Source organism: Amycolatopsis sp. NPDC049159 (assembly GCF_040648295.1).
Classification (GTDB): Bacteria; Actinomycetota; Actinomycetes; order Mycobacteriales; family Pseudonocardiaceae; genus Amycolatopsis; species Amycolatopsis pretoriensis_A.
This window is the reverse complement of sequence record NZ_JBEZDL010000028.1, coordinates 1-114029: the sequence shown is the minus strand read 5'-3', so window position 1 is coordinate 114029 and position 114029 is coordinate 1. Positions and strand designations below refer to the sequence as shown.

Genomic DNA, 114029 nt, shown 5'->3' with positions numbered 1-114029 from the left:
GTCACTCCGCGTTCCACCGTTCGGTAAAGCGTCCACTTGCCCAGCCTTCCGTTCGGCTCGCCGATCGGGCACGTCATGATGCCACGCCCGGCAAAATTGCCCACCACGAACCGCCGCCCGCGGTGTTTCGATGTCCGCATGGTGAAGACTCTGACCACGGGCTTGGCCGTCATCGGCGTCACCGCCGCCCTCCTGGCCACCCCGGCCCAGGCGGCGACGAGGTACTACCAGCAGACCGTCACCGGCTCGACCCAGGCGCAGTGCGAAGCGGCCGGTTCCCAGCTCGCGCAGCAGAAGATGGCCGAGGGCTACCTCGTCACCTGGATCGGCTGCGGGTACTCGAACTTCCGCTGGGCGGGCCTCGTCGGCTGGTCCGACTGACCCGCCCCGGCCGGACGGACTGGCTAACCTGGAGCCGGTGAACATCCTCGCGATGGCCGGTCTGGCCACCCCGATGGCCGTCCGGGTGGCCGCGACGCTCAGCCTGGCCGAACGCGCGGGCGACGGGGGCGCGACAGCGGCGCAGCTCGCCGCGGAAACCGGCACCTCCGAACCGGCCCTGGAGTGCCTGCTCGACCACCTCGTGGCGATCGACGTCTTCGCGGTGACGGCCGGCCGTTACCGGCCCACCGAACTCGGCGCGCAGCTGCGGGAGGACGCGCCGGAGGGCGTCAAGCCGCTGCTCGACATCGGCGCCGCGGGCGGGCGCGCCGAACTCGCGTTCGCGGACCTGCTGGGGACGATCACCACCGGCGAGCCCGCCTACGTCCACCGCTACGGACGGGAGTTCTGGGCGGACATCGACGCGCAGCCGGCCCTGCGGCGCTCGTTCGACGCCCAGATGCGCTGGCGCTTCCGGGTGCAGGCACCGCAGATCGCCGAGCGCTTCGACTGGAGCCGCTTCCCCCGGATCCTCGACGTCGGAGGTGGCGACGGGACGGTGCTCGAAGCGATCCTGCGCGCCCACCCCGGCGTCCGCGGCGACGTGCTGGACCTGGCGCCCTCGGCGGCGGCCGCGGCCGAGCGGTTCGCGGCGGCCGGGCTCGGCGACCGGGCCGGTGCGGTGCCGGGCAGCTTCTTCGACCCGCTCCCGGCCGGCGCGGACGCCTACCTGCTGTCCGACATCCTGCACGACTGGGACGACACCCACGCCCGCCGCATCCTCGAGAGCTGCCGCCGGGCCGCGGCGCCGGCCGCCACCGTGGTGGTCGTCGAGCCGGTGCGCGACCAGGGCGCGGACACGGCGATCGACCTGTTCATGCTGATGTGCTTCGGCGGTCGCGAACGGACGGTCGGCCGGCTCACCGCGCTGGCCGCCGAAAGCGGTCTCTCGCTGCGTGGTACGACCCCGGTGTCGGACGGCCGGACGGCGCTGGAGTTCGCACCGGCCGGAGGGGACGTCCCCTCCGGCCGGGACCGCTACCGCTCGTAGGTCAGGCAGTTCGCCGTGTGCCCGCCCTCGCCGGCGCCGACGCGGACGCTGGGCGCGGTGCACTCGAGGGCGGAGTTGTGCCGGCAGTCCACCCGGGAGCAGGCGCCGACCTGCGCGACGACGCGGTCGAGGCCGCCCTTGGTGTTCAGCGGGACGAACGTGCCGCAGTCGGCGGACCCGTTGTCGCCGCCGACGGTGATGGCGAACGCGTGGCAGCCGTCGTGGTTGTAGGAACAACCGCTGACGGTGCACTCGTGCACGGCGGGCATCTCGGTGGTGGTCATGCGGACTCCTGGTTCCGTGGTGGGAAAACAGTCGGTCCCCCGACGCTCCCACCCGGAACCGCGCCTCGCAATGCGCACGGCCCGGCACTACCCGGTCGGGGAACCCCGCCCGGCGGGCGCTTCCACCGCGTCGTCGTCCGTCCGAAGAGGAACACCGCGCCGGTCGCGGACGAAGAACGTCGCGATCAGTCCCAGCACCGTCATCACCGCGAGGTACGCGCACACCGAGTAGACGGTCCCGGTGCTCGACTGCAGGGCTTCGGCGATCGTGGGCGCGAACGCTCCCCCGAGGACGGCGCCGATCGCGTAGGAGATCGCGGCGCCGCTGTAGCGCACCCGCGTCGGGTACATCTCGGCGTACAGCGCGGCTTGCGGGCCGTAGGTGAGGCCGAGGCCGACGGAGAACAGGACCAGCGCGAGCACGAGCAGGCCGAGGTTCGCGGTGTCGAGCAGCGCGAAGAACGGGACCATCCACAGGAGCTGGACGGCGAACCCGATGCGGTACACCTTGATCCGCCCGACGCGGTCGGCGAGGTGGCCGCCCACCAGGGTGCTGACCAGCCAGGCGACCGCGGACACCATGACCGCGGCCAGCACCGCGGACCGGTCCAGGTGCAGCGTCTTGACCGCGTAGGACTGGACGTACCCGCCGGTCGTCATGTACCCGACGGCGTTGTTGGCGGCGAACAGCAGGGCGCCGAGCAGGACGAGCACGCCGTGGTGCCGGAACAGCGGAACCAGCGGCAGGCTCGACCGGCTGCGCGTCCGGCGCACTTCTTCGAACACGGGGCTTTCCGCCACGCGGCCGCGGATCAGCAGCCCGACGACGATGAGCACGAAGCTCAGCAGGAACGGGATCCGCCAGCCCCAGGCGAGGAACTGCGCGGGCGTCGTCACGGCCGCGGCCAGCGCGAGGGCGCCGTTGGCGAGCAGCAGCCCGATCGGGACGCCGATCTGCGGGAAGGCACCGTAGAGCCCCCGCCGGTCATCCGGAGCGTGCTCGACGGCGAGCAGCGCGGCACCGCCCCACTCCCCGCCGGCCGAGAGCCCCTGCACGATCCGCAGCACGACGAGCAGAACGGGCGCGGCGACACCGATCGAGCCGGCGCCGGGAACGAGTCCGATGAGGACGGTCGAGACCCCCATCAGCAGCAGGGTGGCGATCAGCAGCGCCCGCCGCCCGAAGCGGTCACCGAGGTGCCCGGCGACGACGGCCCCGATGGGGCGGAAGAAGAAGCTGATCCCGACGGTCGCGAAGGACAGGAGGAGCGCGTCCTTGCCGAGCGCGGAGAAGTATTGGGTGGCGAAGACGAGCCCGGCCGAGATGGCGTAGATGAAGAAGTCGTACCACTCGATGGTGGTCCCCGCCATGGCGGCGAGGACCACGCGCCGGTGCTCACGATCGATGCTGCCGAACAGTCGCATGACGGCTCCCTTGATGTCCGCTGACCGTGGGGCAGGATCGTATATAATTTTCAATATGATCCGCAAGGGGTCGTTGACATGCGAAAACCCGGCCGATGGGGTGGTCGGCCGGGTTCACGGGGACTGCACTGCCGCCCCTCGGGTCCCGCTCAGCACGGCCTCGCACTACTGGGCCACGGCTCAGCAGCGTCCCGCCGCCGGATCGCACTGCGGGACGCCCCGCGCCGCCGAACCGCCGTCGAACCAGGAGGGGCACCCCCGTGGTCACGACGACCACGAGGGTGCCCCTCACGACACGACCTCAGTCCGTCAGGATCGCGGGGTCGCTCGTGCTCGGCCGCCCCGTCTCCACGTGGCCCGCCAGGCGGCGCAGGAACTTCGGGTCCCGGTCCGAAGTCACCGAGACGTCGTACCAGTTGTTGCTCCGCCGGATCCCCACCGACTCGACGACCTTCGCCCCCGGCCGCACCAGGCGGGTCACCGAGTGGTGGCCGTAAGCGTCCTTCACCGTCAGCCGCACCGGCATCGAGCCGGGATTGCTCAGGACCAGCGTCAGGTCACCGTCCCCGCACCGGACCGAAACCTCCGGGCCCGCCGCCGCGCCGCGGAACTGGCGGACGAAACCGCCCGGGCCGTACGCCGTGTAGTCGTAGGGACCGGACACCGGCAGCGTCGCCGTGAGCGAGCGGCCCGCCCCCGCCGTGTACGTCCGCGGCTCCCCCGATGGCGTGACGACGTAGAACGCCGCTCCCGCGCGGCCGTGGCTGGCGAACGTCACCGCCAGGCCGCCGCCGGACAGCCGGGCGTCGGCCGACAAGTCGTACGGGAGTGCCCGCGATCGCCGGAGTCCGCGTTCCTGCTTCGGCAGCACGTTGTTCGCCGGCACGGCCGGGACGTAGTCCGGGTGCCGGTCGCGGTCCGGGGGCTCGTAGCCCGCCGTGTCCGGCAATGCCGGGACCCGGACGTCGGTGCGGGAGAAGTCGAACGCCGAGGTCAGGTCGCCGCACACCGAGCGGCGCCAGGCCGAAATGTTCGGCTCGTGGACGCCGAAGCGCTGCTCGATGAAGCGGATGATCGACGTGTGGTCGAACGTCTCCGAACAGACGTACCCGCCCTTGCTCCACGGCGAGACCACGAGCATCGGGACGCGCTGGCCGAGGCCGTACGGGCCGGCCGGGTTCGAGGCCGACCCCGCGAAGATCTCGCCGGAGGTGTCCACAGTGGACTGACCGGCGGTGGCGTACGGCGGGACGACGTGGTCGAAGAAGCCGTCGTTCTCGTCGTAGGTGATGAGCAGCGCCGTCTTGCTCCACACCTCCGGGTTCGACGTGAGGGCGTCGAGCACCTGCGCGATGTACCAGGCGCCGTAGTTCACCGGCCAGTTCGGGTGCTCGCAGAACGCCTCCGGCGCCGTGATCCACGAAACCTGCGGCAGCTTCCCGGCCTTGACGTCCGCGCGCAGCCGGTCGAAGTAGCCCTCGCCCGCCTTCGCGTTCGTGCCGGTGCGCGCCTTCTCGTACAGCGCGTCGCCGGGCTTGGCGTTGCGGTAGGAGTTGAAGTACAGCAGCGAGTTGTCGCCGTAGTTGCCGCGGTAGGCGTCGTCGATCCAGCCCCAGCCGCCGGCCGCGTCGAGGCCGTCGCCGATGTCCTGGTAGATCTTCCACGACACCCCGGCCTTCTCCAGCCGCTCGGGGTAGGTCGTCCAGGAGTAGCCCTTTTCGTCGTTGCCGAGGACCGGGCCCCCGCCCTGGCCGTCGTTGCCCGTGTACCCCGTCCACATGTAGTAGCGGTTCGGGTCGGTCGAGCCCATGAACGAGCAGTGGTAGGCGTCGCAGATCGTGAACGCGTCGGCCAGCGCGTAGTGGAACGGGATGTCCTCGCGCGTCAGGTACGCCATCGTGGTCGAGCCCTTGGCGGGCACCCACTTGTCGTACTTGCCGCCGTTCCACGCCGCGTGCGTGTCGTTCCAGCCGTGTGGGAGGTCCTGGATGAACTGCAGGCCGAGGTTGTCCGCTTCGGGGCGGAAGGGCAGGATGTCGCGCTTGCCGTCCGACTGCGCCCAGACCGACTTGCCGTTCGCCAGGGTCGCCGGCCGCGGGTCGCCGTAGCCGCGCACGCCGCGCAGTGTGCCGAAGTAGTGGTCGAACGACCGGTTTTCCTGCATCAGCACCACGATGTGCTCGATGTCCCGCACCGTGCCGCTGTGCCGGTACGCCGGGATCTCCGCGGCGCGGGCGATGCTGGTGGAAAGTGCGGAAAGGGCAGCCGTGCCGCCGGCCAGCTGCAGGAAGCGCCGACGATTGACGTCCGTCATGGGGACTCCGGGGGTGTCGTGGTGAAGAGCCGGGTCAGTATGGGTCGCTGATCGAGAACCTGTGCCGGGACAGAGGCTAACTCCGGTTGAAAGCCTGGTTAACGAGCTTCCCTTCCCAGATACGGAAGTACGTACTAATGTAGTGCTTCACTATGAACGACGTATCTGACGCAGCGTTCGACCGGGATCCCGCCGGCCACCTGTTCTCCCCCGAGGTCCGCGCCGCGCTGGCCGGGTTCGCCGTCGACGGCGACACCGCCGCGCTGGAGGCGGCCGCCGCCGTCCGCTCGGCCGCGCGCAGCCTCGACCAGCTGCGTTCCCGCGGCACCGACAGCCGCGGTCTCAGCCCCGGTGCGCTCGACATCCTCATCCGCCTCGCCGGCCGCGAAGCCGGCACGAACATCAAGGACCTGGCGGCGTCCGCCGGGGTCAGCTCACGCAACGTCACCGGCCTCGTCGACACCCTCGAGCGCGCGGGTCTCGCCGCGCGGGTCCCCGATCCCCGCGACCGGCGGTCCGTGCTCGTCCGGATCACCCCGGACGGCCGGACGTGGCTCGAGGACTTCCGGCGCCCCTCACAGGCGGCGATGGCCGCCGTGTTCCGCGGCTTCACCGCCGAGGAGACGACGACGCTGCGGCACCTGTGCCTGCGCCTCGTCGAAAACCAGCAGCACCTCGCCCGCTACCTGGAGGACCGATGACCGAGTCGACCCGCGAGGCCGTGCAGGCCTACCACCGGGCTCGTTTCGCCGGGGACGTGACCGCCGCGGCCGCCCGGCTCGCGGACACCTTTTCGTTCGAGAGCCCGCTGATCAGCTCCGGCGACGCCCGCGGCCACCTCGACGGGCTCGCCGCGTTCGTGGCGATCGTGACCGGGGTCGAGCTGATCAGCGAACTCTACGGCGATTCGGAGGCCACGCTCGTCTACGACGTGCACACCGCGACCCCGGTGGGTGTCCAGCGCACGGCCGAGCACTTCCGGCTGCGGGACGGGAAGATCGAAGCGATCACGCTGATCTTCGACGCCACCCGCTGGCACCCGGTCATGGCAGCGGTGCCCGTCCGCCTGCCCGGATCCGCGGAGACCACGAGCTGAGCTCGAACAACGGACGGGCACCGCCGGACTCGGTGTACCCGGCGCACCGGGCGGCAAACTTCACCCGCTGCGCAGGGCGTACCGGCGTTCGGCGTAGGCGAGGTCGTCGCGCCACAGCCGCGCCGCCGTGTGGCGCATCAGCGGCCGGATCGCCGGGGCGAGCTTCGCCGCCAGCGCGAACCCCGGCCGCTCGGAAGCAGCGATCGTCGCTTCGATGACCGCCGTCCGGGGCTGGCCGTCGAGACCGGGCCCGAGCGGGGTCGCGTGCGTTTCGACCACGCTGCCGACGCCTTCGCCCTCGACGATCCGCATCACGACCGTCCGCGGTTCCGGGCAGAGGAACTCCGCGTGCACCGGCACGCCCGCACGCCCGGCCAGCCGGAACGTCACCTCGACGAGGAACCGGTCCGATCCCTCGGTGCCGTCCGGCGTTTCGAGCACCCGCAGCCGGCTGAACGAATAGGGGTGGAACCACGCGCCGTGCCAGGGGTCGAGCCGGTTCGCCACGACGTCTTCCGGTTCGCACGTCCCGGTCAGCGTCGCCACGGCGTCGATGCTCGGCCCGCCCGCCGGGCGCTCCGGGACCACCGGGCGGTCCGACGGCGGTTCGCCGCCGAGTGCGTCCAAGCGGGCCCAGACGAGGACGCCGTCGTCGTGCGCGGGCACCGGTGACCAGGTGCCGCAGCGCGTGCCGTCGAGCCGGAGGCCGTGCCAGCGGCAGACGAGCCCGCCGCGGTCGATCCGGGCGTCGGCCAGCGGGGCGCCCAGGTGCGGGCACGCGCCCGGGCCGATCCGGACTTCGCCGTCCTCGCCGCGCCACGCGACGAGCTCGTGGCCGCCGACGGTGCTCCCGAAGGGCCGGTCGGCGCGGACCTCGCGGCTCGCGCCGATGACGAACCAGTTGCCGGACGGCCGGGCGGACGCGCGTTTCCCCGCCGCTTCGATCAGGGCGGGCGCGCACTCGCGGTACGTCGGTTCCTGTTTCGCCCAAGCGGGTTCTTTGAACAGCTGGACGGGCCATCGCCGGACGTTCACGAGGCCCATCGTCGCCGATCCGCATCGCACTCGCAACGCGACGGCGAGCGCCGCAGTGATGTTTGTGCGAGCCTGTTCGGGGTAACTGCCGGAACGCATCGACTTTGCAGCGAACCTCGGAAGGAGTCCGGATGGCGGTGATCCCCGCGGCCGGCGCCACCGGGACGACGGCCTGGCTGGACGCGTTGCGCCGGCGGTGCGGGGCGGACGTCCACGCCTTCGTCACCGAGCGGGTGCGGGAGCACTTCACCGGACGGGCCGCCGAAGCCCCGGCGGTCACCGCGCTGCCGGAGTTCGTCACCGGCGGGAAGTTCCTCCGCCCGATGTTCGCCTACACGGGCTGGCGCTGCGGCGGCCCGGAGAGCGCCGCGGCCCTGCGCGCCGCCGCCAGCCTCGAGCTGCTGCACTGCTTCGCGCTGATCCAGGACGACGTCATGGACGGCTCGGCGCGGCGGCGCGGGCACCCGGCGATGCACGTCCGGTTCGCGCGCTGGCACGAAAGCCAGGGCCTCGCCGGCTCCGCGCAGCGGTTCGGGGAGTCGGCCGCGGTGCTGATGGGCGACCTCTTCCTCGTCTGGTCCGGGCAGCTGCTGCACGAAAGCGGGCTCGACGCGGGCGCGCTGGCCCGCGGGCGGGCGGTCTACGACCGGATGCGGTCCGAACTGGCCGTCGGGCAGCTCGGCGACCTGGTCAACGACGCCCGCGCGCTGCCGTCCTGGGCCGACGTCCTCGACGTGATCCGCCGCAAGTCCGGCGACTACACCGTCCGCCGCCCGCTCGAGTTCGGCGCGGCGCTGGCCGGCTGCGCGGACGACGTCCTCGCCGCGCTGGGCACCTACGGCGGGCTGCTCGGCGAAGCGTTCCAGTTCCGCGACGACCTGCTGGGCGTGTTCGGCGACCCGGCGGTCACCGGCAAACCCGCGGGCGACGACCTGCGCGAACGCAAGGCCTCCAGCGTGGTCGTGCTCGCCGCCGACCTGGCGAGCCCCCGGCAGCGCGCCGAGCTCACCGGATTGCTCGCCCTGGACGCCGTCGACGCCGCGGCCGTCGCGCGCTGGCGGGACCTGATCACCGCGACCGGCGCGCGCGACCAGCTGGAGAAGCTCATCGACGAGCGCGTCCGCCGCGCCCTCGAAGCGATCGACCTGGTGGACCTGCCCGGGCCGGCCACCGCGGCGCTGACGGTGCTCGCCCGCCGCTGCACCGAACGAGTCCGATGAGGACGGTCACCGGGCCGACCGGCCGGGTCGTGGTCGTCGGCGCGGGCCTGGCCGGGCTGTCCGCCGCGCTGCACCTCGCCGGCCGCGGCCGCGAAGTCGTCGTGGTGGAGCGCGACGCGGGACCGGGTGGCCGGACGGGCCGGCTCGAGCTCGGCGGCTACCACCTCGACACCGGCCCGACCGTGCTGACCATGCCGTCGATCCTCGCGGACACGTTCGCCGCGGCCGGTGCCGACCTGACGTCGGAACTGCGCCTGACCCGGCTCGATCCCGCCTACACCGCGCGGTTCGCCGACGGGTCGGTGCTGCCGGTGCACACCGGCGCCGAGCCGATGACCGACGCGGTCCGCGACTTCGCCGGGCCGGCCGAGGCCGCCGGGTACCGCAGGCTCCGCGACTGGCTGACCCGGCTGTACGCCGCGGAGTTCGACCGGTTCGTCGGGAGCAACATCGATTCGCCGCTCGGCCTGGTCTCCCGCGATCTGGCCCGGCTCGTCGCGCTCGGCGGGTTCCGGCGCCTGGACCGCAAGATCGGCACCTTCCTGCGCGACGAGCGCCTCAAGCGCGTCTTCACCTTCCAGGCCCTGTACGCCGGCGAGTCGCCGATGCGAGCGCTCGCGCTGTACGCGGTGATTTCCTACATGGACACCGTCGGCGGGGTCTACTTCCCCCAGGGCGGGATGGCCGCGGTGCCGCGGGCCATGGCCCGGGTCGCCGCGGCGGCCGGGGTGGAGTTCCGGTTCGGCGCGCCGGTGACCGCCCTCGAACGCCGGGGCGCCCGGGTCACCGCCGTCCGCACGGCCGAGGGGCGGCTGCCCTGCGACGCCGTGGTGCTGACCACCGAACCGCACGAGAGCTACCGGCTGCTGGGCCGCACCCCGCGCCGCCCGGTGCCGTTGCGCCCGGCGCCGTCGGCCCTGGTGCTGCACGCGGGCGGCCCCGGCTACTGGCCGGTGGGGCACCACACGATTTCGTTCGGCCACGGCTGGGCGTCGACCTTCCGCGAGCTGATCACCGAAGGCAGCCGGATGAGCGACCCGTCGCTGCTGATCACCCGTCCGACCGCGACCGACCCCGGCCTCGCCCCGCCCGGCCGGGAGCTGTTCTCCATCCTGGCGCCGGTGCCGAACCTGCGGCGCGGCCCCGAAGACTGGGACGCCGAAGCCGAGCCGTACGCGAAGGAGATCCTGGACCGGGTCCGCGGCGGCCTGCTGCCCGGCTTCGAACCGGAGGCTTGGTACGTCCTGAGCCCGGCCGACTGGGCCCGGCGCGGGATGGTCGCGGGCACGCCGTTCAGCTACGCGCACTCGTTCGTCCAAACGGGACCGTTCCGGCCGCGGAACCTGCCACCGGGCACGGAAAACGTGGTCCTCGCCGGCGGCGGGACCGTGCCCGGCGTCGGCGTCCCGACCGTCCTGCTCTCCGGGCGGCTGGCCGCCGCCCGGATCACCGGGGAAGGAGCGCGATGACCCGCCGGGAACTCGACGCCGCCGGCATCACCGGGGCCGGGCTGCGGCTGGCCTACCAGCGGTGCCGGGAGCTCAACGCCCGCCACGGCCGGACCTACTTCCTCGCCACCCGGATGCTGGCGCCCGCGCAGCGCCCGGCGGTCCACGCGCTCTACGGGTTCGCGCGCTGGGTCGACGACGTCGTCGACGAACCGGAACCCGGCGCCACGCCCGAGTCGATCGCCGCCGCGCTGCACGCGGTCGAGGACCGCTTCTTCGCGGAGCTTTCCACCGGGCACAGCGAAGACCCGGTGCGCGCGGCCGTGCTCGACACCGTGTCCCGCTACGCCATCGACGAAGAGCACTTCCGCGCGTTCTTCGCCTCGATGCGGATGGACCTCACCGTGACCGGCTACCCGACCCGGGCCGCGCTCGACGAGTACGTGCACGGCTCGGCCGAGGTCATCGGGCTGCAGGTGCTGCCCGTGCTCGGGACCGTCGTCCCCCGCGCGGAGGCCGCCCCGCGCGCCGCCGCGCTCGGGAAAGCCTTCCAGCTGACCAACTTCCTGCGTGACGTCGCCGAAGACCTCGAACGCGGGCGGGTCTACCTGCCCGCCGACGAGCTGGCCGCCGACGGCGTCGACCGCGACCGGCTCGGCTGGTGCGCCCGCACGCGGCGGATCGACCCGGCGGTCCGGCGCGCGCTCGCCGCGCAGATCGCGAGCACCCGCCGGACCTACGCCGAGGCCCGGCCGGGCATCGCGATGCTGCACCCGGCGTCGCGCCCGTGCGTCGAGACGGCGTTCGTCCTCTACGGCGGCATCCTCGACCGCATCGAAGCCGCCGGGTACAACGTCTTCGCCGGCCGCGCCCGCGTGCCGAAGCACCGGCGGCTGCTCGCCGCGTGCGACGCCCTCGTGCGGGCACAGTGGGCCCGGCGGCGGCAGGCGGTGGCCTGAGGTGGGCCGGGTGGAGTACCTGCTCGTCCTCGGCGCGTGCGTCGTGGTGACGCTGCCGCTGGAGCTGGCCGGCGCCCGCGTCTACCGCAGGCCGGGCCGCCTGGCGCGCGCGGTGCTGCCGGTGGCGCTGGTGTTCCTGCTCTGGGACGCCGCGGCCATCGCGGCCGGGGTCTGGGACTTCGACCCGGCGTTCGTCACCGGTGTCCGCGCGCCGTTCGGGATCCCGCTGGAAGAAGTCCTGTTCTTCGTCGTGGTCCCGGTCTGCGGGGTGCTGACCTACGAAGCGGTCGGCCGCACCGGGCAGTTCCTGCGCCGGCTGGCCCGGCCCCGTGCCGGGCGCCGGCGGGTGCGAAGCTGATGCCCTGGGGCTACTCGGTTCCCGCCGTCGCCGCCGTCCTCGCCGTCGTCGCGGCCGAGGTATTCGTGCTGCGCACCGGGCTGTTCCGGCGGCCCGCCTACTGGGTCACGATGGCGATCGTCGTGGCCTTCCAGATCCCGGTCGACGGCTGGCTGACCAAGCTGTCGGCGCCGATCGTCCGCTACTCCCCCGGCGGGATCACCGGCTGGCGGTTCCCCTGGGACATCCCGGTCGAGGACTTCCTGTTCGGCTACGCCCTCGTCACCGCGGTCCTGCTCCTGTGGGAGCGCGGGAAGTCGCGAAAGGACAGTGCATGAAAGGCAACGGCCTGCCCCGGGCCGAGGTGCCCGCGGCGTTCGACGCGGGTGCCGCGGCCTACGACCGGCTCGTCGGCATCAACCCCGGCTACCACCGCGACCTCCGGATCTCGGCGCGCCGGCTGCTCGACGGCAGCGGCGCCCGGCGGGTCCTCGACGCCGGGTGCGGCACCGGCGCTTCCACGGCGGCGCTGCTCGCCCAGGCCCCGGACGCGCGGATCACCGCGATCGACGCCTCGGCGTCGATGCTCGCGCGCGCCGGGACGAAGACCTGGCCGTCCACGGTGGACTTCCGGCACCTCCCCGTCGAGGAGCTGTCCGCGGCCGACGGCCCGTTCGACGCGATCCTCGCCGCGTACCTGCTGCGCAACGTCGCCGACCCCGACGCCACTTTGCGCGTCCTGCACGGGTTGCTGCGCCCCGGCGGGGTGCTCGCGCTGCACGAGTATTCGGTGCGCGACTCCCGCCGCTCGCGCGCGGTGTGGAACGCGGTGTGCGGCGCGATCGTCATCCCGGCCGGGCGGCTGGCCACCGGCGACGCCACGCTCTACCGGCACCTGCGCCGCAGCGTCCTGGCCTTCGACGGCGTCGGCGACCTTTGCGCGCGGCTGACCCGCGCGGGCTTCACCGACGTCCGGACCGGCACGATGCCGGGCTGGCACCGCGGCATCGTCCACACGGTTCTGGGCACCGCCGCATGAGCGTGCGGCACACCACCGGCGTCACCGGACGCGATCGGCGGGCCGAGACCCTCCCCGCGCCCGCCGGGCTCCCCGACGCGGGACAGCTGGGCCGCCGCCCGCGCACCGCCGTCGTCGGCGGCGGGATCGCCGGGCTCACCGCGGCGACCGGGCTCGCCGAACGCGGCGTCGAAGTCACGCTGTTCGAGCGCGAAGCCCACTTGGGCGGGCGCGTGGGCGGCTGGGCGGACCGGCTCACCGACGGCACGCCGGTGACGATGAGCCGCGGCTTCCACGCGTTCTTCCGCCAGTACTACAACCTGCGCGCGCTGCTGGCCCGCACCGACCCCGGTCTCGAGCGGCTCACCCCGGTGCCCGACTACCCGCTGATCGACCCGCACGGGCGCACCGACACCTTCGCCGGGCTGCCGCGGACGCCGCCGGTCAACGCGCTCGCCTTCGCGCTGCGCAGCCCGACGTTCCGCACCCGCGACCTGCTGCGCCTGGACGGCCGGCGGGCGCTGCCCCTGGCGACGGTCAGCGTTCCCCGCGTCTACCACCAGCTCGACCACCTCGACGCGGCGTCGTTCCTGGCCGCGATCAACTTCCCGGCCGCGGCGCGGCACCTCGCGTTCGAGGTGTTCTCGCGCAGCTTCTTCGCCGACCCCGGCGAGCTGTCGGCCGCCGAACTCGCCACGATGTTCCACCTGTACTTCCTCGGCTCCGCCGAAGGCCTGCTCTTCGACGTCCCGGCCGAGCCGTTCCCCCAGGCGCTGTGGGACCCGCTCGCCGGCCACCTCGCCGACCGGCGCGCCGACCTCCGGTGCGGCACCGAGGTGGCCTCGATCGAGCGCGACGGCGACGGGTTCCGCATCGGCGAGGAGCGCTTCGACGCCGTCGTGCTCGCCTGCGACGTCCCGGGACTGCGCCGGATCGTCGCCGCCTCGCCCGGGCTCGGCACGCCGTCGTGGCGGGCTGCGGTCGAGGACCTGCGCACGGCGCCGCCGTTCGTCGTCCGGCGGCTGTGGCTCGACCGGCCCGTCGACGCGGGCCGGCCGGCGTTCCTCGGCACCGGCGGGCTGCCGCCGCTGGACAACATCAGCGTCCTGGACCGCTACGAAGGCGAGGCCCGCCGCTGGGCCCGGCGCACCGGCGGCTCCGTGGTGGAGCTGCACGCCTACGCGTCCGACCGCGACGACGTCAGCCGGGCCCTGGACGAGCGGCTGCACCGGCTCTACCCGGAGACCGCGGCGGCCCGCGTCCTCGGGGAGATCACGCTGGTGCGGCAGGACTGCCCGCTGTTCCCGGTCGGCGGGTTCGCCCGCCGGCCGCCGGTGCGCACCCCGGAACCGGGCCTGGTCCTGGCGGGCGACGCGATCCGCGTCGACCTGCCGGTGGCCCTGATGGAACGCGCTGCGACGACCGGCTGGGCGGCGGCGAACGAGCTCCTCGGCGGCTGGGGCCTGGCCGGGCACCCGCTGCGCACGGTGCCCAACCGGGGCCGCCTGCCGGGGCTGGGCCGGCTCGCGGCCCGGCCGGTCAGCGCCGGGACACCTGGTAGTGGGCGATGAGCCAGGTCCCGTCGACGCGGCGGAGCACCACGCCGAGGGTGACCGGGAGCACCGGCCGGTCCGTGAAGCCGAAGTCGACGTTCACGTAGCCGAGCACCACGTCCTCGGCGAGCCGCCGGGTCTCCAGGACCCGGTAGTCCGCCGTGAGGCCCAGCGGCTGCGAGGCGTAGTACTCGGCGACGCCCGCCCGGCCGACGCTGTAGGGGTGCAGGCCCTGGAAAACGGCGTCTTCGGTGAAGGACCCGGCCACGCGAGCCGGCTCGCGCGCGTCGACCGCCGCCTTCCACTCGTCCAGGACGCCGGTGAGGACGTCCGCTTCGGCGGTCATCAGTGGCCCGCGCTCTGGCCGCCGTCGACGTGCAGGATCTCGCCGGTGACGAACGGCGCGCCTTCGAGGTAGGCGACCGCGTCGACGACGTCGGCGATGTCGCCCATGCGCCCGACCGGGTGCAGCGCCGAGAGGAACTCGTGGGTTTCGGCGGGGTGCATCGGCGTGCGGATGACGCCGGGCGAAACGGCGTTCACACGGATCCCGCGCGTCGCGTACTCGATCGCCAGCGCCTTCGTGACGGCGTTGAGGCCGCCCTTCGTCAGCGACGCCAAAGCCGAGGGCACCGAGCTGTTCGCGTGGTCGGTCAGGCTGGTCGTCACGTTGACGATGTGCCCGCCGCCGGTTTCGAGCATGGCGGCGATGGCGTGCTGGGTGACGTCGAAGAAGCCGCGCAGGTTGACGCCGGTGACCGTGTCGAAGTCGGCGCCGGTGTAGTCGGTGAACGGCTTCGCCACGAACAGGCCCGCGTTGTTGACCAGGGTGTCGACCCGGCCGAACGTGGCCAGTGCCTGTTCGATGACGCGGGCGCCGACAGCGGGGTCGGCGATGTCGCCGGGGACGGCGAGGATTCCGGCGTCCCCCGACGGGGTGATGGACCGCGAGTTCGCGACCACGGCGTACCCGAGCTTGCGGTACGACTCGACCAGCGCCGCGCCGATGCCCTGTGAAGCGCCGGTGACGACCGCGACCTTCCGGGTGCTCATGACTGTGGACCTCCTTGGGGTTTTTCGTCCTGAGCCGATGGTGTGCCCGCGCCCGGGTGGTCCGCCACGACCGGTTCGCTCTCAGCTGGGAGGCCCGTGCTCGCACCGCACTAAGCTGCCGATATGGAGCTACGCCAGCTTCGGTACTTCGTGGCCGTCGCCACGGAACTGAACTTCGGCCGGGCCGCGGAGCGGCTGCACATCGCGGGTCCCTCGCTGTCCCAGCAGATCAAGGCGCTGGAACGCGACCTGGGCGTCCGCCTCTTCGACCGCGACCGGCGCTCGGTGTCGCTCACCGCGTGCGGCGAGGCGCTGCTGCCCCGGATCCGCGCGCTGCTGGACCAGGCCGACGACCTGCGCCGCTCGGCGGCGGGCTTCGCCGCGACCGAACCGGTGCGGCTGGGCTACGTCAACTGGCGGCCCGCCGACCTGCTCGACCGCGTGGCCGGGGTGGCGCAGCTGCACGTCGACACGTGGGTGCTGCCTTCGCACGCCCAGCTGCGCCGCGTCGCCGACGGCAGCATCGACCTGGCCATCAGCTGGGCCCGCGCGGCCGACCTGGCCGAGCACGACCTCGAAGGCGTGCTGATCGGCGCGGACCGCCTGCACGCCATCGGCACCGGCACCGCCCCGGTCGCCGCCGCGGACACGGTCGTGCTGGTCGACGCGGACACGGCGAGCTGGGCGTCCTGGAACGTCTTCGCCGAGGAGTTCGCGGGCGCGACGGGCGCGAAGGTGGTCCGCACCCACGACGGCGGCATCACCGGCCCGGCGTTCTTCGACCACGTCCGCAAGCTGGGCCGCCCGGTGCTGAACTCCCCCAAGGGCCAGACGGCCCCGGTCCCCCCGGACCTCGCCCGCCGTCCGGTGGTGGACCCGGCCCCGTTCTGGACGTGGTCCCTGGTGTCCCGCCGCGACGAGAGCAGCGCGGCGGTCCGCGGCGCGATCGCGGCCCTCACCCGGGACGTCGGCTCGCTGGGGCTGGACACCGGGAACGTCTGGCTGCCGGCGGACGACCCGCACACCGTGGCGGGTTAGGCGGCGCGAAAACCCGGTGGAGCCGCGCCGCCAAGCGCGGCTGTCGCGCTGCGGACCGAGCCGGCCGACCCCGGATGCGCTGCCTGCCCCTCGTCCGCCGCCGTTGCCACGCCTGCGCTCGCGAGCGCTTCCGGGCCCCGCGTCAACGCGAACCACAAGCTCCTCGACGCCTGGCTCCTCGCGCGCCGCACCACGAAGCTCACCGTCCTGAAGCGGGTGCACGTCGGCGCCGTCCGGCCCGGATTGCTGGACCAGTTGCCCCACAACGATCCCGGCCTCGCGGCCGAACTGCTGTACGCCCCGTCGTCCGGCGGCGCAACCGCGTCACCCTCGATGGGAAAGGTGCGTGGTGCCTCGACACCGGCGGCACGGACCTCGACCGCGACGTGCTCGACGTCGAAGTTCGTTCCGCGGCATCGATCCCGGTCCGGCCGGCGCGGCTGATCGCCGACGGGTGCGGGCTTTCCCGCGGCGAAGCCAGGAGACTGGTCGAGAAAGTGGTCCCGCTCCCGCTCAGCGGAGGTCTGAGGGGGGTCGACCTGCGAGCGGAAGCGGGAGTTCGAGGCCGGTACGGGGGTCGCCTCGCGGCGAAAGGCACAACACGGCTCCTGCGGTGACAGGTGTTCCGTGAAGGCAAGGGGTGAGGCCCGGGGACACCGCCGTACCGACACCCCTTACAACGCACGGCCCCGGCCGGTGTTCCGGCCGGGGCACGTGACGTCCGTCGCTCAGCCGCAGGCGACCCCGTTCACCGTGAACGCCCGCGGGTTCGCGTTGCTCCCGCTGTAGCTCCCGTTGAACCCGATCGCCACCGACCGGCCCGGGGCCACCGAACCGTTCCACGGCAACGACGTCGCACTCACGTCCGCACCCGACTGCGACCACGTCGCCGACCAGCCCTGCGTCACCTTCTGGTTGCCCGGGAAGGGAAACTTCAGCGTCCACGACGGCCACGCCGTGGTGCCGGTGTTGGTCAGGGTGACCGTCGCCGTGAAGCCGCCGTTCCAGGTGTTGGCCGCGTAGGTGACCGCGCAGCCGCCCGCCGCGAGCGTCGTGAAGCGCGTCGACGGCGAATCCGCCGAGTTCGCGCCGGCGCCGTTGCGGGCCACGACGACCAGCGTGTACGCGGTCGACGGCGTCAGCCCGGTCAGCGTCGCGCTCGTCCCGGCGACGGTCGCGAGCACCTTGCGGGACGAGCCGGTCACGCCGACGACGTCGTAGCCCGCCACGCCGCTTTCCGGGTCGGCCGCCGCCGGCCAGGTCACCGTCGCGCCGGTGGCCGAAACCGCCGACACGGCGGGCGTGCCCGGTGCGCTCGGCGCGGTCGTGTCCGCGCCCGACGGCGACTTCTCCGCCGTCCAGTTGGTCAGCCACGCCAGCGCGGAGTTCCAGTTGATCGCGACCTCGTTCACCGAGTACGCCTGGATGTCGTCGACGAAGCAGCGCTGGGGCGGGCAGCCGGCGAGCAGGCGGGCCGCGGTCGGGTCCTGCAGACCGCTGTTCGGGCCCCCGGACAACGCGCCGGGCGGGGCGGTCGGCAGCGACGCGTCCAGTTCGTGCGCCCAGAACCGGTGGTGCACGTTGCGCACCGGCTGGTCGCCGTGGCCGGAGACGTAGGAGTAGTTCGCGGGGTTGCGGCCCAGCAGGTAGTCCAGCGCCGCGAACGCGCCGTCGCGGTACTTGTCCTGCTTGGTGAAGTCGTACGCCAGCGCGAGCACGACGCCGTTGTTCGCGACCAGGCCGTTGGATCCCCACTCGTAGGTGCCGTCGGCGGTGCGGTACGGCGCCGGGTAGCCCATGCCGGAGAGCTGAGCCAGGTGGCTGTCCGCGGTGGTGGTGATCGCCGTCTTGATCGCCGAGACGTCCGCCGCGGGCAGGTCGGTGGGCACCAGGGCCAGCGTGATGTCGCCGAGCGCGCCCGTGGAGGCCCAGTCGAAGCCGTGCGTGGTGAAGCTCGCGCCGCGGTAGAGCGCGGAGCCCGTGACGTCCCCGCGGTAGGCGCTCTTGCCCGTGGTGGCGAACAGTTCCGCGGCCGCCCAGTAGAACTCGTCGGTCACGGTGTTGTCGCTGTAGGTACCACCGCCGGTCCCGTCGTTCGGGTCGGCGAGCTTGTTCGGGTTCGCTTTGGCTGCCGCGTAAGCCTTTTCGGCCGCGGCGAGCAGCTTCGCCGAGTACGCCGGGTCGACGGTCCGCCACAGCCGGGACGCCTGCGCGGCGACCGCGGCCATGTTCAGCGTCGCCGCGGTGCTCGGCGGGGAGAGCCGGCGCGGCTGGCTGTCCTGGTCGGGCCGCGTCGGCAGGGACGTCCACTGCGCGTCGTGGATCTTGTGGTGCACCATGCCCGCGTCCGGGGCGCCGTCCGGCACCTGCATCTCGAGCAGGAAGTCGACCTCCCAGCGGGCCTCGTCCAGGATGTCGGGCACGCCGTTGGCGCGTTCCGGGATGGCGAGCTTGCCGTCGCCCAGCGCGCTCGCGTCACCCACGCGCAGCGCCCGCTCGTACTCGTCGAGCAGCTCCCACGCGGCGATCCCGCCGTTGACGACGTACTTGCCGTGGTCGCCCGCGTCGTACCAGCCGCCGCGGACGTCGAGGGTGTAGCCGCAGTTCAGGTCCGAGCGGCAGGGCACGCGGTCGTCGCCCTGGTTCGGCGCCACGTTGACGTGCCCCGCGGGGCGCGCGTAGCCGGCGCCGACGTACTGGGCCTCGATCGGGATCCCGCTGCGCTGGTGGTAGAAGAACGCGAGCGAGTCGTACCGCAGCTGCTTGAGCCCGTTCGCGGCGATGGCGAACGGGAAGCTGGTCTCCGCGCCGACGGTCAGGGTGTAGCCGGTGCCTTCGGTTTCGTAGGCGGAGAAGTCGATCTCGTGCACCTTTTCCCCGGACGCGGCGTCCGCACCGCGCGGCCGGGTCTGCCCGGTGGCCACGGCGGTCCCGGCGGAGTTCTTCAGCGTCCACGTCAGCGGCGTGGTCGCGTCGCTGATCACGGTGGCCCGTTTGGGCAGGCCGGGTACGTAGCTTTCCTGGTTCACCCGGATGCCGCTGGTCGGCGGGAGGCCGCCGGGTGGGACGACGCCGCCGACGAGTGAGATGTTGTCGAGGCAGACGGTGTTGTCCGCGGCCTGGCCGCCGAACCAGAACGCCAGCTGCCCGTTGCCGGCCGCCGGGAAGTCCAAAGTGGACGTGAAGGTGACGGTGAAGTGCTGCTTCGCCGGCGTGACCGTCAGGTCTTCGCGCGAAATCTGCCGGTACGGCGAAACGGCTTCCCCGGCGACGGCGGAGATCTGCTGGGTGGTCGTCGCGTGCGCGTCGAAGTTCAGGGTGTACTGCTGCCCGGCCTCGAACGGCACCCCGTTCTGGCCGGACAGCGCGTCGTAGCCGTTGGCCGTGCCGCCGGTGACGGCGGTGCAGAACTCCCCGCCGGTGACCCGGGCGGTCGTGCCCGAGCCGGCCCACCAGGGGTCGGCGGTGCCGCTTTCGAAGGTGCCGTTGAGCAACCGCTCGTAGTCCGCGGCCGACGCGGGCACGGCGCCCGCCGTCAGCCCCAGCGTCGCGGCGGCCAGTACCGCCGTCATTACCGTCCTCGCCCGCATTCGCCCTCTCCTCGTCGTCGAGTTTGGGAGCGCTCCCAGCGGGAGGACTCTAACCACCGCGACGCACCCTTGGCAATCACCCGGCGACCGACCGCGACGGGCCCAGTTCGAAAATTGATCACGGTCACCCCCTTTGCCTCGCGGTTCCGCTGTGGTTTCATCGGATTCGATTCATGCTGAGAGCGCTCCCAGAGCACCGTCCACCGGGGGCGCAGGCCACGACGAAGTGGAGGCGGCACGATGAAGCTCAAGCACGCCCTTTCCGCGGTCCTGCTGACCGCGGCCGGGCTGGTGGCACCGCTCGCCGGCGCCCCGGCCGCGCACGCGGACACGCTGATCTGCGACCAGTACGGCTCGACGACGATCGGCGGCCGGTACGTCGTCATGAACAACCGCTGGGGCAGCAGCGCGACCCAGTGCATCAACGTCACCGGCAGCGGGTTCCGGATCCAGACCCAGCAGGGTTCCACCAGCGGCGGCGCGCCGCTGTCCTACCCGGCCGTCTACGCCGGTTGCCACTACGGCAACTGCTCCCCCGGCACGAACCTGCCCCGCCAGCTCAGCCGGATCGGCAGCGCGCCCTCGTCGATCTCCTACACCTACGCCGGCGGCACCTTCGACGCCTCCTACGACATCTGGATGGACCCGACCGCGAAGACCAACGGGGTCAACCAGATGGAGCTGATGATCTGGTTCAACCGCACCGGCAACGTGCAGCCGGTCGGCGGGAAGGTCGGCACCACCAGCATCGGCGGCCGGGGCTGGGACGTCTGGCAGGGCAACAACGGCGGCAACGACGTGGTGTCCTACGTGGCCCAGTCCACGATCTCGAGCTGGTCGTTCAACGTCCTGGACTTCGTCAACGACGTCGACGCCCGCACGCGCGTGGACCGCTCCTGGTACCTGACCAGTATCCAGGCCGGCTTCGAACCGTGGAGCGGCGGCGTCGGCCTCGCCGTGAACTCCTTCTCCGCGTCGGTGAACTAGCGGATCGGGTCTGCCGACCCCTCCCGGGCGGCAGACCCGACCCACCGGTGGCTCAGCCGCAGCCGGCCACCATCGGCGTTCCGGGCCCCGTGGCCTGGAAGCCGAACTCCGTGTACCGCCCGGCCACGACGTGGCCGGGCCGCGTTGAGGGCGTCCAGCACGCCTGAGCGATGTCCAGCTCGGTGAGCTGCACGTCGACGCCGAGTGCGGCGAAGTTCGTGAGCGTCGCCTGGAAGCTGTCCGGCTGGCCGCCGCTGCCGCAGTGGGGTTGGAAGCCGACGCGGTCGATCGGGACGCCGCGGGACTTGAAGTCCTGCACCATCCGGTGGACGCCCTGGGTCTTGGCGGCCGGCCAGTCCTCGGTGTTGTAGTCGTTGGAGCAGAGTTTCGCGCTCGCGTCGGCGGCGCGGGCGGTCCGGAAGGCGGCCTCGATCCCGTCGTCGCCGGTCCGCTGCAGGCTGGAGTCGCGGCGGCCGCCGGAACCGCCGTCGGCGAAGGCTTCGTGCACCACGTCCCACGCGTGGATCTCGCCGCGGTACTGGTCGGCGTTGGCGAAGCTGAACTGGCTTTGCGAGGGCTGGGTGGCGGCCGTCTTCATCGGCGTCATCATGGAGAACTCACGGTCCAGAATGGACGTGTAACTGGCGTCGGAGAGCTTGCGGCGGCGCCGAAGTAGCGCCCGCTCTGCGCGGCGGACGCACCGAGCGTGGTGGCCGCGAGCGCGGCGCGAAGTGCGGGAAGTCTCATGGTCGGACGCTTTCGGGGTTCGGGTGCTCCGGGCGTGCTCGATCGACCGGCCCGTTCAGTCAGGAGTACCGCCGCGTACTCCTGAGAGCGCTCCCAGACCGGCGCGCAGACAAACGGTAGCCAGGCGGACCGGCTCCGTCAATCGGCAACCAAGCCACAGTCACCCGGTAGCCAGGCGGTCCGGGTCCGTCGATCGGCAACCAGCCGCCGAGCCTCAGGAGCCGGCGAGTCCGCCGATCAGCAGGTCGACGATCCGGCCGGCCAGCTCCCGGAGCTCCGCGGGATCCTGCCCGGGGATCCGGTGGTACCAGGTGTCGATCGCGTTGAGGTTGCTGAGCAGGGTGCGGGTGGCGAGGGCGGCGTCGACCTCCCGCAAGGAGCCGTCGGCGATGCCGTCCGCGACCACGCCGCGGAAGAGCTGCTCGTACGCGCCCCGCAACCCGTTCAGCTCCTGGAGCGTGTCGCGCTGGCGGGGCTTGAGCGCGGTCGCCACCTGGCCGCGCACCGCTTGGTGCACGACGTGGTGGTATGCCAGGTCCTCCATCAGGTTCACCGCGTGCGCCACCGCCATGGCGACGAGCCGCTCGCGGCCCGTGCCGTCCCCCTCGGCGTGGTGCCCGACGCGGTCGCGGACGCGGCCCATGGCCTCCTCGTACACCGCGAGGAAGATGTCGAACTTCGAGCGGAAGTGGTAGTACACCAGGCCTTTGGTGGCGCCCACCTCGCGTGCGATGTCGTCGATCGTGGCGTTGGCGAACCCGTGCGCCATGAACGCCTCGGCCGCGGCGTCGAGGATCCTCCGCCGCGCACCGGGCTCGAGGTCCGGGCTCGCGCTCACTGTCGTTCCTCCTCGCCTGCGATCGGCTCATCGTCTCACGACCGCCGGGCGGCCCTTGACGGCGACCCGACTCGTCCTTACCGTGATACTCCGTAGTATTGCAGGTCAGACGCGACTGTGCACCTATCAGAGAATGCACCCGAAGGGCGTCCGATGACGAACGCACGAGACCTCCTGCACGAACTCGCCACCAAGAAGGCCGTCACCCGGCTGCTGCCGGTGCTCGGCATCGCCTACTTCATGTCGTACGTCGACCGCACGAACGTCGCGCTCGCCAAAACGGCGCTCGCGGCGGACGTCGGCATCAGCGCGGCCGCGTACGGGCTCGGCGCCGGCCTGTTCTTCGTGAGCTACGCGCTGCTCGAAGTGCCGAGCAACCTGGTCCTCTACCGCGTCGGCGCCCGCGCGTGGATCACGCGCATCGCCGTCTCGTGGGGCGCGGTGTCGGCCGCGATGGTGTTCGTGGCGAACGACGTGTCCTTCTACGTCCTGCGGCTGCTGCTCGGCGCCGCGGAGGCCGGCCTGTTCCCGGCGATGATGTTCATGGTCACGCAGTGGTTCTCGCAGAAGCACCGGGTGACGATCGTCGGGCTGATCTACACCGCGCCCTGCATCGCGGTCGTCATCGGCTCCCCCGTCGGCGGCGCGCTGATGGAGCTGCACGGCGTCGCCGGGCTGCGCGGCTGGCAGTGGATGTTCCTGGTGGAGGGCCTGGTGACGATGGTCATCGGCGCCGTCGTCTGGATCGCGCTGCCCAGCCGCCCCAGCGACGCGAAGTGGCTCACCGCGGACGAAGCCGCCGTGCTGACCGAACGCGCCGCGGGCCACGCCAAGGCGTCGCCGACCAAGCTGCGCGGCAGCCTGCGCCTCGCCTTCGGCCGCCCGACCGTGCTGCTGCTCGGCGCCATCTACCTGATCAACCAGTCGATCGGCGGCGGCATCGGCTTCAACTTCCCGGCCTACATCCAGTCCCTCGGCCTGGACAGCCCGTTCCTGATCGGGCTGGTGGCGGGCAGCGGCGGGATCTCGGCACTGGCCGGCGTGCTGTTCTTCCCGTGGTTCAAGCGCCGCCACGGCCACGAAGTCGCGCTCATCGGCGTGTGCGCGGGCGCGGTGCTGCTGGTGCTGCTGGGCTTCCTCCTCTCGCGCGATCCCGTGTGGAGCGTGAGCCTGCTGTTCATCTCGAACTTCTTCGCCTTCGGCACGCTCCCGCTGTTCTGGTCGGTCGCGATGGCGCGCCTGTCCGGGCTGGTGGCCGCGGCCGGGCTGGCGTTCATCAACACGCTCGGGATCACCGGCGGGTTCATCGGCCCGTACGTCTACGGCCTGATCGAGAGCAGCACGGACAGCCTCGTCGCCCCGTACTACGTCTTCGCCGCGGCGGCCGTGGTCGCCCTCGCCCTGGTCCCGCTGCTGGCGGCTGCGATCCGCCGCGACGCGGCCCGTGACCTGGCGCCGGTACCGAGCGCGGAACAGCCGGTCCGATGAGGATCGCGCTGGTCGTGGCGCTCCTGGCCGGGCTGATGGTGGCGCCGGCCGCGACCGCCGGGCCGCTCCGGTACGTGGCGCTCGGCGACTCCTCGGCCGCCGGCCCGGGGATCCCGGTGCAGATCGACGCGGCCTGCCTGCGCTCCGACCACGACTGGCCGCACGTCCTGGCGGCCCGGCTCGGCGCGGCGCTCACCGACGTCACCTGCTCCGGCGCGACCACCGCCGACCTCACCGGGCGGCAGGCGGGGGTGGTCGCGCCGCAGTTCGCCGCGCTGCGGCGCGACACGGCCCTCGTGACGCTGGCGATCGGCGCCAACGACATCGCGCTCGGGTCGGCGTTCGTGACGTGCGCGAGCCCGGACGCGCCGGTCTCGCCGTCGTGCGAGGAGCAGTACGCCACGGTGTTCCCCGCGCGGATCGCCGCCACCGCCCCGAAGATCGCGGCCGCGCTCGAGGAGATCCACCGCCGCTCGCCGGCCGCGCGCGTGGTCGTGACCGGCTACCTGACGTACTGGCGCCCGGGCGGCTGCTACCCGGCCGACCCGTTCACCGCCGCCGACGCCGGGTTCATCCAGGCGACGTTCGACCGCCTGATGACCATGCTCGCCGACCAGTCCCGGCGGCACGGTGCGTCCTATGTGGACATCCGGGGGCCGAGCGCCCGGCACGGCCTGTGCGCCGGACCCGCCGGGCGCTGGCTGGAAGGCGCGGTCCCGGCCTCGCCGGCCTACCCGTACCACCCGAACGCGGCGGGCATGGCGGCCGCCGCGGGGATCATCGGCGCCCGGCCCGGCTCGCCTTCCGGAACTCGCGGTTGAGGGCCGAGATGCTCGCGAACGGGATCCCCTTCGGGCAGGACGCCACGCACTCCCCCGTGTTGGTGCAGCCGCCGAAGCCCTCGGCGTCCATCGCGTCGACCATGTCCAGCACCCGCTGGCCGCGCTCCGGCTGTCCCTGCGGCAGCAGCGAAAGGTGCGTCACCTTGGCCGCGGTGAAGAGGGTGGCGGAGCCGTTCGGGCAGGCCGCCACGCAGGCGCCGCAGCCGATGCAGGTCGCGTTGTCGAAGGCCAGGTCCGCGTCCGGCTTGGGCACCGGGGTCGCGTGGGCGTCCGGGGCGCTGCCGGTGGGAGCGCTGACGTAGCCGCCCGCCTGGACGATCCGGTCGAGCGCCGACCGGTCCACGACCAGGTCCTTGATGATCGGGAACCCCTTGGCGCGCCACGGTTCGACGTCGACGACCTCGCCGTCGGAGAACGAGCGCAGGTGCAGCTGGCACGCCGTCGTGCGCTCGGGTCCGTGCGCCTGCCCGTTGATGACGACGCCGCAGGAGCCGCAGATGCCTTCGCGGCAGTCGTGGTCGAAGGCGACCGGTTCTTCGCCGGCGGCGATCAGTTCCTGGTTGAGCACGTCCAGCAGCTCGAGGAAGGACATGTCCGGGCTGACCCCGTCGACCGGGTAGGGAACCAGCCTGCCCTCGGTCGCCGGGCCGGCCTGCCGCCAGATGCGGACGGTGAGTTTCACGTGTAGCTCCGCTGGGTCGGGTGGACGTGGTCGAAGACGAGTTCTTCGCGGTGCAGCACGGGTTTATCGCCGTACTCCCACGCGGCGACGTACGCGAACTTCTCGTCGTCGCGCTCCGCTTCGCCGTCCGGGGTCTGGTGTTCTTCGCGGAAGTGGCCGCCGCACGACTCTTCGCGGGCGAGCGCGTCCACGAGCAGCAGTTCGGCCAGTTCGAGGAAGTCGGCGACCCGGTTCGCCTTTTCCAGCTCCTGGTTGAGTTCCGCGCCGCGGCCGGGGATGCGGACGTCGCGCCAGAACTCGGCGCGCAACTCCGGCACGCGGTCGAGGGCCTTGCGCAGGCCTTCCCGGGTGCGGGACATCCCGCAGTGGTCCCACATCAGCACGCCGAGCTCGCGGTGGAACGAGTCGACCGACCGCGTGCCCTTGATCGCCAGCAGCCGTTCGATCCGTTCACGCACTTCGGTTTCGACCGGCGTGACGGCTTCCGGGCGGACGTCGTCGAGCCGGGTCGAGCCGAGGTAGTCGTTGACCGTGGCGGGCAGCACGAAGTAGCCGTCGGCGAGGCCCTGCATGAGCGCCGACGCGCCGAGCCGGTTGGCGCCGTGGTCGGAGAAGTTGGCTTCGCCGATCACGAACAGCCCGGGGATCGTGCTCTGCAGGTCGTAGTCCACCCAGAGCCCGCCCATCGTGTAGTGGATGGCCGGGTAGATCCGCATCGGTACCGCGTACGGGTCTTCCGCCGTGATGCGCTGGTACATGTCGAAGAGGTTGCCGTAGCGGGCTTCGATGGCCGGGCGCCCGAGGCGCGTGATCGCGTCGGCGAAGTCGAGGTAGACGCCGAGACCGCCGGGGCCGACGCCGAACCCGGCGTCGCAGACGTTCTTCGCCGCCCGCGAAGCGATGTCCCGCGGTACGAGGTTGCCGAAGCTCGGGTAGAGGCGTTCGAGGTAGTAGTCGCGCTCGTCCTCGGGGATTGACGCCGGCGGCCGGGTGTCGCCCTTTTCCTTCGGCACCCAGATCCGGCCGTCGTTGCGCAGCGACTCGCTCATCAGCGTCAGCTTCGACTGGTGCTCACCCGAGCGCGGGATGCACGTCGGGTGGATCTGGGTGAAGCACGGGTTGGCGAAGTACGCCCCGCGCTTGTGCGCCCGCCAGATCGCGGTGGCGTTGGAGCCCTTCGCGTTGGTGGACAGGTAGAAGACGTTGCCGTAGCCGCCGGTCGCGAGGACGACGGCGTCCGCGAGGTGCGTTTCGATCTTCCCGGTGACGAGGTCGCGCGCGACGATGCCGCGGGCCCGGCCGTCGACGACGACCAGGTCGAGCATCTCGGTCCGCGCGTGCAGCTCGACGTTCCCGGCGTCGATCTGCCGCGACAGCGCCTGGTACGCGCCGATCAGCAGCTGCTGCCCGGTCTGGCCGCGCGCGTAGAACGTGCGCTGCACCTGCACCCCGCCGAACGAGCGGGTGTCGAGCAGGCCGCCGTACTCGCGGGCGAACGGCACGCCCTGGGCCACGGCCTGGTCGATGATCTGCGCCGACACCTGCGCGAGCCGGTAGACATTGGACTCCCGGGAGCGGAAGTCGCCGCCCTTGACCGTGTCGTGGAACAGCCGGTACACGGAGTCGCCGTCGTTGCGGTAGTTCTTCGCGGCGTTGATGCCGCCCTGCGCGGCGACCGAGTGCGCCCGCCGCGGCGAGTCCTGGAAGCAGAACTGCACGACGTGGTAGCCCTGTTCGGCGAGCGTCGCACCGGCCGAGCCGCCGGCCAGCCCGGTGCCCACCACGATCACGCGGTGCTTGCGCCGGTTCGCCGGGTTCACCAGCTTGGCCGCGAACTTCCGTTCGTCCCAGCGCTTTTCCAGCGGGACGGCGGGTGCCTTGGTGTCGGCGATCGGGTCGCCGGTCAGGTAGTCGGCCATCAGCGCACCAGTCCTGTCATGATCGCGACCGGGACGAGGGCGTAGCCGCCCGCGACCACGACCGCCGTCGTGCTGCCGAGGAGTTCGATCGCCCGTTCCCGCCGCGCGCTGGTGACGCCCAGCGTGCGCGCGGCGCTGGCGAAGCCGTGGTGGATGTGCAGGCCCAGCATCGCGAGCGCGACGAGGTAGATCAGGTTCACCCACCAGACTCCGAAGTCCGCGACGAGGTTGTGGTACGGGTCGCCGGGCACGAAGTCCCGGTTCACGGTGCCGACGGTGAAGTCGAGGATGTGCCAGACGATGAACAGCGCGAGCGTGGCGCCGCCCCACCGCATGGTGCGCACCGCGAAGGTGGCCCGGACTGGCTGCCGGTGGACGTAGCGCACCGGCCGCGCGCGCAGGTCGCGCCGGGCCAGCTGCACCGCCGCGGTGACGTGCAGGAGCAGCGCGGCGAGCAGCACCCCGCGCTGGATCCAGAGGAACCACTCGTAACGCAGCACCGGCTCGCCGATCGTGCGCAGCCAGTGGGCGTAGTGGTTGAGGTCGCCGGCGCCGAGGAAAGTCTTGAGGTTGCCGACCATGTGCGCGAACACGAACGCGAGCAGCAGCGCGCCGCTCACCGCCATGACGATCTTCTTGCCGATCGTCGAGGCCCAGAAGTCCCGGACGGTCCGCCGGGTTGCGAGGTCGTTCACCACCCGCTCGACGTTAGGTCGGGGAGTTCGAGAGGTCAAAGACATGATAACTCTGCTCTCGATAGCCAGCAGCTATCCTGACGTGGTGCAGTTCCAGCAGCTCGCCTACTTCGTGGCCGTCGCCGAACACCGGCACTTCACCCGCGCGGCCGAACAGGTGCGTGTCGCCCAGCCCTCGCTGTCGCAGCAGATCCGCGCGCTCGAACACGACCTGGGCGCCCCGCTGTTCCACCGCATCCGCGGCAACGTCACGCTCACCGAAGCGGGCGAGACGCTGCTGCCGATCGCCCGGCGCATCCTCGCCGAGACCGAAACCGCCCAGCGCGCCATCCGCGAACTGGACGAGCTCGACCGCGGCCGCGTCCGGCTGGGCGCCCCACCGAGCCTGTGCACGGGCCTGCTCCCGGCGATGCTGGCGGCGTTCCACCGCCGTTACCCGGGCATCCAGCTGGAACTGCACGAAAGCGGCTCGGGCGACCTGCGGCAGCGCCTGTCCGAAGGCGCTCTGGACCTGGCCCTGCTGGCGAGCGCCCCGGCGGACCCGCACCTGGCGGCGACGCCGGTGCTGCTCGAGGAACTGGTGGTCATCTCCCCACCGGACGCCCCGATCGCGGGCCCCCGCCTCGCCATCCACGCACTGGCCGACGTCCCCCTGGTGATGTTCCGCCGCGGCTACGACGTCCGCGAAGCGACGGTGAACGCCTGCCGCGCGGCGGGTTTCGAACCGGTGTTCGCCATCGAGGGCGGCGAAATGGACGCGGTCCTGGAACTGGTCCGCGCGGGCATGGGCGCAGCGGTGGTCCCGAGCACGGTGGCGGGCGACCGCTTCCCGATGACCCGCTTCGTTCCGGAGGCGGGGATGACCCGGGTGGTCCAGCTGGCGGTCCGCCGCGAGGTGGACCCGACCCGCGCGGTGCGGGCGCTGCGAGACGCGATCGTCGGCTTCGTGGCGGACCGGACGACGTTGCCGGTGGGGTTGGTGTCGCTTGTGGACGGACCAGGCCGGTAGCGCGTGCGGCGGTCAGGTCGTGGCCTCGCGGTGGCGGCCCGGGGTGGTTCCGATGATCGCGGTGAACGCGGTGATGAAGCCGCTCGGGTTGGACCAGCCGCAGGCGTGGGACACCCGGGTCGTGTCGTGGCCCTCGGCCAGCAGGACGAGCGCGTGGTGGATGCGCAGCTGGGTGCGCCACTCGTAGAAGGTCATGCCGAGTTCGTCGCGGAACAGCCGGCTCAGCGTCCGGGCGCTCGCCCCGGCCCGGCGGCCGAGCTCGGCGAGCGGGGTGGTGTCCGCGGGGTTCTCGTACAGCACCCGCGTGATGGCCCGCAGCCGGTCGTCGCGGGGTTCCGGTAGTTGCAGCGGCTGCTCCGGCGCTTCGCGGAGCTCCTCGACGAGCACCCGGCGGAGGCGGGCACTCGCGACGCGGTCGTACTCGCGGGTGCCGGTCAGCGCGAGCAGGACCTCCCGGGCGAGCCCGGACGCGGCGAACACGGCCGGGTGCGCGGGAACGAGCCGGGCCAGGCTCGCCGTCAGGAAGACGATCCGCATGTCGGTGTGGCCGTGCGCCCGGTGGTGGTGCCCGAACCCGGCGGGAATCCAGGCGACCCGGTTGGCGGGCACGACCGACGTCCCGCGCCCGGTGTGCACCGACAGCACCCCGCGAGCGGCGTACACGAGGTGCCCGCGGCGGTGGGCGTGCGCCTCGCTCGTCCCCCCGGGAGCCCAGAGGTGCGCCCCGCCGGACGGCCAGATCCGCGACTCCGAAGCTTGGCGGCCGATGGGCATGACTCGGCATCCTACCGGTGGTCCGCCACCGCGGCCCGGGCCGAGAGTGAGGGGCATGAAGATGAGAGCAGCGGTCTGCGTCCGGCCGGGCGGCCCGGAGGTGCTGGAGATCCGCGAAGTACCGATCCCCGCCGTCCGGCCCGGCTGGAGCCTGGTCCACGTCCGGGGCGCGGGCCTGAACCGCGCCGAGCTGAGGACCCGCCAGGGCCACTCCCCCACCGTGACCTTCCCGCGCGTACTGGGCATCGAATGCGTGGGCACCCTCGCCGAATCGACCGACCCGGCGCTCACGGAGGGCACCACCGTCGCCGCGGTGATGGGCGAGCTGGGCCGCCAGTTCGACGGGGGCTACGCCGAATACGCGTTGGTGCCGAACGCTTTGCTGATGCCCGTCGAGACGACGTTGCCGTGGCCGGAGCTGGCCGCGCTCCCCGAGACGTTCATGACCGCCCAAGGCGCATTGGACACCCTGGACCTCGAGCCCGGCCACCGCCTGCTGATCCGCGGCGGCACCTCATCGGTGGGCATGGCGGCCGCCTCACTCGCGGCCGCGTACGGCATCGAAACCGCGGCGACGACCCGGCACGAGAGCAAGCTGACGGCCCTGACCACCGACCACGCCTTGATCGACGGCGGTGCATCACTGACGGAGAGCATCCGCGCGATCTGGCCTTCGGGCCCCGACCACGTCCTCGACCTGGTCGGCGCGAGCACGGCCGTGGACTCGCTGAGCCTGGTTCGCCGTGGCGGCACCGTGTGCGTGGCGGGCTCGCTCAGCGGCTGGGTGATCCCCGATCTCGAGCCGATCGCGATGATTCCGTCCGGCACGAAGCTCACCGCCTTCCACAGCGACACCTTGAAGGGGAACGCGCCCGTCCTGCAGAGGATCGTCGACGCCGTTGAGGCCGGTCGGTGCGAGTCGCATTTGGACCGTGTTTTCGCTCTGGACGACATCGTTGCCGCACATCGCGCCATGGAGGCTGACGAAGGGGCCGGCAAGTTCGTCGTGGTGCCCTAGTGGACATGGGTGCAGGCCCGTAGCCGGTGGCTGCGGGCCGATCCCATCACGCTGCGAATGGCAGGGGCTGGTGCAGGTTGTTGCGCCTGGGTTTTCGACGCTTGTCCAGGAACCGCGGGGGCAGGAATTCGGGGTGGCCGTCGGAGGCGAGGCGGACTTGCCAGCCGGAGCGGTGCATCAGCCGGTGGTGATGCGCGCAGAGCAGGACCAGGTTCGCCAGATCGGTCGGACCGCCGTCGGCCCAGTGACGGATGTGGTGACCCTGACAGTGCCGCGGTGGACGCTGGCAGCCCGGGAAGGCGCAGCCCCGGTCACGCAGGAACAGGGCCCGGCGGAGGCCGGGTGAGATCAGGCGGCGGGCTCTACCCAAGTCCAGAGGTTCGCTGCTGGCGCCGAGGACAGTAGGGATCAGCTTGCAGTCGCAGGCGTGAATGCGAGCCTCGACGGCCGAGATCCGGCCGGTGTCGCCCAATGTCGCATGGCCAACACCGGATCTCAGGTCAGCCAGGGACACCGCGACCATCACGTGGGCACGTTCACCAGCCTGCGTCGGCAACTCTGGGGAGTTCAACGCGAGGTCGATCGCGTCGGAGAAGGCGTCGCCGTAGCGTTCCTGCGGGGAACGGAAGTCTCCGCCGTCGTCGGCTGTGCGGCGTTCGGCCAGCGCGTCGAGCAAGGCGCTCGCGCGGGTGCCGGTCTCGTCGTCGAACCGGCCCGACAGTTCCCAGATCCCGGTTCTTTTGCGGCGCAGCGACAGTTCCCGGGCCGGGGTGGCGGGTTCGGTGTCCTCGGGCTCGGCGCCGTCAGGATCGAGGTGGGCCAGGATCCGGGTGCCCAGGGCGGCGACTTGTTGTGGCCTGCGTCGGCGGCGAAAGCCAGCAGATCCTGTTCGACGGAGTCGCGATGCTCGACGGGGATCCGAGACACAGCCTCGATAATGGTGTCGATCATCGGATTACTCAGGGCACCCGTCAAAGCAGCGACGCCGGTAGCGGGGGCGACAGCAGGCGGAGAGTCGAGGGTGTGAGCAGAGGTGAGGGCCCGGGCTCGGGCGACCGTGCGCTGGGCAGCCGCGTGGGGAATGTCCGCGAGGTGCTCCAGCAACCGGGCAACAGAGCGATAGCCGAACAGTTCCATCACGCCACGCGACTCGATTTCCACCAGCAGAGTTCCGATTTCCGCCTCGGCAGACCGCACCACGGTGAGCAGCCCACGGAGACGGTCGGCCAAAGCCTCCGCATCCGTCTGCCACACCGCTTCTCTGTCCACACAACAAGATTACCCGACCATCGACCACATGTTCATCACTCGATCAGGTGGCGATGATCGTTACCCCAACCCGAACCGAGAAGCGAACGTACCCATCTCATCCCGCCGACGCCCGACCTCAGCAGTCCCCGGACTGATCACAACCCGAGTAACCCCCTCCAAGGCCAACGCCTCGACATCCTCGACCGACATATCGAGCGACCCCCACCGCGTGTACTCCAAACGCCCAGGATCCCGCCCCACCGAGACCGCAGCCGCCCGAGCAATCGACAACTGCCGACGGCGCTCCTCCGCAGTCAGCCTCCCACCGGGAAAGAACCCATCGCCCCGCACCCCGGCCCGCCGAGCCGCGGCCGAACTCGACCCGCCGACGTGGATCGGCAGCTCCGCCAACGGTTTCGGGTACACACAGACGTCGTCGAAGCGGTAGAACTCCCCCTCGAACCCCACCCCGGACTCGTCCCCCGCCCACAACGCCCGCAGGACGTCGATGGCCTCATCCGCCCGCCGCCCCCGGGTCGCGAAGTCGACGCCGACCGCGTTCGCCTCCCCGGCCAGCGCACCCACCCCCACGGTGAGCAGCCGCATGCGCCCGCCGGAGAGGACGTCGATCGTCGCCAGCTGCTTCGCCAGCGTCACGGGGTGGTGGTACGGCAGCAGGAGAACACCGGTCCCCAGCAGGATCCGCGACGTCCCGGCGGCGATGAAACTCAAACACGCCAGCGGATCCGCGAAGGGAAGCGACGGCCGCAGCGCCACGTCGCCGATCTTCGCCCCGGGGTGGAGAGCGACGTGTTCCGGCAGGTACAACGACTCGAACCCGCACTCCTCCACGTCCCGCGCGAACCCGAGCAGCTGCTCCGGGTCGACGCCGAAAAAGGGGGTGCTGTAACTGATCCCGAACTTCACCACAGCGAAGGTAGGCCTTGACGCGGACGTCAAGGCAAGACCGGCGGCAAACTGGCTTCGTGACCGAGAAGCAGAACACGACGAACGCCATCACCGGCAGCGTGATCGGTTCCGTGGTGCAAGCTGGCGCCGTGATCCTGCCGACGCCCGCGGACCAGGGGCCCGTGCCGCGCCAGCTGCCGCCGGGACTCCCGGACTTCACGGGGCGGGCCGAGCAGGTCGCCGCCCTGGACGCGCTTCTCGTCGGACACGCGCCGGCAATCGCGGTCGTGAACGGCACCGGCGGCGCCGGGAAGACGAGTCTGGCCGTCCAGTGGTCGCACCGGGTCCAGGACCAGTTCCCGGACGGGACGCTGTTCGTCGACTTGCGCGGGTACGGCCCGGCCGCGCCGCTCCACCCCTCGGTCGCCTTGACGTCGTTCCTCTCCTCACTCGGCGTTCCCGGCTCGGTGGTACCCGCGCGGCTGGATGCGCAGGCCGGGTTGTACCGGTCGGTGCTGGCCGGGCGGCGCACGCTCATCGTGCTCGACAACGCGCTCGACGGCGCTCAGGTGCAGCCGTTGCTCCCGGGTTCGCCCGGCTGCGTGACGATCGTGACCAGCCGTGACGCGCTGACCGAGCTGGTCGTCTCCCGTGCGGCCCGTCCGGTCGACCTCCCGCCGTTCACCGGTGAACAATCACTGCTGCTGGCGCGGGGGCTGGTCGGCCCCGACCGCGTGGACGCCGAACCCGAGGCGGTCGCGGAGCTCGTCCGGGTGTGCGGCGGGCTGCCCCTCGCCGTGCGCATCGCGGCCGCCCGGGCCCTCACTCGCCCCCGGAACTCGCTCGCCGAGGTCGTCGCGGACCTCACCACCGAGAGTTCGGGCCTGACGAGCGCGATGCAGGTGGTGTTCGACTGGTCGTACGCGCGGTTGCCGGCCACGACGGCCCGCGTGTTCCGGCGCCTGGGCGCGCACCCCGGCCCGGAGTTCGGCGTCGCCGCGGTCGCGGCCCTCACCGCGCTGGCCCCGGAAGCGGCCTACGACGCCTTGGAGCGGCTCGTCGAACTGCGTCTGCTCGAACCGATCGGGCGACGGCGGTACCGGATCCACGACCTGCTGCACGCCTACGCCGCCCGGCGGACCGACCACGACGACACGGCGGAGCAGCGGCAGGAGTCCGTGGCGCGCCTGCTCACCTGGTACGCCGGTGCGGTGCGGCGCGCGGACCGCGCGGCTTTCCCCGCCCTGGCCGGTGTCGCCGAACTCGCCGTCCCGGGCGAACTCCCGGCCTTCACCGGCCGCACCGACGCGCTCGCCTGGCTGCGCACCGAGCAGGACACCGTGACGGCGGCGGTGCGTCTCGCGGCCAAGGACGAACGGCACGAGCTGGTACTGGCGTTGGCCGCCGGCGTGCGGTTCTTGTCCTGGCAGGGTTTCGGCCTGGCCGAGGTCTGCCTCGAACTGCTGTCGCTGGGGCTGGCCGCGGCGCTGGCGACCGGTGACCGCGCTGCCGAATGCCTCTTCCGCGTCCTTCGCGGCGAGACGCTCTGGTCACTCGGACGGCTGGCCGAAGCCGAGGCCGAGTTCGAGGGTGCGCTGGCCGAGCCGGCCCGCCGGGTCGACGGGCTGGCCGGGCTGGGCTGGGTGCGGCTCGCCCAGGGACGGCCGGCCGAGGCACGGAAGTACTACCTGGCAGCGCTTCCGCTCGCCGCGGGTGACGAGCGGACGGAAGCCGTCGTCCACGCCCAGCTGAGCCGCATCCACACCCGGTTGGGGGACTTCGCGCAGGCACTGGTGCACGCCGACCGCGAACTGGCGCTGCGCCGGCAAGCGCGTGACGAGCCGGGCGAAGCGTATGCGTTGCACACCGCCGCGCTGGCCCGGCAAGGCATGGGTGACCACGAGACGGCCATCCGGCTCTGCCGGCGGGCGATCGCCCGCCACCGGGAGCTGGACGACGTCGGACGCGACCTGGCCGACGCGCTGCTGACCCTGGCCGAATGCCTCGAAAGCGTCGGCGAGGACTGCACGGTCTGCCGGACGGAGGCGTTGACCGTGCTGACCGCGCTGGGCGACCCCCGGGCCGAGGAGCTGCGGCGCGTCATCGGGCAGAGTCACAAGCCGGGCACCCCGGAAGCGCCGGACCGGCGATCACGCGGCTCTCGAGGGTGAGCAGGTTGAGCACGTGCTCGTGGTTCGCCGGCAGCTCGGGCACGCCAGTGAGGAGGCTCAGCACCGCGCGGGCAACGAGGTGCCCGGCCAGCCCGGCCGAGTACGCGGCGGCCGCCTGCGGCGCCGATGGCCGTCCCGGCGCCGGCGTCCGGACGGGCAACGCGGCCTCGCGCCGGCGCTGGGCGAGGCAGGCGCACGCGTAGCAGGCGCCACCGGGCCGGTAGGTCCCGGTCCCGATCAGCGGACCGCGGTAGCCGCCGTGCACCCACGCGGTCCCGGTGCGCCCGCAGGCTTCGTCGGCCCAGGCGCGGATCCGCCCCGGCCGGTCCGCGGCCAGGACCAGGACGTCGGCCCCGGCGGCCAGCTCCGCCAGCACGGCCGGCCCGGTCACCGTCAGACGCTCGCCGGTGACCGCGATGTCCGTGTTGTGCGCGCGCAGCCGTTCCACGGCCGCCTCGACCTTCGGGCGGCCTATGTCCCGCTCGACGTACAGCTGCTGCCGGTTCAGGTTCGACAGCTCGACCAGGTCAGCGTCGGCCAGGTGCAGCCGCCCGACGCCCGACTGCGCCAGGTCGAGCACGGCCGCGCCGCCGACCCCGCCCACGCCGACCACCACGACCCGGGCCGACTTCAGCTTCTCCTGGATCTCCCAGGGCGACACGCGTGCGGTGCGGTCCATCGCCTGCCACAGGGCCAGCCCGCGGCTGTAGCGGTCCAGCTCCCGAGCGGTGAGGGCGGCCGGCGGGCGGGCCGCGGCGTTCTCGACGAATCCGGCCTCGATCAGGACGGCCAGGTCCGCGCGCACCTCCGCCGCGACGTCGCCGACGATTTCGCCGAACCCCTCCGCCGCCAGTTCCGCGATGATCCGCCGGACGGTCCGGGTCCCGTCGAGGCGGGTGACGAGCGCCCAGGCCCACCCGTCCGGGTCCCGGATGTCCTTCGCGAGCGGGCCGCCGATCCGGACGACGTCGTCCCCGAGCCGCACGGGCCAGTGCGCCGCCTTCACCGCCGGGCGGAAGTCCCCGGTCAACTCCCCGTGCTCCCGCTCGTGCCGCCGCAGAAGGTCGTCAGGTCGTCTTCGACGTCGGACAGCTCGATCACCTTCTTTCACCTGCCCCGAAAACGAGCCATCGGCCGGCGAGACACCCGGAAGACCGGAGCGTGTCTTCCGGCGCGCGAACGCCGATCACGCGGACCGCCGGCAACTCGTCACGACGAAGCGGCCGAACCGCGTCGTGGTCACCGATCGGTCCCGCGCGACCACGCGGATCACCAGGGTGTAGTCGCCGCGGAAGCTCTCGTCCGAGAACGGACCCAGGCGGCCCGTGAACGCGATTCCGCTGGGATCTCCTTGCAACGGTTGGCCGAAGGAGCGGCCGTTGCCGCTGAAGCCGATCTCCACGGACGCCGCCTCGGCATCGACGACCACGTCGACCTCGGCCCACGTCTTCTCGTCGCGGCCCGAGTGGTTCTGCTCGACGACCACTTGACGGCGGTCGATCTTCGCGGTCAGGACCGAAGGACCACGATCACCGCGATTCGCCGTCGTCGCCGGCGCCGGGGTCGTGACCGGCGCCGGCCCGGCCGAGGCTCCCGCGGAGCTGGCCGAGGTCTCCTTCGGCAGCGCACCGGAAGTCGTCTCGGACGGCGGCGCGGACGTCGCTGCGGACATCGTTCCGGTCGGGGTCGGCTCGGTGGACGGAGGTTCGGTGGACGAGTGCGTCAGTTCTTGTGCCACCGCGGGAGGCGGCAGTTCCGGTACCGGCTTGAGCGCGAAGAAGAGCATCAAGGACACCGACGTCGCGCAAACGGCGGCCGCGGTCTTCGCGGACACCGCCTTGGTGAGCCAGGCCCGGACCGGCTTCGGCGGAGCCATCAGCACCGGAATCGTCAGGATCCGCCCCATCAGCGGGCCGAGCTTCGTACGCCGCTCGCTACACCGGGAACACCGGGCGATGTGTGTCCGGACGGCGGCGTACAGCTGCGGCGACTCCTGCGATCCCCGCCGCCGGTACTCGGCTTGGGGCGCGGAGCAGTGGTTCGCGCCGGTACCCGGGTAGTCGATCAGGCACAGCGCTTCGACCCGTTTGGCCACGGCCTTGCCCGCTCGCTTGAGCCGGCCTCTCGCCGCCTCGACCGAAATCCCCAGCTTGAGGGCGATCTGGTCGTCACCCCAGTCGTGCACGAGCTTGCCCAGGTACAGGTCGAAATGCTTCGCGCTCCGCTTCTCGAGCATGGCCCGCACGCGTTCCAGGAACTGGCTACCGTCCATCCCGAGCCGCGTCGACAGCCACTCGTCACGGGGAATCTCGCGAAGTTCGACGTCCTCGGCCGAAAACTCCGGCCCTCGCTTGGCCTTTCGCGAGAGGTCGATCTGGTGGCGCTGGGCGACCAGACGAAGCCACGCCTCCGGGTTGGGCGGGACGCCGAACCTGCTCCAGTTCTCGAGCGCTTTGAGCAAGGTATCCTGCGACAGGTCCTTCGCGTCTTCACTGTTCTTCAGTCGGCCCGAGCACCAGCGAAGCAGATCCTTCTCCTGCTTCTCCAGCTCTCGCTCGACTTCGTTTTTTTCGTCCACATCAGACAAGACGACGGAACGGGGGGTCCGGTGGGCGGGTTGACCGAGACGACAACCCCATCAGGTCAGCCACTACCCGATGGGGTCGACCTGTTCACCCCTCGCGTACAAGGCGACCCGCCGAATACCCAACCGGGGTACCGCCCCCGGGGGCGGACCTACGCCGCCGTCACCCCGGCCAAGCGGGGGAACAGCTCGCGAACCGCGCACCGGAAGTCGTCGAGGGCCGTGTCCCGTCCTGACAGGTGGCCCAGCAACGCCTGCTGGAACAACCCGTCGAACAGCGCGTACGCCTGCGGCGGCGAACAGTTCGGCTCCGCGCCGGCCAGGTCGGTGTACGCGGCGACGTTGCGCCAGATCATGTCCTGCAGGCCCTCGTCGATCTCCGCGACGTCGGCGCGGAACGCCTCTTCGAACATCGACTGCGTGCGCAGGTCGTACCAGAGGCGGTGCATGAGCGGGGCTTCTTCGAGCGCCGCCGCCAGCCCGTCGGCGCACGCCGCGGCGAGTTCGGAGGGCGTGTCGGCCGAGCCGACTCCGCCTTCGTAGCGCTGCACGCACGCCTCCTTGTAGCGGCGCACGCAGTACGTGATCAGCTCGACCTTGTCGTCGAAGTAGTAGTGCAGCAGCCCGTGGGAGAACTTCGTGTGCTCCGCGATCGTGCGCAGGCTGGTGCGGGCGTAGCCGAGGTCGGCGAGGGCGAGCAGGGCCGCGTCGGCGAGTTCGCGGCGGCGGTCCTCGAACTTGTCGACCTTGGTCCGGCGCCGCACGGCGGGTGGGCTGGTCACCGGCCGAAGATACCATCGAGCACTTCTCTGACCAATCGTCCAAGAAAATCTTGACATTCGTCCAAACGGCGGCCATGGTCGTGTCCAGCGACCGACGCGGCTCGGGAGGGACGACGATGTCTCTGTACTTCTACCTGGAAAAAGGCGCCTCCCTGGACCCGGACGCGCCCTGTCTGACCCTCGACGGGAACTCCCTGTCCTACGGCCGAGTGGTCGAGTTCGCGAACGCCGTCGCCCGCGCTCTGCGACGCTCCGGCGTCCGGCCCGGGGACAAGGTCGGCATCCTCTCGGCCAACGACCCGACCGCGTTCTCCTGCGTCTTCGGCATCGCCCGCGCGGGTGCCGTCTGGTGCCCGATCAACCCCCGCAACGCCGCCGGCGAGAACGCCGAACTCCTCGACCTGTTCGACTGCGCGACCCTGATCTTCCAGCCCGGTTTCGAAGACCTGGTCCGCCGGATCGCCCCGGAACTCCCGAAGCTGACCACGCTCGTCCGCCTCGGCGACGGTGACGACTTCGCGCCCGGCTTCGCGGACTGGCTCGACGCCGCCCGGGACGACCCGCCTGCCGAAGCCGCGCAACCCGGGGACGTCGTCGCCCTCGTCGGCACCGGCGGCACGACCGGGCGGCCCAAGGGCGTCATGCTCACCGGCCGCAACCTCGAGGCGATGTCGGCGATCACGCTGATGAGCTACCCGTTCGACGGCCGCCCGGTCTACCTGGCCCTGGCCCCGCTGACCCACGCCGCCGGCGTGCTCTGCTTCCCGATCCTCGCCCGCGGCGGCGAAGTCGTGATCATGGCCGAGCCCGACGTCGGCCGGTTCCTGGAGCTGATCGAACGCCACCGCGTCACCCACACGTTCCTGCCGCCGACGCTGATCTACATGGTGCTCGGCCACGAGGCGCTCGACCGCACGGACCTGTCGTCCCTGCAGTGCTTCTGGTACGGCGCGGCCCCGATGTCGACGGCCCGGCTGACCGAAGCTCTCGACCGTATCGGGCCGATGGCCCAGCTCTTCGGCCAGTCCGAGGCGCCGATGATGATCTCGACGATGTCGCCCGCGGAGCACCGGCGTCCCGACGGCACCGTCCACACGGGACGCCTGTCCTCGGCCGGCCGGCCCTCGCCGCTGGTCACCGTCGCCATCCTCGACGACGAAGGAACAGCCGTCCCGCACGGGGAACGCGGGGAGATCTGCGTCCGCGGCTCGCTCGTCATGGCCGGCTACTACCGCAACCCCGAGGCGACCGCGGAGGCGTCCGCGCACGGCTGGCACCACACCGGCGACATCGGCTTCCTCGACGACGAGGGCTTCCTCCACATCGTCGACCGCGCCAAGGACATGGTCATCACCGGCGGCTTCAACGTCTACTCCGCCGAGGTCGAGCAGGCCGTGATGGCCCACGCCGCCGTCCGCGACTGCGCCGTGATCGGGCTGCCCGACGACAAGTGGGGCGAGCGCGTCACCGCCGTCGTCCAGCTCCAGCCGGGCGCCGAGCTCGACACCGGCGAGCTGATCGCCTTCGTCAAGGACCGCATCGGCAGCGTCAAGGCGCCGAAGCAGATCGAGATCTGGCCGGAGCTGCCGCGCTCCACCGTCGGCAAGGTGCTGAAAGCCGACATCCGCTCCACCTTCACCGAACGCAGCAAGGAGGCTGTCCGACCATGAAACTCGCGCTCTACCTGCCGAACTTCCGGGACAAGGTGACCGTCCGGGAGCTCGAAGACCTCACCGCACTCGCCGAAGACCTCGACTTCGACTCCGTCTGGACGCTCGACCGGATCATCGTCCCGGAAACGTCGGACAGCGAAGAGATGCAGTACGCCTTCGGCATGATCGAGGGGTTCCCCAAGGGCCTGCCGGTGAGCTCGCGGGGCGAGTTCCTCCAGGGCATGCCGCTCATCCCGTGGCTGGCGGCGAAGACGTCGAAGGTGCGGATCGGCATGAGCATCATCGACACGCCCTACCGCTCGCCCGGCGTCCTCGCCGCGGAGCTGGCCACCATCGACCACCTCGCGGGCGGGCGGCTCAACGTCGCCGTCGGCTCCGGCTGGATGCCCGAGGAGTTCGCCGCCGCGAGCGCGTCGCACATCTTCCCCAAGCGGCACAAGCACGTCCGCGAGACCCTGGAGATCATGCAGGGCATCTGGACCAACGACCTGTTCGAATACCACGGCGAGTTCGCCGACTTCGACCGCAGCGGGTTCGGCGCCAAGCCGGTCCAGAAGCCGCACCCGCCGATCTTCTTCAGCGGGCTCAAGGACGCGAAGCGCTCGGCCGCGCGCATCGCGAAGTACAACCTGGCCGGCTGGATCGGCATCCAGGACTCGCCCGAAGACATCGCGCGGTGGCGCTCCGAGATCCAGCGCGAGCTCCAGGAACTCGACACCCCGCGCTCGGTCGACGACCTCGAGATCTCCAGCATGATCTGGTTCGTCATCACCGACGAGGACGTGGACCAGTCGCCGATGGGCAAGGGCACGAACCTGCTCGTCGGCTCGGCGAAGCAGATCACCGACCAGCTGAAGCGGTACCGGGAAGCCGGGCTCACCATGCCGTTCCTGTGGCCGCCCTTCCAGGACGTGCCGGTGGCGAAGACGCTGGACGACATGAAGCGCCTGAAGGAAGAAATCCTGCCCCAGATCGACGCGATGTGAAGGGAACCAGCATGTCCGAACTCGAGGGAAAGCGCGTCTTCGTGACCGGCTCCGGCGCCGGCATCGGCAAGGCGATCGCGGCGCTGTTCACCGACCGCGGCGCGAAGGTCGTGGTCAGCGACATGAACGCGGACGCGGCCAAGCAGGCGGCCGAGGAGATCGGCGCCGCCGGCGTCGCGAACTGCGACGTCACGGACGAGGGCCAGGTCCAGTCGGCCATCCAGCAGGCGGTCGACCTCCTCGGCGGCCTCGACGTCCTCGTCAACAACGCCGGGATCGAGGTGTCGTCGCCGCTGCTGCAGCAGTCGACGGAGAGCTTCGACAAGATCTTCGCGGTCAACGTGCGCGGCACGTTCGTGGCGATGAAGGCGGCGACCCCGCACCTGGTGGAGTCGAAGGGGAACATCGTCAACATCGCGTCGATCGCCGGCATCGGCGGCAGCCCGCTGCTCGGGTCCTACTGCGCGACGAAGGCGGCGGTCATCCAGCTCACGCGCGTGGCCGCGGTGGAGATGCGCCCGGCGGGCATCCGGGTCAACGCGGTCTGCCCGGGCTTCGCCGACACCGCGATGGTCGAGCGGCTCGTCCCCGACTTCGAGGCCGCGACCCAGGTCCCCTTCCGCGACCTCGTCGCGGCGAAGCAGGGCCGGCTCGGCACCCCGCAGGACATCGCGGAGGTGGCGGCGTTCCTCGCCTCCGACCGCGCGACCTGGATCACCGGCAGCCACTACGTCCTCGACGGCGGGCTGACCGCGTCCCTCGTGTGACGCCCCGGCCGGCGGGTCCACGACCCGCCGGCCGTCGATCCGGCTGGGTCCCGGCGACGCTGTGCGCTGGACCGGCGGCCGTTCCCAGGCCGGCACTCGGACCAGGCCGCCCCGAAGCCGCCGACCTGACCCGGTTGCTGAGACGCTTCGCTTCATCGGTCCTCGTCCTCGGCGCGGTCACCGCGGTCACCGCGCTGACCGGCCTGACCACCGTCGCGGTGGCGCTCGTCCTCGCCGGGTTCGCGCTGCTCTTCGTGCTCGTCCGCGACGGCTGACGACTCGCCCGGCAGGTGGGCCGGCAATGCGCGGGCCGCGGGGTTCGCCGGGCGCGGCACGATCGAAACGCCGACCCCGGCCGCCACCAGGTCGACGAGCAGGGGCGGGTGGGTCGCCTCGCAGACGCGGTGGTGGCGGACACCCGCGTCCGCGAACCGGCGGGCCACCAGCACCTCGATGCCGCTGCCGCCGAAGTCCGCGAACGGCTCGTCGGCCAGGTCGGGCAGGCGGACCCGGGCGCGGGCCGCGAGCCGGTGCCCCGGGTGGCAGAGCAGCACCAGGTCCTGGCGCCAGCTCGCGAAGCTGGTGCCGCGAGCGTGACGACGTCCGCCACGATGCGGTGCGCCGGCGGGAGCAGCGCCCGTCCGGCTTCGCTCAGCGCGACGCGGCGCGTGGGGCGGTCGAACAGCGGGGCGCCGGGTTCCCGTTCGAGCTTCCGGATCGATGCGCTCAGCGCCGACTGCACCACGTGCACGTCCTGCGCCGCCGCCGTGGAACTCCCGTTCCGCGCCCGGCGCCGGGATCGTGGTGGTCACATCACTGTCCGTGCCCGCGAGCACTCGTCCAGGTAATCACTCATCCGTGTCGAATCCCGCCGTGCATCGCCTCGAATGTCGCAATGCGCGCTACCGCCCGTCCACAAACCGGGAAATACGTCCGGAGAAATCCGCCACGACAAGGTGGCCGCGCAGTCGGTGATCACTTTTCGCGCATTCGCGCGGCTGCCACCACTCGACGAAATCCTTGCCCCGCGTAGCGATTTTGATAGCGTGGCCGGGCTTCCCCCGCGGACCGAACTCTGACCGGTGCCGCGTCCCCACGTTTTCCGTTGCGGTGAAAGGATTCTTCATGCGCACCACCCTGCTCCGAGCCGGGAGCCTGGCCGGGGTGACGGCTGCCCTCCTCGCCGCCTCCGCCGGTGTTTCCGACGCCGACGACGCCGTCGCCGGGTCCGCTTTCGGGGCCTCCGCCACGGTTTCCGTGCTGCCCGGCGTGCTCACCGACAGCAAGGGGATCACCGTCGAGACCGGGCAGCTCGCCGCGTCGAGCAGCACCGGTCCGGCTTCGGCGAGCGTCGCCGACGTTCCGCTCAAGGGCCTCGTCACGGCGAAGGCGATCAGCAGCTCCGTCGTGGACGGCGCCGGGACCGTGGCCGCGAAGGCGAGCGTCGCCGAGGCGACCCTGCCGCTGCTCGCACCGGTGGCCGGGCGGGTGCCGTCGATCCGGCTGATCAGCGCGCGGTGCGCGTCCGCCGACGGGCACGTCACCGGCAGCAGCGACCTCGCCGGGGTCAACCTCGGGCGGCTCGGCACGCTGCCCGCCGCCACCGGGCCGAACCAGCGGCTCGGGATCCCCGGCGTGGCCGAGGTGATCGTCAACGAGCAGCTCCAGCGCTACGACGGCAGCCTCGAAGTCACCGCGCTGCACGTCAAGCTCCTCGACGGCGACGCGAAGAAGCTCGGCAGCGGCGACATCAAGCTCGCGTCGGTCACCTGTGGCCCGTCGAAGGAGCACGCGCCCCAGGCGCCGCCGCGGCCGGGACAGGTCGTCGTCGTGCCCGCCGGTGCCCCGCAGACCGGCGACGGCAGCCTCGCCGCGGAGGGCTGAGCCGATGCCCCGCCGCGCGCTGCTGATCGGTCTCCTTTCCGTGCTGCTGGTGGGATGCGGGGCCCAGGCGACCCCCGCCGCTCCCCCGGCCGCGGCCCCCGCCACCACGGTCGTGCGGTCGCTGCCGACCGCGCTCGACGTGCCGGCCATCGGCGCGAAGTCGTCGCTGGTGTCGCTCGGGCTCAACCCGGACCGGACCGTCGAGGTGCCGCCGGTCGACCAGCCGCTGCAGGCCGGCTGGTACGAATACGGCCCCACGCCGGGCGAGGCCGGGCCGGCGGTCATCCTCGGGCACATCGACGGCGGCCACCGGAAGGGCATCTTCTGGCGGCTGCACGAACTCAAGCCGGGCGAAGAGGTGCACGTCGACCGGGAAGACGGCGGACGACTGACCTTCACGGTGACGAAGGTCGAGCAGATCGCCAAGAAGGAGTTCCCGACCGAAGCCGTCTACGGCGACACGACCGACCCGGAGCTGCGCCTCATCACCTGCGGCGGCCGCTACGACGCGGCGAGCCGCAACTACCTCGACAACGTCATCGTGTACGCGAAGCTCGTGCGCTGAGCGTCACGACGGCCGGTTGCCCGTCGGGATCTCGATGCTGATCGGCCGGGCCTCCGAGAGGAACAGCAGCGCCGCCTGGCGGAGGAACTCGTCGAAGGTCCAGTAGGCCGCCGGGGCCAGCGGGAACGGCAGGAGTCCTTCCCGGACGGCGATGAACGGGCCCCACGCGGTGCGCAGCAGCGGGTCCCAGACCGGCTCGCGCGGGATGCGCAGCCAGCCGGCGATCTGATCGCCGAGCATGAACCGGGTCATCGCGCCGAGGACGTGCGTGCTGAGGATGCCGCCGTCGACCGACGAGCCGAGGCCGAGCAGGATGCCGGCCAGCTCGATGCCCTCGTCGGTCGGCGCGAGCACCGGCGTCAGCACCTGATCGGCCTGGGCGTCGGCCTCGGCCCAGGACGCCGGGATGTACTCGTCCTCGATGCCGAGCAGGTGCGCGGTGAGCTGCCAGGAGTGCAGGAACCCCTCGGACTCCGCCCGCGGGATCGGTACCTCCCACGACGTCAGCTTCTTCATGACGGTGGTCGGCAGGCTGTGCCAGGTGACCATCATGTCCCGCTGGCTGATCGGGATCGTCTGGTCGGATCCCTGCTGCCACTGCGGGGACTGCGGCAGGAGGTGGCGCACGGCGGCGTGCACCAGGCGCGTCTTGACGCACGTCACGATCATCTCGCCGTCGGCGTCGAAAGCGTTGCGGGTCATGACGTCGTAACCGAGCTTGGCGGTCTTGGAGATGCGGTCCTTCATGGCCGCGCCGCCCTTGGAGTGGTAGACCGCGCGGGCTTCGTGCGGGATCACCGTGCTGACCATCCCGCTCGCGAGGCCGTAGAGCAGCCCGAGGTAGAGCCCGCGCTTTTCGGTGAACCGGAACGAACTCGCGAGCTTGCCCGAGTCGGCCCAGGCCGGCAGCCGCCGGGCCCGCTCGACGAAGTCCCGCACGTCCGCGGGGAGGCCGTCGGGCAGCGGCTGGCCGTTCTTCCGCCAGGTCCGCAGCAGTTCGTTGACGCGTAGCACGTCACCGCGGTCGATGACGGCGGCGAGCAGCGGGTCGGCTTCGGTGTCCCACACCCACCGGGGATCCGCGCCCGCCCCGGTGCCGGCGACCGACGCCTCCGCCGGCCACGTCCACAACGACGGCGACGCCACCGTCACCGCGCCCAGGATGCCCAGCGTCCCCCCGCGTTTCATCGCGAGCCGTCGGCTGACTTCGTCCTTGGCCATCGCTACTCCTCCGGAGCCGAGATCGATGATGATACTCTGATACGCGACTTGCCTCCTTGTATCAGACCACGGCCTTCCCGAGGTCACAAGCCCCGGAGTGGCAGGATCGGGAGGTGGCTTCGGAACCCGCGGTATCGCCGTTCACGTCCGCACCCGGCGCGGAATCGCTGCTGGAGCGCGCCTACGTCGACGCGCTCCAGCGGGTCGACGACGCCGACGAGGTCCGCGTCCGCGTGCTCGACGCCGCCTTCGAGCAGTTCTGCCGGATGGGCGTCCAGCGCTCCACGATGGAGGACGTCGCCAAGCGCGCCGGGCTGTCCCGCATCACCGTCTACCGGCGGTTCGCCACGAAGGACACGCTCGTCGAGCACGTCGTGCGCCGCGAGTACCGCCGCTACTTCGACCGCTTCCTGACCGAGATCAAGCAGGCCGAGACCGTCGCCGACCGGGTCGTGCTCGGCTTCGTGAGCTCGCTGCGCGCGATCCGCGGCAACCCGCTGATCGGCGGGCTGATCGCGGCCGAACCGGGCCTGCTGGCGTCGTCCATGATCACCGACGCCGGCCGGACGCTGGCCACCGTGCGGGAGTTCGTCGCCGGTCAGCTGCGGCGGGAGCAGCACGCCGGCACGGTGGCGGCCGGGCTGGACGTCGAAGTCGTGGCCGAGCTGATGGTCCGCGTGTCCGCCTCCTTCCTCGCCATCCCCAGCCGCGTCGTCGACCTCGACGACGACGAGCAGCTCGCGGCGCTGGCCCGGCGCTACCTCGTGCCGATGCTCGAGGCTTGAGTTCCGGCGCTCGGAGATATAAAGATACGTAAGAAGTAATCTTGTATCTCCGGCCGCCGGGAGCCTTCGTGGACTTGACCACCGAACAGCGCGACTTCGTCTCCGCCGTCGACGACTTCTGCCGGCGCGAGGTGGGCGCCCGCGACACCGCGCACGACGACGCGCTCTACCGCAAGATGGCCGAGCTGGGCTGGCTCGGCATCAACGTCCCGCAGGAGTGCGGCGGTGCCGGCCAGGGGATGCTGGACCTGGTGCTGTTCCTCGAAACGATCGCCTACCGGCAGGCGCCGATCGGCGGGTTCGCCACGTCGGTGATCACGGCCGCGTCGTACGCGAAGTTCGCGAGCGAAGAGCGCAAGCGGGAGGTGCTGGGCGACTTCCTGCGGGGCGAGGTGCTGGCCGTCTCGATGTCCGAACCCGGTGCGGGCTCCGACGTCGGCGCGCTGACGTGCAAGGCCGCCCGGCAGGACGGCGGCTGGGTCGTCGACGGCCAGAAGACGTGGTGCTCCAACGCCCACCTGGCCCGGCACATCCTGCTGGTCGCGCGCACCTCGGCCGACGGCGGCAAGCACGACGGGCTGACGACGTTCTCGGTCCCGGCCGGCGTCGACGGCCTGGCGATCCACGGCATCGACACGATGGGCGGCCGCGAGGTCAACGACCTGTACTTCACCGGGTGCGCGCTGCCCGGCGACGCGGTGGTCGGCGAGGTGGGCCAGGGCTGGCGGCAGCTGATGGCGGGGCTGAACCTCGAGCGGATGATCCTGGCCGCGCTGATGCTCGGCACCGCGCGCCGCGCGTTCGAGGACACCGTTTCGTACGTGCGCGAACGCCGTCAGTTCGGCCGGCCGGTCGGGTCGTTCCAGGCGTTGCGGCACCGCCTCGCCGACCACGCGACGGAACTGGAGTGCACCCGCCTGCTGGTCCACGACGTCGCCCGCAAGATCGACGCCTCGGGCGGGGAGCCGCTGCCGCGGGAGGCGTCGATGGCGAAGCTCAAGGCGACGGAGTTCGCGAAGGCGATGGCCCTCGACGGCATGCAGATGCTCGGCGGCTACGGCTACGCCACGGAGTACGGGATGGAACGCCTGGTCCGGTCCACCGTCGTGTCCACGGTGTACGGCGGGACGAGCGAGATCCAGCGGGACGTCATCGGGAAGACGTACGGCCTCTGAGACACCGTGTTTCGGTGGGGCCGGCCCGGGGAAGACCTGCCGGGGGCCGGCTCTCGAGGAGGTCGTCATGGCGGCAACACCGACGTCGTCCGGGGTGCGGACGTTGATCCCGGCGCGGATCGACCGGCTGCCCTGGTCGCGGTTCCACACCCGGATGGTCGTCGCGCTCGGGGTGGCGTGGATCCTCGACGGCCTCGAGATCACGGTGGCCAGCGCGGTCGCCGACACGCTGACGAGTCCCGAGACGCTGCACATGTCGTCGACGGCGGTCGGGCTCCTGGCGACGATCTACCTGGCCGGCGAGGTGGTCGGGGCGCTGTTCTTCGGCAGTCTTTCCGACAAGCTGGGCCGCCGGAACCTGTTCATGCTCACCCTCGCCGTCTACCTGGTCGGCAGCGGCCTGACCGCGCTGACCCTCGGCAACGGCGCGGGCTGGGTGGTCTTCCTGTACGCCACCCGGTTCGTCGCCGGCATGGGGATCGGCGGCGAGTACGCGGCGATCAACTCCGCCATCGACGAACTGATCCCGGCCCGCTACCGGGGCCGGGTCGACATCGCCGTCAACGGGACGTACTGGGCCGGCGCCGTGCTCGGGACGGTCGGCACGTACATCCTGCTCAACCAGGTGGACCTGTCCCTCGGCTGGCGGCTCGGCTTCCTGATCGGCCCGGTCCTCGGGCTGGTGATCCTGCTGGTGCGCCGCCACCTGCCGGAAAGCCCGCGCTGGCAGATCATGCACGGCCGGGCCGAGGCCGCGGAGGAGTCGATCGCGCAGATCGAGCACGAGGTCGAGCACGCGGGCAAGGACCTGCCGCCGGTCGACGAGAAGAAGGCGATCGAGGTGACGCCGGCCGAGCAGATCGGCTACGTGGCGCTGGCCAGGGTGCTGTTCCGCGAGTACCCGTCCCGGGCGGTGCTGGGCGCGTCGCTGATGATCAGCCAGTCGTTCCTGTACAACGCGATCTTCTTCACCTACACCCTGGTGCTGGGCAAGTTCTACGGCGTGTCCTCGGCGGCCACGCCCATCTACCTGATCGCGTTCGCGGTGGGCAACCTGGTCGGCCCGTTCACGATCGGCCACCTGTTCGACACCCTCGGCCGGCGCCGGATGATCTCGGGGACGTACGTCGTGTCGGGCGTACTGCTGGCCGTGACGGCGGTGCTGTTCTACGCGGGAGCGTTGAACGCGATCACGCAGACGATCGCGTGGTGCGTGATCTTCTTCTTCGCCTCGGCCGGCGCGAGCGCGGGGTATTTGACGGTGAGCGAGATCTTTCCCCTGGAGGTCCGCGCGAAGGCGATCGCGGTGTTCTTCGCGATCGCTCAGTGCTTCGGCGCTCTGGGCCCGGTCATCTACGGCGCGCTCATCGGTGCCGGCGACCATCCGGTCCGGTTGTTCATCGGGTACCTGCTGGGCGCCGCGGTGATGGTGGCCGGCGGGGTGATCGCGCGGTTCCTGGCGGTGGATGCGGAGGGCAAGTCGCTCGAGGACGTCGCACAGCCGCTGGCCGTGTCTGGACGGCGGGGGCGGACCCGGGCGGAGGGGGCCTCGTCGCCGTTCTCGACTTGAGTGAAGCGTGTCGGGAACGCCAAGTGTCCGCGCGGCGGTCGGCCACGGCTCTCGCCGACCCTGAACTCAGCCCTCAGCGAAGCGTGTCACCCACACGAGCAATCCGCGCGGCGATCGGCTGCGGTCGCACGCCCCCGGCCCTCGCCGATCCTGAACTCGGCAAGGCGTCTTGCCCACGCCAGCCGAACCGTCGCGAGCAATTCACGCGGCGGCCGGTCGCGGCCTCGCCGATCCGGACCTGAGCGAGTCCCCACCCACACGGGCTCCGCGGCCGTCGAGCCCGCCCCCGCAATCCGCGCGGAAGCGGCGTTCCCGGCCCGAACAAACATCGCGAATGACTCATTCGGGACCACCGACGTCCCGAATGAGTCATTCGCGGCATCGGTCCGGTCGCCGACCCGGCCGAGCCGGTTTACGCTCGGCAGGCGCCGGGTAAACCGCGCGCAGCGCACGGCCAGGGAGGTGACATGGGACCACGGCAATGGCTCGAATCCTGGCCCGTGTACCGCCAGCTCACCGGCACCGATCCGCTCGGCCGGGGCAAGGCCGCCGAGTCCGCGCGGTCCGAAGCGCTCGCCCCGCGCACCGCGAACGCCGATCGGGTGGCCAAGTCCGTCTGTCCGTACTGCGCCGTCGGGTGCGGGCAACAGGTCTTCGTCAAGGACGAAAAAGTCGTCCAGATCGAAGGCGACCCCGACAGCCCCATCTCGCGGGGGCGGCTCTGCCCGAAGGGGTCGGCCAGCAAGCAGCTGGTCACCGGGCCGCAGCGGGAACAGAAGGTCCGGTACCGCGCGCCCTACGCCACCGAGTGGACCGACCTCGACCTCGACACCGCGCTCGACATGGTCGCCGACCGGGTGCTCGACGCCCGGCGCAAGGGCTGGCAGGACACCGATGACCACGGGGCGCCGCTGCGGCGGACCATGGGCATCGCCAGTCTCGGCGGGGCCACCCTGGACAACGAAGAGAACTACCTGATCAAGAAGCTCTTCACCGCGCTGGGCGCGATCCAGATCGAAAACCAGGCGCGTATTTGACACTCCGCCACCGTTCCCGGTCTGGGGACTTCCTTCGGTCGCGGTGGCGCGACGGACTACCAGCAGAACCTGCAGAACGCCGACTGCGTCGTCATCATGGGCTCCAACATGGCCGAGGCGCACCCGGTCGGGTTCCAGTGGGTGATGGAGGCGAAGGCCCGCGGCGCGCAGGTGCTGCACATCGATCCGCGCTTCACGCGGACGAGCGCGCTCGCCGACGCCCACGTGCCGTTGCGGGCGGGGACGGACATCGCCTTCCTCGGCGGCGTCATCAACCACATCCTGAGCAACGACCTGGACTTCCGCGAGTACGTCGTCGCCTACACCAACGCGTCCTTCCTGGTGCACGAGGACTACCGCGACACCGAGGACCTCGACGGCCTCTTCAGCGGCTACGACGAAGCCAAAGCCGCCTACGACCCGGCGACCTGGCACTACGAGGACGTCCGGCCGCGGGACACCGGGCACGGCAAGGAAACCTCGCCCGCGGACCAGCACGGCTCGGGCGGGCCGGTGCTCGAAGGCGGCAGCGAGGAGATCGCCGCCGATCCGACGTTGCAGCACCCGCGGTGCGTCTTCCAGATCCTCAAGCGCCACTTCGCCCGCTACACCCCGGAAATGGTCGAAGCGACCTGCGGGACGCCGAAGGAGCTCTTCCGGCGGGTCTGCGACGCCTGGACGAGCAACTCCGGCCGCGAACGCACCGCCGCGCTCGTCTACAGCGTCGGCTGGACCCAGCACAGCGTCGGCGCGCAGTACATCCGCGCGGGCTCGATCATCCAGCTGCTGCTGGGCAACATCGGGCGGCCCGGCGGCGGCGTGTTCGCGCTGCGCGGGCACGCCAGCATCCAGGGCTCGACCGACATCCCGACGCTGTTCAACCTGCTGCCCGGCTACCTGCCGATGCCCACGCCCGAACAGCGCACGCTCGACGACTACCTCGAGAGCGTCACCGGGGACAAGCAGAAGGGCTTCTGGCGCAACGCCGACGCCTACACCGTGTCGCTGCTCAAGGAGTACTGGGGCGAAAAAGCCACCGCGGACAACGACTTCTGCTACGGCTACCTGCCGCGGATCAACGGCGACCACGGCACCTACCGCACGGTCATGGACATGGTCGACGGCAAGGTGTCCGGCTACTTCCTGCTCGGGCAGAACCCGGCCGTGGGGTCCGCGCACGGCCGGCTGCAGCGGCTCGGCATGGCCAACCTCGACTGGCTGGTCGTGCGCGACCTGACGATGATCGAGAGCGCCACCTTCTGGAAGGACGCGCCGGAGATCGAGACCGGCGAGATCACGCCGGAGACGTGCCGCACCGAGGTGTTCTTCTTCCCCGCGGCCTCGCACGTCGAGAAGGAAGGGACCTTCACCCAGACCCAGCGCATGCTGCAGTGGCGCGAAAAAGCCGTCGAACCGGCCGGTGACCAGCGTTCGGAACTGTGGTTCTTCTACCACCTGGGCCGCAAGCTGCGGGAACGGCTGGCCGGGTCCGCCGACGAGCGCGACCGGCCGCTGCTCGACCTCGCCTGGGACTACGCGGTGCACGGCGACGAGCCGTCGGCCGAGGACGTGCTGCGGCGGATCAACGGCCAGGACCTGACCACCGGCGAGGAACTCGGCGGCTACCTCGAGCTCAAGGCCGACGGCACCACCTCCAGCGGCTGCTGGATCTACTGCGGGGTCTACGCCGACGGCGTCAACCAGGCCGCGCGCCGCAAGTCCCGGTTCGAGCAGGACCACACCGCGCTCGAATGGGGCTGGGTCTGGCCGCTGAACCGGCGGGTGCTCTACAACCGCGCGTCGGCGGACCCGCAGGGCCGGCCGTGGAGCGAGCGCAAGGCGCTGGTGTGGTGGGACGCCGAGGCCGGCGAATGGACCGGGCACGACGTCCCCGACTTCGAGAAGACCAAGCCGCCCGGCCACGTCCCGCCACCCGGCGCGGTGGGCCCGGCCGCGCTGCGCGGCGACGACCCGTTCATCATGCAGGCCGACGGGAAGGCGTGGCTGTTCGCGCCGTCCGGGCTGGCCGACGGCCCGCTGCCGACGCACTACGAGCCGCACGAGTCGCCGTTCCGCAACCCCTTCTACGCCCAGCAGGCCAACCCGGCGCGGAAGGTCTACGGCCGCGGCGACAACCCGTCGAACCCGTCGCCGCCCGAGGCGCACGGCGAGGTGTTCCCGTTCGTCTTCACCGCCGCGCGGCTGACCGAGCACCACACCGCGGGCGGGATGAGCCGGACCCTGCCGTACCTGTCGGAGCTGCAGCCGGACCTGTTCGTCGAGGTCTCCCCCGAGCTGGCGGAGCTGCGCGGGCTGGTGCACCTGGGCTGGGCGCACGTCGTCACCTCGCGGGCGGCCGTCGAGGCGCGCGTCTTCGTGACCGACCGGCTGCGGCCGCTGCGGGTGCAGGACCGGGTCGTGCACCAGGTGTGGATGCCCTACCACTGGGGCGGCTCCGGCCTGGTGCCCGGCGACGTCGTGAACGACCTGTTCGGCGTCGTGCTGGACCCGAACGTGTTCATCCAGGAGAGCAAGGTCGCCACCTGCGACGTCCGGCCCGGCAAGCGGCCGCGCGGCGCCGCGCTCACCGCGTACCTCGCCGAGTACCGGGAGCGCGCCGGGATCACGCCGGAAACGGGTACCCGGGTGTCGACGGCGCACGAGACCCGGCACGTCGAACCCGGCCACGAGGAGGACGCGACATGAGCATCGAGGACCGGTTGTCCGGCCCGCTGCCGGACGTCGCCGGGGAAGCCGGGCACACCGGGCACCCGCCGCGCGTCGGGTTCTTCACCGACACGTCGGTGTGCATCGGCTGCAAGGCCTGCGAAGTGGCGTGCAAGGAGTGGAACGCCGTCCCCGAAGACGGGCTCGACCTGCTCGGGATGTCGTTCGACAACACCGGCGCGCTCGGCGCGAACACGTGGCGGCACGTGGCTTTCGTCGAGCAGCCGAGTCCGCCCGGCGCTCCCCCGCCGAACGCCCCCGAGGACCTCGGCATGCCGGCGTTCGACCTGCCGGGCGCGGAGACCGGCGCCGACGGCCGGACCGACTTCCGCTGGCTGATGTCGTCGGACGTGTGCAAGCACTGCACCCACGCCGGCTGCCTCGACGTCTGCCCGACCGGCGCGCTGTTCCGCACCGAGTTCGGCACGGTCGTGGTGCAGCAGGACATCTGCAACGGCTGCGGCTACTGCGTTTCCGGCTGCCCGTACGGCGTGATCGACCGGCGGCCCGACGACGGGCGCGCGCAGAAGTGCACGCTCTGCTACGACCGGCTGCACGACGGCCTCGAACCGGCGTGCGCCAAGGCGTGCCCGACCGACTCCATCCAGTTCGGCGAGCTCGACGAGCTGCGCGAGCGGGCCGCCCACCGCGTCGAGCAGCTGCACGAACGCGGGGTCACCGAAGCCCGGCTCTACGGGCACGACCCGGCCGACGGGGTCGGCGGTGCCGGCGCGTTCTTCCTGCTGCTGGACGAACCCGAGGTCTACGGCCTGCCGCCGGACCCCGTGGTGCCGACCCGGGAACTGCCCGCGATGTGGAAGTACGCCGGGGTGGCGGCCTCGGCCCTGCTCGCCGCCGCCTTCGCCGCCTTCGGAGGACGCCGCCGATGAGTCCCCGCAAGTCCCGCCGCTCCCGCGAAGAGCTGATGGTGCCCGACGCCGAGTTCCGGTCCTACTACGGGCGGCCGGTGCTCAAGCCGCCGGTGTGGGAGTGGAAGGTGCCGGCGTACCTGTTCACCGGCGGGCTCGCGGCGGGCACGTCGCTGCTGGCCGCCGGCGCCGACCTGACCGGGCGGCCGCGGCTGCGCCGGGTGGGCCGCACCGGGTCGATGGCGGCGCTGCTGGCCAGCGTCTACCTGCTGGTCGCCGACCTCGGCCGGCCCGAGCGGTTCCACCACATGCTGCGCGTCGCGAAACCGACGTCCCCGATGAGCGTGGGCACGTGGATCCTCAGCGCGTTCGGGCCCGGGATGGGGATCGCGGCGGCCGCCGAGGTGCTGCCCGCCGGGCGGTGGCCGGGCAAGCTCGCGAGCGCGGTGGCCCGCCCGGCCGGGCTCGCGTCGGCGGTCATCGCCCCCGCCGTCGCGTCCTACACGGCGGTGCTGCTGTCCCAGACGGCGGTCCCGGCCTGGCACGAAGCCCACCCGCAGCTGCCGTTCGTCTTCACCGGCTCGGCGGCCGCGAGCTCCGGCGGCTTCGCGATGGTGCTGGTCCCGGTCGAGGAAGCGGGGCCGGCCCGGGCGCTGGCCGCGATGGGCGCGGTGACCGAGCTGGTGGCGTCGAAGGTGCTGGAACAGCGCCTCGGCCCGACGGCGGAGGCGTACACCACGGGCAAGGCGCACCGGCTGCGGAAGTGGTCCGAGCGGCTGACCGCGGCGGGCCTGCTGGGCACGCTCGTCGGCCACCGCAGCCGCGCGGTGTCGGTGGCCGCCGGCGCGGCGCTGTTCGCGGGGAGCGCGCTGCAGCGGTTCGGGGTGTTCGAGGCGGGCGTCGAGTCCACGAAGGACCCCAAGTACGTGGTCGTGCCCCAGCGCCGGCGCGCCGAAGCAGCCTCGTCCCGGCCATGACGCCCGCGATCACGGCGGCGAGGATCCCGGCGTAGCCCAACGTCCGCGCGAGCCGGCGGCGGCGATCAAGCCCATCGCGGCGCCTTCCAGCCCCAGTACGCGGCCGTGGCCGGCGGCCGGGTGGTGGTCGGCGAGCAGGGCGGTCGCCGTGGTCATCACGGTCGGCGAGCACCGGCACCAGCAGCTGGGCGTGCGGTTCGGCGGCAACTTGAGGTCAACAGTCCACAGTGGAGCATGGCCGCCACGTTGCAGCGTGCATGCCTGGGACCTTCCGGCGAACGCCGCTTGACCGGCGGTCCACCCCGCGATTATGGTCGGCGTCCCCCATCAATGTTAGCGCTAACTCATGCGAGCCGAGAAGGTCACCGACGATGACGAATCCCCGCGGTGCGGTGACGATCACCGACGTCGCGAACGCGGCCGGGGTCTCGGCGAGCACGGTGTCGTACGTGATCACCGGCAAGCGGACGATCTCCCCGGCGACCCGGCGGCGGGTCGAGGAGACCATCCGGACCCTCGGCTACCGGCGCCGCACCGGCTCCCCCGCCCCGGTCCCGGCCCGGGCCGGCGTGCTCGCGGTCGCGGTCCCGCTGCCGGGCGAGGGCCACCTCGGCGTCGCGATGGAGTTCTTCGCCGCGGCCGCCGGTGCCGCCCGCGCGCACGGCTTCGACCTGCTCCTGGTCACTGACGACACGGGCACGGCGGGCCTGCACCGGGTGACGTCGGCCGCGCTGGCCGACGCGGTGCTCGTGCTGGACGCGGGCGACGACGACCCGCGCGTGCCCGTCCTGCTCGCCTCGGGCCGCCCGGCGGTGCTGGTCGGCCGGCAGCGCGGCCCGGCCGCCGTCCCCCTGGACTTCGCGCCGGCCGGCCGCGCCTGCGCCGCCCACCTCGCGGGCCTCGGCCACCGCTCGATCGCCCACCTCACCCCCGCTCCCCCGCGCCGGATCGGCTACCTGACGGGCTTCCTCGAGGCCGCCGCCCACCGTCGGCTGGAAGCGCTTTCTCGGCCGTGCGCACCCGAAGACGTCCCCCGCTGCCTGGACGAGCTGCGCACCCGCCGCGGCCCGACCGCACTGGTCGTCCACGACGAAGCCGTGCTCCCGCCGCTGCTGGCCGAGCTCCGGCGGCGCGGGCTGCGGGTGCCGGAAGACGTGTCGGTCGTGGCGGTCTGCTCGGCCACGACGGCGAACCACGGGTGGACCCGGCCCACGGCGGTGGCGGTCCCGGCCCGCGAACTCGGCGTGCTTGCGGTGGAACTGGCCGTGTGCCGGCTGGACGGCGTGCCCACGGCCGAGCCGGAGCCGGTGACTCCCGCGCTCGTGCTCGGTGAGACCACCGGCCCGCCCGGGGGGTGAGGTTCAGCGGGCCGGCTCGTCGAGGCCGAGCGCCGCGACCAGGTCGGCCACCCGGTGGTGGGCTTCCAGCGGGTGACGCAGCCGGCCTTCCGGGTGGATCTTGTAGTGGTTGCGCCGGCCGACCCGCTCGCGCTCGAGGTAGCCCTCCTCGATCAGGTCGCGGAGGATGAGCTGCACCCCGCGTTCCGTGATGCCCACCCGGGTGGCGATGTCGTGCAGCGTCCGGTCGGGATCCGCGGCCACGCACAGCAGCACGTGCGCGTGGTTGCTCAGGAACGTCCACGAAGCCATACCGGCCACAGTAGACGTCCGAACTTGACAGACGAAGTGCAGTTCGTCATTCTGGAGGCACGGAGGGGAGTACCCGCCCGGTCCGGCATCGTCAGTCCGGCTGCCCGTGCGCAGTCCGGTGCCGGCGTCACACCACGTGTGACCGGGGAGACCTCTGGTTCGTCACCGAACCGGAGGAGTATGCATGACCGTCCCCTTCTGGGCCTGGCTCGCCGTGCTCGGCGTCATCCTGGCGATGCTCGCCGTCGACCTGGCCGCCCACCGCCGCGCGCACGTGGTCGGCGTCCGCGAAGCCCTCGCCTGGTCCGGTGTCTGGGTCACGCTGGGGCTGGCGTTCGGCGCCGTCGTCTGGTGGGCCTGGGGCGCGGAGTTCGCGGGCCAGTACTTCGCCGGCTACGTCATCGAAAAGTCGCTGGCGGTCGACAACGTCTTCGTGTTCGCGATCATCTTCGGGTACTTCGCCGTCCCGCGCGAGCACCAGCACCGCATCCTGTTCTACGGCGTGCTCGGCGCGCTGGTGTTCCGCGCGGTGTTCATCGCGGCGGGCTCGGCGCTGATCGCGAGCTTCGCGTGGATCCTGTACGTCTTCGGCGCTTTCCTGGTGGTCACCGGCGTGCGGATGGCGCTGCACCGCGAGCAGGAGGTCGACTACGAACGCAACATCGTGCTGCGCGCGTTCCGCCGGATCGTCCCCACCACGGACCGGCGGCACGGCGCCCGGTTCCTGGTGCGCGAAGGCGGCCGCTGGGTGGCGACGCCACTGCTCGCCGTCCTGGTCCTGATCGAGGTCGTCGACGTCGTCTTCGCGGTCGACTCGATCCCGGCGATCTTCGCGGTGACGCAGGAGCCGTTCCTCGTGTTCACGTCGAACGCCTTCGCGGTGCTCGGCCTGCGGGCGATGTACTTCCTGCTGGCCGACGTCATGCACCGGTTCGTGTACCTCAAGATCGGGCTGGCGCTGGTGCTGGTCTGGGTGGGCGTGAAGATGCTGCTGCTGGACGTCTGGAAGATCCCGACGGCGCTTTCGCTGGGCGTGGTGGCCGCGATCCTCGCGACGGCGGTGGGCGCCAGCCTGCTGCGGACCCGCTCTTCGGCGTAATTCGCTTGCCCCCTCCCGGGCCCGGCGATGGACTGTCCCGATGAAGATCCGCTCGACCACCGGCCAGGACCTCGACGCCTTCGTCACCACGTTCCACACCGCGCTGGGGAACTTCCCGGAAACCCCCGGCGCGGCCGGCGGAGTCTGGTGGTCGGCGCTCGAAATGGACCGCAACCTGCTGGCCGTCACCCCGGAGGGACGGCCGGTCGGCACCGCCGGCGCGTACTCCTTCGAGCTCACCCTGCCCGGCGGCGGCCTCGCCCCCGCGGCCGGGGTGACCGCCGTCGGGGTGCTGCCCACCCACCGGCGGCGGGGAGTGCTCAGCGCGATGATGCGCCACCAGCTCGCCGAGCTGCGCGAGCGCGGGGAGTTCCTCGCCGTGCTGCTGGCTTCCGAAGCCGTGATCTACCGCCGGTTCGGCTACGGGCCGGCGACCTACACCCAGCAGCTGACCGTGCCGCGCCACCAGGCCGGGCTGGCCCTCCCCCGGGCCCGCACCGCGGCGGCGGCGCCCGGCTCGGTGGAGGTGCTGGCGCGCGCGGACTGCGTCGAGACGATGGAAGCGGTCTACGACGCTTACCGCCGCGCCCAGCCCGGTGCGCTGTCGCGGCCGCCGCGCTGGTGGAGCTCGGGCGCGGGGAAACCCCCGATCGCCCCGGCGCCGCGGTACGTGGCCGTCCACCGCGACGCCAGCGGGGTCGCGGACGGCTACGCCAGCTACGCGATCGGCGGGCCCCGGACCTTGACCGTCGACGAGATCATCACCGCCGACGACGCCGTCTTCACCGCGCTCGCCCGCTTCCTGCTCGAGCACGACCTGGTGTCCGACGTCGTGCTCAAGCACGTCCCGCCCGGGCACCCGCTGCGCTGGCAGCTCACCGACTTCCGCGCGGGCCAGGTCGGCGACGACACGGACTGGCTCTGGGTCCGGCTGCTGGACGTCCCCCGCGCGCTGACCGCCCGCGGCTGGTCCGCCGACGGCGAGCTGGTCCTCGACGTCACCGACCCGTTCCTCGCCGAGCGGAACCGCTACCTGCTGACCGTCCGCGACGGCAGGGCCGAGTGCGCGACGACCGGCCGCGACCCCGACCTCTCCCTGGACGTGAGCGACCTGGGCTCGATCTACCTCGGCGGCACGACCCCCGGCACGCTGGTCCGCGCCGGCCACGTCGAGGCCCACCACCCGGCGGCGGCCGGGGCCGCCGACGCCCTCTTCCGCACCGAGCGCGCGCCGCACTGCCTGCACTGGTTCTAGCGGCACCCGCCCTGGTCAGCCCGCCGGGACGGGTGACCAGGGCAGGACCTCGCCGTGGCGGACCAGCTCGCCGTAGTGGGCGGGATCGACGGGCCGGAACACGAGGTCGAGGAGCCCGGCCGCGGCCTGCGCGGGGCTGGGCGCGTCCCGCACGTCCCACCACAGGGCGGAGGTCGGGGTGTTCATCATCCCGGGGCAGACGGCGGCGAGCAGGATCCCGCGGTCAAGGTCGGCCGCCCGCCGGTGCGCGGCCAGCGTGCGCACGGCCGCGACCTGGCCGATCTTGGACGGGATGTTGACGAAGCCCGGCCAGTCGCCGCCGCGGGCGCTGCCGTCGGCGACCGCGTCACGCCACGCGGCGACCTGCTTGTCCAATTCGTCCAAAGAGGACAGTCCGGTGAACCGCGGGTGCAGCGCGGGCGCGAGGTGGTTCAGCGTGCCGAACGAGCTGGCCACGACGAGGAACCGGCCGTCGTCGCGCAGCAGCGGCGCGAAGGCCCGCAGCAGCCGGGTGGTGCCGAAGTTGTTGACCTCGGCGTATTCCCCGACGATCTCGCGCGGGTCGTCGTCCGGGCCGACGCGCATGACGGCGTTGCCGATCACGACGTCGACGCCGCCGTGGCGCTCCCGCAGCCGCCGGGCGAGCCGCGCGGCCGCTTCGGGGTCGGCGACGTCGAGGACTTCGCCGCGGATTTCGGCACCGCCGGCGGGCATGGCTTCGACGGCTTGGCCGACGCGCGCGGCGTCGCGGCCGGTGAGGTAGACGGTGTCCGCGGGGGACAACCGCTGGGCGAGCCCTTCGACGAGGGCGAGCCCGAGGCCCTGGGTGGCGCCGGTGACGAGGGCGGCTTTCGCGTTCATGACTCCAAGCTAGGACGGCCGCGAGCATGCGAAAAGCGAAAGTACGGCAGACCTGGTATGCGTAGACGGCATGGCTTTCTCCGACGCTTCCCTGACCGCGCTGCGGGTGTTCCGCGAGGTCGCCGAGCGGGGCACGCTCACGGCCGCGGCCGCGGCGCTCGGCTACACGCAGTCCGCGGTGTCGCGGCAGATCGCGTCGCTGGAACGCGCGGCGGGGGCGCCGCTGCTGGAACGCCGGCCCGACGGCGTGCGGCTCACCGCGGCCGGGCAGATCGTGCTGCGCCGCGCCACCGGGGTCGTCGACCAGCTCGACGCGACCGCGCGCGAGCTGGCCGGGCTGCCCGCCGAACGGGGCACGGTCCGCCTCGGCTGGTTCCCGACCGCCGGCGCCGACCTGCTCCCCCGCGCGCTCGCGGCCCTGCGGCGCACCGACCCGGCGATCACGGTGCTCAGCCGCGAGGGCGGCACGCCGGCATTGGTCCGCGCCCTGCGCGCCGGCACGCTGGACGTCGCCCTGCTGGCCTCGGCACCGCCGTTCCGGCCGCCGGACACCGAAACGCCGGCGCTGACGGTGCACACGCTGGCCGAGCGCAGCCTGCGCGTCGCGGTGCCCGCCGACGACCCGCTCGCCCGCCGCGGCTACGTCGACGTGGCCGACCTGCGCGGCCGCCGCTGGATCGCGGGTTCGGGCGACGACCGGGTGCTGGGCGTGTGGCCGGGCCTGGACGAGCGACCGGAGATCGCCCACACCGCGCGCGACTGGCTGGCCAAGCTGCACCTGGTGGCGGCCGGCTGCGGAATCACGACGGTACCGGGCGCGCTGGGACCGGCAGTGCCACCCGGGGTTCGGGTGCTCCCGGTCCGCGGCGGCCCCGGAGAGCGGCGCCGGGTGCTGCTCGCACACCTGCCGCGCGAGCTGCCGGAACCCGCGACCCGGCTGGCAGCCGCCTTGCGCGCGGCCGCCGTGGAGGCTGAGGCGTAGACGAACCCCCGTCGGCTGCGGGATCGGTGCCGGGCACGCTTGAGCCGGTGATGCCGGGCGGCGTTCGCGTGCTCCCGATCCGTGGCGGACCCGGAGAGCAGCGCCGCGTCCTGCCGCGGGAAATGCCGGAACCCGCGACCCGGCTGGCAGCCGCCTTGCGCGCGGCCGCCGTGGAGGCTGAGACGTAGACGAACCCCCGTCGGCTGCGGGATCGGTGCCGGGCACGCTTGAGCCGGTGATGCCGCCTGGCGTTCGCGTGCCCCATCCGCGGCGGACCCGGGGGGGGCGGCGCCGCTCGCACACCTGCCGCGCGAGCTGCCGGAACCCGCGACCCGGCTGGCAGCCGCCTTGCGCGCGGCCGCCGTAGAGAGCGAGGCGTAGACGAACCCGGTCGGCCGTGGGATCGGTGCCGGGCGCGCTTGAGCCGGTGATGCCGCCTGGCGTTCGCGTGCCCCATCCGCGGTGGACCCGGGGAGCGGCGCCGCGTCCTGCCGCGGGAACTACCGGAACCCGCGACCCGGCTGGCAGCCGCCTTGCGCGCCGCCGCCGTAGAGGCTGAGACGTAGACGAACCCCGCCGGCCGTGGGATCGGTGCCGGGCACGCTCGGGCCGATGATGCCGCCCGACGTTCGCGTGCTCCCGATCCGTGGCGGACCCGGAGAGCGGCGCCGCGTCCTGCCGCGGGAACTGCCGGAACCCGCGGCCCGGCTGCCGGATCACGACCGTGCCCGGCGCGCGCTCGGCACCCGCGGTCCGCATGCTCCCCCGTCCGCGGCCAGCGGCGCCGCGTACTTCTCGGCACCTGCCCGAACCCGCGGCCCGGCTCGCCGCCGCTGTGGAGGCCGAGGGCGTAAACGTTCTCGCGACGCCTCGGTGACGGCCTGCTGCCAGGCTGGGGTCTCCCGGAGCGGGAGGAGAGCCGTCCCATGCCACCGCCGCCGAAGGCTCTCGTGAAGGTCCCTTCGGTGACCACCACCGCTCAGGCGGCCGCGTCCACCCCGGTCACGGTGAAAGAGCGGCCGCCGCGGCGGAAGAGCGTTCCGCTGCCGCCGTCGAACGCCGCCGCGCTGGCCGCCTTGCGGGCCGGGGACAAGAAAGAGCTGGCCGATCCCTCGCGCAAGGAGTCGCAGGACAAGGTCGGCAACGGTGCGGTCGCCGCGAGTCTCGCGCGCGGCCCGGGTGCGGATCCGAAGTTCGCGGTGCTGAAGAAGGACATCGCGCACAAGAAGCACACGGTCGCCCGCTCGCACCCGCCGGCGAGCAAGGAAGCCGGCTCGGCGCAGGCCGCCTCGGTGCCGCCCAAGGACGACGAGGTCGCGCAGGGCAAGACGGCCAATGCCGAGAAGATGAACGAGGCCAAGCCGAAGGACTTCGACAAGGACGCGTTCGTCAAGGCCGTCGAGAAGGCCATCGCCGAAAAAGCGCCGCAGAACCTGGAGCAGGCCGACGAATTCGCCGACTCCGGCAAGCCCGCCGAGATCAAGGCGGAGGTGCAGGGCAAGGTCGGCGAGGGCAAGTCGGACTCGGCCGCGCAGATCGCCGACACCACCGCCGCTCCCCCGGACACGTCCGCGGCGGAGACCAAGCAGGTCGTGCCGATGGCAGCCGACCGCCCACCCGGCACCCCGGCCACCCCCGACCCGGCGAAGGCGACGCCGGACAAGCTGCCGCCGTCGGCCACGGACCTCTCCGCCGGCCCGGCCAAGGTCGATCAGGTGATGGCCGACAACCACGTCACCGACAAGCAGCTGACGACGGATCCGGCTTTCACGCCGGCGTTGCAGGACAAGAAGACCGCGGAAAAGCACTCCGAGGCGACCCCGCCGGAGCTCCGCAAGGACGAGACCAAGCAGCTGCGCCAGACCACCGCGCAGGCCAAGGGGTTCGGCGCCGCCGCCATGGGCACGATCGCCGAACGCCGACGGCGCACCGGCAGGCAGGTCGGCGGCGGGAAGGACGCGACCAAAACCAGCGACCAGGACAAGCGGGCGGAGGTCACGGCCCGCCTGCAAAAGGTCTTCGACACCATGAAGACGGAGGTGGAAGGCATCCTCACCGGTCTCGACAAGCTCGTCGACGACCAGTTCACCCGCGGCGAGAAGGAAGCGCGCGACGCGTTCACCGCCGAGCACCGCCGCAAGATGGACGACTACAAGGCCAAGCGGTACGGCGGCACGTGGGGCCTGATCAAGTGGGGCCACGACAAGCTGTTCGGCCTGCCCGACGAAGCGAACCAGATCTTCGTCGAGGCGCGCGACAACTACGTCAAGCAGATGCGCGAAGTCATCTCCGCCGTCGCGGACACGATCGGCCGCGAGCTGACCCGGGCGAAGCAGCGCATCGCGAAGGGCCGCGACGAGCTGCAGGCCGAGGTCAAGGCGCTGCCGAAGGACCTCCAGGCGCTCGGTAAGGAGGCGGCCGCCGGGTTCGCCGACAAGTTCGACGAGCTCACGCAGTCGGTGGACGACAAGAGCACGGAGCTGGTCGACACCCTGGCCACGAAGTACACCGACGCCGTCAAGGCGGTGGACGACGAGATCGCCGCGGAGAAGGAGAAGAACAAGGGCCTGGTCGACAAGGCCCTCGACGGCATCAAGGGCGTCATCAAGACGATCCTCGAGCTGAAGGACATGCTGCTCGGGGTGCTTGCGAAGGCCGCGCAAGCGGTGATGGCCATCCTCAAGGACCCGATCGGCTTCCTCGGCAACCTGGTTTCCGCGGTCGGCGGCGGCCTCAAGCAGTTCATGGGCAACGCGAAGACGCACCTGCAGCAGGGCGTCCTGTCGTGGCTGCTGGGCACGGCCGCGACGGCCGGGATCGAGCTGCCGAAGAGCTTCGACATCGTGAGCATCCTGCTGCTGATCGCGAGCCTGATCGGCTTGACGTGGCCCAACATCCGCGCCCGCATCGCGAAGAAGGTCCCGAAGGAGGCCATGTCCGCCATCGAGGCAGGCGAACACGCGCTCCCGATCGTCATGGAGGTCCGCAAACGCGGGGTGCGGGCCCTGTGGGACGACCTCAAGGCCAAGGTCGGCGACCTGAAGAAGAACCTGATCGACAACCTGGTGTCGTACCTGCTGCCGACGATCGTCATGGCGGGCATCACGTGGATCGTCTCGCTGTTCAACCCGGCGTCGGCGTTCATCCGCGCCTGCAAGATGATCATCGACATCATCAAGTTCATCGTGACGAACGGCCGCCGGATCATCGAGTTCGTCAACACGGTCCTGGACGCGGTGATCGCGATCGCCAAGGGCGGCACGGGCGGGGTTTCGGGCTTGGTGGAGAAGGCACTGGCCCGCTCGATCCCGGTGCTGATCGGCGCACTGGCGGCGTTGCTGGGGATCGGCGGGATCGCGGGGAAGATCAAGGAGATCTTCCAGAAACTGGCCCGCCCGGTGAACAAGGCGATCGACTGGGTGATCGACAAGATCGTCGGCCTGGCGAAGAAGGTCTGGGCGAAGGTCAAGGCGCTGACCAAGAAGCTCACGGACAAACTGAAGTCGGCGGCGAAGAAGGGGCAGGCCAAGCTGAAGGCCGCCGGCAAGAAGCTGAAGGACAAGCTGAAGCGGGCCGGTAAGAAGGTCAGGGACAAGGTCAAGGGCGCCGCCAGGCGGATCAAGGACAAGTTCAACAGGAAGAAGAAGCCTCGCCGCGACAAGCGTTCACCCCAGGACCTGCAACGCGCGCTGGACGCCGCGCTGCTCGAGGCCACCGCGCTGCTCGACGCGAAGTCGGCGACGGTGGAGAGTGTGCGGCGCGGGCTGCCGCCGATCAAGAAACGGCACGGTCTGACCAGCATCCGGCTGGAGCACGGGCCGGAGAAAAGCTACTTCGTCGAGCTGGCCATCAATCCCCGCAAACGCACCAAGCCGAAGAAGTTCACCGAAGAGGAGTACGCGAAGAAGTTCCCCTACAAGATCGGCGAAGCCGAGCGCCCCATCGACATCGACCGCGTGCCGCCGGTGATCGACACGCTTCACCGGATCCTGATCCCGATGCGGGGCCGCGATCCGGTGACCGGCTTCGTCGTCACCATGTCGGCGACCCCGGGCGAGGTGCTGGCGCAGCCCAACATCGCGGCTCGGTACCTGGTCGATGCGTGGCAGGGTCCCGGCGGGGACAACCTGGCCGCGGCCCGTACCGCCGTCATCATCGGGGTCAACACCCTCGAGCGGCTCGACCCGACGAAGGCCGCGGACGAGCGGAACCAGGTCGGTGCGGCCGTGCGGAAGATCAGGGTGCCGGAGGAACTCCTCGCCGCCGCGTTCGGCTTCGTGTGGACACCGGCGTGGCGGCACGTGAAGGAGAAGCGGCGGGCCCCGATGTCCGAAGTGCGCCAAGCGTATGCGGGCCTGACGAAGGACGAGAAGGAACAAGCCGTCGCCCGCAACGAAACACGCTGGCAGGAAGACCACAAACTGCCTTACGGTGTCTTCCACGAGGTGGGGTTCCTGTCCGGCTTCACCCAGCGGGCCGTGGAACTCCTCGGCAAGGTCAACCAGCAGGTGTACGCGGTTTCGCAAGATCCGGACACCGACGTCGTCACGCACGAAGGCATGGGTTTCCTGCGCGTGTACGACCAGGTGCTCCGGGATGCGGCGAACGACCCCATCCTCGTCATCGGCGGCTACCACTTCGAGGGCTTCGACTGGGGTCCGCTGGCCGGTTCGCGCACGGCGCAACTCACCGTGCTGGCGAACCGGATCGACCACGCGATGAAGATCGCCATCGGCAAGGTGTACCCGCAGCTGCTGTACCCCGCGGAGCCGAACATGCTGATCAAGGTGTGGGAACGGGACACCTCGCGGCAGATCAAGCTCCTCTTCCAGGACACGCGGCACCTGGCGGTGCTCCGGGCCGCGGAAAACCAGGGCATGCTGTGGGGCATCGGCGCGGGCGAGGGGCGGCACATCGGGGAAGTCCTGAGAGAACGGCACGGCGTCTCGGTGCTCCACGTGCCGGCCGCCGCCCTCACCACCAGCCCGTTGCCCGAAGTCCCGACCCGCGGCCTGACGATGACTCCCGAGGACGTCCGCATCTTCGCGTCTCCCGATGGGCACCCCGACCACCCGACCATGCCCCGGCACCCGGTGTACGGCGCCATAATGCAGTCGCAGACGGTGCTCATCGCCCGCCGGCTCGCAAAGGCGTTCGCCCAGACCCACCCGCTCGACGACGCCGCACGACGACGGCTGGAAACGCGGGTCCTCACCCACGCCGAAGCGGTCGCCAGGATGATGGCCGACAACCCGGGCCTGACCGCGCACAGCCAGGCTATCGTGAACCGTCTCGCCGAGCTCGACGCGGACGTCGAAGCATTGCTGGCGGAGACGGGCGGGAACCGGCGGGACGCCGACACCATCAAGGCGGCCAAGCTGGTCACACGGGAGATGATCACCACCATGACGGCCGAAGACCTCAAGAAGCACTGGCGTCAGCTGAGCGCGCTGCTCGGCGACATCATGCGTGACGCGCCGCCGAGCCAGGGCGGTCCACGATGACGGAACACCCGGTCGAGGAGCTGCGCGCGCAAGCATCGCGCGGGGACTACGTGTCGATGGCCCGCTTGGCGAAAGCGTTGTACGGCCAGGGCCTGACCACTGCGGAAGTCGTTTCGGAGTGTTACGGAACCGGCTTCCCGGACGAATTCTTCGTCCTCGCCGCGGATCGGCTGACGAAACCGCGGCTGATGGTGGATCTGACCGGCCTGCCGTGGCGGCTGTGCACGTCACCGGCCGAGGGCGGTCCCCCGATGGCGCCGAGCGCACTGACGGGAGAAGCGGAACGGGACGTGTTCGCGCGAGACCCCGACCTGGCTCCGCTCGTGCAGCTCCTCGCCCCGCGGGAAACGCGGGAGAACGCGGTCATCGGCTACCGGATCACGGATCTGCGCGCGGGCGGAACCGCGGTTTTCCGCTGCCGGGTACCCGCCGCCTCTGAGGAAGAGATCGAACGCTGCGGCGAATCCCTGCTCGGGTTCCTTCACACGCACCACCTCGAGTACCTCCGGGCGGAGGAACGGATCCGGCGCTCACCGGGCAACTGGGGGTTCGGCGCGGTCGACCGGGAATCCGTCGACGGGATCCGGTCGCTGGTCGAAGGGATCGAGGGCCTGCAACGCGAGGTCGGCCGGATCGGGACGTGACTCAGCAGCCGGAACAGGCTTCCTTCCTCGGGACCACCATCGGCACCACCCTCATCGCCGCCCCGGCCATTGCCGCGTTCCCCACCCGGTCCTGCCCCGCCGCCAACGTCGACGCCAAGTGCGACGGCACCGTCTTCGAACTCCCGTCCATCGCCGTCTTCGCTGCCTGAGCGTTGCCGATCACCGCCGGGACCAGGACGACCTTCTGCTTTCCCCGGTCGGACGCGGCCGCCGTCCGGAGTTCCCGGGCTGTCACCGGGATCGCCGGTTTTGTCTGCGGGGGCATCAGTTCAGGCATGCGCACTCCCGTTGTCGGTCAGTAGTCCAGCATACCGGCCCAGCTCCGCCGGGCGGAACAACCGGGCCTCGCGCTGGAACTGGCGGGAGACGCCGCGGACCACGTGGCGCATGGCGATCGCGTCGCTGCCCGTGTCGGCCGCGGCCAGTGCTGCCGTGCGGGCCGCCGACGTGATGCCCGCGCCCGTCATGTCCAGGCGGCACAACGCGTCCACGTCGACGTCCGGGGCCAGCGGGGCCTCCGGGGGGAACGCCAGGTGCCACAGGCGGCGGCGCTCCGCCACGCCCGGGCGGGGGAAGTGGACCACGAAGTGGAACCGGCGGGTGAAGGCCGGGTCGATGTTCTCCTTCAGGTTGCTCGTCAGGATGATCAGGCCGTCGCTCGCTTCCAGGCGCTGCAGCAGGTAGCCGACCTCCAGGTTGGCGTAGCGGTCGGTGCCCTGCTTGACCTCGCCGCGCTTGCCGAACAGCGCGTCCGCCTCGTCGAAGAGCAGGACCGCGTGGCTGTCCTCCGCCTGGCGGAACACCACCTCCATGTTCTTCTCCGTCTCCCCCACCCACTTCGACACCACCTGCGCCAGGTCCACCTTCAGCAGCTCCAGGCCCAGGATTCCGGAGACGACCTCCGCCGACATCGTCTTGCCCGTGCCCGGCTCGCCGGTGAACATCGCCTTGACGCCGCCCGTCGTCGTCTTGCGGGCGAAGCCCCACGTCTCCGCGATGCGGGGCCACGCGCGGAACGCCGACGCGATCTCCCCGATCTGGGCCATCTGCGCGGCCGGCAGGACCAGGTCCGCCAGGCCCCGGCGCGGGATGATCGACTGCACCGCGCCGCTGGTGCGCCCGCGGGTCACCGTGGCGATCGCGGGCTCGACGTGGTCGCTGAGCCGGTGGCCGTTGCCCGACAGGCGCGCGCCGGTGTCGGCGACCGCGGCCACCGCGCTGAGTTCGCCGCCGCTCATCCGGTAGCGGGCGGCCAGGTCGGCCAGGACGTCGTCGCCCAGCACCGGGAACGCCGACGACCACATCGCCCGGCGTTCCGGGAAGCCCGGCGGCGGGATCGTCACCTCCGCGTAGGTGCGGGCGGCCAGCAGCCGGGGCGGGCGCCACGGGGTCGCGCCGGTCAGGCACAGCGGCACGCCCGAGCTCACCCACGGCTCGTCGGCCTGGGGGTCGCGGCCGTCCGTCGGGAGCCACAGGATCGCCTCCAGCGCGGCGGCGGTCCGCAGGTCGGCCGCCGCGTCCGCGGTCACGCGGCGCAGGGGACGCCCGGCCGCGGCCGCCAGCGCCTGCGCGACGTCGAGCTGGCTGTCGGCCGGGCAGCCCCACAGGCCGACCACGTCGACGTCGCCGCCGGCCAGCGCGCGGCCGAGCGTGGTGAGCCGCTCCGACTCCAGGTACGGCGACGCCACCTGGCGCGGCGGGCGGGTGACTTCGCCGGGGTCGTGGCCGAGGACGCCGACGTCGCCGCCCCAGCCCATCAGGTACTCGAACACGCCGCCGCCGAGGGTCAGCTCCTGGGCGAGCTCGGTCGGCGCCTCGCCGTACGCCTTCACCAGGCCGTAGCGGCGCAGCCGGCCCGCGGACCCCAGCGCGCGGCGCAGGGCCAGGCGGTCGGCCGGGGTCTGGGCGATCACCGCGACCAGCAGCTCCACGCACGGCGCCCGCCGGTTGAGGTTGTCCACGACGTAGGCGTAGACGCGCTCGTAGCCGGGGTCCAGCTCCGGCGCGGCCACCAGCAGCAGCGCGTCCTGCTCGTCCCGGGACAGGCCGTAGCGGGTCGCGAGCGCGTCCAGCGGGAGCGTCAGCCCGCGCGCGGCGGCCAGCCGCCGGAGGTGCTGCTCGGACTCCGGCTCCGGCCGGGCCGGCGACGCGGGCTCGGTCATCCCTTCGGCGAAGGCGTCGACGCGGTCGAGCAGCGCGTCCACCTGCTCGTCGGTGACGCAGAACGGGGTCAGGTCCGGGCGCGTCAGCACCGCCGCGGCCTCGGCCTGCCGGGCGACGGCGCCGCGCAGCGCCTGGTGCAGTTCCGCCAGGCGCACCCGGAGGTGCTCGGCCGCCGGCCCGCTCACGTCAGCCACCGGAGAAGGTCAGGGTCCGGCCGTCCAGCCAGACCACGTCGGGTACGTCGGTGAGGGCGCCGCCCCGCCACAGGTCCGTGTGGCGGCGGCCCAGCGGGATCTTCACGCGCACCGCGTCGCGGGTGAACCGGACGGTGGCCTCCAGGTCGGCGAACGTCGTCAGGGCCCGGACCGGGGAGTCGCCCTCCCACAGCTGCCAGGCGATCATGCCCAGCGCCAGCGCCGCCGCCAGCGAGACGCTGTGCTCCAGCGCGCGGTCCGCCGCCAGCGGCACGGCCCGGTGCTCGACGAACAGCGTCCGGGCCAGTTCGTCCAGGCGCTCGGCGGAAAGACTCGTGGCCAGCCGGGGTTCCACGCCACCGGTCGTCCACAGCGGGGTGGGCCAGCGCAGGCGGGTCAGCGGGTCGTCGCGCAGCGGGCGCGCGTCGGTGATCAACCGGACGCCCGCCGCCGCCAGGTCGCGCAGGCCGGACGCCGGGAGCGGGCTGTCGCGCACCAGCACCGGCGGCCGGCCGCAGGCCGCCCAGTGCGGCACCAGATCGTCCACTGTGGACGTCCACGCGATCGGGAACAGGCCCTGCGCGTCGACCAGCAGCAGGCCGTCGTCGACGCCCGTGATCAGCAGCGGGCCGGCCCGGTCGTGGCCGCGGCACAGCGAAAGCGCCAGCACGCCGTCCAGCACCGGCAGCGCGGGGACGGCTTCCCCGGCGAACGCGGTCAGGTCCGGGACCGACTCCAGGCCGGCGAACGTCGCCGCCGCGAGGTCGTCCGCGGGGGTCCGCCGCCAGCCCCGCTGCGGTGCGCCGAGGACCTTGTACGCCAGTGCCGCGGCGAACAGCGGGGTCGCGGCGGCCAGGTCCACTCCGGACAGTGCCGGGCCGATCGCGTCCAGGTAGCCGGTCCTGGCCAGCGGGCCGGCCAGCAGGAACGGCAGCACCGAGCCGACCCGCGTCTCCCCCGCCGGCCTCGAAGACTCGGTCACGGACGCCGTCGCGGCGATCGGCGCGATCTCCGCACCGGCCGGCCCGCCCGGCGAACCCAGCAGCAGCCCGGCGAAGTCCGCGCGGGTCGCGGGCGGCCAGGCGAGGGACCGCCGCCGGGCCAGCTCCGCCGCCAGCACGACGGCCGGTCCGGGCAGCTCTTCGGCCACGAACGAACCCCCGGGCTCGCCGGCCACCGGACCAGCGCGTTCGGCGGCGGACTCGGCGAGCAGCGCGGACAGGTACCGCCGCACCGTCTCCTCGGGCAGCAACGCGAGCAGCGCGACCAGTTCTTCCCGCGCGGCGAGCTCCTCGAACAACGCCGCCGCCGCCGACGGCGGGCTTTCCGGCGTGCCCGGACCGGACTCCGGCACCTCGCCACCTCCGTCCGATGGGGACGACCGGGCCGGGAGCACCACCGGCACCGGCAGCGGGATCGACTCGGACGGCGTCCCGCCACCCGCCGCGACGGTTTCGAGGACCAGGCCCGAGGGCACCAGCCCGCTTCCGCCGCGCCCGGCCGCGGACAGCCGGACCGACAGCCGCACCGGCTCGGTGATCTCCACGTCCGGGCCGTCGCCGTCGAGCAGGTCGTCGAACCGCTCGGCCAGCAGTTCCGGCAGGGCGTCGAGGGCCCGCTGGACGAGGCCGCGGGGGTCGGGCCCCCAGCTCCACCCACCGCGCCGGACCACCCGCACCACGCACCGGCGCACGGTGACCTCGCCGCCGGTGGGTGCGCTCACTTGGCGACCTCCACCAGGCGGCCCGCCCAGCCCGCCACCAGCACCAGCACGGCGTGCGCGCCCGTGCTCACCGTCAGCGGCAGCGACACGTGGTCGTCGTCCTTCTTGACGACCCCGGCGACCGGCAGCGTGTCGGGCCCCTCGGAGACCAGCGCGAACACGGCGGTGTCCGCGTCCGCGACGCCCGGCAGCTTGACGAGCAGCCCGGTGGGGTCGAACTCGACCGGGACCTTCAGTTCCGCCAGTTCCTTCAGCGCGGGCTTCGCCGGCTGGCCGGACACCCGCGTGACACCGTAGGCCAGCGGATCGAGGAACACCGCCGGCTGGTCGTCGGCCTCGTGCACGGCCAGTTCCCGGCCCCCCAGCGACAGGGTCACCAGGTCACCGGCCTTGAGCGAGAGCCGCACCGGCAGCGCGGCGCCGACCAGGGCGTCCGCCGCCGGCACCGGCGTGCCGATCGCCTTGACCGCACCGACCACGATGCCGGTGCTCGACTCGTACACCGCGAAAACGCTCACCCTCGGCCACCCCCGCTCGTCGCCGCGACCGTTGCCAGGACCAGGAAGTCGACCGAGCCCGACGCTTCGGTGACCGCGGGACCCACGCCGGGGTCGTAGGACCGCAGCCGGCACCGGACCCGCCGGTCACCGTCCACAGTGGCCTCCACAGGGACGGTCAGCCCCGCTTCCGACGGCGGGATCCGCGGCGTCACGTAGACGTGCAAGGACACCCGGCCGTCGGCGATCTCCGCCGCCGTGACGCCGGACGGCAGCGGCAGCACCATGCCGTCGGTCGCGCTGCCCGACGTCGCCAGCACGCTGCCCGCCGAGGTCTGGCCGGAGAAGCTGCCCGCGATGGTCAGGTTCCCGTTGGCCTCCACCGTCAGCAGCGGGTCGACGTCGCCGGATCCCTTGTACAGCCCGTAGACCAGGGTCGGCGCGGGCGCGGCGGACAGCACCAGCGCCGGCTTGCCCTCCTGGACCTCGGGCAGGGTGCGCAGCGCCAGCGAACCCGACCGGGCCGACACGGTGTCCGCGCGCACCCCGACGTACCGCGGCCCGACCCCGCGCGCCGCCGGGACCACCGCGGTGAAGTGCGCGCCGTTCCACTGGACGAAGCCCAGCAGGACCAGCCACTGCACGGGCGGGGCCGCCGGAGCGGCGGCCACCGCGGGCGGCTGCTGGTCGGCCACCAGCCGCTCGTCGCCGAGCCGCCGGAAGAGGATCTGGTAGGACTCCTCGACCCGGGTCGGCCCGCCGGAGCCGGCGCACGAGGCCGGGCCGGTCGGCGGCTGGGTCCGGTCGGCGGCGGTGAGGAACACCGGGTACGGGTCGGTCGTCTTCCCGTCGGCGCCGTTGACGGCCTCGAAGTCCGCCTCCGACAGCACGACCGGCGCCGGCACCACGATCTCCCGGCCGGTCCCGTCGACCGCGAGCCCGGCTTGCACGCTCACCTCGACGAACCGGTCGCCCGACACCGGATCGGTCCGGTTCTCGGTCGTCAGGCCGAGCCCGTCGGCGATGCCCCAGTCGTGCGAAAGGCGCGCGTGCCGGACGGCCGCCGAACGGGCGTGGGCTACGGTCGCCGCGAGGTCCGCGGCGGCGAGCACCTGCCCCTCGTGGAACTCCGGGCGCAGTGGACCGGTCACGACGTCTCACCCGACCGCGGCTTGCGAGCGGAACCACCGCCGCGGGCCGAGGAGGACCGGCCCCGCCGCGGCGGCGGCTTCGGCTTCTCGACCTGCTCCTCGGCAGAATCAGCAGCATCGGCAGCGCCGGCCTCGGCCGAGGCTTCCGGGTCCGGGGCGCTCTCCAGCTCCGAGAGCCGGTCGGACAGCCGGTCCGGCAGCTCGTCCCGCACCTGCGTGACCTGCTCCCGCGCGGTGTCCAGCTGTCCGCGCAACGCCTCCACGGTCGCGACCAGGTCGCTCACCTGGCCCCGCAGCGCGTTCATCTCCTGCAGGCTGTCGGTCACCTCGGCCGGCACGGTGTACACCTGCTCCCGCACCGGCTTCGGCACGGTCTCCCCCGGCGCCGGGGTCACCAGGAGCTCCCACATCCGCTCCAGCGGGCTCCGCGACCGCCATTTTTCGAGCAGCCGCGGCACGTACGGCCGCGGGATCGGCCCGGTGGCCGGCACGGACGGCGGCCGGTGCACCGGCGTCGGCTGACAGCAGATCTGCTCGGCGAAGTGACGCAGCTGGTACAGCTTCGGCAGCCACTCGCCGTAGGCCGAACCACCCGGCAGCACCTGCTCCCGGGTCGCCGAGCAGACGCGCACGACGTCGCAGCCGTCCAGCTCCAGGTGCGCGAGCAGCACGTCGTTGTCGGCGCAGTCGGCGCACGGCGGGTTCAGCGTCGAGCAGGCCGCGTCGGTGACGAACCGGAGCACGGAGGTCGTCAGCTTCCCGGCCGCGTCCGTGAGCAGGCCCAGGTCGGCGACGGTCAGCCGCTGCATCCGGTCCGGCTCCGGGATGGGCAGCGGCTGCGGGATGGCGACCGTGCGCACCTCGTCGTGCAGCTTGCAGTCCGCGACGCCGGCCACCCGGTCCAGCCGGCCGAGCAGCCACTCCCGGATCCGCACCAGATCGGCCCGGAACTCGGCCTCCAGCACGTTGTCCAGCGGCGTGCCCTGCGCCAGCAGGCGCAGCTCGATGGGGGCGTCCGGATCGAGGGTGACCAGCCGGTTCTTCACCTCCGCCACGACGGCCAGCGCGATCTGCCGGTGCGCGAGCTCCGGCCAGACCTCCCGCGGGTCGGTCTCGGCCAGCCGGGCGCAGGCCGCGCCGAGCACCTCCCGGGCGGTGTCGATCGAGCCGAGTTCTTCGTGCCGGCCCCGCAGCTCCTGCTGCCCCGCCTCGTCGTAGGTGTCGTACCGGGCGACGGAAGCGGCCAGCGCCCGCACGTACTCGGTCTGCTGCCGCGCTTCCGGTGGCTGCGGGGTGTCCCCGGCGGCCTGCAGCAGGGCGAGGTTGTCGCGGTACCGGACCAGGTCGGCGTCGTCGAACCGGATCGGCCGGGTCGAGGAGCCGCCGGCGACCGCCATCGGGTCCAGGTAGCGCCCGAGCCGCGCGCTCAGCAGGCGGATGTGCTCGTAGGCGTCCTTGTCCCCGATCTGTGCGAGCAGCTTGGTGGCGGGGTTGTACCGGTGGTCGTCGGTCGTGTCGCACTTGACGACGAACCGGAAGCCCTCCTCGACGCGGGACGGCACGCACCCCGGCGACGGGCACGGCTCCTCGGTGGCGAACGGCGTGACCGCGCCGGTCATGCTCTCCTCGTACCGCACGAAGAGCCCGAAGTGGCGCTGGTCGTCGTCGCACGGGTCGCCGCAGCCGACGCCCGGCGAGGACACCCGCAGCTCGCGCACGAGCGCCTGCACGTCGACCTTCTCCTTGCAGGACAGCACGATGTCGTTGCCGCAGCAGTCCAGCGCGTGCCCGGGGTGCACGAGCACGGTCCCGCCCGTGCACGAACCGCAGGTGACCTCGAGCCCGCACACGACGCCGGGACCCGACAGCATCCGGTTGTGCAGCCGGTCCTTCCCGGCCACGTAGTCGGTCAGCAGCGTGAGGTCGTCCTCGGTGAGCAGCTGCCCCGAGAAGAACCGCGGCCGGACGAACGCGGCGGGGAAGGCCGGCGCCCCGCCGCACCCGCACCCGCACCCAGTCGTGCTCATGAACGCTCCTCGGTGATGAAGAACCAGCTCTCGAAGACGTCGCCGCCGGCGCCGGTGCCCGACGTCCACGGCCCGATGCCCGTCGGCGGGACGAGGCACCCGGTCGGGTCCGGCTCGGGCTTGGGGTCGTGGCCGTGGCCGGTCTCGGTCTCGACGTCGGTGTCCGCGTGGCCGGTGAAGGGGACCCGGCCGCCGACGTTGGTGCCGTCGACCGGGCGGCAGCAGTGGTCGAGGATGAACGCGGCGCGGACGGTGATCAGCACGCGATCGCCGTCCTGCAGGGTCTCGCGGGTCGTCTGCCGGTAGCGGAAGTGGTCGGTGAACTCGCCGTCCTTCGGGGTGGGTTCCTCGAACGCGCCGCCCATGTACCAGGTGTCGGCGTTGCGCCCGGCCCCGCCTTCGATCACCTGGATCTCGACCACCCCGCGGCGCAGGCTGTCGACGCGGACGCCGTCGGAGAACTCGACGACCAGGCCGCCGGAGTTCTTCTGCGTGCCGAGCAGTTCCCTGGCCTCGTTCACCGTGTAGGTGTGGCCGTGCTTCCAGTTGACGCCGGTGATCACCGTCGGGACGCGGCGGCCGAAGAACCGGCGGACGTCGAGGTGGATCCGGTCTTCGCGGACCGGCTGGGCGAAGTCGACGTCGTCGATCCGGGCCAGCCACAGGACCTTGTGCTCGCACCGGGTGCAGCAGGTTTCGCAGCGCTCGTCCTTCGGCGGCGTCTTGGTGGTGACGCGGACGCAGTAGCTCTCCTCGGTGTAGCCGAAGTCGCAGTCCGAGGTGTCCCCGCAGGCGGAGTTGAACACCGTCCGGGTCGGCTCGACCGCGTGTTCGGTGTACTCGACGCCGACCCACACGGTCGTCCCGGTGCGCTCGTCCTCGGGCAGCGCGTCCCACAGGTCGATCGCGCAGCTGCCCGGAACGAGCACCTCGTTGCCGTCGCAGTCGACGCCGAGCCCGCTGGTGATGTGCACCCTGGCGTGGTGTTCGTGCTTTTCTTCGCCGCCGGTCTTCGGCGCGGGTTCCACGAACAGCCCGCACACCACGCCGTAGCCGAGCAGGCAGCGCATGCGCAGCTTCAGCTTTTCGCGGAAGTACTCCTGCTCCCGCTGGAAGTCGCGGGCGGTGAGCAGCCTGCCGTGGAAGTACCGCAACCGGCGGAATGCCTGTTCCTCTGTCGTTGCCTCGGTCATCTCTTCTGTCCTCTCAAGACACTCGCGTGTGGACCCCGACCGCGGACGCCACACCGACGCTCACCCCGTGGCGGGCGCCCCGTGGCCCGGGCCTCAGTACTCCGTCGTGGTTCAGGCGCGCGCCGCCCACCACCGGCGGCGGCAGCGGGACGAACGCCGTGTCGACCCCGATCGCCGAAAGCGTGCCGACCACGAACCCCGATCCGCCGATGCGCACCGCACCCTTCGTGTGCGCCGGTGCCTGCCGGACCACCAGGCGCCGCACCGCCTCCTCGTCGGCCGCGCCGGCGGGCAGCAGGACCCGGAACCGGTGGGCGTGCTCGGTGAGGGGGTCGGTGTCCGGGTCGCCGAACGCCCGCAGCGGCGCCGCGCCCAGCGACGAGGTGTCCAACCGCAGCCGCGACGACGAGCGGCCGAACAGCCGCACCGAGCCGAGGCCGCGGGCGGACGGCGGCCCCGCGGTCGCGCGGACCTGCGCCCAGTGGCGGTCGCCGGCCAGCTCGTCGATGACCGGGTCGACGTCGAAGACGATCTTGATCGCTTCTTCCAGCGCGGCCGGCGTCCCGCGCCGCCGGTACAGCCCGGGTGCGGCGGTGATCAGCTTCCGGCGCGTTTCCGCGTCCCAGCCCGCTTCGAACGCCAGGCCCAGCAGCGCGGCCAGCCACGGCAGCGCGCCGTCCGGCACGCCGGCCGCGTCGAGCAGCGCCGGGTACCGCTCGAGGACCCGGTCGAGTTCGGCCGTGGTGGCGTCGAACAGGGACAGGAACCGTTCGGTGAAGTCGTCGGCTGCCGGGTCATGGCGGAACGCGGCGGGCAGCAGGTCCGCGCTGGTGGCGCGCGGGAAGTCGAGCCGGATCCGGTGCAGGACCGGCGTCGCCGACGAGTCACCGGACAGCCGCACGCGGGCGGTGAGGTGGCGCCCGGGTGGCTGGTCGACGAGGAAGTCGGTGCCGCCGGCGGGCGCGGTCTGCCAGTCGCTCTCGGCGAACTTGCCGTTTTCGGACACCACGATCGACACCGACACCGCCGTGCCCGCCGGCACGTCCGCTTCCACCCGCACCCGGTGCCAGCGGCAGCGCGAGATCCCGCTGTCGATCAGGAGGGTGGTGAACTCGCCCTCGGTGACGAACTGACCGGACCCGGCCGGCGGTTCCTCGCGCGGCTCGCCCGCCCAGTCGTAGCAGGTGGTCACTTCGCCGTCAGGTCCCTGTTCGCGCAGGCAGAAGCCGTCGTCGTCCGCACCGGTCAAACTGCTCGGCGGCAGCGCGGCCGCCAGTTCGTCCAGTGTGGACTCGCAGTGGTCCCGGTAGATCCGCAGGCGGCCGGCTTCTTCGGTGAGCAGCCAGATCGTGCACCCGGGTCCGGTGCGGATGCCGACGATCTGGCCGCGGACGTGCGTCCGGACGACCTCGCGCAGCCGACCGTCGGGGCCGTAGCGCCGCAGCCGGTCGCTGCCCGCACGAGCGACGAGCACCTGCTCGTCCTGCGCGAGCGCGACGACCGAGGCGTCCCGGAGCTCGATCACCGCGACCAGCTGGTCGCCTTCGTTGCGCCACACGAAGACCCGGCCGGAGTCGGCCACGGCGACCCGGTGCCCGCGCGCGGCGACGGCCGTAGGCGCGTGCAGCAGCCGGGGGTCGCAGGAGGGCGGCCACCCCGGCAGCCAGTCACCCGCGCAGGTGTCCCGGCGCAGCAGCCGTTCGCCGGAGAGCAGGTACCACGCGCAGGGCCGGCACCCGGGCGCCAGGCGCGGGTCGGGGAACCACGGCAGCAGCTGGGCCCGCGTCGGGCCGTCCGGGGACGCGCCGGCGTGGGCGAGCCGGACGCCGGTCTCGTCCGCGAACCCGACGAGGTCCGCCACGACGTCCTGGTCCCACCCGACGACGGCGTCGAGGAGCCGGAACGTGGCGTTCTCGGGCGTGCACGTCATGGGGACTCCTCCACCGGGATCAGCAGCGGGCGCTCCGGCCACACCAGGTCGGCCGGCGGGATCGGGTGGTCGGCGCACGGCGGCAGCCGCAGCCCGTCGGCGGTGAGCACGAGCCCGGACACCGCGAGGACACCGTCGACGGCCAGGAGCCGGCGCACCAGCGCGGTGTGCCGCACCGCGCCGCCGAACGGCCAGCCGCCGCCGTTTTCCCCGCCCCGCAAGGGATCCAGGTAGGTGGTCACCGCGTCCGCCGCCCCGGCGAGGACGGCGGCCCGGTCCTGGCCGGTGTCGAGCACGACCCTGGCCTCGACGCCGATCCGCCGGAACGCGACCGGGCCGGTGACCACCGTGACGCCGGCGGGCGCCACCTCGCGGGAGAGGAAGTCGGCCACCGCGCGCAGGGTCGCGGCGGTCGGGACCGGCGGCTCGGTGCCGCCCGCCTCGAACGGCGGCACCACCAGGACACCGACGACACCGGGGATGGGCGTGCCGGCGAAGTCCGGGTGCAGGCCCGGCACGCCGTTCGCGCGGGCGATCGAGGCGCCCGGCGCGCGCAGGGCCAGCAGGCCGTAGTCGGCGGGGGCGACGGCCCGGCCGCGGGAGCGCAGTTCCTCCACCCCGCGCCGTACGACGTCGGCGTCGGGCTCGGCGTCGGAGCCGCCGGTGGCGGGGAACGGGTTGGTCACGCCGGTCACGAACGGCTGCGCGGTGCGAAGACCGTTGACGGCACCGGCCGCCACCGCGCCCGCCGCGCCGCCGCCGACGCGGTAGCGCACCGCGCGGACGTTGCGGAAGCCCGGCGGCACGGGCGCGCCGTTGACGCCGTCGCCGAAGGTGACCACGCCGGTGTCGTAGTCGACGACGAACACGCGGTCGTCCGGGCCGTGGGCGGCGAAGCTCGGCACCTCCTGCCAGGGCGACGCGGTCCCTCCGGTGGTGCCGAACAGGTCCATGCCCGGGTCGTCGTCGACTTCGATGACCACGGTGCCGGCCAGGATCGGGACCTGGCTCAGCCGCAGCCGCCGTCGTCCGGACGGGTTCGCCGGGTCCTGGATCGGTTCCAGCGGCTCGTCGAAGATCGTGCGGGCCGCGGTGGCCGCGACGGTGTTCAACCGCATGCCCGAAACGAGCGGCGGCGCGACCGTGAACGTGCCCTGCGCGACCTGCAAGCGCAGCCAGCGCAGCGCCGGGCCGGGGCGCGCGGCCGGCGGCTGCCCGGGTGCCCAGGTGCGGGGCACCCGCAGCTCCACCGTGCCGCCGGCGCGCAACCCCCGCGTCTCGTCGCGGACGACTTCGGCGGGCCGGAACCGGCCGCCGTCCAGCACGTCCCAGCGCAGCAGCGGCTGGGGTGCCAGGGGCAGCGGGGTGAGCCCGCCGGCGGCCGCGGGCACCGGCGGCGCGGCCGCGACCACGAAGCCCAGCGACAGCGAGGGGAACGGGCTCGCGGTGCCGTCGAGGCCCAGCCACAGCGCGTTGCCCGGCTGAGGCTCGGTGCCGAAGGGCGCGAACGGGCGGCCGGGCCCGTTCGGGCCGAGCGGGACCGGCTCGAGCGCCCCGCCCCGCTGCACGGCGAGCACACCCAGGGTGGCGGGGGTGGCGTAGAGGTCCTGGTCGGTCTCGTAGACGACGTCGCCGTCGGTGCCGGTGGCGGCGGCCTGGAACCCGGCGGGGACGAGCACCGAAGCGCCGTCCCGCGGCTTCACGGTGAACTCGAGCAGCGCGGCCGCCGCGGTGGCGGGCCGGCGCCGCACCCCCGCGGTGCCCAGGTGCTCGGCGAGGATCTTCTCCGGCAGCCGGTTGACCCGCAGCAGCACGGGCTCGGCCTGGGCACCGAAGAGCCGCACGAGCGCGACCCCGGCGTCCTGCCGGTCGGGGTTGGTCCAGTCCGGGGTGTAGCCGGGGATCCGGTCCCGCACGGCGGCGCGAACCGCTTCGCGCGATGCATCGACGAGCTCCGGCTCCACCCCGGACGGCCCGGGGCCGGGCACCATGTGCGCGTCTTCGCCCGAGTCGCGGGCCCACCAGACGTCGGTCACAGCAACCCCTCCCCCGGTTCGACGACAGGCACCACGTGCGTGCGGACTTCGCGCACGACCGGCAGGTCGCCGGCTCGCAGCGGGACGTCGTCGCACGTTTCGGCCGGATCCGCGCCGTCGATCCCGATCGCGACCGCGGTCACCGCCGCCAGGTCGCCGAGTGCCTGCTGGGCGGCGCGCAGCAGGGCCGAGGGCCGCAGGGCGCCGCCGAACGGCCAGCCCGTTCCCTCGTCGCCGCCGGTCAGCGGGCCGAGGTGGTGGCGCAGCGCGGCACTGACCACAGTGGACACTTCGGCCCGGTCGGCCGGTGTGCCGGACAGGTCCACCCGCAGCCGGACGTCGCGGTACACCGGGGGCCGCACGAAGACCTCGGCCGTGAGCAGCCTCGCCGCCGCCAGCCGCTCCTCGACGGCGCACAGCATGCCGGGGTCCGGCTCCGGCGCGGGCACGGTCCCGGCGGGCACCGACGGGACGATGTGGACGGTCACCGCGCCGGGGACCCGCGCGCACGGGAAGCCCGGGTGCTCGCCGACCGCGGCGTGGGCACGCCCGACCTGGACGCCGGGTGTCGTGGTGGCCAGCGTGACGAAGTCCGCGGCCGTGACCGCCCTGGTCACCTCGCCGAGCGCGCCCGCGGCCCGGTCGCGGGCCTGGGCGACCGTTTCCGGGTCCGCCCCGCCGTCGGCCTTCACCGGGTTCGCCGCCCGCACCGGCGCCGCGAGGTCGACCGGCAGCCAGTTGTCCGTCAGCCCGCCGTTGCCGTCGCGGCCGCCGCCGATCGTGTAGCCGACCTCGACGGTTCCGCCCGGACGCGGGATCCGCCCGGTGAGGCCGTCGCCGAACACGAGCGCGCCGTCGTGCCGGTCCAGCAGGAAGATCCGGTCGCGGCCGGAGCCGAAGGCGAAGTCGGCCGCCGGTTCCCACTCGTCGCCCGCCAGGTGCAGGACGGCGGTGAGCAGCCGGTCGGCGGCGTCGGGCAGCACGAGCCGCTGGCCGGGCAGCTTCAGCCACCGGTCCGTCTGCTTGCCCAGCCCGGTGACCGTGCGCCGCTCGGCGTGGCGGGCGCCCGAGACGTTCACCGCCAGCCGCAGCAGCCGCGGCGGGGCCGGATAGGTCGCGGCCGGGGTGGCCACCAGCAGCCCGTTGTCCATTGTGGACCATTCGGGCGGCGGCCGCAGGCGCACGACGCCGGAGCGCCGCAGCCCGCCGGTGCCGTCCTCGACTGCGGCGAACCCGCCCGAGGCGTCGCCGCTCGGGCGGAACCACGACCACGTCAGCTCGGCCGGCGGCCGGACGACCGGCAGCGGGGGCGGCGCCCACGACGGCGGCAGCGGCGAGTCGAGCTCGAACAGCACCGACAGCCAGCCGGACGTGGAGTGCGCTCCCGTGAGCGGCAGGGTGAAGCGGGCCGAGGCGGCGGACCCGTCGCTCGCCAGCAGCGGCACCCCGCGCCGGGCGAGCAGGTCGGCGGTGCGGTCGCGGTCGGTGACCACGTGGGCGTCGCCGTCCACCGGGAACGCGGTCACCTCGTCGTCGAGGGTGAAGCGGATCGCCGCGGCCGGGTCGCGGGCCAGGACGGTGCCGGCGGGCACCACCGTCGGCGTTTCCCCTTCCGTGCTCAGCGCGAGGACGGTGGCCGCCGCCCGCGCCGGGCGTGGCGGCTCGAGCCCCAGGAGCTTCAGGATCGCGACGACGAGCTCGTCCGGGGCCTGGTCCAGCCAGTAGAGCCGCTGCTCCAGCAGGTAGGCGAACAGTTCCAGCAGCGTGACGCCGGGGTCGGCGGGCGCGTGCAGCGTCCACGTCCCGTCCGACTCCGCCGGGATGCGGCGGGTGGTGGCCGCCATCAGGTCGGCCCAGGTGAGGTCGTCCAGCTTCGGCGCGGGCAGGGTCATGGCGTCCCCGTCAGGCCGAGGTAGAACGGGAACACCAGGTTCGCCTTGGTGTTGGTGCGCCGGATCCGGTACTCGACGGAGATCGTCACGCGGGACTCGTCGGCCGGGTCGGTCTCGGCGAGGACGCTCGCCAGCTCCACCCGCGGCTCGAAGGTCTTCACGGCGTCGCCGATCGAGCGCTCCAGGCCGCGCAGGTTCTGCACGCTGCCCGGCGCGAACACCGACTCCTGCACGGTGGTGCCGAGCTCCGGGCGCATCACGCGTTCGCCCGTCGCGGTGAGCAGCAGCGCGCGCAGGCAGTGCTCGATGCTCGTCTCGCCGACGGCGTAGGACAGCCGGCCGGCCTCGTCGGGCAGGATCGGGAACCGCCAGCCGGTACCGAGGAAGGGTTCGGTCACGTCGCTTTCACCTTCTTCGCGAGCACGGTCGGCGGCAGCGGGGTCGCGGGCCCGGTGGCCGCGCCCGCCACCGGGTGGGTGTGCTGGACGAAGGCCTGCATCAGGGCGTTGCCGAGCACGACGGGCTCGGTGGAACCGCCGCCGAGGTCGATGCCGCTCGCCTTCACGGTCACCGTCGCGGCTTCCAACGTGATCTCGCCGCTGTCCTTGAGCACCACCTTCGCCCCCGACGTGGTGCTGATCGTGATCTGCTTTTCCCCGTCGTCGAACAGGATCCGGTGACCGGCCTTGGTCCGGATGACCTTCTGGTCGCGGCCGCCGGCGTGCGTGACCGGCGGCTTCTTCTTGCCGTTGTAGAGCCCGCCCAGCACGTAGGGCTGCCGCATGTCCCCCTGGAAGAACGCGACCAGCACCTCGTCGCCGACCTCGGGCACGAACACCGAGCCGTAGCCGCCGCCCGCGTACAGCTGGGCGACCCGGATCCAGGGACTGATCGACGAGCCGCCGTCCAGCCAGTAGTACTTGACCTTGACGCGGGCTTCGTCGTCCCCGTCGTTCTCCACGACCTCCGCCGGCGCGACGCCGTAGAAGCGCTGGTCGGTCGCCATGGCCCGTGGCATCGCCGTCATGGTTTGTCCCCCTGGAAGATCCGCCGGGCGGTGAAGGTGGTGAAGAACCCGCTCGTGTTGAGGGCGTGCTCCACGCGCTTGACGAAGTAGGTGCCGGAGAACCGGCGGCCGAGGCCGAAGATCTCCAGGTTGTCCCCCGGCTGCAGCTCCGGCAGCCCGGCCAGGCGGCCGGTCGCGGTGATGAACTCGTAGGCCCGCTCCCGCAGCAGCGAGATGGCCAGCTCCTTGGCTTCCTCCTGGCTGAGCACGGGCGCGTCGACGATCACCTCTTGGCGGCCGCCCGTCGCGGTCTCCGCCGCTTCGGGCCCGCTCTGCCCGTCGGCCGAGTTCTGCCCGCCGGGCAGGTCCTGCGAGGTCGCGACGTACTCGATCGGCTCCGCCTTGACCGGGTCCCAGCCGTGCACGGTGAGCTTGCTGACCTGGTTGGACAGGGTCATGGTCGGGGTGAAGTCGAGGAGGTTGGGCACCAGGCCGGCCGGCTGCCCACCGGGCCCCGACGCCAGCCCCGGGCTGTAGGCGAGGCGGAACACCCGGATCGGGCGGCTGTCGCGGCCGTCGGTGGGCTTGACGAAGTACAGCGTCTGCACGCCGGTCTTCGGGTCCGGCAGGATGTAGCAGTCGAAGTCGATCCGCTTCGCCCGCTCCATCAGGAACTGGGCGTCGGACTGGTTCTTCTGCACCACGAGGTCGTGCCGCGGGCCCTCGTGGGTCGTCTTGACCGCCAGGTGGTTGCGCCGCGCGATCTGCTCGGCGATCTCCCAGTCGGTCTTGCGGACGAAGTTCTTGTCCTCGTCCTTCGTGGGCTTGCGGTCCTTGAGGTCGAGCATCCCGTCGACGCAGGTGATGGAGACGGTCGGCGAAGCCCCGTCCGGGAACTTGGGCGCGAGCGAGCTGATCTTCCCGGTGGCGACGGTCAGCAGCCGGTCGGCGTAGCCGAGCCGGACGGAGACGAGCCTGCCGATCTGCAGGTCCTTCGAGTCGCTGTGCTTGAACTTCAGCGCGACGTCGTCCCAGTTGTTCAGCTCGAGGTCGAAGCCGGACATCTCGTCGAGGTCGCGGTGCACCTTGATGTCGAGGACGTCGTTCTTGGTCGTCGGGTCGGTCGTCAGGCCGTCGACGACCACCTCGAACTCGGGTGCGTAGCCGTCCGGGTCGGCGATTTCGGGCTGGGTGCCCGCGGGCGCGGTCATCGGCCGTCCCCCCTCACGGCAGCCGGGGCACGGTCAGCACCAGCCCCGGCCGCAGGTCGCGTGGATCGGCGATGCCGTTGGCGCGCGCCAGTTCCCGCCAGGCGTCCGGGCGCCGGTACACGGCGGCGGAGATGCGGTCCCAGGTGTCGCCGCGGCGCACGACGTAGCTCTTCTCCACCGTCGGCGAGGACCGCGGCGGGTCCACGGCCTGGTCCTTCGCCAGGCGGTACTCCTTGAGCGTGAGGTCCAGCTGGGCCCGCAGCGGGACGCCGTTCTTGGCGAACAGCACGTAGTTCACGTCCAGCTTCTCCAGCACGCCCTTGAACACCGGCCCGTTCCAGTGGAACCGGACGATCGGCGGCGCGTGCTCGGTGCTGTCGATCCGCATCAGGTCGCGGATGGCGTCCACATAGGACGTCCGGACGTCGTTCAGCGTGTCCGAGGTGTCGACCAGCGCCTGCAGCGTCAGCGATTCGGTACTGCCGCGGATGAACTGGATCGGCGGCGTCTCCAGCCCGGGGATGGTGATCTCGGCGAAGGTGTTGCTCTTGCTCAGCTTGTACTCGGTCGGGTTGAACCGCAGCGGGATCACCTGCGGCGTCCGGTTCGGCGGCCGCTCGATCTCCAGGTGCGCGTCGGCACCCTGGCTCACCGACGAGAACGGTGTGGTGATCACCGGCTGCCTCCCGAATCCCCGATCCTGCGGTCGTTCCCGCTGCGCTCGGCCCGCGCGCACTCTTCTTCGTACAGCCGCGACCACGCCTGGATGTGCTTGTTGAACAGGCGGGTGAACAGCGCCCCGTCGTCGCCTTCCACCTGGAACCGCACTTCGAGGTTGTGGATGATCAGGTTCTTGGGCACGCGCTTGTCTCCTAGAGGACGGCCGTCAGGCCCTCGTGGGCGATTTCCAGTGATTCGATCGCGACCGCGTTCTGCTCGGCGTGCAGGTCCGGGCCGGTCCACTTCGCGGCGAGGCCGCCGTGGAAGAGCCACGACTTCGCGGGCAGCCCGGCCTCGTCGAGCATGATCAGGGCGCCGTCGCGGCGGGCCCCGAGCGAGTCGTGCAGGCCGGTTTCGTACCAGGACCACAGCAGGCGGTCGCGGACCACGCCGCGCTTGAGCGTGATCGGGTTCCACGAGTGGCGCAGCGGCAGCTTGTGCACCGCGTCGTTGCGCCCGCCTTCGGGGTAGTTGACCACCTCCAGCTGCGCACCCAGCCCGGTCACCTCCTGGAAGGCGCCCGAGGCCACCACCTGCAGCAGCAGGGCCTGCGCCGGCGGCAGGTAGACGTCCGCCGCCGACAGCGTCACGAGGAAGCGGAACTTGGGCAGCGGCTCGTTGAGCGCGAGCAGCTGGTCGACCGGTGTCGTCATTGCTCGATCACCTCCAGACCGCGGTCCTGGCCGAGCACGAGCCGCAGCGCGATGAACTCCATGGGCACGGCCGGCGCGACTTCGACCTCGCACACGACCCGCCCGGGGTCCTGCTCCGGCGGGTTGTTGGTTTCGTCGCACACCACGCGGAAGGCGTCCTCGGGCCGGCTGCCGGCGAGCGCCCCGGTGCGGAACGCCTCCAGCAGCACCGACGTGATCGCGCGGACCAGCGCCAGCCGCAGCTCCGGCGCGTTCACCTCGAACACCAGCGGCGCGGCGGCCCGCCGGATGGCCCGCACCAGCAGGTGCAGCAGGCGGCGGTGGGCGACGTACACCCGGCGCGGGTCGGCCGACAGCGTCCGCCCGCCCCACACCACGAGCCCGCGGCCCCGCAGGCACCGCACCAGGTCGACGCCCGCGTCGAACAACCGGACCTGCTGCGCTTCCGGGTACTCGACCTCGAGGTCCACCGCGTCCAGCAGCGTGGCGTTGGCCGGGGTGTGCGCGGCGCCGCGCTCGGCGTCGAGCCGGGCCACCAGGCCCGCGACGTGCCCGGACGCCGGGACGGTCCGCAATCCGGTGCCGTCGGGCGCGGGCGCCCGCAACGGCGGGTGGTACACCGCCGCCGCGGCGAGCAGCACCTCGTCGCCGAAGCTCGTCAGCGCTTCGGTCCAGGCCGCCACTTCGTCCACTGTGGACAGGTCCGGCGGCACGTCGAGCAGCACCAGCCGGTCCAGCAGCGGGGCCACCACCCGGAGCAGTTCCAGCACCAGGTCCGCGTGGTCGGTGCCGGTGAGGTCGGCACCGAGGTCCGGGAGGGCCACCAGCGCCGGCTCCGGCAACTCGGCCTGCGCCACCACCGCGTCGGCGTACTCGTTGTGCCCCGGCGGGCTGTCCGTGCCGCCGGCGAGCGTGAGGTCCCACGCCAGCGAGATCGGCGCGTCCGCGGGGATCGGGCTCACCGGCCGGTCCGGGTCGAGCGGCACCAGCCGGATCAGCCGGGACCCGGCGAGCCGGTCGGCGACGTCCCCCGGCGCCATGCCCGCGAAGGTCTCCGCCGGTTCACCGGGCACGAGCACCCGCACGGTGACCGCCGGCGGACCCGCGACGCTGCTCCCCCGATACCGCACGGTGACCCGGCCGCCGTTCGCCCACGCGCCGGGACTCGCGGCCACCACGCGGTAGTCATCCGTCCACCGCGCACCGGCGAACCCGGCGGGCCCGGACACCCGCAGCACCCACGCCGCCCGGCCCTGGTTCTCGAAGAACCCGCGCAGCGCGTACGGCGTCGCCGACGTCCCGTCCGGTGGCCCGAACTCGCCGACGACGTCGTTCCAGCTTTCGACGCGCACGGGACGGCCGAGCGGGCCGCGCCGGGTGCGGCCGAGGAACACGGCCACGTCCGTGCGCAGCGGCTCGTCCCCGGCCGCCGCGCGGTCGAAGGTCAGGGAAACGCCGGGAAGCGCCGCGCTGGTCATCACGCGTCGATCACGAAGCTCTCGACGGCCAGCACGAGCGTCTCCATGGCGATCTCGTTCTTGGTCGCGTTGAACGACGGTCCGGTGTACTTCGTCGGCCAGCCCCGGTCGAAGTTCCAGCGCATGACCTCCTGGCGGTTCTCGTCGAGCATCACGATCGAGCCGGACGTGCGCCGCACGCGGCCGTCGAGCGCTTCCTTCACCCAGTTCCAGAACCCGACGTGGCCGGTGACCCCGCGCTTGAACGTCAGCGCGCTCGGGAACTTCTTGAGGCCCACGAGCTTGCGGACCGTGATGTCCTCGCTGCCGGTGCGGTACTCGATCACCGGCAGTTCCACGTCCAGCCCGCTGGCTTCGGTGAACGACCCGCTCACCGCGACGCCGTCGTCGCTGACGTTGGTCACGATGACCAGGAAGTTGTACGCGGCATACGGATCGTCGCGCGTCACAGGTGGCATTTCGGTTGCCTTTCAGCTAGACGAGCTGGGGCTCGCGGGTCTTCTGCTGGATCCGGAAGATCACGAACTCCGCCGGGAACACCGGCGCCACCCCGATCACGCAGATGAGCCGTCCGTTCGCGATGTCGTCGTCGGTCATGGTGGAGCGGTCGCAGTGGACGAAGAAGGCCTCGTCCGCGGTCGTGCCGGCGAGCGCGCCGCTGCGCCACACGGTGGTGAGGAAGTTCGCGACCGTCTGCCGCACGAGCGCCCACAGCGATTCGTCGTTCGGTTCGAACACGACCCACTGCGTGCCCTCGTCGATCGACTCCTCGAGGAACAGGAAGAGCCGGCGCACGTTGATGTACTTCCACGAGGTGTCCGAGGACAGCGTGCGCGCGCCCCACACCCGCTGGCCGAGGCCGGGGAAGAACCGCAGCGCGTTGATCCCCCGCGGGTTCAGCAGGTCCTGGTGCCGCTTGGTGACGTCCTGGGCGATGCCGTCGGTCAGCCGGATGCCGCGGATGACCGCGTTGGCCGGTGCCTTGTGCACCCCGCGCTCGACGTCGGTGCGGGCGTAGATCCCGATCATGTGCCCGGACGGCGGCACCTCGACGAACTGGTTGGTCGAGGGGTCGTTGACGACCAGCCACGGGTAGTACAGCGCGGCGTACTTGGTGTCGAACGGTTCCCGGAACTCCTGGATGCCTTCGATGTCGAGGCCGTCGCGCGGGTCGAGGACGGCGAACCGGTCCTTGAGCTGCTCGCAGTGCGTCACGAGCGCCGACTCGACGGTGCCCGCCCACACCCCGGGCACCGCGCAGATCGCGATCTCGTCGATGTCCTCCAGCGCCACGATGCCGGTGCGCTTGCCGCTCCCGCCGTCGGTGCCGACGAAGTCCCCGACGTCGAGGCCCCCGAAGGCGTCGTCGCCGTCGTCGGCGAGGCTGAGCCACGAGCCGGTGGCGGGCGTGGGGAACTCGGTGGGGTCGGTGCTCAGGTCCAGCGCGGTCGCCCGCACCAGCCGCGACTGGCTCGCCAGCGTGCCCGTCACGGTGCCCGGCGCGTCGCCGGTCAGGCGCAGGTTGCGGAAGGTCTCGGTGACCGAGCCGCCGCCGGGGTCGCCGAACCGGGTGTCCACTGTGGATTCGACCAGCAGGAGCCGGGCGGTCTCGAAGACCAGCGCGGGGGTGTCGGCGCCGAACGTGACGACTTCGTCCGGCTCGATCGCCACCACGGTCAGGGTGCTCAGCTGGTCGCCGGTGTCGAGCTGGGCGAGCGCGCCCTCGTACAGCCGGCTCGAGCCGCTGATCCGCAGCTTCGGCCCGGCACCGGCGTTGGCCCGGCGCACCCGGCGCACGGTGAGGCCGGTCTTCCACGGCGCGTGGTGGGTGCCGTCGGGGAAGGTGAGCGTCACCTTGCCGGCTTCCGGCTGCGCCACGGTGACCGGGAAGCGCCGGTCGCCGATCAGGATCCAGACGTCGTCGGGCAGGTCGTCGGGGTCGAGCCCGGGGACGGCGTTCACCTGGACCGACCCGGCGTCGGCGTCGGCTTCGGCGGCGAGCGCGGTGATGAACAGCGGTCCCTCGTTCGGGTCGGGCAGCACCGGCAGCGACGCGCTCACCGACGGCGAGATCCGCACCTGGACCGCCTTGCCCCAGGAGCCGGGGCTCGACGCGGAGAACCGCAGGCTCGGCGTGGCCACCCGCGGGGCCTTCTGCACGTAGTCGCCGCGGGCCGCCTTGACCTCCGCCGGCAGCCCGGTGCCGAGGGTGACCCGCCCCTTGGCGGCGTCGTAGGCGGTGATCGTCACGGTGCCGATCTCGACGTTGTCGCTCCCGCGGAAGACCTTGACCTCGTCGGACCCGGTGAAGCCGACCAGGTGGGCCAGCTCCAGTATCTTCGCCCCGGCCGCGGCGTCCCGGGTGATCGCGCTGACCAGGCCGGTGCCGAGCGTGCCGGACGCCGCCTGCGCGGTCTCGCTGGCGACCCGCTTGACGTAGAGGCGCTGGCCGCCGTTGTCGAAGAACCCCTTGACCGCCAGCGGGAACAGCCACCAGCGGCCGCCCTCGGCCGGGTTTTCCGCCCAGGCGTCCCGGATCGCCGGGTCCGGCTCGGGCAGGAAGCCGCCGAAGGTCGTCTGGAACTCCAGGAAGTTCGTGACCAGCTTCGGCTTCCCGCCGGTCGGGCCGCGCTGGGTGACCCCGACCATGCCCGCCGTGCTGGTGCTCACCCCCGCGATCGGCCGCGGCCCCGCGTCGACCTCCTCGACGTAGACGCCGGGGCTCAGGTATTCGGGCATGGTTTCAGCTCCTTCTCTACTGCTCGACGATTTCGATGACGTGCCGGAGATGCCGTTCGGTGGGCAGCCGGACGTCCAGCGACCCGGTCCGCCCGGGCCGTTCGGTGGCCGTGAGGTGGAACAGCTGCACCGGCGGGGGCCCGGTGACGAGCTCGCCCTCCCAGCGCAGCGCGAGTCGGAACGCCCCCGCCGCGTCGGTCAGCGTCCGCTCCAGCCACGCGACGCCGTCCCGGCTCGTGACCCCCCGCGCTTCGACCAGCGCGTTCGCCACCGGCACCTGGTCCTCGGCGACGACCACGCCGTAGACGGTGCGGACGCCGGACCCGTACGGGAAGGCGGTGCTCGGCAGCAGGCGGACCACGCGCGGCTCGCCGGCCGCGGCGGGCGGGGTGTCGTCGTCGTAGGGGTGAGCGGTGAACTCGACGCCGGCCACGCCCGCGTCGAACGGCTCGCCGTCCGCCGGGTACAGCGGCGCGAGCCCGATGGCGGCGAAGCGGACGCGGAACCGTTCCGGCTGCGCACCCGGGCCCCGGCGGCGGCCGAGCTCCGGGTAGGCGATCACCGCGCTCGGGGTGCGGATGGCCGGCGTTTCCTGGAGCACCCAGGCGTTTTCGGCCGGGTCGAAGCGTTCCAGCTCGGTGCTCACGTCGGCGGCCCGCGCGCGCTGGGCGAACTCGTCGAACGGCACGAACCAGGCCGGGCTGTGCAGGACGGAGGACTCGAGCGGGTGGAAGCGGGTCATGGCACCGGTGTCCCGTTGATCGTGCGGCTGCGGACCAGCCGCAGCTCGGATACGTCGAGCGAGTCGAGGTTGACGACCCGGACCTCGTAGTTGAGGGACAGCCGGTACGGCTTCTGGATCGCGTACCAGATCCACGACTTCTGATCGAGCGTCAGCGGCGTCAGCGTGAACTGCAGCGCCTCGGTGGTGCCGGCCATGCTGCCGGTCAGCTCTTCGCCGGTCCAGATCGCGTCGTCGTAGAAGACCTGCAGCGCCCGGCCGATCATCTGGTGCTGCGTGGCCTGGCTGCCTCCCCACGGCGTGATCAGGTACCGCAGCAGCAGCGCCATCGGCGGTTTGCGGCTCGTCGGCGCGGACGGCGGCAGCGACCGCACCGGCGGCCGGTTGCGCGAAGTCGGGTCTTCGGCGATCTCGTACAGGAAGACCGTGAGCGTGGCGCGGCTCGGCCGGTCCTCGAGGTCGCTCAGCACCGCCGTCGGCGGGTCGTGCGGATCCAGTACCCGCAGCGCCTCGTTGAGCCGGTCCACGATGATCGTCGAAACGTCCGCGACGACCCCGAAATCGCCCATGCCCGTCCTCCCCTGCTCGTGCCGCGGCAGCATCGCAGGGGTGGCGTGGCCGGCCCGCGACCCGCGCGTCGCGCGAGCGTCACGACGGCGTTCCCGCCGCGGGCGTTGACGAGGCCGCACACGCGGCGGCGACGCCGTGGTGACAGGCCTGCGCGCATCCTGCGTCCGTGGAGGTCCCCGAGGAACGGTCCGGCAGCATGGTCCTGCGGGCGTGGCTGGAAGGCGGCGACCCCGGCGCCCTGCGGGTCCGCGTCCTCTCCACGATCGGCACCGAGGAGGCCCGACCGGTCGCGGTCACGTCCCGGGAGGCCGTGCAGGCGGCCGTGCAGAACTGGCTGGACGAGCTCGGAGCGGACCCGATGACGTTTTCGTGACGCCTGGTCGACGCCGCATCGACGATGATTCCCGGTAACGTTTCCCGTGCGGGTCGCGAATTGCCCCACGGTGGGGTCGATCCGATCGGTGGCGGGCGTGGGTTGGGGAACCGATGCGCATTGAAGCAACACAGATCGTGACACTGCGGCTGCTCAAGGGGTTCACGCTGCTGGTGGGCGACGACCCGGTCGCGCTGTCCTACAGCGCGCAGCGGTTGCTCGCCTTCCTCGCGCTGCAGGACCGGCCGCGGCCGCGGACGTACGTGGCGAGAACGCTGTGGCCGGAGGCGACGACGCCCCGCGCGAACGCGAACCTGCGCTCGTCGCTGTGGCGCGCGTCGCGGACCGGGTACCGCGTCATCGAGGCGTCCGTGCAGGAAATGGCCCTGGCGGGCAACATCACCGTCGACATCCACGACGCCGTCGCCCGCGCGCACTGCCTGCTGGACAAGACGTGCGGGTGCGACGAGATCCTGACCCGCCAGACCCGCGACGACCTGTCGGCCGATCTGCTGCCCGAGTGGTCGGACAACGAGTGGGTGCTGATCGAGCAGGAGCAGTACCACCAGTTGCGGCTCTACGCCTTGGAAGCCATGGCCAAGCGGCTCACCACGGCCGGGCGCCACGGCGAGGCGGTGGCCGCCGCGCTGTCCGCGGTGCGCGCGGAGCCGTTGCGGGAGAGCGCCCACCGCGTCCTGATCGACGCGCACCTCGCGGCGGGCAACCGGGCGGCGGCGCAGCACCAGTACGAGCAGTGCCGGTGCACCCTGCTCGAGGAGCTGGGACTCGAACCTTCCGATACCCTCCGTGATCTCCTGCCGCACATGAGCGCGCATTAGTTCCGGCCCGAAAACAATGGCGATTGCCCTTTCGGGCAATTCCGCACAGGCGTATTTCCCGATCGGGCGACGACGATTTCGGCACGGTCGCCCGTCCGAACGGGCGAAATCCGCCCGGGCGCGCCTGTCGAGGTACGGTCCCGCCGTTCGTCATCCTCTTCGAACGGGGTACGACGACCGGCTGGAGGAGCCCGTGCAGTACATGCTGCTGATCTACGACTGCGACCGTCCCGAGCCCGGCGACCCGCGCTTCCCCGAGGCGCTGGCCAGGGTGAACGCCTTCGCCGACGAGTGCCGGCGGCGCGGCGCCTTCGTCTCGGGGCACCCGCTGCTGGGCGAGCACACCGCGACCACGGTCGCCGTGCGCGAAGGCAAGACCCTGATCACCGACGGCCCGTACCCCGAGACCCACGAGCACCTCGGCGGCGCCTACGTCCTCGACTGCCGCGACCTCGACGAAGCCCTGGAGCTGGCCGCGCTGTGCCCGATGGCCGCGGTCGGCTCGATCGAGGTCCGGCCGATCGCCGGCGTGCCGGGTCTCGACCACCGCGGATGAGCACGGCGCACCTGCTGCGGACGACCTACCGCGAGCACCGGTCCCGGATGCTCGCGGCGCTGGTGCGCGTCCTCGGCGACTTCGAACTCGCCGAGGACGCGCTGCAGGACGCGTGCGCGCTGGCCCTGCGCAAGTGGGACGGCAGCGGACCGGACGACCCGGTCGCCTGGCTGCTGACGACGGCCCGCAACAGCGCGATCGACCGGCTCCGGCGAGCCCGCCGGGGCCGGGAGAAGCTCGCCGAACTCGGCCCGGGGCCGGAGGTGACGGCCGTGGACGCGGGGGAAAGCAGCCTGCTCGCCGTCGGCGACGAGCGGCTCAGCCTGATCTTCACCTGCTGCCACCCCGCGCTGGCCGAAGAGGCGCGTGTCGCCCTGACGCTGCACGCCGTGGCCGGGCTGACCGCCGGGCAGATCGCCCGCACGTTCCTGGTCGGGGAGGCGGCACTGGCCCAGCGGCTGGTCCGGGCCAAGCGCAAGATCCGCGACGCCGGGATCAGCCTCGCCGTCCCCGCCGACCACCTCCTGCCCGAACGGCTCACCGGCGTCCTCGCCGTGGTTTACCTGATCTTCACGCGGGGCTACACCGCCGAGGGCGACCGGCCGGAGTACCGCGGGCTGCAGCGGGAGGCGGTGCGGCTGGCGAAGCTCGTCGCGGCCCTGATGCCCGACGAACCGGAGGCCCTCGGCCTGGCCGCCCTGCTGCTCCTGCAGGACTCGCGCGCGGCGGCGCGCTACGACGAGCACGGCGACGTCGTCCTGCTCGAAGACCAGGACCGCTCGCGGTGGGACCACGGCGAGATCGCCGAAGCGGTCGGCCTGCTCGACCGGGCGCTGCGCCTGGGCGAGCCCGGGCCGTACCAGCTGCAGGCCGCCATCGCCGTCCTGCACGCGCAGGCACCGTCGGCCGGCCGGACGGACTGGGCGGGCATCGCCGGGCTCTACGAGCAGTTGCTCGTGGTGCACCCCTCCCCCGTGGCCGCGCTGAACCACGCCGTCGCCGTCGCCATGGCCACCACCCCGGCCGAGGGACTCGCGCTCACCGACCGGATCGACGGCCTCGGCCACTACCACCTGCTGCACGCCGCCCGCGCGGACCTCCTGCGCCGCCTCGGCCGCACCACCGAGGCGGCGGCCGCGTACCGGCGGGCCCACGACCTGGCCACCAAGCCCGCCGACCGGCGCTTCCTCGCCGCCCGCCTGCGGGCGCTCGACCCCACGGAGTCCTGATGCGACTGTCCATTCTCGACCACGGCCACCGCCGCCGCGCCAAGCTGTTCATGGCGCTCACCGCGAAGCGGTCCGGGGTCGCCACCCCCGACATCGTCAAGCTGCTGCTCTACCGGCCCGGCGTGTTCGCCCGCCCGCTGCTGGAGCTGACCGCCCCGGCGATGCGCGGCCCGTCGTACTGGACCGCGGCGGAACGCGAATACCTCGCGATGGCCACCGCGCAGGTGCACGAGTGCCCGTTCTGCGTGGTCACGCACACCGAGCTGGTCCGCATCGCCGGCCCCGGCGAGCTCGACCCGGAAGACCCCGCCTCGGCCCGGCCCGAACTGCGAGCCGTCCGCACGTTCGTGGAAGGCGTCAGCCGGGACCGGGCCGACGCGGCCGTCGTCGCCGCGGTGCCCCCGCACGCGGTCGCCGAGGCCCTGCGGGTGAACCTGGTGTGGAACATCGTCAACCGCCTCGCCAACGCGTTCGGCTTCGTCCTGCGCGAGGGCCAGCTCGAGACGGGAACACGCTCCCTGCACCGGTTCGGCTACCGCTTCCCGGGCTTCCTGATCGCCGAGGGCCCCCGCACGGACCTGGCGGCCGCGGCAGCTCGCCTGGGTGACGACCTCCCCGAGCCGCTGCGGTCGTACGTCACGACGGTGCGAGAGGCGTCCTACCGGGTGACGGACGCCGACGTCGAGGCGCTGAAGACCGCGGGGTACAGCGAGGACGAGATCTTCGAGGCGACCGTGGCCGCGGCGGTCGGGGCGGCGTTGCGGAGCTTCGAAGCGGCGAAGCGCGCGGCCGGAGCGGACTGAGCCGATCGGGTGGATCTCACCGACGGCTCCCGGGCCGGCCGCCCGTTCAGCCGGGGATCGCGCGGTGGCCGAACAAGCCCAGCAGCCACGTGTGCCGGACCGCCTCGCGGGCTTGGTCGTACGCGTCGTCCGTGGCGAGCCAGATGGCCTGGGTCAGCAGCTCGATCGTCGCGGCGACCACCGTCCGCGCGGTGAACGGCGGCGGGGGTGCCAGTGCCGGCTCGGTGGTGCGCAACCAGGCCGCGGTCCGGTCGAACACCGCTTCTCCCGCCCGCAGCACCTCTTCGCGGGCTTCGAGCCCCGCGGGGCCGAGTGCGTAGATCTCCAGCAGGACCGCGCGGGCGGCGACCGGGCGGCGGTGCGCGTAGCCGACCAGGAAGTCGCCGCACGCCGCGACCGCCGCCAGCGGGGACGGGGCCGCCATCGCCACGGCGACGCCCTGGCCGAGGAACTGCCCCGTCTCCGCTCGGTAGGCGGCGAGGAACGCGTCCTGCTTGCCGGTGAACTGCTCGTAGAACGAAGTGCGGGAAACGCCCGCGGCCGCCGTGATGTGGCCGACGGTCGTGGCCGCGTAGCCGCGTTCGCCGACGTTGGCCAGCACCGCTTCGACCAGCCGGGCGCGCTGCGCACCGGCGACCTCTTCCCGGCTCAGGCCGTGCGGCCCCTTGGGGAGCGTCCTCACCCGCGGCACCGTACCCGGCCCGACCACCGCCGGGTACGGCGAACGGGCTCAGGCGGGCTTTTCCGGGGCCAGCGAGTTCCCCGCCGGGATGTGCCCGCAGTTCGACGGCGCGGGCTTGCCGGCGAACCGGTCGGCGAGCCAGCCGATCGCCGCGGGCGCCCACGCCGCCGCGCCGCCGACGTGGCTGAGCGCGTCGTACTGCACGTACTTGATGGTGTCGTTGCCGGTGGCGCAGTACTGCCGGGCCAGCGCCCGCACGTCACCGGCGACCATCACGCCGTCCCCGGTGCCGATGCCGGGCAGGGTGCTCGTGGTGCCTTCGAGGAACCCGGCGTTGCCCTGGGCGATGAAGCCCGGGACCGACGGCGTCGGCGCCGAACCGATGTTGACCTTGTTCACCGCCGCGACGAACGGCGGCACCGAATTCGGGTTGGCGTACTCCGGTTTCACGAGCTTCTGCCACGTCAGCCCCGGGTACCGGCCCAGCGCGGTGATGATCGACGCGTGCTCCAGCTCGTCGAGCACCTTGAGTCCGTACTCGCTCGCATACGGCCGCAGGTCGATGCCGAAGCCGCGCGCGACGCCGACCAGCGCCATCGGGATGACCCCGGACCACACCGGGCTGCCGCCGACGTACTTGAGGTTGTGCGCGGGGTCGACGAGCACCCCGCCTTCGGTGAACCCGACGAGGTTCTTGTTCACGTCGGGCGCATACCCCGGCGCGAGGGCGGCCGCCCAGCCGGTCGCGATGGCCCCGCCGGAGTAGCCGAGGAGGCCGAACTTCGTGCCGCCGTCCATGCCCGTGGCGGCCGAGCTCGTCGCGGCGCGGATCGAGTCGAGCGTGGTGGTGCCGTACTCCGGCCCGGCGGCGAAGTCCGCGGTCTGCCCTTCGGTGTCCGGCACGACGACGTTGTAGCCCAGCAGCAGCGACGGGAGCAGCAGCAGCGACTCGCCGTTGGGCAGCAGGCCGCCGAGGGTGACGTCGCCGGCGATCGCGCGCGACGGCGCGTCGGCGGGGTCGAGCGAGTCGTAGGCCGACTGGTAGGAAACGGCTTTCGTGCGGTCGCCGGTGATGCTGCGGACCACCGAGGTGACGTTGGCGGCCGGGCGGCCCTGCGCGTCGGTGGTGCGGTAGAGCAGCTGCACGGCTTGCACCGGCGTGGCGAGGCCGACGACGTGGTAGGCCAGGGTCCGCGTCTTGAGCACGGTCCCCGGTGCGAACGACGACAGCGGCGCGCCGCCGTCGTAGGAGTAGAAGGAATCGGACGACGCGGCGGCGGCCGGCGTCGCCGCAGCGGCGGCGAACACGAGCGCGAGCGCGGCGGCGAGGGCCGGGAGGCGAGCGGGCTTTCGGATCATGACTCCCCTTTGAATCATGAAGTGGATCACACGACGGCGGTAACCTACCAGCGAGTAGGTGTGGTGTACAGCCGCGTACACGATCCTCACCCGCCCGTGGAGGACTACCGCGGGCGACGGTCCGGACCTAACGTGGCGATACCGGGTTCTCGGCGGAGGAGAGACGATGCACGGCACGCTCGACCTCGAAGTCGCTGCCCGGCCGCACTACACCCTCGTCACCGTGACCGGCGGCCTCCACCTCGGCAGCTACCGGCGCCTGCGCGACGGCCTGCTCCAGATCGCGGCGGACGGCCCGGACGCGGTGATCGCCGGCGTCGGCGACCTCGACTTCAGCCCGGTCGCCCCGGTCGGCGTCTTCGCGCTCGTCGCCCGCCGGATCCGGCTCTGGCCGGGCATCCCGCTCGCACTGGCCACCGGCACCCCCGACCACGCGCGCGCGTTGCGGGAGCACGGCATCCACCGCGAGGCCGCCCTCGGCGAGGACGTCCCCAGCGCCGAGCGCGCACTGGGCAAACCGGCCCGGCGCCAGGCGGAACTGGCGCTGCCGCGCAGCAGCGAAGCCCCGGCGATCGCCCGTGCCGCGGTGCGCCGGGCTTGCGCGGAGTGGGACGTCACGCACTTCGTCTACGACGGGATCCTCGTCGCCGGCGAGCTCGCGACGAACGCGGTCCAGCACACCGAGTCCCCGGCCACCCTCCGCCTGGACCTGCGCCACGGCCGCCTGACGATCGCGGTACTCGACGACGACACCCACCCGGCGGTGCTGCTACCACGACCGCGCCCGGGGGCCGCCGGCTTGGGCATGCACCTCGTGGCGCATTCGGCCCGGCGCTGGGGCAGCAGCCCGCGGTGGTCGGGCGGGAAAGCCGTCTGGGCGGTCTTGACCACTGAACGCCACGCGCCGGGCTGAACCCGTCAGCACGGCCACAACCCGCGGCCACGGCTGAGCGCCGCCGGCGGCCTCGGCACGCACCGCGCGGCGGCGTTATTTCCCTGCCCCGATCGCGGCCGAGTACCGCCCGCCTGGACCCCGCACCTCGCGGCGCACTCCGCGCGGCGGTGTCGTTACCGCTACCCCGACCGAGTGCCGCCGATCTGGGCCCGCACCTCGCGGCGCACTCCGCGCGGCGCCGGGACAGCAGCCCGCAGTGGTCCGGCGGGAAAGCGTCTGCCACACGCCCGCCTGAGCCCACCGTCAGCACGGCTCCGGTCCATCGCGACCGGCTCCGCCCGCACCGAGCACGGCCGGATCGCCCCGCTCCCGCAGTCGAGCCGCGCCCACACCGTCTTCCCGAGCACAGTGCTCCGCACGTCCCACTCCCGCGAAGGTCGCGCACCAGAAGCAATCCGCGGGCTCTCGGCCCCTCGTTCGCCCGCCACCGGGCGGCCGTCGCGGTCACCGTGACCGGGCCGGCGCCGTGAGTCGCGCGCTCGGTCACCACCACGTGCACCGCCCACAAGTGGTCCGCGCCCAGCCGGGGCAGCGTCCGGGCGGCCTCCCGCCGCAGCGCGCCGGGCGGTGGCGGCTCGAACACCAACGCCGGCCCCGGTGCGCTCATCCCGAGCCCGCACCGCTTCGGCCACCGTCGCGAACCCGCGGACCTGCTCGCCGGGCCAGAACAGCGTCAACGCCACCGAAACCGGGTGCGGCGGGACCACCAGGCACAGCCGGCCGCCTTCCACGCCGGCGCGGCCCGCGCCAGCGCCCGGCCGCAACTGCGCGCACCCGACCGAGAGGATCTCTCCCGCCGGAGGGCGGCGGACCCACGCCGGCGCGAGGACATGCGGCCGGCGCCGCGGTCCGCACGACGGCACCCGGCCCGTCACGTCCCAGCCAAGCACGCCGGCGGGCGGCCCGGAGCACCCGTGTCCACAGTGGACCATCACCGGACCACCGGGATCGGTGGTCCAGGCTACGAAAGGGCAGCGTCGGGGGCCGCCAGTACCCGCGCGGCCCGCCGGGTGTTGACCAGCCCCTGACCGCATACCTACGGTCCCATCACTCTGTCCGGCGGACGCGCGGCGGCCTGCCGCGCGATCTCCGCCCTTCCCTAGGAGGTGCCATGCTGTCGAGGCGTACCTTCGTCACCGCGGGCCTGGTGGCCGCGGCGAGCACCCCGCTGTGGTCCGCGCCGCGCGCCCGCGCCGCCGCGGCGTTGCCGTTGACGCTCAAGAACAATTCGGGCAGCGGCACCGTCTACGCCTACATCAGCGGCGCCGACTCCTCGGGCCGCCCCGGCTTCGTCACCGCCGACGGCCGGTTCCAGGCGCTGCCCAACCCGTCCGCGCCGGTGACGCCGATCCCCGACTACGCCATCCCGCTCGGGGGCTCGGGTTCGCAGCTCACGGTGACGCTGACCGACTACCTGATCGGCGGCCGCGTCTGGTTCTCGGTCGACAAGAAGATCCAGTTCTTCGTCAACCCGGGCCCCGGACTGGTGCAGCCGGGCTTCACCAGCTCGGACCCGAACTGGCAGACGAACTGGACGTTCTGCGAGTTCACCTACAACAGCGCGAACCTCTACGCCAACATCAGCTACGTCGACATGGTCGCGCTGCCGGTGTCGATGGCCACCACCGGCGCCGCGGGCTCGCAGTCGGTCAGCCCGCTGCCGAACGGCGCGCTCGGGAGCATCGCGGACGGGCTGCGCGCCCAGCACAACGCGGACGGCGCGCCGTGGGACCGGCTGGTCGTGACCGACGCGTCCGGCAAGGTGGTGCGGGTGCTCGCGCCGGGCCACTCCCCCGTCGACTTCGGCGGCTACTGGACCAACTACCTCAACGCCGTCTGGGACCACTACCGCACGACGCCGCTGACGATCAACGGCCAGGGCGGCATCGGTTCCTACACCGGGACGGTCAGCGGGGACGCGATCGTGTTCGGCGGCCTGAACACCAACGGCGTGCCGTTCACCAAGCCGAGCGCCATCGACATCTTCGGCTGCGCGAGCGGGCCGCTCTACAACTCGGGCGCGGACGCGCGCGGCGCCGTCGCCGCCCGGCTCGCCGCGGCGCTCAACCGCAGCAGCCTCCTGGTGGCCGGCGGCAACAACCAGCCCGACGGCGTCGCGCCCGCCAACTACTACAAGGACGCCACCACCAACCACTACGCCCGGCTGGTGCACCAGTACGCGACGATCGGCTACGCCTTCCCGTACGACGACGTGGGCCCGACCGGCGCCCAGCCCGTCGACGGCCACCTGCAGGACCCGGCACCGACGTCGTGGACGGTCTCGCTGGGCCCGGGCGCGGGCGGTGGCACAACCCCGCCCGCCGGTGGCGCCGTCAGCGCGTACTCGACGATCCAGGCGGAGGCCTACAACGCCCAGAGCGGCACGCAGAACGAGACCTGCGGCGACACGGGCGGCGGCGTCGACGTCGGCTGGATCGCGAACGGCGACTGGCTGAAGTACGCGCGCGTCGATTTCGGTTCGAGCTCACCGCACCAGTTCGTCGCCCGCCTCGCCTCCGGTGCGCCCGCGGGCGTCAGCGGCGCGATCAAGGCCCGGCTGGACAGCGTGACGGGCCCGGTGCTGGCCGAGATCGACTTCGCGGGCAACGGCGGCTGGCAGAACTGGCAGACCGTGCCGGCCAACGTCGTCGCCACGGCCACCGGCGTGCACGACCTGTACCTGACGTTCTCCGGCGGCGTGTCGGACTTCGTCAACATCAACTGGTTCACGTTCACCCGCTGACGCGGGGTCCGGCCACGGTCGCCGTGGCCGGACCCGGCGGTTCAGTCGAGGACGCCCTTGACCGCGTCCTTCACCTTCTCGCCCGCCTGCTTGAGGTTGGCCTTGCCCTGCTCGGCCCGGCCTTCGGCCTGCCACTGCTCGTTGTCCGTGGCGTTGCCGAGCGCTTCCTTGGCCTTGCCCTTGAGCTCTTCGGCCTTGTTCTCCAGCTTGTCGTTCACCGTTGCCTCCCACCGTCTGGCGTCGCGGGGTTGCTACCCAGCGACGCCGCGGCCGAATCCGTTTGAGACGCCGCTCACCGGGGTAATCAGCGCCGCGGCGGAGCACCCGACGCGTCCGCCGGAGACGGAGCAGCCCGTGGTCCCGCTAGGTGTCGCCCTCGGTGCGGGCGGGCTGGTCCTCGGGGCCGGCGTCCTCTTCCTCCTCGGTGTGCTGCTGGTCGTTTCCGGCCTGGTGCTGCGCCTGCTCGCGGCCGGCCCCGGCCCCGCCGCCTGACTCCCATCCATCGCCCGGCCGGCTCCGAATGCCGGTGACCGCGATCAGGGAGGTCCCGTGCTGCTCGACGTAGCCGCCGCTGTGCTGCCCGGCGTCCGCCGGGTCCGCGCGCAGAAGGAACCGTTCGCCCGGGCCTGGGCGGAAGCCGAACGGGCGGCCCTCGGTTCGGGCAAGCCGCTGTGGGCCGCCCTCGGCGACTCGATGACGCAGGGCATCGGCGCCGAAACGGTCACCGGCGGCTGGGTCCCGCGCCTGAACACCCGCCTCGGCGAGCCGTTCGCGGTGGTCAACCTGTCGGCCTCGGGCGCCCGCATCGCCGACGTCCTGGACACCCAGCTGCCCCGGCTGGCGGCGCTTCCGACACCGCCCGCCTTGGTGACGGTCCTGGTGGGCGCGAACGACATGCTGACCCGGCCCCGCCGCCGAGGCACCCCGGCCCGCTTCGCCGAACTCCTCGCCCGGCTCCCGGCGGGCCGTGCGGTGGTCGCGACGCTGCCACGGGGCAATGCGGAGGCCCGGGAGATCAACGCCCTCGTCGAAGCGGCGGCGACCCGCGGGCGGGTCCACCTGGCCGAGCTGCGCGGCCCGGCACTGGCGCCGTTGCGCGGCAGCCTCGCGCGCGACTGGTTCCACCCGAACGACGTCGGCTACGAGCGGATCGCGGGCATCTTCGAGCCCCCGGTGCGCGCCGCCGTGGGGCTGGGATGAGTCGTTCGGGACACCGCCCGTTCACTGGGCCACTTCCACCTCCAGCCCCATCAACCGGACCGTCCGCTTGCGGCGCAACCACCCGCGCGCCGGCACCGCGTCCGGCAGCTCGTCGAGAAACGCCCGCCGCTGCGCCGAAGTCGCCGTCCGCCAGCGCATCGCCAGCACCGGCCGGACCGGCGCGATGAACCCGCGCACCCGTTCGTGCGCACCCGCCAGCCGAGCCTCGTACTGCTGATCCGGCCGGTAAGCCAGCTGCAGGTCGATCAACGGGTCGGCGCCGCCCGCCCGGTGGCGGCAGCGGGAAAGCCGCCGGGCGAGCTCGTCGATCGCGACCTGCACCAGGCAGGGCATCTGGTCCTGCCAGCGGCCGAGCCACGGGGCGTGGACCGTCGCCGCGGTCATCTCGTCCGCGAGCACGATCAGGGCCCGGACCGCCGTGCCGGCGAGCTCGACGCGGATCCGCCGCCCGTTCGCGTCGACGAAGAAGTGCAGGACCCGGCCGGCCACGACGGCACCCGAGCGCAGCCCGACCCACTCCCCGACGGCGTCGGGCGAGGGGCAGGACGACACGAAGGTGAACGCGAGGTCGTCGCCGGCGAGGCTCATCGTCACCGGGAACAGGGAACCGAGGTCGTGCATGAACGCCGAGCCGATGACGAGTGCGGCGCGGGAGCCGCCTCCGGTCATCGCCGCCTCCTCCCGTGCGTGCGCGGGCTACACCTGCAGATCGGCTTCGATCCGTTTGAGGTAGTGGCGGGCCAGCGCCAGGTTCGCCCGCTCCCGGTCCAGCACCAGGTAGAGGAACAGCGAATTCCGCGAGGAGTTCATCAACCGGATCAGGTGGTACTGGCGGTGCAACGTGATCAGGATGTCCTCGATGGTGTCGTTGAGCGCCAGCGACGACATCACCCGCAGCTTCGACCGGACGACCTCGGTGTTCCCGGCGGCGGCGACGTCGAGGTCGAGCCACTCGCCGCCACCGCTGGTGCCGAGCGACATCCCGCTTTCGTAGTCGACGAGCGCGACGCCGACGGCGCCGGCGATGGACATGGCTTCTTTGAGGGCGGTGTCGATGTTCATCATCATGCTGCAACCTTTCCGTTGAATGGCTTCTCCGCTACGGGGCCAGGATCGTGCCGATGCGTTCGATGACCGGCCGGGCCTCGAACAGCAGGCGCCCGACGTTGAGGCCCTTGTCCCCCAGCACGACCATCAGCGCCAGCCGGCCCACGGCGTAGACGGCCATGTAGCCCTCGCTGCCGAACACGACGGTCTGGCTGAGCGTGCCCTTCCCCGTGAGTTCGGCCGCCTGGCGCGCGATACCCAGGTCGGCGGCGGCGAGCGCGGAGATCTTCGCCGGATCGAGGAGATCGTCCGCGTCGGCGATGATGGGTATCCCATCGACCGCGGCGAGCACCGTTCCGGTCACCCCGGCGACGTTTTCCCGGAGTTCGCGCAGCTGGGTGGCCAATGCTTCGAAATCCAAAACAGTTCTTTCTGGTTCATCAGCCATTCGGGTTTCTTCCGCCGAGCGACCCTACCGACATCGCTACTGCGCGCCAATACGCACGGCAACGCCCGCAGCACTACTACACGATCGAGTGAAACGGGGGTGGGTTCGTAACAGAATTGAGTAACCAACAGGAATGGTGGGTCATTGATCACCGGATTCGGGAAATGGATGTTCACCATTCCCGCACGGGCGCGTGAAATGCCGCGACGCGGTCCGCCGGGAAGGGCGGCCGATCACCGGCACGTCCGACCGGGGCCCGGCACTGCTGCCCTCCGACGGCGCGGGGCCGCACCCCCACCACCCTGCGCGACGAAGTTCGGACCCCTACAGCAGCCCGAAACCCAGCTCCCGGCCCCGCTCCCCGCAACTCCGCCCGCGCCTCCGGGTACGCGATCCGCTCCGGCCAGGACCGCAGCAGATCACCGGCGCCGACAGCCAAGGCCCAGCACTGCCGCCAACCGAAGGGGCACGGCCGCCACTCGCGCGACGCGGTCCAGCGGGAACGGCCGCCGATCACCGGCGCCCACGACCCGGGCTTCGGACCGGCAAAGCCGACAGGGGTGCGGCCGCACCCTGCGAAACGAACCCCCAAGCCCTACGACAGCCCGAAACCCAGCTCCCGACCCCGCTCCCGCAACTCCGCCCGCGCCTCCGGGTGCGCGACCCGCTCCACGATCTGCCGTGCCTGCTCGCCGGCGTCGTGCCCCCAGATCGCCGCCACCCCGTGCTCGCTCACGAAGAAGCTGTGCTGGAACGAAGTCACCGGCCCGGCCAGCCGCGGCACCACGGTCGACACGTCCGCCTTCGGGTGCCACGACGGGAGCGCGATGATCGCCCGGCCGGCCGGGGAATGCAGGGCGCCGACCACGAAGTCCGTCTGCCCGCCGAAGCCCGAGTAGATCGCGCCGCGTACCCGGCTCGCGTTGGCCTGCGCGTACAGGTCGACCTCGAGCGCGCTGTTCACCGACACCAGCCGGCGCTGGCGGGCGATCACCGCGGGGTCGTTCGTCTTCTCCGTGCGCAGCAACCGGACCCGCGGGTTGCGGTCGACCCACCGGTACAGCTCCGCGCTGCCGAACACGAACGACGCCGTCACGAGCTCGGCCGGGTCGAGGGCGCCGGCGCGGTCGAGGGCGAGCACGCCGTCGCTGAACATCTCCGACCACACCGCCAGCCCGCGGCGGCCGGTGAGCGCGGCGAGCGTCGCGTCCGGGATGCCGCCGATGCCCAGCTGCAGCGTCGCGCCGTCGGCGACCAGCCCGGCCACCCGCTCGCCGATCTCCCGTGCGGTCGAGCCCAGCGGACGCGGCACGGGCGAGCGGAGCGGCTCCTCGGCTTCGAGCGCGTAGTCGATTTCGTCGACCGGCACCAGCCCGTCGCCGTGCGTGAACGGCATGTGCGGGTTCACCTGCGCGACCACGAGACCCCCGCGGGCGCGGGCGGCCTCGATCGCCGCGGGCAGGATGTTGACCTCGGTGCCCAGCGACACCACCCCGTCCACCGGCACCGACGTGTGCACCAGCACGACGTCCGGCGGCAGCGCCTGCTTGAGCAGCTGCGGCACCAGCGACAGCCGCGACGGGAAGTACCGCAGCCCGGCCCGCCCGCGCATCCCCGGCCCCACGAACGGGGTTTCGAGCAGCACCCCCGGCCGGTCCGGCAGGCCGTCCTGGGCGTTCAGCGCGAACAGCCGGTACTCCGCCAGCGCCGCGTCGAGGACGCCCAGCGCCCGCGACGGCGTCGCGAAGTTCCCGCTGACGACGACCCGCGGCACCGGCGCCGCCACCCCCGCCAGCACCGCACCCAGCTGCTCTTCCGAGAGAACGCGCATGCCGCCATCCGATCATGGTCCGGGCCTCAGCCCGGCATCGGCACCGCCTTCTCCGCCGCGCGGCTCACCCCCTCCCAGCCCGCCCAGGTGGCCATCCGCTGCCGCGAGAGGTCGAACGCGAGGTCGTAGACCATGCTGCCCAGCAGCAGCCGCAACGGCGGGTCGTCGCTCTCGACGAGCTTCAGCACGGCTTCGGCGGCCAGCCGCGGTTCGCTGTCGATCGAGCCCTCCGCCCACTGCTTCGCCAGCTCCTCCCGCAGCCCGTCGTACCGCGGTTCCGGCGTCGTGGCCGTGCTGCCGGCGTAGAGGCCGGTCCAGTAGCCGCCGGGCTGGACGATGGTGACCTTGACGCCGAACCCGGCGACCTCGGCGGCCAGCGCCTCGCTCATCCCTTCCAGCGCGAACTTGCTCGCGCTGTAGAGGCCCGTGCTGGGGAAGCCGCCGAGCGCGCCGATGCTCGAGATCTGCAGGAGGTGCCCGCTCCCCTGCGCCCGCAGGTGCGGCACGACGGCCTGGCTCACCCAGAGCGCCCCGAAGAAGTTGACGTCCAGCTGCGCACGGGCCTGGTCCTCGCTGAACTCCTCGACCATCCCGGTGTACAGCGCGCCGGCGTTGTTGACCACGACGTCGAGCCGCCCGAAGTGCGCGGCGGCGCGCTCGACGGCGGCGAATACCGCCGCCCGGTCGGTGACGTCGAGCGGGAACGCGAGCAGCCGGTCCGGGTGCGCGGACGCGGTTTCCGCCAGCGGCGAGACGTCGCGGGCCACGCCGGCCACCCGGTCACCGGCGGCGAGTGCTGCTTCGGTGAAGGCTCGCCCGAGCCCCCGGCCGGCCCCGGTCACGAACCAGACGCGTGCGGTTTCCATCGTGCCCTCCTCTCGCGAGACGAACCGTCTCGTCTCACTGACCACGAGAGTGCCACCCTGCCACGGCTCTCGTCAAGACGGTCCGTCTCGTCTTGCCGGGTGCTAGCTTGGGCGCGTGCCCGGCTCACCCGACCCCAGCCGCCGCAGTGAAACCGCGCGGCGCGCCATCCTCGCCGCCGCGCTGGACCTCGCCGGGAAGCTGGGCTACGCGAAACTCAGCATCGAAGGCATCGCCCAGGCCGCCGGCGTCGGCAAGCAGACGATCTACCGCTGGTGGCCGTCGAAGGGCGCGCTGCTGTTCGACGCCTTCCTGACGCTCGCGGGCGAAGGCGAGGACGCGGCCCTGCCCGACACCGGCGACCTGGCCGCCGACCTGAAACTGGTCCTGCGCGCCACGATCACCGAGCTCGGCGACCCGCGCTACGACCTCCCGATGCGCGCCCTGTACACCGAAATCGTCCACGACCCGGCCCTGGCGGCGGACTACGCGAAGCGGCTGGACGGCCCGATGCGCGACCTGAAGAAGGCCCGGCTCCGCCGTGCCCAGGAAGCGGGCGAACTGGCCGCGGACCTCGATCTCGACGTGGCCGTCGACCTGCTGTGGGGCCCGCTGCTCAACCGCTGGCTCCAGCGCACCGGCCCGCTGACCCCCGAATACACCGATCGGCTGGTGGACACCGCTTTGCGCGGCCTCCGCTAACGCGTCCGGAACCCGCCCGGCGCGACCCCGAACTGCCGCTTGAACGCGTGCGAGAACGCGAACGGCGACCCGTACCCGACCTTCGCGGCGATCGACGGCAGCGACAGCTCGGTGTCCTGCAGCAGGCGGGCCGCCGTCGTCAGGCGCCACCACGTCAGGTAGGCCATCGGCGGCTGCCCGGTCAGCGCCGTGAACCGGCGCCCGAGCGTGGCGCGGGACAGCCCGACGCGGGCGGCCAGGTCTTCGGTCCGCCACGGGGCCGCCGGTTCCGCGTGCAGCGCTTCCAGCGCGGCGGCGATCTCGGGGTCGCGCAAGGCCTGCGGCCAGCCCCCGTCCGGGCGCCCGGCCAGCCAGGCCCGGACGAGGTAGACGAGCAGCAGGTCCAGCAGCCCGGTCAGGACCGCGGCCGAACCCGGGCGCCGCTCGGTGACCTCGGCGCCGAGCAGGTCGATCGCCGCGCGCAGTTCGGGGTGGCGGCCGGGCTCGGCGGGCAGGTGGACGACTTCCGGCAGGCTCGCGAGCACGGGGTGGCGCCGCCCGCGGGCCAGCCGGTACTTGCCGCACAGGAACTCCGTCCGGCCGCCCGGTTCGTCGACGGCCGTCTCGAACGGCACCGCGCCGGCCGCGTCCGGGGTCGCCGACAGCGTGTGCGGGCTCCCGTGCGGGACCAGCACCGCGTCGCCGGCCCCGAGCGGCACGGGCGGCCCGCCGGCCGGGACGAGCCAGCCGCTGCCGCGCAGCAGCACGTGGAACCCGGCGCCGTCGTAGGGCGCGAAGCGGTAGCACCACGCCGCGCCGGCGCTGAGCCGGTTCGACGTCGGCTGCCCGATCCGCACGGCGGCGATGGCGTCACTGAGGAGGTCCACCCGCGTCAGTGTAGAGCCGATCGCGCATCGAATCGAGTCGTTCGAGCATTGGAACGCTCACCGCAGCGTCCTAACGTCGTGTCATGCACATCGGTGAAGTCGAAGTCGTGAAAGTCGTCGAGTGGGCGGGTGAGATCGCGCCGGCGCGGACCATCGTCCCCAGCCCGCCCGAACTGTGGACGGACAACGCCGGCTGGCTCGCGCCGGACCACTGGAACCCGGCGACCGGCGGTTACCGCGGCGCGGTCCAGACGTGGGTGCTGCGCAGCGAGGGCCGCGTGATCCTGGTCGACACCGGCGTCGGCAACGGCCGGGACCGCCCGCAGATCCCGCTGTTCGACCACCTGGCGACGCCGTTCCTCGACCGCCTCGCCGAAGCCGGCGTCCGGCCCGAGGACGTCGACGTCGTCGTCAACACGCACATCCACTACGACCACGTCGGCTGGAACACGGAGCGGCGCGACGGCGAGTGGGTGCCGGCGTTCCCGCGGGCGACCTACCTGATCCCCCGCCCGGACCAGGTGTACTTCGACCCGCGCAACGCCCACCGCCGTCCGGTGCCGCGCACCGCGAACGACCAGGTGCGCCGGGAAGGCAGCATGCTCGTCTACGCCGACAGCGTCGCGCCCGTGCTCGGCCGCGCGCAACTGTGGGAGGGCAGCCACCGCATCGACCGGAACCTCACCCTGGAAGCCGCGCCCGGCCACACGCCCGGGTCGTCGGTGCTGCGCGTCGCGTCCGGCACGGACCGCGCGGTGTTCGTCGGCGACCTGCTGCACAGCCCGGTGCAGATCCTCGAACCGGAGCACAGCAGCTGCTTCTGCGAGGACCCGCGCCAGGCCGCCGTCACCCGGCGGGGCATCCTCGAACGCGCGGCCGACGCCGGCGAACTCGTCGTCCCGGCGCACTTCGCGGGCCCGGGCGCGACCGAGGTCCGCCGCGACGGCGGCCGGTTCGCGATCCGCCGCTGGGCGGGGTGAATCCTTTCGGCGGGCCGGGCCCTCTCATGGGTGTCGTCGTCGAACCGGGAGGGAGCGCCGGATGGGGTGGGTCAGCGAGCAGCTCGTCGAAGCCGCGCAAGGAGGGGACCTCGAGTCGCTCACCGCGGTGGTGCACGGGGCGCACCCGCACGTGCGGCGCTTCGCCGACCACCTCTGCGCGTCGCCGCAGGACGCCGAGGACGCGGCCCAGGAGGCGCTGATCGTCCTCTACCGCAAGATCGGCTCCCTGCGCGCGACGGCGGCGCTCGCCTCCTGGATGTTCCGGATCGTCCGGAACGAGTGCCTGCGCCGCACCCGGCGGCTCCCGGACACCGGCGCCGAGCCCGACCCCGGGCTCGCGGACTCGGCCGAGGACGAAGCGCTCAAGCGGCTCGAAGCCGAGCGCGTCGCACGGGCGATCCAGGCGCTGCCCGACGTCCAGCGGCGGGTGCTGGTGCTGCGCGACGTCCTGGGCCACCCGGGACGGGCGGTCGCCGACTCGCTCGGCCTCAGCACGGCGGCGATGAAGTCCCACCTGCACCGGGCGCGGACCGCGGTCCGCGCCCGGTTGTGACCCGAAAGGACACTCCGTGCTCGAACCCGGAACACCCGTCCCGCACCTGGAGCTGGAAGACACGGCGGGGCGCCGCGTCGACCTCGGCGGCCACGCGGTGCTGCTCTACTTCATGCGCTCGACGACCTGCCCGGTCTGCCGTCGGCACGTCCGCGACCTCGCCGAGAACGCGGAGACCCTGGCGGCCGACGGCGTCCGCGTCCTCATCGCCGTCCCCGAAGACCGCGAGACGGCGGCCGCGTGGCGGGCGAAGCAGGACATCCCGTTCCCGGTCGTCACCGGCCGCGGCGCCCACGAGTCGGTCGGCCTGGGCCGGGCGGTCTTCGGCGCGCTGCAGCGCTCGGGCAGCGTGCTCGTCGACGCGGACGGCGTCGTCCGCCACGCCCACGGCGCCACCCTGCCGACGGGCAGCTACGACAAGCAGGGCATCACGGCGGCCGTCGCGGCGCTGCGCACCCCGGCTTAGCGCAGCGGCTCGAGGGCCTTCGCCAGCGGCTCCAGCACCGCCGGGGTGTGCGGCGGCGGCAGGTACACGATCGCCAGGTCCAGCCCTGCCTCGCCGAGCGCCTCCGCCTCGGCGGCGACCTTCGCGTAGTCGCCGTCGGGGCCGAGCCGGACGTGCGAAGACAGCGTGATCTCGCCCGGGTCGCGCCCGATGTCCGCGCAGTGGGCGTGCAGCACGTCACGCTTGTGGGCGAATTCTTCGGGCGTCCCGCCGACGAAGTTCCAGTGCTGGGCGTACTTCGCGGTCGTGCGCAGGGTGCGCTTCTCGCCGCTGCCGCCGATGCAGATCGGCGGGTGCGGCGTCTGCACGGCCTTCGGCTCGCAGCGGGCGTCGGTGAGCTGGTAGTGCTCGCCCTGGAACGTCGTGGTCTCCTGCGTCAGCAGCCCGACGAGGACCTCGCACGCCTCCTCGAACCGGTCGCTGCGCTCCTTGACCGTGCCGAGCTGCATGCCGTACGCGCCGGACTCCTCTTCGTTCCAGCCCGCGCCGATGCCGATCTCGAGCCGGCCGCCGGAGACGATGTCGAGCGTGGCGGCCATGTTCGCCAGCAGCGCGGGGTGGCGGTAGTGGATGCCGCTGACCAGCGTGCCCACCCGGAGCCGCTTCGTGGCCTGCGCGAGCGCGGTGAGCGTCACCCAGCCCTCCAGGCACGGCCCGGAGGAGTCGGAGAAGATCGGGTAGAAGTGGTCGAACGTCCAGCCGGATTCGAACAGCTCGATCTCGTCGGCGGCCTGCCACACGGCGAGCATGTCCGCCCATTCGGTGTTCTGGGGCGAAGTCTTGATGGCGAATCGCATGATCTTCATCGTAAGCCTGGAGCTCCTCCAGCACGGTCGGAGTTTTTGTCGGTGGCCCCCGGTAACGTCCTCCCCGTGAACGCTCAGGAACGCATCCAGGAACTCGCCGACCGCATCGTGGTGCTGCGTGACGCCTACTACCGGGGTTCGCCGCTGGTGGCGGACGCGGAGTACGACGCGGTCGAGGACGAGCTCCGGAGCCTGATCGGGGCGAACCCGGAGCTCGCGCCCGACCCGAACCCGCTCGACCAGGTGGGCGCGCCGGCGGTGCTGCACGCGCCGATCCGGCACTCGCGCCCGATGCTGTCGCTGGAGAAGGCGACCAAGCCCGAGCAGGTCGCCGCGTTCTTCGACCGCTTCCCCGGCCAGCCGGTGGTGGTCATGCCGAAGCTGGACGGCCTTTCGCTGGCCGTCGTGTACGAGAACGGCAGGCTGGCGCGCGCGGTCACCCGCGGCGACGGCACGACGGGTGACGACGTCACGGTGCTGGTGCGCGCGCTGACCGACGGCATTCCCGATCGGGTGGACGCGCCGGGCCGCGTCGAAGTCCGCGGCGAGGCCGTCATGCTGCGGTCGACGTTCGCGGCCTACAACACCGCGCACCCGGACAAGCCACTGATCAACCCGCGCAACGCCGCGGCGGGCACGCTGCGCGCCAAGGATCCCGCCACGGTCGCCGAGCGGCGGCTGCGGTTCTTCGCGTTCGACCTGCACACCGACCCCGACAGCGCGGCCACCGACCTCGGGAGCGCGCTGGCGGCGCTCGGGTTCACGGCCGCCGACATGCGGCACTGCGCCGACGCCGAAGCCGCGCAGGCCGCGATCACCACCATCGAACAGCAGCGCAACGAACTGGACTACGACCTCGACGGCGCCGTGCTGCGGCTCGCCGACCGCGATGCGTACGCGGCGGCCGGCACCCGGTCGAGCTCGCCGCGTGGCGCGCTGGCGTTCAAGTTCGCCGCCGAGGAGAAGACCACCGTGCTGGCCGACGTGGTCTGGGACGTCGGCAAGACCGGCAAGATCGCCCCGGTGGCGTGGCTGGAGCCGGTGTTCGTGGGCGGCACTACGGTCACGCGCGCCACGCTGGCGAACCAGGAGGTGATCCGCGCCCGCGGCATCAAGATCGGCGACACCGTGCTGGTGCGCCGCGCGGGTGACGTAATCCCGTTCGTCGCCGGCGTGCTCGACGCCTCGAAGCGCACGGGCGCCGAGCGGGAGATCGTCCCGCCGGACGCGTGCCCGTCGTGCGGGCAGCCGCTGACCGAGCAGGGCAACAGCCGCGAACTGTTCTGCACCAACGTTTCCTGCCCGGCGCAGACGGTGCGCCGGCTGATCCACTGGGCGTCGCGCGCGGCGGCGGACATCGACGCCATCGGCGGGGTGTGGATCGAACGCCTGGCGGAGGCGGGGATCCTGGAGCACCCGTCGGACTTCTACGGGCTGACGAAGGAAAGGCTCCTGGAGTTCGACCGCGTCGGCGAGGTCTCGGCCACGCGGATGGTCGAGTCGATCGACGCGAGCCGCGCGGTCGGCCTCCGCCGCGCGCTGATCGGCCTGGCGATCCCGATGGCGTCCGAGGGCACGGCGGCCCGCCTGTGCCGCGCCGGCTTCGCGTCGCTGGAAGCAGTCGCCGAAGCGGGCGAGGAAGGGCTCGTGGCGGTGGAGGACATCGGCCCGAAGGTCGCGGCCTCGCTGATCGAGCACCTCACCCGCCTGCGCCCCGAACTCGAGCGCCTGCGGAAGGCCGGCGTCTCCCTGGACGTCCGCGAAGAGGACCTGCCCCCGGTCGTCGCGGCCGGCGCGCCCCTGGCGGGCAAGACGGTGGTGGTGACGGGTTCGATCAGCGACCCGCGCTCGGGCGAGAAGGTGCCCCGCCCGACGTTCCAGCGCCTGTGCGAAAAGGCAGGCGCCACCACGGCTTCCTCGGTTTCGGCGAGCACGGACTTCCTCATCACGGGCGCCGACGTCGGAGCGAGCAAGCTGACCAAGGCCGAAAAGCTCGGTGTCGAGGTCGTCGACCAGAGCACGATCTGGACCCAGCTGATCGAGGCGGGCATCGTGTAGCCGGGGGTGGTCACCCAGTCGTGGCGGGCGTGCCGGGACGACACTGAGCGGGTACATCGCCGCGTCCGGGAGGAACCCACGATGACGACCGACCCGCTGTTCGCCCGCCAGCTAGCCGTCCACACGTTGCTGATCGCCCGCGGCTGGCACCTGGCAGGCGGCCGCGACCCGGGCCACGACCCCTTCGCCGACGACCCCACAGCAGGCTGGCACTACCCCGCCAGCTTCGGCGGCCGCCAGATGAACGAGGTGGCGACGACAACCCCGGTCCGTCTCCAGAGCTACTTCACGTTCGACGGCAGAGCCAACGAAACGTTCGCCCTGGTCCCGGCGGGCAACCTCCACACCAACGGCTGCCCCACCCACGACACGGCGGAGCAGTTCGTCCCCTTCACCCCTGCCGGAGAGGCCGACCTGGACCGCATCGCGGCGCTGCTCGACGAACTGGAACCGCAGGCGGAATCCCTCGACCCCCGAGCAGCAATCGAATGCCTGTACTTCGGCCCCTGCGCCCACTGACCCGGCCCCGGCAGGCCACCAGGTGCGGGCTCGCCTGAACCAATTCCAGGCGCTCGCCGAGCGGACGGTTCAGCGGCCGCTTGCCTCCTCACCGGTGGCGAGCTGGTCGTGCGGTCGACCCCAGTCCGCCTCGGAGGCTCCCTCGTGAAGGCACATGCGTGCGACCTTGGTGAACGCAACTCGGACTGTGGCTGCACCCGAATCCGGGACAGCCGCTCCGTCATGGCCTTGGATCAGCCAGTGCGCTGCCCAAAGTGGAACGCGCTCGGCCGGAACGATGCCGAGCGCCACCCAAGCGGCGACCAGCTCCGGGGTCGGGATCTCGCCTGAGCCAGGCATGGGCATGCAGGACCTCACGCTGTTGATCGACATTTCGATGTGGCGAAACCGTAGCCGAACGAACTCATGCAGCACTCACTCGTCACTATCGCGCTAGCGCTCGGGCGAATCGGATGACAAGGACAGCTGTCCAGGATTTCGACAACCACAGCAAAACAGGCGAACGCGCGTCCGTCACGGCGAAGCGCCGCGATCGTCGGCCGCACCGACCACGCCGGTCCAGGTCGAAGTCCCGGCGGCATCACCAACGTCGTCTGCGACAACACCATGCGCCGTTCGGGTGGCCACGATCCAGACCGCTAAACCGGACGTCACCCAGCGCGTGTCCTCGATGCGGCCGCAGTCGGAGTCGCATACGCGACGAACCGGAAGTCGGGTTCGTACCGAGGGAGGAATCGGAAATGACAGTTTCCTGGAAACGCTGCATCGTGGGCTTGGCCGCTGCGGCGGCAAGCGCGTCGGCACTGCTGGCCACAGCCGCTCCGGCCGGGGCGGCGACGCCCGGCGCCGCACCGGGCGGGATCCAGGTCGAGGCGGTCGACAGTGCCACGCCGGTGACGGTGGCGGACCTCGTCAGCGCCCACCCGGAGAGCGTCGCCTCGACCCTCTACTGCGCCGTGCGGGACAACACCTTCGGCTGCCAGCAGGGCACGCCGGGCGACGGGCTGGTGGTCAGCATCCTGTACTACGACGCGAACTTCACCGGCTCGCAGGTCGTCATCTTCAACCCGGCCTACCAGGTCGGCTGCTCGTCGGGAACGAGCGACAACGAGGGCGGCGCGAACCTCGGGACCGCGGCCAACCAGATCAGCTCGGCGCGGACCTACCACTCCTGTGACGTCAAGCTGTTCGACGGGAACAACGCGACCGGCACGGCCACCGGCTGGCTGGACGCGCCCGGCAGCCTGGGGTCGATGAACGACCGCGCCAACTCCTTCAAGATCTCCTGATCGGCGCCACCGCCGAACAGCAGAGGTGACCGCCGTGGGGCGGGACGTACCTGGTCGAGGGCGTCGGCGAGGACTTCTGGCCGGACACCTACGACCGGAACATCGC

Annotated in this window: 104 protein-coding genes and 3 pseudogenes; 53 read left to right on the top strand and 54 right to left on the bottom strand. The window is 72.4% G+C overall.

The genetic code is table 11. From position 1 onward, the window contains the following. Positions 1–138 precede the first annotated feature (138 nt). Both AB0B33_RS40035 and AB0B33_RS40030 read left to right on the top strand, forming a co-directional pair. Positions 139–381 (top strand): hypothetical protein, encoded by a 243-nt coding sequence (locus tag AB0B33_RS40035; protein ID WP_360781821.1) that lies wholly within the window; start codon positions 139–141, stop codon positions 379–381. 28 nt (positions 382–409) lie between these two features. Further along, positions 410–1432, top strand: coding sequence for a methyltransferase (locus tag AB0B33_RS40030; protein WP_360781847.1), 1023 nt, complete (start codon positions 410–412; stop codon positions 1430–1432). Here AB0B33_RS40030 and AB0B33_RS40025 read toward each other — a convergent pair. The 3 genes from AB0B33_RS40025 to AB0B33_RS40015 all read right to left on the bottom strand — a co-directional run bounded on the left by AB0B33_RS40025 (position 1420) and on the right by AB0B33_RS40015 (position 5455). Further along, a complete protein-coding gene (locus AB0B33_RS40025; protein WP_247024404.1) occupies positions 1420–1716 on the bottom strand; it encodes a DUF1540 domain-containing protein in 297 nt (98 codons plus the stop codon). The two genes, AB0B33_RS40030 and AB0B33_RS40025, sit on opposite strands and share 13 nt — an antisense overlap. 87 nt (positions 1717–1803) lie before the next feature. After that, positions 1804–3141 carry an MFS transporter gene (locus AB0B33_RS40020; protein ID WP_360781818.1) on the bottom strand — a complete coding sequence of 446 codons (1338 nt, stop codon included), beginning with the start codon at positions 3139–3141 and terminating at the stop codon, positions 1804–1806. 301 nt (positions 3142–3442) lie between these two features. Continuing rightward, positions 3443–5455, bottom strand: coding sequence for a phosphocholine-specific phospholipase C (locus AB0B33_RS40015; protein ID WP_360781816.1), 2013 nt, complete (start codon positions 5453–5455; stop codon positions 3443–3445). A gap of 152 nt (positions 5456–5607) precedes the next feature. Between AB0B33_RS40015 and AB0B33_RS40010 the strand changes: the two genes are divergently transcribed. Both AB0B33_RS40010 and AB0B33_RS40005 read left to right on the top strand, forming a co-directional pair. After that, complete coding sequence (locus AB0B33_RS40010) at positions 5608–6156, top strand: MarR family transcriptional regulator (RefSeq protein ID WP_360781814.1); 549 nt, start codon at positions 5608–5610, stop codon at positions 6154–6156. Continuing rightward, positions 6153–6551 (top strand): hypothetical protein, encoded by a 399-nt coding sequence (locus AB0B33_RS40005; protein ID WP_247024408.1) that lies wholly within the window; start codon positions 6153–6155, stop codon positions 6549–6551. Before AB0B33_RS40010 ends, AB0B33_RS40005 begins: the two co-directional genes overlap by 4 nt. Positions 6552–6611: 60 nt before the next feature. Here AB0B33_RS40005 and AB0B33_RS40000 read toward each other — a convergent pair whose 3' ends face one another. Then, a complete protein-coding gene (locus AB0B33_RS40000) occupies positions 6612–7586 on the bottom strand; it encodes a DUF5914 domain-containing protein (protein ID WP_360781812.1) in 975 nt (324 codons plus the stop codon). A gap of 131 nt (positions 7587–7717) precedes the next feature. On the opposite strand from AB0B33_RS40000, the gene AB0B33_RS39995 reads away from it, so the two are divergent. Genes AB0B33_RS39995 through AB0B33_RS39965 form a run of 7 tightly spaced genes read left to right on the top strand, consistent with a single transcriptional unit; the run spans position 7718 to position 14139 of the window. Continuing rightward, positions 7718–8806 carry a polyprenyl synthetase family protein gene (locus AB0B33_RS39995; RefSeq protein ID WP_360781810.1) on the top strand — a complete coding sequence of 363 codons (1089 nt, stop codon included), beginning with the start codon at positions 7718–7720 and terminating at the stop codon, positions 8804–8806. Beyond that, a complete protein-coding gene (gene crtI, locus AB0B33_RS39990; RefSeq protein WP_360781808.1) occupies positions 8803–10275 on the top strand; it encodes a phytoene desaturase family protein in 1473 nt (490 codons plus the stop codon). The genes AB0B33_RS39995 and crtI overlap by 4 nt, the downstream gene beginning before the upstream one ends. Further along, positions 10272–11213, top strand: a complete 942-nt coding sequence (locus AB0B33_RS39985) for a phytoene/squalene synthase family protein (protein ID WP_247024412.1) — start codon at positions 10272–10274, stop codon at positions 11211–11213. Before crtI ends, AB0B33_RS39985 begins: the two co-directional genes overlap by 4 nt. 1 nt (position 11214) lies before the next feature. Further along, positions 11215–11571, top strand: coding sequence for a lycopene cyclase domain-containing protein (locus tag AB0B33_RS39980; RefSeq protein WP_360781806.1), 357 nt, complete (start codon positions 11215–11217; stop codon positions 11569–11571). Further along, positions 11568–11888, top strand: coding sequence for a lycopene cyclase domain-containing protein (locus tag AB0B33_RS39975; protein WP_247025175.1), 321 nt, complete (start codon positions 11568–11570; stop codon positions 11886–11888). Before AB0B33_RS39980 ends, AB0B33_RS39975 begins: the two co-directional genes overlap by 4 nt. Further along, complete coding sequence (locus tag AB0B33_RS39970; protein ID WP_247024414.1) at positions 11885–12589, top strand: methyltransferase domain-containing protein; 705 nt, start codon at positions 11885–11887, stop codon at positions 12587–12589. Before AB0B33_RS39975 ends, AB0B33_RS39970 begins: the two co-directional genes overlap by 4 nt. Beyond that, positions 12586–14139, top strand: coding sequence for an FAD-dependent oxidoreductase (locus AB0B33_RS39965; protein WP_360781804.1), 1554 nt, complete (start codon positions 12586–12588; stop codon positions 14137–14139). The genes AB0B33_RS39970 and AB0B33_RS39965 overlap by 4 nt, the downstream gene beginning before the upstream one ends. On the opposite strand, the gene AB0B33_RS39960 is transcribed toward AB0B33_RS39965, so the two are convergent. After that, the gene (locus AB0B33_RS39960) at positions 14108–14467 is read right to left on the bottom strand and encodes an SgcJ/EcaC family oxidoreductase (RefSeq protein ID WP_360781802.1); all 360 of its coding nucleotides are present in this window, start codon (positions 14465–14467) and stop codon (positions 14108–14110) included. The genes AB0B33_RS39965 and AB0B33_RS39960 overlap by 32 nt on opposite strands. Further along, a complete protein-coding gene (locus tag AB0B33_RS39955; protein WP_360781800.1) occupies positions 14467–15174 on the bottom strand; it encodes an SDR family oxidoreductase in 708 nt (235 codons plus the stop codon). The genes AB0B33_RS39960 and AB0B33_RS39955 overlap by 1 nt, the downstream gene beginning before the upstream one ends. A gap of 123 nt (positions 15175–15297) precedes the next feature. On the opposite strand from AB0B33_RS39955, the gene AB0B33_RS39950 reads away from it, so the two are divergent. Beyond that, complete coding sequence (locus AB0B33_RS39950) at positions 15298–16212, top strand: LysR family transcriptional regulator (RefSeq protein ID WP_360781798.1); 915 nt, start codon at positions 15298–15300, stop codon at positions 16210–16212. 48 nt (positions 16213–16260) lie between these two features. Beyond that, positions 16261–16829: pseudogene (locus AB0B33_RS39945) on the top strand (DUF1062 domain-containing protein). Between the two features lie 111 nt (positions 16830–16940). Here the strand turns inward: AB0B33_RS39945 and AB0B33_RS39940 are convergent. Continuing rightward, a complete protein-coding gene (locus tag AB0B33_RS39940; RefSeq protein WP_360781796.1) occupies positions 16941–19784 on the bottom strand; it encodes a glycoside hydrolase family 9 protein in 2844 nt (947 codons plus the stop codon). Between the two features lie 258 nt (positions 19785–20042). On the opposite strand from AB0B33_RS39940, the gene AB0B33_RS39935 reads away from it, so the two are divergent. Continuing rightward, a complete protein-coding gene (locus AB0B33_RS39935) occupies positions 20043–20789 on the top strand; it encodes a glycoside hydrolase (RefSeq protein WP_360781795.1) in 747 nt (248 codons plus the stop codon). Between the two features lie 52 nt (positions 20790–20841). Here the strand turns inward: AB0B33_RS39935 and AB0B33_RS39930 are convergent, their stop codons facing one another. Together AB0B33_RS39930 and AB0B33_RS39925 are read right to left on the bottom strand one after the other, a co-directional pair. After that, the gene (locus tag AB0B33_RS39930) at positions 20842–21387 is read right to left on the bottom strand and encodes an endo-1,4-beta-xylanase (protein WP_360781793.1); all 546 of its coding nucleotides are present in this window, start codon (positions 21385–21387) and stop codon (positions 20842–20844) included. A 363-nt stretch (positions 21388–21750) separates the two neighbouring features. Continuing rightward, complete coding sequence (locus tag AB0B33_RS39925; RefSeq protein WP_247024421.1) at positions 21751–22374, bottom strand: TetR family transcriptional regulator; 624 nt, start codon at positions 22372–22374, stop codon at positions 21751–21753. 153 nt (positions 22375–22527) lie between these two features. On the opposite strand from AB0B33_RS39925, the gene AB0B33_RS39920 reads away from it, so the two are divergent. Next, positions 22528–23862, top strand: a complete 1335-nt coding sequence (locus tag AB0B33_RS39920) for an MFS transporter (RefSeq protein WP_360781791.1) — start codon at positions 22528–22530, stop codon at positions 23860–23862. Further along, entirely contained in the window at positions 23859–24683 is an 825-nt protein-coding gene (locus AB0B33_RS39915) for an SGNH/GDSL hydrolase family protein (RefSeq protein ID WP_360781789.1), read from the top strand. The genes AB0B33_RS39920 and AB0B33_RS39915 overlap by 4 nt, the downstream gene beginning before the upstream one ends. On the opposite strand, the gene AB0B33_RS39910 is transcribed toward AB0B33_RS39915, so the two are convergent. Genes AB0B33_RS39910 through AB0B33_RS39900 form a run of 3 tightly spaced genes read right to left on the bottom strand, consistent with a single transcriptional unit; the run spans position 24640 to position 28003 of the window. Beyond that, entirely contained in the window at positions 24640–25386 is a 747-nt protein-coding gene (locus AB0B33_RS39910; protein WP_360781788.1) for a succinate dehydrogenase/fumarate reductase iron-sulfur subunit, read from the bottom strand. The genes AB0B33_RS39915 and AB0B33_RS39910 overlap by 44 nt on opposite strands. Continuing rightward, positions 25383–27305, bottom strand: coding sequence for a fumarate reductase/succinate dehydrogenase flavoprotein subunit (locus AB0B33_RS39905; RefSeq protein ID WP_360781786.1), 1923 nt, complete (start codon positions 27303–27305; stop codon positions 25383–25385). Before AB0B33_RS39905 ends, AB0B33_RS39910 begins: the two co-directional genes overlap by 4 nt. Continuing rightward, complete coding sequence (locus AB0B33_RS39900; RefSeq protein ID WP_360781784.1) at positions 27305–28003, bottom strand: succinate dehydrogenase cytochrome b subunit; 699 nt, start codon at positions 28001–28003, stop codon at positions 27305–27307. The genes AB0B33_RS39905 and AB0B33_RS39900 overlap by 1 nt, the downstream gene beginning before the upstream one ends. Before the next feature lie 82 nt (positions 28004–28085). Between AB0B33_RS39900 and AB0B33_RS39895 the strand changes: the two genes are divergently transcribed. Continuing rightward, entirely contained in the window at positions 28086–29009 is a 924-nt protein-coding gene (locus AB0B33_RS39895) for a LysR substrate-binding domain-containing protein (RefSeq protein WP_247025176.1), read from the top strand. 12 nt (positions 29010–29021) lie between these two features. On the opposite strand, the gene AB0B33_RS39890 is transcribed toward AB0B33_RS39895, so the two are convergent. Continuing rightward, positions 29022–29783 carry a helix-turn-helix transcriptional regulator gene (locus AB0B33_RS39890; RefSeq protein WP_360781781.1) on the bottom strand — a complete coding sequence of 254 codons (762 nt, stop codon included), beginning with the start codon at positions 29781–29783 and terminating at the stop codon, positions 29022–29024. A gap of 100 nt (positions 29784–29883) precedes the next feature. On the opposite strand from AB0B33_RS39890, the gene AB0B33_RS39885 reads away from it, so the two are divergent. After that, on the top strand, positions 29884–30801 hold the full coding sequence (locus tag AB0B33_RS39885) for a zinc-binding dehydrogenase (protein WP_360781779.1): 918 nt from the start codon (positions 29884–29886) through the stop codon (positions 30799–30801). A 46-nt stretch (positions 30802–30847) separates the two neighbouring features. Here AB0B33_RS39885 and AB0B33_RS39880 read toward each other — a convergent pair. Together AB0B33_RS39880 and AB0B33_RS39875 are read right to left on the bottom strand one after the other, a co-directional pair. After that, positions 30848–32070, bottom strand: a pseudogene (locus AB0B33_RS39880) (DUF222 domain-containing protein). A 60-nt stretch (positions 32071–32130) separates the two neighbouring features. Further along, positions 32131–32979, bottom strand: a complete 849-nt coding sequence (locus AB0B33_RS39875; RefSeq protein WP_360781777.1) for an LLM class F420-dependent oxidoreductase — start codon at positions 32977–32979, stop codon at positions 32131–32133. Positions 32980–33038: 59 nt separating this feature from the next. Between AB0B33_RS39875 and AB0B33_RS39870 the strand changes: the two genes are divergently transcribed. After that, positions 33039–35132, top strand: a complete 2094-nt coding sequence (locus AB0B33_RS39870) for an NB-ARC domain-containing protein (protein ID WP_360781775.1) — start codon at positions 33039–33041, stop codon at positions 35130–35132. Here AB0B33_RS39870 and AB0B33_RS39865 read toward each other — a convergent pair. The 3 genes from AB0B33_RS39865 to AB0B33_RS39855 form a co-directional block, all read right to left on the bottom strand. Next, a complete protein-coding gene (locus tag AB0B33_RS39865; RefSeq protein ID WP_360781774.1) occupies positions 35062–36162 on the bottom strand; it encodes a ThiF family adenylyltransferase in 1101 nt (366 codons plus the stop codon). The genes AB0B33_RS39870 and AB0B33_RS39865 overlap by 71 nt on opposite strands. Before the next feature lie 156 nt (positions 36163–36318). Next, on the bottom strand, positions 36319–37710 hold the full coding sequence (locus AB0B33_RS39860; RefSeq protein WP_360781773.1) for a sigma-70 family RNA polymerase sigma factor: 1392 nt from the start codon (positions 37708–37710) through the stop codon (positions 36319–36321). Between the two features lie 158 nt (positions 37711–37868). After that, complete coding sequence (locus AB0B33_RS39855) at positions 37869–38498, bottom strand: TetR/AcrR family transcriptional regulator (protein ID WP_360781772.1); 630 nt, start codon at positions 38496–38498, stop codon at positions 37869–37871. A 116-nt stretch (positions 38499–38614) separates the two neighbouring features. On the opposite strand from AB0B33_RS39855, the gene AB0B33_RS39850 reads away from it, so the two are divergent. The 3 genes from AB0B33_RS39850 to AB0B33_RS39840 are packed head-to-tail and all read left to right on the top strand — an operon-like array spanning position 38615 to position 41924. After that, entirely contained in the window at positions 38615–40168 is a 1554-nt protein-coding gene (locus AB0B33_RS39850) for a long-chain fatty acid--CoA ligase (protein ID WP_360781770.1), read from the top strand. Further along, a complete protein-coding gene (locus tag AB0B33_RS39845) occupies positions 40165–41157 on the top strand; it encodes an LLM class flavin-dependent oxidoreductase (protein ID WP_247024433.1) in 993 nt (330 codons plus the stop codon). Before AB0B33_RS39850 ends, AB0B33_RS39845 begins: the two co-directional genes overlap by 4 nt. 11 nt (positions 41158–41168) lie before the next feature. Further along, entirely contained in the window at positions 41169–41924 is a 756-nt protein-coding gene (locus AB0B33_RS39840; RefSeq protein ID WP_360781768.1) for an SDR family oxidoreductase, read from the top strand. Between the two features lie 152 nt (positions 41925–42076). Here AB0B33_RS39840 and AB0B33_RS39835 read toward each other — a convergent pair whose 3' ends face one another. Both AB0B33_RS39835 and AB0B33_RS39830 read right to left on the bottom strand, forming a co-directional pair. After that, complete coding sequence (locus AB0B33_RS39835) at positions 42077–42478, bottom strand: LysR substrate-binding domain-containing protein (protein ID WP_360781766.1); 402 nt, start codon at positions 42476–42478, stop codon at positions 42077–42079. Between the two features lie 143 nt (positions 42479–42621). Further along, positions 42622–42666: pseudogene (locus AB0B33_RS39830) on the bottom strand (hypothetical protein); the annotation flags it as partial. Between the two features lie 383 nt (positions 42667–43049). Here AB0B33_RS39830 and AB0B33_RS39825 point away from each other — a divergent pair. Together AB0B33_RS39825 and AB0B33_RS39820 are read left to right on the top strand one after the other, a co-directional pair. Continuing rightward, positions 43050–43808, top strand: coding sequence for a choice-of-anchor P family protein (locus AB0B33_RS39825; RefSeq protein WP_360781765.1), 759 nt, complete (start codon positions 43050–43052; stop codon positions 43806–43808). A gap of 4 nt (positions 43809–43812) precedes the next feature. Then, complete coding sequence (locus AB0B33_RS39820) at positions 43813–44373, top strand: class F sortase (protein WP_360781763.1); 561 nt, start codon at positions 43813–43815, stop codon at positions 44371–44373. Between the two features lie 3 nt (positions 44374–44376). Here the strand turns inward: AB0B33_RS39820 and AB0B33_RS39815 are convergent, their stop codons facing one another. Further along, entirely contained in the window at positions 44377–45594 is a 1218-nt protein-coding gene (locus AB0B33_RS39815) for an oxygenase MpaB family protein (RefSeq protein WP_360781762.1), read from the bottom strand. 113 nt (positions 45595–45707) lie between these two features. Between AB0B33_RS39815 and AB0B33_RS39810 the strand changes: the two genes are divergently transcribed. From AB0B33_RS39810 to nrfD, 6 genes are all read left to right on the top strand, one after another. Then, positions 45708–46379 carry a TetR family transcriptional regulator gene (locus AB0B33_RS39810; protein WP_360781760.1) on the top strand — a complete coding sequence of 224 codons (672 nt, stop codon included), beginning with the start codon at positions 45708–45710 and terminating at the stop codon, positions 46377–46379. 68 nt (positions 46380–46447) lie between these two features. Next, positions 46448–47554 carry an acyl-CoA dehydrogenase family protein gene (locus AB0B33_RS39805; RefSeq protein ID WP_360781758.1) on the top strand — a complete coding sequence of 369 codons (1107 nt, stop codon included), beginning with the start codon at positions 46448–46450 and terminating at the stop codon, positions 47552–47554. A gap of 67 nt (positions 47555–47621) precedes the next feature. Next, positions 47622–49124 carry an MFS transporter gene (locus AB0B33_RS39800; RefSeq protein WP_360781757.1) on the top strand — a complete coding sequence of 501 codons (1503 nt, stop codon included), beginning with the start codon at positions 47622–47624 and terminating at the stop codon, positions 49122–49124. A 467-nt stretch (positions 49125–49591) separates the two neighbouring features. Then, entirely contained in the window at positions 49592–52867 is a 3276-nt protein-coding gene (fdh, locus tag AB0B33_RS39795) for a formate dehydrogenase (protein WP_360781755.1), read from the top strand. Further along, complete coding sequence (locus AB0B33_RS39790; protein WP_360781753.1) at positions 52864–53778, top strand: 4Fe-4S dicluster domain-containing protein; 915 nt, start codon at positions 52864–52866, stop codon at positions 53776–53778. The genes fdh and AB0B33_RS39790 overlap by 4 nt, the downstream gene beginning before the upstream one ends. After that, positions 53775–54734, top strand: a complete 960-nt coding sequence (gene nrfD, locus AB0B33_RS39785; RefSeq protein WP_360781751.1) for an NrfD/PsrC family molybdoenzyme membrane anchor subunit — start codon at positions 53775–53777, stop codon at positions 54732–54734. Before AB0B33_RS39790 ends, nrfD begins: the two co-directional genes overlap by 4 nt. A gap of 9 nt (positions 54735–54743) precedes the next feature. Here the strand turns inward: nrfD and AB0B33_RS39780 are convergent, their stop codons facing one another. Beyond that, on the bottom strand, positions 54744–54890 hold the full coding sequence (locus AB0B33_RS39780; protein ID WP_360781749.1) for a hypothetical protein: 147 nt from the start codon (positions 54888–54890) through the stop codon (positions 54744–54746). A 215-nt stretch (positions 54891–55105) separates the two neighbouring features. Here AB0B33_RS39780 and AB0B33_RS39775 point away from each other — a divergent pair, with 215 nt between their 5' ends. After that, positions 55106–56092 (top strand): LacI family DNA-binding transcriptional regulator, encoded by a 987-nt coding sequence (locus AB0B33_RS39775; RefSeq protein WP_360781747.1) that lies wholly within the window; start codon positions 55106–55108, stop codon positions 56090–56092. Positions 56093–56095: 3 nt separating this feature from the next. Here the strand turns inward: AB0B33_RS39775 and AB0B33_RS39770 are convergent, their stop codons facing one another. After that, the gene (locus tag AB0B33_RS39770; protein WP_360781746.1) at positions 56096–56383 is read right to left on the bottom strand and encodes a winged helix-turn-helix domain-containing protein; all 288 of its coding nucleotides are present in this window, start codon (positions 56381–56383) and stop codon (positions 56096–56098) included. Between the two features lie 184 nt (positions 56384–56567). Here AB0B33_RS39770 and AB0B33_RS39765 point away from each other — a divergent pair, with 184 nt between their 5' ends. Then, a complete protein-coding gene (locus AB0B33_RS39765; RefSeq protein WP_360781744.1) occupies positions 56568–57482 on the top strand; it encodes a TerC family protein in 915 nt (304 codons plus the stop codon). 40 nt (positions 57483–57522) lie between these two features. After that, positions 57523–58737: a GNAT family N-acetyltransferase gene (locus tag AB0B33_RS39760; protein WP_360781742.1), complete on the top strand. Its 1215-nt coding sequence runs from the start codon at positions 57523–57525 to the stop codon at positions 58735–58737. A 15-nt stretch (positions 58738–58752) separates the two neighbouring features. On the opposite strand, the gene AB0B33_RS39755 is transcribed toward AB0B33_RS39760, so the two are convergent. Then, positions 58753–59598 carry an SDR family NAD(P)-dependent oxidoreductase gene (locus tag AB0B33_RS39755; protein WP_360781740.1) on the bottom strand — a complete coding sequence of 282 codons (846 nt, stop codon included), beginning with the start codon at positions 59596–59598 and terminating at the stop codon, positions 58753–58755. Between the two features lie 70 nt (positions 59599–59668). Here AB0B33_RS39755 and AB0B33_RS39750 point away from each other — a divergent pair, with 70 nt between their 5' ends. The 4 genes from AB0B33_RS39750 (at position 59669) to AB0B33_RS39735 (ending at position 66898) form a co-directional block, all read left to right on the top strand. Then, positions 59669–60580, top strand: coding sequence for a LysR substrate-binding domain-containing protein (locus AB0B33_RS39750; RefSeq protein WP_360781738.1), 912 nt, complete (start codon positions 59669–59671; stop codon positions 60578–60580). Between the two features lie 965 nt (positions 60581–61545). Further along, positions 61546–66084 carry a hypothetical protein gene (locus AB0B33_RS39745; protein WP_360781736.1) on the top strand — a complete coding sequence of 1513 codons (4539 nt, stop codon included), beginning with the start codon at positions 61546–61548 and terminating at the stop codon, positions 66082–66084. Further along, on the top strand, positions 66081–66728 hold the full coding sequence (locus AB0B33_RS39740; RefSeq protein ID WP_360781735.1) for a hypothetical protein: 648 nt from the start codon (positions 66081–66083) through the stop codon (positions 66726–66728). Before AB0B33_RS39745 ends, AB0B33_RS39740 begins: the two co-directional genes overlap by 4 nt. Beyond that, positions 66725–66898, top strand: a complete 174-nt coding sequence (locus tag AB0B33_RS39735; RefSeq protein WP_360781733.1) for a hypothetical protein — start codon at positions 66725–66727, stop codon at positions 66896–66898. The genes AB0B33_RS39740 and AB0B33_RS39735 overlap by 4 nt, the downstream gene beginning before the upstream one ends. 120 nt (positions 66899–67018) lie before the next feature. On the opposite strand, the gene AB0B33_RS39730 is transcribed toward AB0B33_RS39735, so the two are convergent. Genes AB0B33_RS39730 through AB0B33_RS39635 form a run of 20 tightly spaced genes read right to left on the bottom strand, consistent with a single transcriptional unit; the run spans position 67019 to position 90673 of the window. Beyond that, positions 67019–69106 carry an ATP-binding protein gene (locus tag AB0B33_RS39730; protein WP_360781731.1) on the bottom strand — a complete coding sequence of 696 codons (2088 nt, stop codon included), beginning with the start codon at positions 69104–69106 and terminating at the stop codon, positions 67019–67021. Next, positions 69099–70829, bottom strand: a complete 1731-nt coding sequence (locus tag AB0B33_RS39725; protein WP_360781729.1) for a hypothetical protein — start codon at positions 70827–70829, stop codon at positions 69099–69101. The genes AB0B33_RS39730 and AB0B33_RS39725 overlap by 8 nt, the downstream gene beginning before the upstream one ends. Continuing rightward, the gene (locus AB0B33_RS39720) at positions 70826–71347 is read right to left on the bottom strand and encodes a hypothetical protein (protein ID WP_360781728.1); all 522 of its coding nucleotides are present in this window, start codon (positions 71345–71347) and stop codon (positions 70826–70828) included. The genes AB0B33_RS39725 and AB0B33_RS39720 overlap by 4 nt, the downstream gene beginning before the upstream one ends. After that, the gene (locus AB0B33_RS39715; RefSeq protein WP_360781726.1) at positions 71344–72477 is read right to left on the bottom strand and encodes a hypothetical protein; all 1134 of its coding nucleotides are present in this window, start codon (positions 72475–72477) and stop codon (positions 71344–71346) included. Before AB0B33_RS39715 ends, AB0B33_RS39720 begins: the two co-directional genes overlap by 4 nt. Beyond that, positions 72474–74504, bottom strand: a complete 2031-nt coding sequence (locus tag AB0B33_RS39710; RefSeq protein WP_360781724.1) for a hypothetical protein — start codon at positions 74502–74504, stop codon at positions 72474–72476. The genes AB0B33_RS39715 and AB0B33_RS39710 overlap by 4 nt, the downstream gene beginning before the upstream one ends. Continuing rightward, complete coding sequence (locus AB0B33_RS39705) at positions 74501–75697, bottom strand: hypothetical protein (RefSeq protein WP_360781722.1); 1197 nt, start codon at positions 75695–75697, stop codon at positions 74501–74503. The genes AB0B33_RS39710 and AB0B33_RS39705 overlap by 4 nt, the downstream gene beginning before the upstream one ends. A 13-nt stretch (positions 75698–75710) precedes the next feature. Then, positions 75711–77627: a phage tail protein gene (locus AB0B33_RS39700; RefSeq protein WP_360781720.1), complete on the bottom strand. Its 1917-nt coding sequence runs from the start codon at positions 77625–77627 to the stop codon at positions 75711–75713. Further along, entirely contained in the window at positions 77624–79663 is a 2040-nt protein-coding gene (locus AB0B33_RS39695) for a putative baseplate assembly protein (protein ID WP_360781719.1), read from the bottom strand. The genes AB0B33_RS39700 and AB0B33_RS39695 overlap by 4 nt, the downstream gene beginning before the upstream one ends. Then, the gene (locus tag AB0B33_RS39690) at positions 79660–81555 is read right to left on the bottom strand and encodes a putative baseplate assembly protein (protein WP_360781717.1); all 1896 of its coding nucleotides are present in this window, start codon (positions 81553–81555) and stop codon (positions 79660–79662) included. The genes AB0B33_RS39695 and AB0B33_RS39690 overlap by 4 nt, the downstream gene beginning before the upstream one ends. Further along, a complete protein-coding gene (locus tag AB0B33_RS39685) occupies positions 81552–81953 on the bottom strand; it encodes a GPW/gp25 family protein (RefSeq protein ID WP_360781715.1) in 402 nt (133 codons plus the stop codon). Before AB0B33_RS39685 ends, AB0B33_RS39690 begins: the two co-directional genes overlap by 4 nt. After that, positions 81950–82582 carry a phage baseplate assembly protein V gene (locus tag AB0B33_RS39680; RefSeq protein WP_360781713.1) on the bottom strand — a complete coding sequence of 211 codons (633 nt, stop codon included), beginning with the start codon at positions 82580–82582 and terminating at the stop codon, positions 81950–81952. Before AB0B33_RS39680 ends, AB0B33_RS39685 begins: the two co-directional genes overlap by 4 nt. After that, the gene (locus AB0B33_RS39675; protein WP_360781711.1) at positions 82579–83772 is read right to left on the bottom strand and encodes a type IV secretion protein Rhs; all 1194 of its coding nucleotides are present in this window, start codon (positions 83770–83772) and stop codon (positions 82579–82581) included. The genes AB0B33_RS39680 and AB0B33_RS39675 overlap by 4 nt, the downstream gene beginning before the upstream one ends. Before the next feature lie 13 nt (positions 83773–83785). Further along, positions 83786–84448, bottom strand: coding sequence for a LysM peptidoglycan-binding domain-containing protein (locus AB0B33_RS39670; RefSeq protein WP_247024465.1), 663 nt, complete (start codon positions 84446–84448; stop codon positions 83786–83788). Continuing rightward, a complete protein-coding gene (locus AB0B33_RS39665) occupies positions 84445–84633 on the bottom strand; it encodes a putative phage tail protein (protein ID WP_360781709.1) in 189 nt (62 codons plus the stop codon). Before AB0B33_RS39665 ends, AB0B33_RS39670 begins: the two co-directional genes overlap by 4 nt. 11 nt (positions 84634–84644) lie before the next feature. Next, positions 84645–85145 (bottom strand): phage tail protein, encoded by a 501-nt coding sequence (locus AB0B33_RS39660; RefSeq protein WP_247024467.1) that lies wholly within the window; start codon positions 85143–85145, stop codon positions 84645–84647. Further along, the gene (locus AB0B33_RS39655) at positions 85142–86623 is read right to left on the bottom strand and encodes a phage tail sheath subtilisin-like domain-containing protein (RefSeq protein WP_360781708.1); all 1482 of its coding nucleotides are present in this window, start codon (positions 86621–86623) and stop codon (positions 85142–85144) included. The genes AB0B33_RS39660 and AB0B33_RS39655 overlap by 4 nt, the downstream gene beginning before the upstream one ends. Next, entirely contained in the window at positions 86623–87081 is a 459-nt protein-coding gene (locus tag AB0B33_RS39650) for a phage tail protein (protein WP_247024469.1), read from the bottom strand. The genes AB0B33_RS39655 and AB0B33_RS39650 overlap by 1 nt, the downstream gene beginning before the upstream one ends. A 16-nt stretch (positions 87082–87097) precedes the next feature. Next, positions 87098–89362: a phage tail sheath C-terminal domain-containing protein gene (locus AB0B33_RS39645; protein WP_360781705.1), complete on the bottom strand. Its 2265-nt coding sequence runs from the start codon at positions 89360–89362 to the stop codon at positions 87098–87100. A 16-nt stretch (positions 89363–89378) separates the two neighbouring features. Further along, a complete protein-coding gene (locus AB0B33_RS39640; protein ID WP_360781703.1) occupies positions 89379–90104 on the bottom strand; it encodes a carboxypeptidase regulatory-like domain-containing protein in 726 nt (241 codons plus the stop codon). Next, positions 90101–90673: a DUF4255 domain-containing protein gene (locus AB0B33_RS39635; RefSeq protein ID WP_360781701.1), complete on the bottom strand. Its 573-nt coding sequence runs from the start codon at positions 90671–90673 to the stop codon at positions 90101–90103. The genes AB0B33_RS39640 and AB0B33_RS39635 overlap by 4 nt, the downstream gene beginning before the upstream one ends. 167 nt (positions 90674–90840) lie before the next feature. On the opposite strand from AB0B33_RS39635, the gene AB0B33_RS39630 reads away from it, so the two are divergent. From AB0B33_RS39630 to AB0B33_RS39610, 5 genes are all read left to right on the top strand, one after another. Continuing rightward, a complete protein-coding gene (locus AB0B33_RS39630; protein WP_360781699.1) occupies positions 90841–91047 on the top strand; it encodes a hypothetical protein in 207 nt (68 codons plus the stop codon). Positions 91048–91184: 137 nt separating this feature from the next. After that, a complete protein-coding gene (locus AB0B33_RS39625) occupies positions 91185–91886 on the top strand; it encodes a BTAD domain-containing putative transcriptional regulator (RefSeq protein WP_247024474.1) in 702 nt (233 codons plus the stop codon). A 193-nt stretch (positions 91887–92079) separates the two neighbouring features. Further along, positions 92080–92442: a YciI family protein gene (locus AB0B33_RS39620; RefSeq protein WP_360781697.1), complete on the top strand. Its 363-nt coding sequence runs from the start codon at positions 92080–92082 to the stop codon at positions 92440–92442. Beyond that, positions 92439–93671: a sigma-70 family RNA polymerase sigma factor gene (locus tag AB0B33_RS39615; protein ID WP_360781695.1), complete on the top strand. Its 1233-nt coding sequence runs from the start codon at positions 92439–92441 to the stop codon at positions 93669–93671. Before AB0B33_RS39620 ends, AB0B33_RS39615 begins: the two co-directional genes overlap by 4 nt. After that, the gene (locus AB0B33_RS39610) at positions 93671–94474 is read left to right on the top strand and encodes a hypothetical protein (protein ID WP_360781693.1); all 804 of its coding nucleotides are present in this window, start codon (positions 93671–93673) and stop codon (positions 94472–94474) included. The genes AB0B33_RS39615 and AB0B33_RS39610 overlap by 1 nt, the downstream gene beginning before the upstream one ends. Positions 94475–94520: 46 nt before the next feature. Here AB0B33_RS39610 and AB0B33_RS39605 read toward each other — a convergent pair whose 3' ends face one another. After that, the gene (locus AB0B33_RS39605) at positions 94521–95156 is read right to left on the bottom strand and encodes a TetR/AcrR family transcriptional regulator (protein ID WP_360781691.1); all 636 of its coding nucleotides are present in this window, start codon (positions 95154–95156) and stop codon (positions 94521–94523) included. A 48-nt stretch (positions 95157–95204) separates the two neighbouring features. Next, positions 95205–96515, bottom strand: coding sequence for a lipase family protein (locus AB0B33_RS39600; protein ID WP_360781689.1), 1311 nt, complete (start codon positions 96513–96515; stop codon positions 95205–95207). 166 nt (positions 96516–96681) lie between these two features. Here AB0B33_RS39600 and AB0B33_RS39595 point away from each other — a divergent pair, with 166 nt between their 5' ends. Beyond that, entirely contained in the window at positions 96682–97428 is a 747-nt protein-coding gene (locus AB0B33_RS39595; RefSeq protein ID WP_360781687.1) for an ATP-binding protein, read from the top strand. Positions 97429–98581: 1153 nt separating this feature from the next. After that, entirely contained in the window at positions 98582–100213 is a 1632-nt protein-coding gene (locus AB0B33_RS39590) for a beta-1,3-glucanase family protein (protein WP_360781685.1), read from the top strand. 41 nt (positions 100214–100254) lie between these two features. Here the strand turns inward: AB0B33_RS39590 and AB0B33_RS39585 are convergent, their stop codons facing one another. After that, the gene (locus AB0B33_RS39585; protein WP_247024481.1) at positions 100255–100431 is read right to left on the bottom strand and encodes a CsbD family protein; all 177 of its coding nucleotides are present in this window, start codon (positions 100429–100431) and stop codon (positions 100255–100257) included. 136 nt (positions 100432–100567) lie between these two features. Between AB0B33_RS39585 and AB0B33_RS39580 the strand changes: the two genes are divergently transcribed. Continuing rightward, positions 100568–100705 carry a hypothetical protein gene (locus tag AB0B33_RS39580; protein ID WP_247024482.1) on the top strand — a complete coding sequence of 46 codons (138 nt, stop codon included), beginning with the start codon at positions 100568–100570 and terminating at the stop codon, positions 100703–100705. A 57-nt stretch (positions 100706–100762) separates the two neighbouring features. Beyond that, positions 100763–101413 carry an SGNH/GDSL hydrolase family protein gene (locus AB0B33_RS39575; RefSeq protein WP_360781683.1) on the top strand — a complete coding sequence of 217 codons (651 nt, stop codon included), beginning with the start codon at positions 100763–100765 and terminating at the stop codon, positions 101411–101413. A gap of 21 nt (positions 101414–101434) precedes the next feature. Here the strand turns inward: AB0B33_RS39575 and AB0B33_RS39570 are convergent, their stop codons facing one another. The 5 genes from AB0B33_RS39570 to AB0B33_RS39550 form a co-directional block, all read right to left on the bottom strand. Beyond that, positions 101435–102103 (bottom strand): ABC transporter substrate-binding protein, encoded by a 669-nt coding sequence (locus AB0B33_RS39570; RefSeq protein WP_247024484.1) that lies wholly within the window; start codon positions 102101–102103, stop codon positions 101435–101437. 27 nt (positions 102104–102130) lie between these two features. After that, positions 102131–102496, bottom strand: coding sequence for a hypothetical protein (locus AB0B33_RS39565; RefSeq protein ID WP_247025177.1), 366 nt, complete (start codon positions 102494–102496; stop codon positions 102131–102133). 37 nt (positions 102497–102533) lie between these two features. Continuing rightward, entirely contained in the window at positions 102534–102902 is a 369-nt protein-coding gene (locus AB0B33_RS39560; protein WP_247024485.1) for a roadblock/LC7 domain-containing protein, read from the bottom strand. Positions 102903–103524: 622 nt separating this feature from the next. Beyond that, complete coding sequence (locus AB0B33_RS39555; protein WP_360781681.1) at positions 103525–104760, bottom strand: acetyl-CoA hydrolase/transferase C-terminal domain-containing protein; 1236 nt, start codon at positions 104758–104760, stop codon at positions 103525–103527. 26 nt (positions 104761–104786) lie between these two features. Then, a complete protein-coding gene (locus AB0B33_RS39550; protein ID WP_360781679.1) occupies positions 104787–105626 on the bottom strand; it encodes an SDR family oxidoreductase in 840 nt (279 codons plus the stop codon). 115 nt (positions 105627–105741) lie between these two features. On the opposite strand from AB0B33_RS39550, the gene AB0B33_RS39545 reads away from it, so the two are divergent. Next, entirely contained in the window at positions 105742–106326 is a 585-nt protein-coding gene (locus AB0B33_RS39545; protein WP_360781677.1) for a TetR/AcrR family transcriptional regulator, read from the top strand. Here the strand turns inward: AB0B33_RS39545 and AB0B33_RS39540 are convergent. After that, on the bottom strand, positions 106323–107192 hold the full coding sequence (locus AB0B33_RS39540) for an AraC family transcriptional regulator (protein WP_360781676.1): 870 nt from the start codon (positions 107190–107192) through the stop codon (positions 106323–106325). The genes AB0B33_RS39545 and AB0B33_RS39540 overlap by 4 nt on opposite strands. 83 nt (positions 107193–107275) lie before the next feature. Here AB0B33_RS39540 and AB0B33_RS39535 point away from each other — a divergent pair, with 83 nt between their 5' ends. From AB0B33_RS39535 to AB0B33_RS39525, 3 genes are all read left to right on the top strand, one after another. Then, positions 107276–108172: an MBL fold metallo-hydrolase gene (locus AB0B33_RS39535; protein WP_360781674.1), complete on the top strand. Its 897-nt coding sequence runs from the start codon at positions 107276–107278 to the stop codon at positions 108170–108172. A 61-nt stretch (positions 108173–108233) separates the two neighbouring features. Next, the gene (locus AB0B33_RS39530) at positions 108234–108746 is read left to right on the top strand and encodes a sigma-70 family RNA polymerase sigma factor (RefSeq protein ID WP_360781672.1); all 513 of its coding nucleotides are present in this window, start codon (positions 108234–108236) and stop codon (positions 108744–108746) included. Between the two features lie 16 nt (positions 108747–108762). Continuing rightward, entirely contained in the window at positions 108763–109212 is a 450-nt protein-coding gene (locus AB0B33_RS39525) for a peroxiredoxin family protein (RefSeq protein WP_360781671.1), read from the top strand. Here the strand turns inward: AB0B33_RS39525 and AB0B33_RS39520 are convergent. Then, positions 109209–110048 (bottom strand): LLM class F420-dependent oxidoreductase, encoded by an 840-nt coding sequence (locus tag AB0B33_RS39520; protein WP_360781669.1) that lies wholly within the window; start codon positions 110046–110048, stop codon positions 109209–109211. The genes AB0B33_RS39525 and AB0B33_RS39520 overlap by 4 nt on opposite strands. Positions 110049–110123: 75 nt before the next feature. Here AB0B33_RS39520 and ligA point away from each other — a divergent pair, with 75 nt between their 5' ends. The 3 genes from ligA to AB0B33_RS39505 all read left to right on the top strand — a co-directional run bounded on the left by ligA (position 110124) and on the right by AB0B33_RS39505 (position 113923). Continuing rightward, positions 110124–112115 carry an NAD-dependent DNA ligase LigA gene (gene ligA / locus AB0B33_RS39515; protein WP_360781667.1) on the top strand — a complete coding sequence of 664 codons (1992 nt, stop codon included), beginning with the start codon at positions 110124–110126 and terminating at the stop codon, positions 112113–112115. 81 nt (positions 112116–112196) lie between these two features. Then, entirely contained in the window at positions 112197–112634 is a 438-nt protein-coding gene (locus AB0B33_RS39510; RefSeq protein ID WP_247024495.1) for a hypothetical protein, read from the top strand. Between the two features lie 740 nt (positions 112635–113374). Next, positions 113375–113923, top strand: a complete 549-nt coding sequence (locus AB0B33_RS39505; protein ID WP_360781665.1) for a hypothetical protein — start codon at positions 113375–113377, stop codon at positions 113921–113923. The last annotated feature ends 106 nt before the right edge of the window (positions 113924–114029 follow it).

Coding starts and splice junctions, on each gene's coding strand:
- AB0B33_RS40010 (WP_360781814.1), top strand. CDS start 5,608: ATGAACGACGTATCTGACGCAGCGTTCGACCGGGATCCCGCCGGCCAC.
- AB0B33_RS39680 (WP_360781713.1), bottom strand. CDS start 82,582: ATGACGGCGATGCCACGGGCCATGGCGACCGACCAGCGCTTCTACGGC.
- AB0B33_RS40035 (WP_360781821.1), top strand. CDS start 139: ATGGTGAAGACTCTGACCACGGGCTTGGCCGTCATCGGCGTCACCGCC.
- AB0B33_RS39955 (WP_360781800.1), bottom strand. CDS start 15,174: ATGAGCACCCGGAAGGTCGCGGTCGTCACCGGCGCTTCACAGGGCATC.
- AB0B33_RS39710 (WP_360781724.1), bottom strand. CDS start 74,504: ATGAGCACGACTGGGTGCGGGTGCGGGTGCGGCGGGGCGCCGGCCTTC.
- AB0B33_RS39505 (WP_360781665.1), top strand. CDS start 113,375: ATGACAGTTTCCTGGAAACGCTGCATCGTGGGCTTGGCCGCTGCGGCG.
- AB0B33_RS39590 (WP_360781685.1), top strand. CDS start 98,582: ATGCTGTCGAGGCGTACCTTCGTCACCGCGGGCCTGGTGGCCGCGGCG.
- AB0B33_RS39520 (WP_360781669.1), bottom strand. CDS start 110,048: ATGCGATTCGCCATCAAGACTTCGCCCCAGAACACCGAATGGGCGGAC.
- AB0B33_RS39610 (WP_360781693.1), top strand. CDS start 93,671: ATGCGACTGTCCATTCTCGACCACGGCCACCGCCGCCGCGCCAAGCTG.
- AB0B33_RS39840 (WP_360781768.1), top strand. CDS start 41,169: ATGTCCGAACTCGAGGGAAAGCGCGTCTTCGTGACCGGCTCCGGCGCC.
- AB0B33_RS39765 (WP_360781744.1), top strand. CDS start 56,568: ATGACCGTCCCCTTCTGGGCCTGGCTCGCCGTGCTCGGCGTCATCCTG.
- AB0B33_RS39555 (WP_360781681.1), bottom strand. CDS start 104,760: ATGCGCGTTCTCTCGGAAGAGCAGCTGGGTGCGGTGCTGGCGGGGGTG.
- AB0B33_RS39750 (WP_360781738.1), top strand. CDS start 59,669: ATGGCTTTCTCCGACGCTTCCCTGACCGCGCTGCGGGTGTTCCGCGAG.
- AB0B33_RS39940 (WP_360781796.1), bottom strand. CDS start 19,784: ATGACGGCGGTACTGGCCGCCGCGACGCTGGGGCTGACGGCGGGCGCC.
- AB0B33_RS39845 (WP_247024433.1), top strand. CDS start 40,165: ATGAAACTCGCGCTCTACCTGCCGAACTTCCGGGACAAGGTGACCGTC.
- AB0B33_RS39565 (WP_247025177.1), bottom strand. CDS start 102,496: ATGAACATCGACACCGCCCTCAAAGAAGCCATGTCCATCGCCGGCGCC.
- AB0B33_RS39760 (WP_360781742.1), top strand. CDS start 57,523: ATGAAGATCCGCTCGACCACCGGCCAGGACCTCGACGCCTTCGTCACC.
- AB0B33_RS39850 (WP_360781770.1), top strand. CDS start 38,615: ATGTCTCTGTACTTCTACCTGGAAAAAGGCGCCTCCCTGGACCCGGAC.
- AB0B33_RS39905 (WP_360781786.1), bottom strand. CDS start 27,305: ATGGCCGACTACCTGACCGGCGACCCGATCGCCGACACCAAGGCACCC.
- AB0B33_RS39535 (WP_360781674.1), top strand. CDS start 107,276: ATGCACATCGGTGAAGTCGAAGTCGTGAAAGTCGTCGAGTGGGCGGGT.
- AB0B33_RS39775 (WP_360781747.1), top strand. CDS start 55,106: ATGACGAATCCCCGCGGTGCGGTGACGATCACCGACGTCGCGAACGCG.
- AB0B33_RS39780 (WP_360781749.1), bottom strand. CDS start 54,890: ATGACCACGGCGACCGCCCTGCTCGCCGACCACCACCCGGCCGCCGGC.
- AB0B33_RS39705 (WP_360781722.1), bottom strand. CDS start 75,697: ATGACCGAGGCAACGACAGAGGAACAGGCATTCCGCCGGTTGCGGTAC.
- AB0B33_RS39770 (WP_360781746.1), bottom strand. CDS start 56,383: ATGGCTTCGTGGACGTTCCTGAGCAACCACGCGCACGTGCTGCTGTGC.
- AB0B33_RS39960 (WP_360781802.1), bottom strand. CDS start 14,467: ATGACCGCCGAAGCGGACGTCCTCACCGGCGTCCTGGACGAGTGGAAG.
- AB0B33_RS39755 (WP_360781740.1), bottom strand. CDS start 59,598: ATGAACGCGAAAGCCGCCCTCGTCACCGGCGCCACCCAGGGCCTCGGG.
- AB0B33_RS39995 (WP_360781810.1), top strand. CDS start 7,718: ATGGCGGTGATCCCCGCGGCCGGCGCCACCGGGACGACGGCCTGGCTG.
- AB0B33_RS39640 (WP_360781703.1), bottom strand. CDS start 90,104: ATGACCCGCTTCCACCCGCTCGAGTCCTCCGTCCTGCACAGCCCGGCC.
- AB0B33_RS39965 (WP_360781804.1), top strand. CDS start 12,586: ATGAGCGTGCGGCACACCACCGGCGTCACCGGACGCGATCGGCGGGCC.
- AB0B33_RS39820 (WP_360781763.1), top strand. CDS start 43,813: ATGCCCCGCCGCGCGCTGCTGATCGGTCTCCTTTCCGTGCTGCTGGTG.
- AB0B33_RS39645 (WP_360781705.1), bottom strand. CDS start 89,362: ATGCCCGAATACCTGAGCCCCGGCGTCTACGTCGAGGAGGTCGACGCG.
- AB0B33_RS39660 (WP_247024467.1), bottom strand. CDS start 85,145: ATGACGACACCGGTCGACCAGCTGCTCGCGCTCAACGAGCCGCTGCCC.
- AB0B33_RS39950 (WP_360781798.1), top strand. CDS start 15,298: ATGGAGCTACGCCAGCTTCGGTACTTCGTGGCCGTCGCCACGGAACTG.
- AB0B33_RS40025 (WP_247024404.1), bottom strand. CDS start 1,716: ATGACCACCACCGAGATGCCCGCCGTGCACGAGTGCACCGTCAGCGGT.
- AB0B33_RS40015 (WP_360781816.1), bottom strand. CDS start 5,455: ATGACGGACGTCAATCGTCGGCGCTTCCTGCAGCTGGCCGGCGGCACG.
- AB0B33_RS39815 (WP_360781762.1), bottom strand. CDS start 45,594: ATGGCCAAGGACGAAGTCAGCCGACGGCTCGCGATGAAACGCGGGGGG.
- AB0B33_RS39615 (WP_360781695.1), top strand. CDS start 92,439: ATGAGCACGGCGCACCTGCTGCGGACGACCTACCGCGAGCACCGGTCC.
- AB0B33_RS40020 (WP_360781818.1), bottom strand. CDS start 3,141: ATGCGACTGTTCGGCAGCATCGATCGTGAGCACCGGCGCGTGGTCCTC.
- AB0B33_RS39970 (WP_247024414.1), top strand. CDS start 11,885: ATGAAAGGCAACGGCCTGCCCCGGGCCGAGGTGCCCGCGGCGTTCGAC.
- AB0B33_RS39915 (WP_360781789.1), top strand. CDS start 23,859: ATGAGGATCGCGCTGGTCGTGGCGCTCCTGGCCGGGCTGATGGTGGCG.
- AB0B33_RS39920 (WP_360781791.1), top strand. CDS start 22,528: ATGACGAACGCACGAGACCTCCTGCACGAACTCGCCACCAAGAAGGCC.
- AB0B33_RS39675 (WP_360781711.1), bottom strand. CDS start 83,772: ATGACCGCGCCCGCGGGCACCCAGCCCGAAATCGCCGACCCGGACGGC.
- AB0B33_RS39985 (WP_247024412.1), top strand. CDS start 10,272: ATGACCCGCCGGGAACTCGACGCCGCCGGCATCACCGGGGCCGGGCTG.
- AB0B33_RS39650 (WP_247024469.1), bottom strand. CDS start 87,081: ATGCCACCTGTGACGCGCGACGATCCGTATGCCGCGTACAACTTCCTG.
- AB0B33_RS39655 (WP_360781708.1), bottom strand. CDS start 86,623: ATGACCAGCGCGGCGCTTCCCGGCGTTTCCCTGACCTTCGACCGCGCG.
- AB0B33_RS39790 (WP_360781753.1), top strand. CDS start 52,864: ATGAGCATCGAGGACCGGTTGTCCGGCCCGCTGCCGGACGTCGCCGGG.
- AB0B33_RS39550 (WP_360781679.1), bottom strand. CDS start 105,626: ATGGAAACCGCACGCGTCTGGTTCGTGACCGGGGCCGGCCGGGGGCTC.
- AB0B33_RS39570 (WP_247024484.1), bottom strand. CDS start 102,103: ATGACCGGAGGCGGCTCCCGCGCCGCACTCGTCATCGGCTCGGCGTTC.
- AB0B33_RS39595 (WP_360781687.1), top strand. CDS start 96,682: ATGCACGGCACGCTCGACCTCGAAGTCGCTGCCCGGCCGCACTACACC.
- AB0B33_RS39825 (WP_360781765.1), top strand. CDS start 43,050: ATGCGCACCACCCTGCTCCGAGCCGGGAGCCTGGCCGGGGTGACGGCT.
- AB0B33_RS39930 (WP_360781793.1), bottom strand. CDS start 21,387: ATGAAGACGGCCGCCACCCAGCCCTCGCAAAGCCAGTTCAGCTTCGCC.
- AB0B33_RS39700 (WP_360781720.1), bottom strand. CDS start 77,627: ATGACGTGCACGCCCGAGAACGCCACGTTCCGGCTCCTCGACGCCGTC.
- AB0B33_RS39510 (WP_247024495.1), top strand. CDS start 112,197: ATGACGACCGACCCGCTGTTCGCCCGCCAGCTAGCCGTCCACACGTTG.
- nrfD (WP_360781751.1), top strand. CDS start 53,775: ATGAGTCCCCGCAAGTCCCGCCGCTCCCGCGAAGAGCTGATGGTGCCC.
- AB0B33_RS40005 (WP_247024408.1), top strand. CDS start 6,153: ATGACCGAGTCGACCCGCGAGGCCGTGCAGGCCTACCACCGGGCTCGT.
- AB0B33_RS39800 (WP_360781757.1), top strand. CDS start 47,622: ATGGCGGCAACACCGACGTCGTCCGGGGTGCGGACGTTGATCCCGGCG.
- crtI (WP_360781808.1), top strand. CDS start 8,803: ATGAGGACGGTCACCGGGCCGACCGGCCGGGTCGTGGTCGTCGGCGCG.
- AB0B33_RS39635 (WP_360781701.1), bottom strand. CDS start 90,673: ATGGGCGATTTCGGGGTCGTCGCGGACGTTTCGACGATCATCGTGGAC.
- AB0B33_RS39530 (WP_360781672.1), top strand. CDS start 108,234: ATGGGGTGGGTCAGCGAGCAGCTCGTCGAAGCCGCGCAAGGAGGGGAC.
- AB0B33_RS39740 (WP_360781735.1), top strand. CDS start 66,081: ATGACGGAACACCCGGTCGAGGAGCTGCGCGCGCAAGCATCGCGCGGG.
- AB0B33_RS39935 (WP_360781795.1), top strand. CDS start 20,043: ATGAAGCTCAAGCACGCCCTTTCCGCGGTCCTGCTGACCGCGGCCGGG.
- AB0B33_RS39890 (WP_360781781.1), bottom strand. CDS start 29,783: ATGCCCATCGGCCGCCAAGCTTCGGAGTCGCGGATCTGGCCGTCCGGC.
- AB0B33_RS39690 (WP_360781717.1), bottom strand. CDS start 81,555: ATGACCCTGCCCGCGCCGAAGCTGGACGACCTCACCTGGGCCGACCTG.
- AB0B33_RS39600 (WP_360781689.1), bottom strand. CDS start 96,515: ATGATCCGAAAGCCCGCTCGCCTCCCGGCCCTCGCCGCCGCGCTCGCG.